Source organism: Streptomyces sp. A012304 (genome assembly GCF_026008495.1).
In the GTDB taxonomy this organism is placed as follows: Bacteria; Actinomycetota; Actinomycetes; order Streptomycetales; family Streptomycetaceae; genus Streptomyces.
In genome coordinates, this window is record NZ_BQUN01000057.1 from 109,344 (window position 1) to 224,686 (window position 115,343).

Annotated in this window: 97 protein-coding genes and 7 pseudogenes (1 of these 104 only partly in view); 51 read left to right on the forward strand and 53 right to left on the reverse strand. The window is 71.8% G+C overall.

The features are described 5' to 3' along the window. Positions 1-589: 589 nt before the first annotated feature. From ALMP_RS12825 to ALMP_RS44355, 7 genes and pseudogenes are all read right to left on the reverse strand, one after another. Positions 590-799, reverse strand: a pseudogene (locus tag ALMP_RS12825) (transposase); the annotation flags it as partial. Next, positions 790-1,225 (reverse strand): annotated as a pseudogene (locus ALMP_RS12830) (hypothetical protein); the annotation flags it as partial. The pseudogenes ALMP_RS12825 and ALMP_RS12830, both read right to left, overlap by 10 nt. Before the next feature lie 325 nt (positions 1,226-1,550). Further along, positions 1,551-1,682, reverse strand: a complete 132-nt coding sequence (locus ALMP_RS12835) for a hypothetical protein (protein ID WP_264927170.1) — start codon at positions 1,680-1,682, stop codon at positions 1,551-1,553. 11 nt (positions 1,683-1,693) lie between these two features. Then, positions 1,694-3,880, reverse strand: a complete 2,187-nt coding sequence (locus ALMP_RS12840) for a cation-translocating P-type ATPase (protein WP_264927172.1) — start codon at positions 3,878-3,880, stop codon at positions 1,694-1,696. Between the two features lie 2 nt (positions 3,881-3,882). Beyond that, entirely contained in the window at positions 3,883-4,194 is a 312-nt protein-coding gene (locus ALMP_RS12845; RefSeq protein WP_264927174.1) for a DUF1490 family protein, read from the reverse strand. 46 nt (positions 4,195-4,240) lie between these two features. Then, positions 4,241-4,534: a hypothetical protein gene (locus tag ALMP_RS12850; protein WP_264927176.1), complete on the reverse strand. Its 294-nt coding sequence runs from the start codon at positions 4,532-4,534 to the stop codon at positions 4,241-4,243. Positions 4,535-4,827: 293 nt separating this feature from the next. After that, a pseudogene (locus ALMP_RS44355) lies at positions 4,828-4,983 on the reverse strand (metal ABC transporter permease); the annotation flags it as partial. 104 nt (positions 4,984-5,087) lie between these two features. Between ALMP_RS44355 and rpmF the strand changes: the two are divergent. The 3 genes from rpmF (at position 5,088) to ALMP_RS12870 (ending at position 7,381) form a co-directional block, all read left to right on the forward strand. After that, the gene (gene rpmF / locus ALMP_RS12860; RefSeq protein ID WP_184901208.1) at positions 5,088-5,258 is read left to right on the forward strand and encodes a 50S ribosomal protein L32; all 171 of its coding nucleotides are present in this window, start codon (positions 5,088-5,090) and stop codon (positions 5,256-5,258) included. A gap of 11 nt (positions 5,259-5,269) precedes the next feature. Further along, positions 5,270-6,451 carry a GTP-binding protein gene (locus tag ALMP_RS12865; RefSeq protein WP_264927179.1) on the forward strand — a complete coding sequence of 394 codons (1,182 nt, stop codon included), beginning with the start codon at positions 5,270-5,272 and terminating at the stop codon, positions 6,449-6,451. 84 nt (positions 6,452-6,535) lie between these two features. Beyond that, positions 6,536-7,381, forward strand: a complete 846-nt coding sequence (locus ALMP_RS12870) for a class I SAM-dependent methyltransferase (protein ID WP_264927181.1) — start codon at positions 6,536-6,538, stop codon at positions 7,379-7,381. Positions 7,382-7,528: 147 nt separating this feature from the next. Here the strand turns inward: ALMP_RS12870 and ALMP_RS12875 are convergent, their stop codons facing one another. Beyond that, positions 7,529-7,660, reverse strand: coding sequence for a hypothetical protein (locus ALMP_RS12875; protein ID WP_264927183.1), 132 nt, complete (start codon positions 7,658-7,660; stop codon positions 7,529-7,531). Positions 7,661-7,883: 223 nt separating this feature from the next. Here ALMP_RS12875 and ALMP_RS12880 point away from each other — a divergent pair, with 223 nt between their 5' ends. The 7 genes and pseudogenes from ALMP_RS12880 (at position 7,884) to argB (ending at position 12,899) form a co-directional block, all read left to right on the forward strand. Further along, on the forward strand, positions 7,884-9,596 hold the full coding sequence (locus tag ALMP_RS12880) for a PHP domain-containing protein (RefSeq protein WP_264927185.1): 1,713 nt from the start codon (positions 7,884-7,886) through the stop codon (positions 9,594-9,596). Then, positions 9,593-10,216, forward strand: coding sequence for a hypothetical protein (locus ALMP_RS12885; protein WP_264927186.1), 624 nt, complete (start codon positions 9,593-9,595; stop codon positions 10,214-10,216). The genes ALMP_RS12880 and ALMP_RS12885 overlap by 4 nt, the downstream gene beginning before the upstream one ends. Before the next feature lie 367 nt (positions 10,217-10,583). Beyond that, the gene (locus ALMP_RS12890) at positions 10,584-10,787 is read left to right on the forward strand and encodes a hypothetical protein (RefSeq protein ID WP_264927188.1); all 204 of its coding nucleotides are present in this window, start codon (positions 10,584-10,586) and stop codon (positions 10,785-10,787) included. Positions 10,788-10,955: 168 nt separating this feature from the next. Beyond that, a complete protein-coding gene (locus ALMP_RS12895) occupies positions 10,956-11,612 on the forward strand; it encodes an isochorismatase family protein (RefSeq protein ID WP_264927190.1) in 657 nt (218 codons plus the stop codon). A 49-nt stretch (positions 11,613-11,661) separates the two neighbouring features. Next, a pseudogene (locus tag ALMP_RS44360) lies at positions 11,662-11,838 on the forward strand (N-acetyl-gamma-glutamyl-phosphate reductase); the annotation flags it as partial. Further along, positions 11,836-11,958 (forward strand): annotated as a pseudogene (locus ALMP_RS44365) (bifunctional ornithine acetyltransferase/N-acetylglutamate synthase); the annotation flags it as partial. The pseudogenes ALMP_RS44360 and ALMP_RS44365, both read left to right, overlap by 3 nt. Positions 11,959-11,975: 17 nt before the next feature. Then, positions 11,976-12,899, forward strand: a complete 924-nt coding sequence (gene argB / locus ALMP_RS12905) for an acetylglutamate kinase (protein WP_264927195.1) — start codon at positions 11,976-11,978, stop codon at positions 12,897-12,899. A 75-nt stretch (positions 12,900-12,974) separates the two neighbouring features. On the opposite strand, the gene ALMP_RS12910 is transcribed toward argB, so the two are convergent. The 6 genes from ALMP_RS12910 to ALMP_RS12935 all read right to left on the reverse strand — a co-directional run bounded on the left by ALMP_RS12910 (position 12,975) and on the right by ALMP_RS12935 (position 18,571). Further along, a complete protein-coding gene (locus ALMP_RS12910; protein ID WP_375803473.1) occupies positions 12,975-13,484 on the reverse strand; it encodes a GNAT family N-acetyltransferase in 510 nt (169 codons plus the stop codon). A 165-nt stretch (positions 13,485-13,649) separates the two neighbouring features. Continuing rightward, positions 13,650-13,883, reverse strand: a complete 234-nt coding sequence (locus ALMP_RS12915) for a hypothetical protein (protein WP_264927197.1) — start codon at positions 13,881-13,883, stop codon at positions 13,650-13,652. Then, positions 13,880-15,460, reverse strand: a complete 1,581-nt coding sequence (locus ALMP_RS12920; protein WP_264927460.1) for an amidohydrolase — start codon at positions 15,458-15,460, stop codon at positions 13,880-13,882. Before ALMP_RS12920 ends, ALMP_RS12915 begins: the two co-directional genes overlap by 4 nt. Positions 15,461-15,480: 20 nt before the next feature. Next, positions 15,481-16,368, reverse strand: coding sequence for an ABC transporter ATP-binding protein (locus tag ALMP_RS12925; RefSeq protein ID WP_264927199.1), 888 nt, complete (start codon positions 16,366-16,368; stop codon positions 15,481-15,483). Next, complete coding sequence (locus tag ALMP_RS12930) at positions 16,365-17,507, reverse strand: iron chelate uptake ABC transporter family permease subunit (protein WP_309299465.1); 1,143 nt, start codon at positions 17,505-17,507, stop codon at positions 16,365-16,367. The genes ALMP_RS12925 and ALMP_RS12930 overlap by 4 nt, the downstream gene beginning before the upstream one ends. Then, the gene (locus tag ALMP_RS12935; protein WP_375803474.1) at positions 17,504-18,571 is read right to left on the reverse strand and encodes an iron ABC transporter permease; all 1,068 of its coding nucleotides are present in this window, start codon (positions 18,569-18,571) and stop codon (positions 17,504-17,506) included. The genes ALMP_RS12930 and ALMP_RS12935 overlap by 4 nt, the downstream gene beginning before the upstream one ends. Before the next feature lie 281 nt (positions 18,572-18,852). On the opposite strand from ALMP_RS12935, the gene ALMP_RS12940 reads away from it, so the two are divergent. Both ALMP_RS12940 and ALMP_RS12945 read left to right on the forward strand, forming a co-directional pair. After that, entirely contained in the window at positions 18,853-20,508 is a 1,656-nt protein-coding gene (locus ALMP_RS12940; RefSeq protein WP_264927203.1) for an ABC transporter ATP-binding protein, read from the forward strand. A gap of 65 nt (positions 20,509-20,573) precedes the next feature. Next, positions 20,574-22,415, forward strand: coding sequence for an ABC transporter ATP-binding protein (locus tag ALMP_RS12945; RefSeq protein WP_264927464.1), 1,842 nt, complete (start codon positions 20,574-20,576; stop codon positions 22,413-22,415). A gap of 384 nt (positions 22,416-22,799) precedes the next feature. Here the strand turns inward: ALMP_RS12945 and ALMP_RS12950 are convergent, their stop codons facing one another. From ALMP_RS12950 to ALMP_RS12965, 4 genes are read right to left on the reverse strand one after another with little or no spacing between them, the layout of a single operon-like run. Further along, positions 22,800-24,446, reverse strand: coding sequence for a glycoside hydrolase family 13 protein (locus ALMP_RS12950; protein ID WP_264927206.1), 1,647 nt, complete (start codon positions 24,444-24,446; stop codon positions 22,800-22,802). Between the two features lie 54 nt (positions 24,447-24,500). Then, positions 24,501-25,334: a carbohydrate ABC transporter permease gene (locus tag ALMP_RS12955; protein ID WP_264927208.1), complete on the reverse strand. Its 834-nt coding sequence runs from the start codon at positions 25,332-25,334 to the stop codon at positions 24,501-24,503. Next, complete coding sequence (locus ALMP_RS12960) at positions 25,331-26,386, reverse strand: carbohydrate ABC transporter permease (RefSeq protein WP_264927209.1); 1,056 nt, start codon at positions 26,384-26,386, stop codon at positions 25,331-25,333. The genes ALMP_RS12955 and ALMP_RS12960 overlap by 4 nt, the downstream gene beginning before the upstream one ends. 11 nt (positions 26,387-26,397) lie before the next feature. After that, a complete protein-coding gene (locus tag ALMP_RS12965; RefSeq protein WP_264927211.1) occupies positions 26,398-27,696 on the reverse strand; it encodes an ABC transporter substrate-binding protein in 1,299 nt (432 codons plus the stop codon). Between the two features lie 367 nt (positions 27,697-28,063). Here ALMP_RS12965 and ALMP_RS12970 point away from each other — a divergent pair, with 367 nt between their 5' ends. Next, positions 28,064-29,122 (forward strand): LacI family DNA-binding transcriptional regulator, encoded by a 1,059-nt coding sequence (locus ALMP_RS12970; RefSeq protein WP_309299466.1) that lies wholly within the window; start codon positions 28,064-28,066, stop codon positions 29,120-29,122. 291 nt (positions 29,123-29,413) lie between these two features. On the opposite strand, the gene ALMP_RS12975 is transcribed toward ALMP_RS12970, so the two are convergent. The 5 genes from ALMP_RS12975 to ALMP_RS12995 form a co-directional block, all read right to left on the reverse strand. Continuing rightward, entirely contained in the window at positions 29,414-30,034 is a 621-nt protein-coding gene (locus ALMP_RS12975) for a site-specific integrase (protein ID WP_264927213.1), read from the reverse strand. A gap of 312 nt (positions 30,035-30,346) precedes the next feature. Continuing rightward, complete coding sequence (locus ALMP_RS12980; protein ID WP_264927215.1) at positions 30,347-30,556, reverse strand: MbtH family protein; 210 nt, start codon at positions 30,554-30,556, stop codon at positions 30,347-30,349. Next, positions 30,553-46,041 carry a non-ribosomal peptide synthetase gene (locus ALMP_RS12985; protein ID WP_264927217.1) on the reverse strand — a complete coding sequence of 5,163 codons (15,489 nt, stop codon included), beginning with the start codon at positions 46,039-46,041 and terminating at the stop codon, positions 30,553-30,555. Before ALMP_RS12985 ends, ALMP_RS12980 begins: the two co-directional genes overlap by 4 nt. Before the next feature lie 360 nt (positions 46,042-46,401). Further along, complete coding sequence (locus tag ALMP_RS12990) at positions 46,402-47,439, reverse strand: iron-siderophore ABC transporter substrate-binding protein (protein WP_264927218.1); 1,038 nt, start codon at positions 47,437-47,439, stop codon at positions 46,402-46,404. A 122-nt stretch (positions 47,440-47,561) separates the two neighbouring features. Beyond that, on the reverse strand, positions 47,562-48,914 hold the full coding sequence (locus ALMP_RS12995) for a lysine N(6)-hydroxylase/L-ornithine N(5)-oxygenase family protein (protein WP_264927220.1): 1,353 nt from the start codon (positions 48,912-48,914) through the stop codon (positions 47,562-47,564). A gap of 263 nt (positions 48,915-49,177) precedes the next feature. Between ALMP_RS12995 and ALMP_RS13000 the strand changes: the two genes are divergently transcribed. After that, positions 49,178-50,125, forward strand: a complete 948-nt coding sequence (locus tag ALMP_RS13000; RefSeq protein WP_264927222.1) for a methionyl-tRNA formyltransferase — start codon at positions 49,178-49,180, stop codon at positions 50,123-50,125. Positions 50,126-50,377: 252 nt separating this feature from the next. On the opposite strand, the gene ALMP_RS13005 is transcribed toward ALMP_RS13000, so the two are convergent. Both ALMP_RS13005 and ALMP_RS13010 read right to left on the reverse strand, forming a co-directional pair. Further along, a complete protein-coding gene (locus ALMP_RS13005) occupies positions 50,378-51,160 on the reverse strand; it encodes an MIP/aquaporin family protein (RefSeq protein ID WP_264927223.1) in 783 nt (260 codons plus the stop codon). Between the two features lie 40 nt (positions 51,161-51,200). Next, positions 51,201-51,509: a helix-turn-helix transcriptional regulator gene (locus tag ALMP_RS13010; protein ID WP_264927224.1), complete on the reverse strand. Its 309-nt coding sequence runs from the start codon at positions 51,507-51,509 to the stop codon at positions 51,201-51,203. Between the two features lie 91 nt (positions 51,510-51,600). Here ALMP_RS13010 and ALMP_RS13015 point away from each other — a divergent pair, with 91 nt between their 5' ends. The 13 genes from ALMP_RS13015 to ALMP_RS13075 all read left to right on the forward strand — a co-directional run bounded on the left by ALMP_RS13015 (position 51,601) and on the right by ALMP_RS13075 (position 63,614). Next, entirely contained in the window at positions 51,601-52,014 is a 414-nt protein-coding gene (locus ALMP_RS13015; protein ID WP_264927226.1) for an arsenate reductase ArsC, read from the forward strand. A gap of 345 nt (positions 52,015-52,359) precedes the next feature. Then, positions 52,360-52,620 carry a hypothetical protein gene (locus ALMP_RS13020; RefSeq protein WP_264927228.1) on the forward strand — a complete coding sequence of 87 codons (261 nt, stop codon included), beginning with the start codon at positions 52,360-52,362 and terminating at the stop codon, positions 52,618-52,620. Positions 52,621-52,723: 103 nt separating this feature from the next. Further along, entirely contained in the window at positions 52,724-53,380 is a 657-nt protein-coding gene (locus ALMP_RS13025) for a DUF3105 domain-containing protein (RefSeq protein ID WP_264927230.1), read from the forward strand. Between the two features lie 11 nt (positions 53,381-53,391). After that, entirely contained in the window at positions 53,392-54,066 is a 675-nt protein-coding gene (locus tag ALMP_RS13030; RefSeq protein WP_264927232.1) for a DUF305 domain-containing protein, read from the forward strand. A gap of 196 nt (positions 54,067-54,262) precedes the next feature. Then, positions 54,263-54,937 (forward strand): DsbA family protein, encoded by a 675-nt coding sequence (locus tag ALMP_RS13035; protein WP_264927234.1) that lies wholly within the window; start codon positions 54,263-54,265, stop codon positions 54,935-54,937. Then, a complete protein-coding gene (locus ALMP_RS13040) occupies positions 54,934-55,578 on the forward strand; it encodes a vitamin K epoxide reductase family protein (RefSeq protein ID WP_264927236.1) in 645 nt (214 codons plus the stop codon). Before ALMP_RS13035 ends, ALMP_RS13040 begins: the two co-directional genes overlap by 4 nt. 141 nt (positions 55,579-55,719) lie before the next feature. After that, complete coding sequence (locus ALMP_RS13045) at positions 55,720-56,412, forward strand: SCO family protein (RefSeq protein ID WP_264927238.1); 693 nt, start codon at positions 55,720-55,722, stop codon at positions 56,410-56,412. Positions 56,413-56,521: 109 nt separating this feature from the next. Continuing rightward, entirely contained in the window at positions 56,522-56,896 is a 375-nt protein-coding gene (locus tag ALMP_RS13050; protein WP_264927240.1) for a metalloregulator ArsR/SmtB family transcription factor, read from the forward strand. Between the two features lie 24 nt (positions 56,897-56,920). Continuing rightward, the gene (locus ALMP_RS13055) at positions 56,921-59,230 is read left to right on the forward strand and encodes a cation-translocating P-type ATPase (protein WP_309299467.1); all 2,310 of its coding nucleotides are present in this window, start codon (positions 56,921-56,923) and stop codon (positions 59,228-59,230) included. Between the two features lie 178 nt (positions 59,231-59,408). Then, complete coding sequence (locus ALMP_RS13060) at positions 59,409-59,564, forward strand: hypothetical protein (protein WP_264927242.1); 156 nt, start codon at positions 59,409-59,411, stop codon at positions 59,562-59,564. Positions 59,565-59,566: 2 nt separating this feature from the next. Next, a complete protein-coding gene (locus ALMP_RS13065) occupies positions 59,567-62,143 on the forward strand; it encodes a cation-translocating P-type ATPase (protein WP_264927244.1) in 2,577 nt (858 codons plus the stop codon). A gap of 278 nt (positions 62,144-62,421) precedes the next feature. Continuing rightward, positions 62,422-63,351: a DUF5134 domain-containing protein gene (locus ALMP_RS13070; protein ID WP_264927246.1), complete on the forward strand. Its 930-nt coding sequence runs from the start codon at positions 62,422-62,424 to the stop codon at positions 63,349-63,351. An 11-nt stretch (positions 63,352-63,362) separates the two neighbouring features. Then, positions 63,363-63,614: a hypothetical protein gene (locus tag ALMP_RS13075; RefSeq protein WP_264927247.1), complete on the forward strand. Its 252-nt coding sequence runs from the start codon at positions 63,363-63,365 to the stop codon at positions 63,612-63,614. Between the two features lie 186 nt (positions 63,615-63,800). Here the strand turns inward: ALMP_RS13075 and ALMP_RS13080 are convergent, their stop codons facing one another. Further along, complete coding sequence (locus ALMP_RS13080; protein ID WP_264927249.1) at positions 63,801-65,096, reverse strand: MFS transporter; 1,296 nt, start codon at positions 65,094-65,096, stop codon at positions 63,801-63,803. Beyond that, the gene (locus tag ALMP_RS13085; RefSeq protein WP_264927251.1) at positions 65,093-66,262 is read right to left on the reverse strand and encodes a PLP-dependent cysteine synthase family protein; all 1,170 of its coding nucleotides are present in this window, start codon (positions 66,260-66,262) and stop codon (positions 65,093-65,095) included. Before ALMP_RS13085 ends, ALMP_RS13080 begins: the two co-directional genes overlap by 4 nt. A 223-nt stretch (positions 66,263-66,485) precedes the next feature. Here ALMP_RS13085 and ALMP_RS13090 point away from each other — a divergent pair, with 223 nt between their 5' ends. From ALMP_RS13090 to ALMP_RS13125, 8 genes are all read left to right on the forward strand, one after another. After that, entirely contained in the window at positions 66,486-66,725 is a 240-nt protein-coding gene (locus ALMP_RS13090; protein WP_264927252.1) for a hypothetical protein, read from the forward strand. 1,254 nt (positions 66,726-67,979) lie between these two features. After that, positions 67,980-68,513 (forward strand): DUF4396 domain-containing protein, encoded by a 534-nt coding sequence (locus tag ALMP_RS13095; protein WP_264927254.1) that lies wholly within the window; start codon positions 67,980-67,982, stop codon positions 68,511-68,513. Between the two features lie 169 nt (positions 68,514-68,682). Beyond that, positions 68,683-69,090, forward strand: coding sequence for a four-helix bundle copper-binding protein (locus ALMP_RS13100; protein ID WP_264927257.1), 408 nt, complete (start codon positions 68,683-68,685; stop codon positions 69,088-69,090). Positions 69,091-69,424: 334 nt separating this feature from the next. Next, positions 69,425-69,721: a heavy-metal-associated domain-containing protein gene (locus tag ALMP_RS13105; RefSeq protein ID WP_264927259.1), complete on the forward strand. Its 297-nt coding sequence runs from the start codon at positions 69,425-69,427 to the stop codon at positions 69,719-69,721. A gap of 105 nt (positions 69,722-69,826) precedes the next feature. Beyond that, complete coding sequence (locus tag ALMP_RS13110) at positions 69,827-72,139, forward strand: cation-translocating P-type ATPase (protein ID WP_264927260.1); 2,313 nt, start codon at positions 69,827-69,829, stop codon at positions 72,137-72,139. A gap of 216 nt (positions 72,140-72,355) precedes the next feature. After that, a complete protein-coding gene (locus tag ALMP_RS13115) occupies positions 72,356-72,796 on the forward strand; it encodes a hypothetical protein (RefSeq protein WP_264927262.1) in 441 nt (146 codons plus the stop codon). A gap of 97 nt (positions 72,797-72,893) precedes the next feature. After that, positions 72,894-73,553, forward strand: coding sequence for a DUF305 domain-containing protein (locus ALMP_RS13120; RefSeq protein WP_264927264.1), 660 nt, complete (start codon positions 72,894-72,896; stop codon positions 73,551-73,553). 134 nt (positions 73,554-73,687) lie between these two features. Further along, complete coding sequence (locus ALMP_RS13125; RefSeq protein ID WP_264927265.1) at positions 73,688-74,542, forward strand: F510_1955 family glycosylhydrolase; 855 nt, start codon at positions 73,688-73,690, stop codon at positions 74,540-74,542. A 222-nt stretch (positions 74,543-74,764) separates the two neighbouring features. Here the strand turns inward: ALMP_RS13125 and ALMP_RS13130 are convergent, their stop codons facing one another. Further along, positions 74,765-75,340: a TetR/AcrR family transcriptional regulator gene (locus ALMP_RS13130; protein ID WP_264927267.1), complete on the reverse strand. Its 576-nt coding sequence runs from the start codon at positions 75,338-75,340 to the stop codon at positions 74,765-74,767. Between the two features lie 121 nt (positions 75,341-75,461). Here ALMP_RS13130 and ALMP_RS13135 point away from each other — a divergent pair, with 121 nt between their 5' ends. Together ALMP_RS13135 and ALMP_RS13140 are read left to right on the forward strand one after the other, a co-directional pair. Then, entirely contained in the window at positions 75,462-75,623 is a 162-nt protein-coding gene (locus ALMP_RS13135; RefSeq protein WP_264927270.1) for a hypothetical protein, read from the forward strand. Between the two features lie 5 nt (positions 75,624-75,628). Further along, positions 75,629-76,186: a hypothetical protein gene (locus ALMP_RS13140; RefSeq protein ID WP_264927272.1), complete on the forward strand. Its 558-nt coding sequence runs from the start codon at positions 75,629-75,631 to the stop codon at positions 76,184-76,186. 94 nt (positions 76,187-76,280) lie between these two features. Here the strand turns inward: ALMP_RS13140 and ALMP_RS13145 are convergent, their stop codons facing one another. The 9 genes and pseudogenes from ALMP_RS13145 to ALMP_RS13185 all read right to left on the reverse strand — a co-directional run bounded on the left by ALMP_RS13145 (position 76,281) and on the right by ALMP_RS13185 (position 83,087). Beyond that, positions 76,281-76,727, reverse strand: coding sequence for an ArsI/CadI family heavy metal resistance metalloenzyme (locus ALMP_RS13145; protein WP_264927273.1), 447 nt, complete (start codon positions 76,725-76,727; stop codon positions 76,281-76,283). A 348-nt stretch (positions 76,728-77,075) separates the two neighbouring features. After that, positions 77,076-78,047 carry an arsenic resistance protein gene (locus ALMP_RS13150; protein ID WP_375803478.1) on the reverse strand — a complete coding sequence of 324 codons (972 nt, stop codon included), beginning with the start codon at positions 78,045-78,047 and terminating at the stop codon, positions 77,076-77,078. 143 nt (positions 78,048-78,190) lie between these two features. Next, positions 78,191-78,442: a hypothetical protein gene (locus tag ALMP_RS13155; protein WP_264927278.1), complete on the reverse strand. Its 252-nt coding sequence runs from the start codon at positions 78,440-78,442 to the stop codon at positions 78,191-78,193. Between the two features lie 65 nt (positions 78,443-78,507). Further along, positions 78,508-79,281, reverse strand: coding sequence for a MerR family transcriptional regulator (locus ALMP_RS13160; RefSeq protein WP_264927279.1), 774 nt, complete (start codon positions 79,279-79,281; stop codon positions 78,508-78,510). A 96-nt stretch (positions 79,282-79,377) separates the two neighbouring features. After that, positions 79,378-79,497: pseudogene (locus tag ALMP_RS13165) on the reverse strand (aquaporin family protein); the annotation flags it as partial. A 90-nt stretch (positions 79,498-79,587) separates the two neighbouring features. Beyond that, positions 79,588-80,076, reverse strand: coding sequence for a GNAT family N-acetyltransferase (locus ALMP_RS13170; protein ID WP_264927280.1), 489 nt, complete (start codon positions 80,074-80,076; stop codon positions 79,588-79,590). A gap of 95 nt (positions 80,077-80,171) precedes the next feature. Beyond that, complete coding sequence (locus ALMP_RS13175; protein ID WP_264927282.1) at positions 80,172-80,657, reverse strand: hypothetical protein; 486 nt, start codon at positions 80,655-80,657, stop codon at positions 80,172-80,174. Beyond that, positions 80,651-82,507: a glycoside hydrolase family 15 protein gene (locus tag ALMP_RS13180; protein WP_264927284.1), complete on the reverse strand. Its 1,857-nt coding sequence runs from the start codon at positions 82,505-82,507 to the stop codon at positions 80,651-80,653. The genes ALMP_RS13175 and ALMP_RS13180 overlap by 7 nt, the downstream gene beginning before the upstream one ends. 142 nt (positions 82,508-82,649) lie before the next feature. After that, positions 82,650-83,087, reverse strand: coding sequence for a hypothetical protein (locus ALMP_RS13185; protein WP_264927286.1), 438 nt, complete (start codon positions 83,085-83,087; stop codon positions 82,650-82,652). 85 nt (positions 83,088-83,172) lie between these two features. Here ALMP_RS13185 and ALMP_RS13190 point away from each other — a divergent pair, with 85 nt between their 5' ends. From ALMP_RS13190 to ALMP_RS13210, 5 genes are all read left to right on the forward strand, one after another. Continuing rightward, positions 83,173-83,913, forward strand: coding sequence for a helix-turn-helix transcriptional regulator (locus ALMP_RS13190; RefSeq protein WP_375803479.1), 741 nt, complete (start codon positions 83,173-83,175; stop codon positions 83,911-83,913). 292 nt (positions 83,914-84,205) lie between these two features. Then, positions 84,206-85,465, forward strand: coding sequence for an NAD(P)/FAD-dependent oxidoreductase (locus tag ALMP_RS13195; protein ID WP_264927289.1), 1,260 nt, complete (start codon positions 84,206-84,208; stop codon positions 85,463-85,465). 145 nt (positions 85,466-85,610) lie between these two features. Next, entirely contained in the window at positions 85,611-86,507 is an 897-nt protein-coding gene (locus ALMP_RS13200) for an RNA polymerase sigma-70 factor (protein WP_264927291.1), read from the forward strand. 59 nt (positions 86,508-86,566) lie between these two features. Continuing rightward, a complete protein-coding gene (locus ALMP_RS13205) occupies positions 86,567-86,974 on the forward strand; it encodes a hypothetical protein (protein ID WP_264927293.1) in 408 nt (135 codons plus the stop codon). Between the two features lie 41 nt (positions 86,975-87,015). Beyond that, positions 87,016-87,444, forward strand: coding sequence for a DUF6223 family protein (locus tag ALMP_RS13210; protein ID WP_264927295.1), 429 nt, complete (start codon positions 87,016-87,018; stop codon positions 87,442-87,444). A 32-nt stretch (positions 87,445-87,476) separates the two neighbouring features. Here the strand turns inward: ALMP_RS13210 and ALMP_RS13215 are convergent, their stop codons facing one another. Continuing rightward, on the reverse strand, positions 87,477-88,031 hold the full coding sequence (locus ALMP_RS13215; protein WP_264927297.1) for an ABATE domain-containing protein: 555 nt from the start codon (positions 88,029-88,031) through the stop codon (positions 87,477-87,479). An 84-nt stretch (positions 88,032-88,115) separates the two neighbouring features. Between ALMP_RS13215 and ALMP_RS13220 the strand changes: the two genes are divergently transcribed. Next, positions 88,116-88,988 (forward strand): alpha/beta fold hydrolase, encoded by an 873-nt coding sequence (locus tag ALMP_RS13220; RefSeq protein WP_375803475.1) that lies wholly within the window; start codon positions 88,116-88,118, stop codon positions 88,986-88,988. A 174-nt stretch (positions 88,989-89,162) separates the two neighbouring features. Here ALMP_RS13220 and ALMP_RS13225 read toward each other — a convergent pair whose 3' ends face one another. The 8 genes from ALMP_RS13225 to ALMP_RS13260 form a co-directional block, all read right to left on the reverse strand. Continuing rightward, positions 89,163-91,238, reverse strand: coding sequence for an SWIM zinc finger family protein (locus tag ALMP_RS13225; protein ID WP_264927468.1), 2,076 nt, complete (start codon positions 91,236-91,238; stop codon positions 89,163-89,165). 437 nt (positions 91,239-91,675) lie between these two features. After that, the gene (locus ALMP_RS13230) at positions 91,676-94,528 is read right to left on the reverse strand and encodes a DEAD/DEAH box helicase (protein ID WP_264927301.1); all 2,853 of its coding nucleotides are present in this window, start codon (positions 94,526-94,528) and stop codon (positions 91,676-91,678) included. Positions 94,529-94,678: 150 nt separating this feature from the next. Next, positions 94,679-95,272, reverse strand: coding sequence for a sugar kinase (locus tag ALMP_RS13235; RefSeq protein ID WP_264927303.1), 594 nt, complete (start codon positions 95,270-95,272; stop codon positions 94,679-94,681). After that, positions 95,269-96,417, reverse strand: a complete 1,149-nt coding sequence (locus ALMP_RS13240) for an ROK family glucokinase (RefSeq protein ID WP_264927305.1) — start codon at positions 96,415-96,417, stop codon at positions 95,269-95,271. The genes ALMP_RS13235 and ALMP_RS13240 overlap by 4 nt, the downstream gene beginning before the upstream one ends. 323 nt (positions 96,418-96,740) lie before the next feature. Then, entirely contained in the window at positions 96,741-97,532 is a 792-nt protein-coding gene (locus tag ALMP_RS13245; RefSeq protein ID WP_264927307.1) for an ATP-binding cassette domain-containing protein, read from the reverse strand. Next, positions 97,529-98,593: an ABC transporter permease gene (locus ALMP_RS13250; protein WP_264927309.1), complete on the reverse strand. Its 1,065-nt coding sequence runs from the start codon at positions 98,591-98,593 to the stop codon at positions 97,529-97,531. The genes ALMP_RS13245 and ALMP_RS13250 overlap by 4 nt, the downstream gene beginning before the upstream one ends. After that, positions 98,590-99,594: a sugar ABC transporter substrate-binding protein gene (locus ALMP_RS13255; protein ID WP_264927311.1), complete on the reverse strand. Its 1,005-nt coding sequence runs from the start codon at positions 99,592-99,594 to the stop codon at positions 98,590-98,592. The genes ALMP_RS13250 and ALMP_RS13255 overlap by 4 nt, the downstream gene beginning before the upstream one ends. Before the next feature lie 159 nt (positions 99,595-99,753). Then, entirely contained in the window at positions 99,754-100,491 is a 738-nt protein-coding gene (locus ALMP_RS13260) for a GntR family transcriptional regulator (protein ID WP_264927470.1), read from the reverse strand. A 130-nt stretch (positions 100,492-100,621) separates the two neighbouring features. Between ALMP_RS13260 and ALMP_RS13265 the strand changes: the two are divergent. Further along, positions 100,622-101,623: pseudogene (locus ALMP_RS13265) on the forward strand (Gfo/Idh/MocA family oxidoreductase); the annotation flags it as partial. A 706-nt stretch (positions 101,624-102,329) separates the two neighbouring features. Here ALMP_RS13265 and ALMP_RS13270 read toward each other — a convergent pair. The 3 genes from ALMP_RS13270 to ALMP_RS13280 all read right to left on the reverse strand — a co-directional run bounded on the left by ALMP_RS13270 (position 102,330) and on the right by ALMP_RS13280 (position 105,559). Then, complete coding sequence (locus ALMP_RS13270; protein WP_264927313.1) at positions 102,330-103,514, reverse strand: cytochrome P450; 1,185 nt, start codon at positions 103,512-103,514, stop codon at positions 102,330-102,332. A 43-nt stretch (positions 103,515-103,557) separates the two neighbouring features. Then, positions 103,558-104,235 carry a response regulator transcription factor gene (locus tag ALMP_RS13275; RefSeq protein ID WP_264927315.1) on the reverse strand — a complete coding sequence of 226 codons (678 nt, stop codon included), beginning with the start codon at positions 104,233-104,235 and terminating at the stop codon, positions 103,558-103,560. 64 nt (positions 104,236-104,299) lie between these two features. Then, positions 104,300-105,559, reverse strand: coding sequence for a sensor histidine kinase (locus ALMP_RS13280; RefSeq protein WP_264927317.1), 1,260 nt, complete (start codon positions 105,557-105,559; stop codon positions 104,300-104,302). A 200-nt stretch (positions 105,560-105,759) separates the two neighbouring features. Between ALMP_RS13280 and ALMP_RS13285 the strand changes: the two genes are divergently transcribed. The 4 genes from ALMP_RS13285 to ALMP_RS13300 all read left to right on the forward strand — a co-directional run bounded on the left by ALMP_RS13285 (position 105,760) and on the right by ALMP_RS13300 (position 108,720). Beyond that, positions 105,760-105,960 (forward strand): hypothetical protein, encoded by a 201-nt coding sequence (locus ALMP_RS13285; protein WP_264927318.1) that lies wholly within the window; start codon positions 105,760-105,762, stop codon positions 105,958-105,960. A 166-nt stretch (positions 105,961-106,126) separates the two neighbouring features. After that, entirely contained in the window at positions 106,127-106,513 is a 387-nt protein-coding gene (locus ALMP_RS13290; RefSeq protein ID WP_264927320.1) for a ribonuclease domain-containing protein, read from the forward strand. Positions 106,514-106,665: 152 nt separating this feature from the next. Next, on the forward strand, positions 106,666-107,949 hold the full coding sequence (locus tag ALMP_RS13295; RefSeq protein WP_264927322.1) for a cytochrome P450: 1,284 nt from the start codon (positions 106,666-106,668) through the stop codon (positions 107,947-107,949). An 81-nt stretch (positions 107,950-108,030) separates the two neighbouring features. After that, entirely contained in the window at positions 108,031-108,720 is a 690-nt protein-coding gene (locus tag ALMP_RS13300) for a DUF6882 domain-containing protein (protein ID WP_264927323.1), read from the forward strand. Here the strand turns inward: ALMP_RS13300 and ALMP_RS13305 are convergent. The 3 genes from ALMP_RS13305 to allB all read right to left on the reverse strand — a co-directional run bounded on the left by ALMP_RS13305 (position 108,704) and on the right by allB (position 111,948). After that, positions 108,704-109,342 (reverse strand): dihydrofolate reductase family protein, encoded by a 639-nt coding sequence (locus tag ALMP_RS13305; protein ID WP_264927324.1) that lies wholly within the window; start codon positions 109,340-109,342, stop codon positions 108,704-108,706. The two genes, ALMP_RS13300 and ALMP_RS13305, sit on opposite strands and share 17 nt — an antisense overlap. A gap of 97 nt (positions 109,343-109,439) precedes the next feature. Further along, on the reverse strand, positions 109,440-110,561 hold the full coding sequence (gene alc, locus ALMP_RS13310) for an allantoicase (protein WP_264927326.1): 1,122 nt from the start codon (positions 110,559-110,561) through the stop codon (positions 109,440-109,442). Between the two features lie 46 nt (positions 110,562-110,607). After that, entirely contained in the window at positions 110,608-111,948 is a 1,341-nt protein-coding gene (allB, locus tag ALMP_RS13315) for an allantoinase AllB (protein ID WP_264927328.1), read from the reverse strand. A 251-nt stretch (positions 111,949-112,199) separates the two neighbouring features. Between allB and ALMP_RS13320 the strand changes: the two genes are divergently transcribed. Beyond that, positions 112,200-113,000 carry an IclR family transcriptional regulator gene (locus tag ALMP_RS13320; protein ID WP_264927329.1) on the forward strand — a complete coding sequence of 267 codons (801 nt, stop codon included), beginning with the start codon at positions 112,200-112,202 and terminating at the stop codon, positions 112,998-113,000. Positions 113,001-113,482: 482 nt separating this feature from the next. On the opposite strand, the gene ALMP_RS13325 is transcribed toward ALMP_RS13320, so the two are convergent. Then, complete coding sequence (locus ALMP_RS13325; protein WP_264927330.1) at positions 113,483-113,773, reverse strand: DUF5955 family protein; 291 nt, start codon at positions 113,771-113,773, stop codon at positions 113,483-113,485. A 212-nt stretch (positions 113,774-113,985) separates the two neighbouring features. On the opposite strand from ALMP_RS13325, the gene ALMP_RS13330 reads away from it, so the two are divergent. Next, entirely contained in the window at positions 113,986-114,585 is a 600-nt protein-coding gene (locus ALMP_RS13330; RefSeq protein ID WP_264927331.1) for an NTP transferase domain-containing protein, read from the forward strand. Between the two features lie 187 nt (positions 114,586-114,772). Further along, on the forward strand, positions 114,773-115,343 hold the beginning of the coding sequence (gene aceB, locus ALMP_RS13335) for a malate synthase A (RefSeq protein ID WP_264927333.1). The gene runs 1,064 nt beyond the window's last position; 571 of the gene's 1,635 nt are visible here — the first part of the coding sequence; its start codon is at positions 114,773-114,775; its stop codon lies off the right edge, out of view.

Genomic DNA, 115,343 nt, shown 5'->3' on the forward strand with positions numbered 1-115,343 from the left:
CGATCGGCTGGCTGACCGGGGAAGTACGTGAACTCATCGGGAGAGTCTTTCGCACCGGGGCGTGCCGCCGTGCGACGGGTCGGCTGCTCGGGCAGGATTCCTGCACCGCTGCCGGGAACGGGAACCGCCTGCCAGGCCCCGATCGACCAAGTCACTGCCGCCGCATCGGCCGCACGCCGACGGCAACTCAGACGCCCGAACCGCTGCCGAGGAGCCTGAGAACGGAGTGGTCAACCGCTGCTCCCCCCTGGGCCTGCCGCAGCGAGGGCCAGCCTGTACAGGACGGCTTCAGGCCGGCCTCGTGAGCCGCATCAGGAGACGCTGGACTTTGCGACAGCAAACGGATGTGTCGTGGTTGATCGCACCAAGTCCCTGGGGCGCGTGTTGCGCATCGGCCGTATAACGCGTGCCGTCGCGTGTCTTCGCTTCGGGTGGCTCCCAAGAGGACAACCTAGTGCAACGGCGCCCGCGCCGGCGCTGGAACCCACCTGCTCGCAAGCCCCGCCAGGCCGCACCCGCGAGGCTTCTCATCGAGTGCCGCTCTCACAGACGCCCCTATAACGAGGGGCGCTGGACGCCGTCCTGACCTGAAGACCTCTCGGGCGGCATATCGCTTGAGGCATCGGATGATCTCACGACGGGTCTTGCCCTCCTGGGTTCGGCGTTCGTAGTACGCCTGGGTGCGTGGGTCGTGGCGCAGCCGGGTGAACACGACGCGGTGCAGGGCGGCGTTCGCCTGCCGGTCGCCGCCGTAGTTGAGCCGGCGCGTGCTCCGCCGGCCAGACGAATGCCCTTGAGGTCGGCGGGGTGGAAGACGTTGACCTCGCCGGTGCCGTCGGTGAACAGGACCGTCTTGCCGGCGTGCTGGACGACGTGGCCGGGCTTGGCGCCCTTGTACTCGATGCCGGTGAAGGTCTGCTCGGTGGCGTTCAGGAGGCGGAAGCCGGCGTCGGTGGAGACGATGACGTGGGAGTCGTCGCCGGCGGGGTTGAGGCGGTTGAAGCCGGGCAGTTCGATCGTGTTGGCCGGCTTCAGGGTTCGCCGTCCAGGACGTACAGCCGCCGTCGAAGGTGGCGACCAGCGGGTCCTTGACCGCTACGGCCTTGGTGTTCGGCGCGTTCTTGGCCTTCGTGTCGGAGGAGGAGGTGTCCTCTCCTCCGCAGGCGGTCAGAACACATGTACCAGGGGGCGCCGGTGCGTGCCGACACGACCATGCGGTGGGCATGGAGGCGACCGGGCCGAACATCGCGGACGGGTCGCACAGGACGGAGGGTTCACAGAAGTGGCCCCCGCTATGGAGGCAGCCTTGCCCTGATGCCCAGCGTTCGCGCCGGCACCGCCGGGCCTGGTCACGCAGGCGAGCGCGCCGCGACGGACTGACCCTGGCGCCACCCGGGTAGCTAGTTGCAACTAGGATGCAACAACGCTCAATCAGCAATAACGGTGTGAGGTCCATGACGCTCCACCCACGACCTCACGGCCGCCGAACGCATCGCCGACCGGGTGGCCGTGATGTACGGTCCGGGCGAGGGTGCGTTCGTCGACGGTGGTCAGGTCCAGGTCGCCGAGGCGGGCCTCGCCGGCTGCTTGGGCGAGACGTCGTCCCAGTGGAGTGTGCGGTCGCACCAGCGGTCCAGGAGCACCTGGTTGAGCAGGCTGAGCAGGCCGACGCTCAGCACCATGTACAGGTCCGTCAGCGCACGCGTGTCTCCTCGAGCGGGGTGGCCCGCAAGGGCCCGGCCTCGGCAGGCAGATGGGGTGTGTGGTTGACCAGGCGGGCGGAATTGCCGACAACAGCGATGCTGCTGGTGTTGTGCAGCAGGGCGGCGGCGACAGGGTTGAGGGAGCCGCCCGCGCTGGCAAGGAGGCCGGCGAGGTTGACGCCGATGGCGAGGCCGTAGTTCTGCCGTACGACGCGCAAGGTGTGGCGGCTGAGTTCGACGACGGCAGCGACCTGGCGGAGGTCGTTGCCGGCGAGGGCGATGTCGGCGGTCTCCAGGGCGACGTGGGAGGAGTGCTCGCCCATGGCGATGCCGACGTCGGCCAGCGCAAGGGCGGGGGCGTCGTTGGTGCCGTCGCCGACCATGGCCACCATGTGGCCTTCCTCCTGGAGGTCCCGGATCAACTGGAGCTTGGCTTCGGGCAGGGCGTGGGCGTGGACCTCGGCGATGTCCAGGGCGTCGGCGACGACTTGGGCGGTTTCAGGGGCGTCGCCGGTCAGCAGGATGATGCGCTGGACGCCGAGGTCGCGTAGTTGCTGGATGACCGTGCCGGCTCCGGCGCGCACTGCATCGGAGACGCCGAGCATGCCGATGAGGTCCTCGTCGTGTGCGAGGCAGATGACGGTCTCGCCCTGGCGGCGCAGTTGTTCGGTCCATTCCTGGGCCACCGGGGTAAGTTCGAGTCCGTGCCGGCGTAGCAGGGCGGGGCTGCCGACCAGGAGGCGGGTGCCGTCGAGTTCGGCGCGCATGCCCATGCCGAGGACGACCTCGCATGCCTGGTGGATGGGGATGTGGAGGTGCTGTTCCTCGGTGCGGGTGACGATGGCCTGGGCCAGGGGGTGGCGGGCGTGCAGTTCGCCGGAGGCGGCCAGGCTGAGGACGTCGTCGGCGGTGTAGTCGCCGTGGAGCGCGACGACGCTGGTGACGAGCGGGCGGCCGAAGGTGAGTGTGCCGGTCTTGTCGAAGACGACGGCGGTGACCCGGCCCACGCCCTCCAGGTGGGTGCCGCCCTTGATCAGGGTGCCGTGGCGTGCGCCGTTGCCGATGGCCGCGCTGATGGCGGTGGGTGTGGCCAGGCCGGCTGCGCACGGGCAGGCGACCAGCAGCATCGTCATCGCACGCCGGGCGTCCCGGGTGAGTACGTACGTGCCGGTCGCCAGGGCGAGTGATACGGGGACGAAGCGCCGGGTGAAGCGGGTGGCGACGGTCTGGATCGGGGCGCGGTCGGCCTGGGCTTCCTCGACGCGGCTGATGATCCTTCCGACGGTGGTGTCGCTGCCGACCGAGGTGGCGCGGACGGTGAGGGAGCCGGAGGTGACGATGGTGCCGGCGTACACGTCGGAGCCGTCCCGGGTGTAGACGGGGAGGGCCTCGCCAGTGATCGCGGCCTGGTCGACCAGTGCTTCGCCCGACAGGACGGTCCCGTCGACGGGGATCTTGTGGTGCTCGTAGACGGCGACCACGTCTCCCGGTGTGACGTCGTCGAGGGCTACTTCGACTTCGACGCCGTCGCGGACGAGCCAGACCCGGTCCTCGCCGATGCTGAGCAGTTCCTCGATGGCGCGGCGGGTGCGGCGCAGTGTGATCGTCTGGAGGAACTCGCCGATGTTGAGCAGCCACAGCACCGTGAGGGCGACCACGTTCTCGCGCAGGAGCAGGGAGATGACCGTCGCGGCGGTGACGAGCGTGTCCGTGCCCGGGTGCTGACGGCCCGTCACGGTGCGTAGTGCACCGCGGAAGAACGGCAGCCCGCTGAAGATCGTGACGGCGCCGAGGAAGCCGAAACGGCCGCCGGTGACCCAGGGTGGTCGGCGCAACACCAGACGGTGCACTGCCACCACGGCGAGCACGGCCCCGCCCACGATCAGCCGGGCCAGCTCGCCGGTGGAGGAGTCGGGCACGGAGCGGGTTCGCTTCTCCGGTACGGAGGGCGGCGGTGCCTCTTCCAGCGCGTCGACCAGCCGGTCGACGTCCAGTTGGTCGGACTTGACCCAGATGACGACGCTTCCCGTACGGGGGAAGATCCGCAGGGCGCGGAAGCCCGGCAGGTCGGCGAGCCGGTCGTCGACCAGTCCCGCGCAGCCCGGTCGTGCCTTCAGCCACGGGACGATCAGCCGCGCGCGGCCCGCGGCGGCGGAACGGACCAGGACCTCAGCCATGATCAGTGCTCGTGGTCGTGCTCGTGGCCGTCGAAGTCGACCGCGGACGGGGGCGGTGCCTCCTCACCCAGCGAGGAGCGGGCCTCCGCCATCATGTCCCCCGCCTTGAGCCGGGCTTCCTCCGCGGCGGACCCGAGCCACCGGGCGGCCACGATCCCTCCGGCGAGGCCGCCGACCATCGCCTTGCGCGCCGCCGGTTTGGCTTTGGGAGCGGCCTTGGACGCGCCTCGCACGAGAGCTGCTCCGACAAGCCCGGAGACGGCGTAATGCGTGAGCCGGCCCATGGCGGCACCGGCGAAAGCTGCAGGATGCATGACGATCTCCGTAACTGCATGCCCTGTAGCGGGCCGTACGGCTATCTCAATTGTGCGCCTTCAGATACTCATGTCGCATCATGCGCGAGCGACGGGCCTGCCCGACACGGCGAGGAGGACGGCGTATCACGACGGCCATGGCGTAGACGGCGATGGCGGTCGAGACGACGGCGAAGCTCGGCGGAAGGGCCGGCACCGCGTAACTGAGGGCAAGGCCCGCCCGCATCTCCCCCACCGCCAGGCCGACGGCCAGGGCCGGCCCCCGGTACAGCCTGCTCGTCAGACGCCGGGCAGCGCCGACGGGCGCGGCCAGCAGGCCCAGCAGCAGCGCGCCGACCACCTGAGCGGCCTCGGCCGCGCAGGCGCCCGCCAGCGCGAGGAACGGCGAACAGCAGCGGCCGGGCCGGCAGCAGCATCGCCGGACAGATGCCTGCGGCCACCCACGCCGCCAGCCGGGCGCGGGCCGAGGACAGGCCGAAGACGGAGCCGAAGAGGACCTCGACGCCGGCGCCGCTGTCGGCGGTGCTGCGTGTGGTGGTACAGAGGGTGAGGAAGAAAACGCCCAGGTCCAGCACCCATGAGAAGACGCTCCCGATGGCCACGTCGTCGGCACGGCCCCGCCGCCCGAGGGCGGGCGCGCAGTGGCACGCCGCGCCCGGCGGCGACCTCCGGGTCCACGGAAGCGAACAGCAGCGGCCGGCCCATCACGGCCAGCGCCGCCAGAACGACTGCGGCCACGATCACCAGCAGGACCACCTGGCCACGCGTGATGCCGAGGAACCGTCCGAACGGCAGCTCGGGTCGAGGGCGCTGTGCATCCGCCGTTCCCCCCATATTCGTAATGGGATCCATTTTCATGTAGCGTCCTTCTCGCACACCCGAGAAGGAGAACCATGGCCGTCCCCAAGCGGAAGATGTCCCGCAGCAACACCCGGCACCGCCGTGCCCAGTGGAAGGCCGCCACGCCGACGCTGGTGCCGGTCACGGTCGACGGTGTGCGTCACCTTGTACCGCAGAACCTGGTCAGGGCCTACGAGCGCGGGCTGCTGCGCCCCCAAGGCTGAGAGGGAAAGGCATGGCGCACGACCGACTGCCGGTCACCGTTCTGTCCGGCTTCCTCGGCGCGGGAAAGACCACGCTGCTCAATCACGTGCTCGGCAACCGTGAAGGACTGCGCGTCGCGGTCATCGTCAACGACATGAGCGAGGTCAACATCGACGCGGCGCTCGTGCGCGGCGGCGAGGCCGCGCTGTCGCGCACCGAGGAGCGCCTGGTCGAGATGACCAATGGGTGCATCTGCTGCACGCTCCGCGACGACCTGCTGGTGGAGGTGGACCGGCTGGCCCGGGAAGGGCGGTTCGACTACCTCCTCATCGAGTCCAGTGGCATTTCCGAGCCCATGCCGGTCGCGGCCACCTTCGCCTTCGCCCGCGACGACGGCGCCACCCTCGGCGATCTCGCCCGTCTGGACACCATGGTCACGGTCGTCGACGCCGCCAACTTCCTGCCTGAACTGGCAAGCGGCGACGAACTCGTCGAGCGCGGCCTCGACCAGTACGAGGACGACGAGCGCACCGTCAGCGACCTGTTGATGGACCAGATCGAGTTCGCCGACGTCATCGTGCTCAACAAGCTCGACCTGGTCGACGACGCCGACGCCGAGCGGCTGCGGGCGACGCTCACCCGCCTCAACCCGGCGGCCCGGATCGTGCCCGCCGTGCACGGACACGTGGAACTCAAGGACGTACTCGGCACCCGGCTGTTCGACCTGGAGCGCGCCCAGCAGGCCCCCGGCTGGGTCATGGAGCTCAATGGCGACCACGTCCCGGAGACCGAGGAGTACGGCATCTCCTCCACTGTCTTCCGCTCCGAACTGCCCTTCCACCCGGGGCGTTTGTGGCGGTTCGTGACTGCGGAGATGGACAGCGGCGCCTACGGGCACATCCTGCGCTCCAAGGGCTTCTTCACCCTGGCCAGCCGCCCGCACGTCACGGGGCTGTGGTCGCAGGCCGGCTCCGTCGCCCGCTTCGAGCCCTCCGCCGCCCACGACACCGACAGCCCGGTACGGCAGGAACTGGTCTTCATCGGCACGCACCTGCACACCGAGGCGCTCCACTCCGCACTCACCGACTGTCTGATGGCGGACGGCGAGAGCCTGCCGACCGACGATCCGTTCCCCGCCTGGGACACCTACGGCATCGACGATACGTGCGACCACGAGCATCCCGAACACCCCGAACTCGTGGCGCGGCCCTGAGACTCCGGGCGGGCGGTGGTCGCAGCCACGGCACCGCCCGCCCGGTACATCCCGTACACACGAGGACCGAATCGGGAGGCTGGTATGACGGAGCACGGTGTACGCCTGGGCACGGTCCAGGAAACCCTGCTGATCCCCCTGTACGGGCGCGCGGTGGACAACCGGAAGCCCGACGCCGTCCTGCGCGACGCGCGGGCCGAGGAGATCGTCGCCTCCATCGACTACGACTTCGCCCGCTTCGACAACCTGCCGAGCCTGACCGGCGCGGTGCTGCGCACCAGCCTGTTCGACCGGTGGGTCGCGGACTTCCTCGCCGCCCACCCCACCTGCACGGTCGTCGAGATCGGAGCCGGGCTCAACACACGGTACGAGCGCCTCGACACCGGCCGCACGCGCTGGTTCGACCTCGACCTGCCCGACGTGATCGACCTGCGCCGCTCCTTCTTCACCGACACTCCCCACCGGATGACGATCGCCGCTTCGGTGACGGACGCGGCCTGGGTCGACACCGTGACCTCGCAGGCCGACGGCCCTTACTTCCTCGCCGCCGAAGCCGTCCTGCCCTATCTGGTCGAAACAGATGTACGCCAGGTCCTCGGGCTCCTCGCCGACCGCTTCCCCGGCTCCCTGCTGGCCCTGGACACCGCCGGCCCCGGCATCGTCACCACCCAGGACCAGCACGACGCGCTGAGCAAGGTGGACGCGCGGATGCAGTGGTCCTGCACCGGCCCGACCGAGCTCGCCGAGTGGCTGCCGGGGCTGACGGTACTCGCCTCACACACCCTCAGCAGCCTCCCGCGGCCGATGCACGACACGCTGTCCGCCTCGCTCCAGGAGATGCTCGCCGGGCTCGCCCGACAGCGGCTGCCGCAGGTAGAGGAGTACCGGCTCAACCTCGTACAGCTGCCCGGGGCGCCCGACGGGCGGTGACGACTGCAGGGTCACCCGGGCTCGACGCCGCCGAGGAGCGGGTCCGGAAACTCCCTCCAGCCATCCCGGCCGAGCGCCAGCTCGGCGTCGGTGAGAAGCGCCGCGTCCAGTGCGCAGCGGACCGCCATTCCTCCAGACCGACGCCGGTCAGGACGAGCTCGTTACGGCGTTCGCCGTAGTGGTCGTGCCAAACCCCAGGCCGATCACCACGGCGTCGGGCACACCGAGCCGCCGACGCGGCTCGTCCGGCAGCCCGGTGGCGGTCGATGGCTTGCTCATGACCCACTCCCTCGGCGGTACACCCGCACACACGTTCTCAGCTCCGATATCGGGTCACGACATATGAGGCCGGGACGCCCGTTCGTTCCTGTCAGGGGCTTGCCCTGGGTGCACATCCGTCGTTCTTCGCCACAGCATCACCCGGACTCCCGCTGTTCACCCGGGCTTCTCACACTCTGCACGTCCCCAGCACGTATGCCCTTGCCCTTCGCGGGAGTTGAACATGAGCCATGGCCACGGACACGGCCACCACCACCATCACCACCATGGGGGCACGGACGCCTCGTCCCTGCCCCCCGCCCTCGACACCTCCGTCCCGGACGAGGAGTTGACGCCGAGCCAGCTGTCGCGGCGGTCCATGCTGCGGCGCACCGGTCTGCTCGGAGCGGGGCTGGCGGCGGGCGGCGTGCTGAGCGGCGCGGGGGAGGCAGCCGCGTCGACCGGCCCGATGGCCGCATCGCACAGCTCGCGCTCCGGCGGGTACCTGTGGCTGGCCGGCGACCACCACATCCACACCCAGTACAGCAACGACGGCAAGTACCGCGTCATCGACCAGGTCCGCCAGGGCGCCAAGCACGGCATGGACTGGCTGGTCATCACCGACCACGGTAACGCCACCCACTCCAGGATCGGCGTCGAGAAGGTCAACCCCGACATCCGCGAGGCCCGCGCCGCGTACGAGGACACCCTCGTCTTCCAGGGCCTGGAATGGAACATCCCGGCGGCCGAGCACGGCACCGTCTTCGTGCATCCCGGCAAGAACGAGGTCTCCGTCCTCAAGCAGTTCGAGACCGACTACGACGGCGGCGTGAACGGCGCCGGCGCCTCCACGCCCGCCAACGAGGCTCTCGCCATCGCGGGCCTGAACTTCCTCGCCGAGCAGGTCCAGCGCCGCAAGGTCAAGGACGCGCTGATGCTCGCCAACCACCCGGCCCGGCGCGGCATCGACTCCCCGCACGAGATCCGCGGCTGGCGCGACGCCACCGGCGCGGATCGCCAGATCGCCGTCGGCTTCGAGGGCGCCCCCGGCCACCAGGCGGGCGGCATCCCCGCACCGCTCGGCATGGGCCGGGCCCGCGGCATCTACGACAACAACCCCAGCGCCAACTCCTTCCCCGGTTACCCCCTGGAGTCCTACCGCACCTGGGGCGGCTTCGACTGGATGACCGCCACCGTCGGCGGCCTGTGGGACAGCCTCCTCGCCGAGGGCAAGCCCTGGTGGATCACCGCCAACTCCGACTCCCACCAGGTCTACGCCGACACCGCCGTACGCGGCGGCCCGGACAGCGACTACACCGCCAACGGCAAGCACACCGACCCCGTCTACGGCGGCAAGATCGACATCACTCAGGGCGACTACTGGCCCGGCCAGTACAGCCGCACCCACGTCGGCGCCGACGGCTTCAACTACGCCGCCGTCATGGACGGCATCCGCGCCGGCCGTATCTGGGTCGACCACGGCCAGCTCATCAGCGGCCTGAACGCCCAGCTGCGCTCCGGCAGCCGCGCGGTCACCCTGGGCGGCTCCCTGCACGTGCGCCGCGGCAGCCAGGTCGACCTGGTCGTCGACATCAGCCTCGCGGGCGGTCCCAACTGGGCGGGCTTCGTCCCCAACCTGGCCCGCGTGGACGTCGTCCAGGGCGACATGACCGGACCCGCAACCGACAAGGACGTCTTCACCGCACCGGACACGAAGGTCGTCAAGTCCTTCGAGGTGAACAAGTCCACCGGTACCGTCCGCCTGACGTACTCCCTGGGCCGCGTGGACAAACCGGTGTACGTAAGGCTGCGCGGCACCGACGGCAACCGCACCGGCGTCGGCCCGATGGGCGCCGCCGTCGACCCGGCCGGGCCGGTCCTCGATGTCGTCGGGGATGCCGACCCGTGGCTCGACCTGTGGTTCTACTCCAACCCGATGTGGGTGCTGCCCGCATGACCGCACCGCACGACGGTGCCGACGTCCGCACCGTCATCGGCGTGGACGTCGGCACCGCGAACCTGCGCGACGCCGACCACCTCATCCACCACCTGGCGGACGGCCTCGGCCTCCCTCCGGGAACCATCGCCTGCACCCACCTGATCCGCACCGACACACGCCGAGGCACGGCCATCTCCCTCGCCCTGACCGATCCCGGCGCGGCCGCGGCGGCGTGGCAGCAACTCGCCGGTATGGACAGGCCGGAGCTGGGTGCGGCCCTGGGCGACCGGGAGCTCGGGCCGGCGGAGTCCGCCCGCACGGCGGCACTGGCCGCCGCGGAACACGCCGAACGACGCAGCGGACGGGCCGTGCTCTATCCGGGCGTCGACCGCCTCACCGACACCGTCACCGTGGCCGACCTGCTCGACCTGACCGCCATCGACCGGATCACCGTGCTCGGGCAGCCCTCCACGCACGGCCAAGGACCCGATCCCGCCATCCCCGTGCTCACCCGCGACCACGTACGACCCGAATGGCAGGACGGACAACTCACCCTCGCCCTGCTCCCGGCCGCGGGCGGCACACTCGCCCCCTTCGAAGTCCCCGACCCCACACCCTGCTGCGCCGATCACCACTGACGGCCGGTCGGTGACCCGACAGGAATCGCCCCCGGAGCGGATGCCGAGCAGGCCGAGCCGTGCCACGAGCTCGGCGGACCGCCTGGCCGGGCCGAAGGGCCCCGCACCATGCCGGGGAACAGCGGGGGTACACCCGCCCGCGGCAAGGTCCATCGTCACGGCGAACACAAACGGGCCGCGGCCCTGGTGACGTTCGTGCGTCGCCAGGGCCGCGGTCATGCACGAGCTGTGACGTGCGTCATGTTCCGCCCCCGTCGCCTAGGCAGGGCGCGAGTGAGAAGTAAGGTTAGGCTTACCTCAATCAACAGGAGCGGGTGCGCCGTCCGATCGAGGGCCACCGATTCACCCTGTCCCGCATGGAGTCCAGTTGAGCACTCACGCCACCGTCGCCCCTACCGGGCCGACCTCAGCGGAACACGCGCGCACCGTCCTGGCGCGCGCGATCTCACTGTCCCTGACGACCGCCGGACAGGGCTACGACGTGGAGTTCACCGACATCGCCCCGACCGCGGTACTCAACCGCGTACGGGCGGGGGTGACGGTCTCGCGACGGACGGTGAGGAGCCGCTGACGCTGACGGGTCTCGTGGACGAGGGCTCCTCCCTCTGGATCGCCTGCGACACCACGACGACCCGGGCACTCGCCGGCTTCGCGCGCGGGCGACTCGCACAGCAGAACTCAAGCCAGACCGATTTCGCGGGCTCGGTCACGAGCCGGACCATCAGGGGAGGTACCCGCCATGGGCTTGCCTGTCATCGAGTCCTATCCCATGCCCGCCCGGTCCGCCCTCCCCCGCTCGTGCGCCTCCTGGACCGTCGAACCCGCGCGAGCCGCGCTCCTCGTCCACGACATGCAGAACCACTTCGTACGGGGCTATCCGGCGGGACGATCGCCGGTCGTGGAACTCGTCGAGAACATCGCCGCGCTGCGGGAACTCGCGGGGACGCTCGGCATGCCGGTCGTCTTCAGCGCCGAGCCCGCCGCCCAGCCCCCCGGCCGACGCGGCCTCGTGGCCGATGTCTGGGGTCCGGGCATCGGAGTTGAACCCGAGGACTCCGCGATCGTGGAACCCCTGACACCCCGCCCCGGCGAGCATGTGCTGGCCAATGTGCGCCCCAACGCCTTCCTCCGTAGCCATCTCGGCCGCCTGCTCCGTGAAGGGGGTCGCGATCAGCTGATCGTCTGCGGGGTGTACGCGCACCTCGGCGTCCTGCTCACGGCGGCGGACGCCTTCATGAACGACATCCAGCCCTTCGTCGTCGCCGACGCCGTGGCCGACTTCTCCGCCGAGGAGCACCTCATGGCACTTCGCTGGTCCGCGCGCAGCGGTGTGGTCTGCACGACCGACGGCCTGCTCCGCGAGCTGCTGCTCGGCCGGGTCCCGCGCAACGCCTGACGGCGACATCCCCAGCAACGACATCCCTGACAACAGGAGACGGAAGAACATGGCCCTACGGGTCGCGGTGGCCGGAGCCAGTGGCTACGCCGGCGGAGAGATCCTGCGTCTGCTCACCTCGCATCCCGGGGTGGAGATCGGCGCCATGACCGGCCACAGCAGCGCGGGCCGGACGCTCGGGGAGGTACAGCCCCAGGTGGGCGCTCTGGCCGCCCGCGTTCTGGACCTGTCGGGACGCCGGATCACCGTCACGGTCGACCTGCGCTCCGGCGACCGGTCGGCGGTCATCTGGACCAACGACCTCACGGCCGAGTACGTCCACGAGAACAGCGCCTACAGCTCATGAACGGGATGGGGACACAGATGGGTACCGCAGTCGCGCGACCGGTCACGCAGGACGAACCGCCGTCCGGGGCGGTGCCCTGGCGCGAGGAGCTCCAGGGCCGCACGGTCGTCGTGAAGTTCGGCGGCAACGCCATGGTGGACGGCGCGCTCCTGGAGGCGTTCGCCCGCGATGTCGTGGAGCTGTGGCACGCCGGTCTGCTGCCGGTCGTGGTGCACGGCGGCGGCCCGCAGATCAGCTCGATGCTCGACCGGCTCGGCCTCGAGGTCCGCTTCGAGGCCGGTATGAGGGTGACCACCCCGGAGACCATGGACGTGGTCCGGATGGTCCTGACGGGGCGGATCCAGCGGGAGCTGGTCGGCGTGATCAACGCCCATGGCCCCTTCGCCGTGGGCCTGTCGGGCGAGGACGCCCACACGCTGACCGCCGTACGGCGCCCGGCCGAGGTGGACGGGCGGCTCGTGGACATCGGTCTCGTGGGCGACATCGTGGCCGTGTCACCGGAAACCGTACGGGCGCTGCTGGACGAGGGGCGCATCCCGGTCGTCTCTCCGGTCGCGCGCGGCACGGACGGCCAGGTCTACAACGTCAACGCGGATCTCGCCGCGTCCGCCCTGGCCGTCGCCCTCGGCGCCGACCGGCTCATGGTGCTCACCGACGTCGAGGGGCTGTACGCCGACTGGCCGCACAGCACCGAGGTGATCGAGCGGCTGACGGCCTCGGAGTTGGGTGATCTGCTTCCGGAGCTCACGAGCGGCATGGTGCCGAAGATGGAGGGCTGCCTGCGGGCCGTGCGGGCGGGCGTGGGCCGGGCCCAGGTCCTCGACGGACGGGTGCCGCACGCGGTACTGCACGGCCTTTTCTCCGAGAAGGGCCAAGGAACCACGATCGTCCCGGACGAGCCGTCCTGCTCCCCCGGCCACCATGCGGAGGCCCGGCCATGAGCGCCGGCGGCGTCACCCCGCTCAGGAAGCGCCGGCGGACGGTCATGATGGACACGTAAGACCGCGCCTCGCCGTCTACAGGGCGCGGGCCAGGACGCGGGCGTTGCGGTCCGGGTCCAGGGACCGCGCCCAGGTGGCCGGCGCCAGGCTCGGGCGGGCCGGCACGAAACCGTGGCGGAGGAAGAGCCGGCCGCTGCCGGTCGTCGCCGTGAACAGGGTCCCCAGCGAGCGGTTCCGAGCCCTGGCGAACGCGGCGTGCAGCAGTCGGCCGCCCATTCCCGATCCCTGCCGATGAGGGGCGACGCAGAAGTTGTACAGCACGCCGGCGGTGGGGTGTTCGTGCAGCCCGACGCAGCCTTCGAGGGTTCCGTCGGGCGCCTGGGCGACGAGGAAGTCGGACGCCTGCGACAGGTAGAGGGAGAGCGGGCGTTCGCGGAGCGCTCCCGTCCGAACGAACGGCTGGGAGAGGGCGGCGAGGGCGGGTCCGTCGTCCTGGTGCGCTGGTCGCACGGAGAACGCGGGGATGCCGGGCGAGTGGGGTGCGAGGGGCAGCAGCGCGGCAGGCGGCAGCGTGGCCGTGATCAAGGCGTTCCTTCCTCAGGTTCCACCGTGCGCGGACGGGGGCTCCCCGACGGAGCCCAGGGGGATGCCGGATGGCCGCGTGACCCCGGTGAAACAGTCAAAGTTAGGGTAGCCTAACCTAACCTCTGAGCCAAGCCGACGGCTCCGTACCCGGTGCGGCCGGTGCCGTCACTTCCCGCACGGCCGACCGGGATAGTCGCGGTTCTCCGGTGCCCCCGCCTCACGCATCCGGCGCAGGACCTCCTCGAGGACCGCGTCGTCCACATAGACCGGAATGTTCAACTCCCGGTCGAAGACCATGAACTCGTCCACGCCCGCCTGCCAGATCACCCAGCGCGGCGGGGTGGCGGGTGCCTCCCACAACGGGGAGAACCGCTCCAGGACGTTCGTCCGACCGCTCACAGCTTTCCCGCCTCCGTCGTCTCATGCCCGTCAACGAATGTCGTCACGACCTCGATGCCACTGATCCGGGAGGGCTCGACATGCCGAGGGTCGTCTCCCAGCACGACGAGGTCGGCGCGCTTCCCCGGGGTGAGGCTGCCCGCGCTGTCGTCCCACCGGCAGGCGTACGCGCCGGCGACCGTGTAGGCGCGCAGCGCCTCTTCGACGGTGATGGTCTCGTCAGGCCCGATCAGCCGGCCGGAGGCGGAGGCACGCTCGACCATGAACTGGATGGCCCGCAGGGGTGCTCCGTCCGTGACCGGCCGGTCCGAGCTGCCCACGAGCGTCACCCCGTGGTCGAGGAATCCTCGGCCCCGGTACATCCAGGGCGCCCGCTTCGCGCCCATCACCTCGGCGTAGTCGTCCCCGAAGGAGTGCAGGAACGTGGGCTGGACGACGGCGCTGACGCCCAGGCGCGCGAAGCGCGGGAGCTGGTCGGGGCGGATCAGCCCGGCGTGTTCGATGCGGTGGCGGGCGTCGGGGCGGGGGCGCAGTTTCTGCGCGTGCTCCAGGGCGTCGAGGGCGAGGTCGGCCGCCCGATCGCCGATGGCGTGCACGGCGAGCTGCCAGCCGCCGAGATGGCCGTCCACGATGAGGTCGGTGAGGCGCTCGGGGTCGTCCTGGAGCTGCCCGGTGTGGTCCATGCCCTCGTACGGCTCCGTGAGGGCGGCCGTCCGCGCCATCATCCCGCCGTCGGTGTAGATCTTGAGCGCGCCGATGGAGAGCCAGTCGTCGCCGAAGCCGGTGCGCAGGCCTAGGTCGAGCGCGCGCGGGATGCCGTCGTGCTCGTGGGCGCCGGCCTGCTTCAGGGTGTCGCCGCCCGGCATGAGCTGGACCCGCAGCGGCAGCCGGCCCTCGTCGCGGAGGAGTTGGTAGGCGCCGAGTTCGACGGGGCTGTGGCCGAGCAGGCCCGCGCCGATGCCGGCCTCGGCGCAGGCCGTGATGCCCTCCGCGAGGCAGACGCGACCGGCGTGCTCGATGGCGTCGGCGAGTTCGGCCTGTGAGTACGGCAGTCGCAGCCGCCGTACGGCGCCCATGGCGCTCTCCACGAGGAGACCGTCCTCGTGGGGGACGTCTGCCGGGAGCATGTCGAGCACGGCTGTGTTGACCACGCAGGCGTGGCCGGAGTCGTGCATGAGGAAGATCCGGCGGCCGTGGCTGACCCGGTCGAGTTCGGTGGCGGTCAGATGCCGGCCCAGGGCCCGCTGGTCGTAGCCGCCGACGCTGACCCAGGCGCCGGCCGCGCCCGTGCGGGAGACCGCGTCCTCCACGGCGGCGAGGACGTCGTCGACACGGGTGAGGCCTGCGATGCTGGGCGTACGGGCCTTGAGGCCCGTCCAGGACAGGTGCACATGGCTGTCGATGAACCCGGGCAGCACGGTGGCCCCTTGCAGGTCGACGACCTCCCGGGCGGGCAGCGAGGTCACGGCCTCGTCCAGACCGACGATGCGGCCACGCCAGATGCCCAGGTCGTGGGCGACCGGGTGATCCGGGTCCATGGTGAGGATGTTCGCGTTCGTCAGCCTCGTGCAGAGCATCATGGGCGGTCCGTCCGTCGCTAGAGGGTCTCGGCCAGCACGACGTCGGTGCCGGTGGCGTCCGGGGCGTCGCCGGTCTTCGGTTCGTCCTCGGGCTCGAACCGCTTGGGTGCGGCGGGCACCATCAGCGGTGTGCCGGTCTCCGGATCGGAGATGATCCGGCAGGGCAGCCCGAAGACGTCCTCCACCAGCTCGGCGGTCATGACGGTCGCCGGATCGCCCTCGGCGGCGATCGTGCCGCCGGGCCGCATCACGATGAGGTGGCTGGCGTAGCGGCATGCCTGGTTGAGGTCGTGCAGCACCGCCACGACCGTGTGGCCCTTGCGGGCGTGCAACTCGGCGCACAGGTCCAGCACCTCGACCTGGTGCGCGATGTCCAGGAAGGTGGTGGGCTCGTCCAGCAGCAGGATGGAGGTCTGCTGGGCCAGGACCATGGCGAGCCAGACGCGCTGGCGCTGGCCGCCGGAAAGGTCGTCCACCGGCCGGTCGGCGAGTTCCAGTACGCCGGTCTGCCGCATCGCCTCCGCCACGGCCTCCTCGTCCTCGGCGGACCACTGCTTGAGCAGTCGCTGATGCGGATAACGGCCGCGCGCCACCAGGTCGCCGACGGTGATGCCACCCGGCGCGTTGGACGACTGCGGGAGCAGCCCGAGCCGACGGGCCACTTCGCGGGAGCGGTACGAGGCGATGGCCTGCCCGTCGAGGTAGACCTGACCGGCCTTCGGCTTGAGCATCCGCGCCAGCGCCTTGAGCAGAGTGGACTTGCCGCAGGCGTTCGGCCCGATGATCACCGTGAACGAACGGTCGGGGATGTCGACCCCGAGGGAACTGGCCACCGTCCGCTGGTCGTAGGAGAGCGTGAGGTCCTCGGCGCGCAGGCGCGGCGTCGGCGTGTTCGGTCCAGTCATGCGCGGCTCTTTCGCGACTCGGTGATCAACAGCCAGATGAGGTACAGCCCGCCGATGGTCCCGGTCGCCGTTCCCACCGGGAGGAGCGCGGGCGCGAAGAGGCGCTGCACGGCCAGGTCGCTCACGGCCAGCAGCAGGGCGCCCATGAGGGCGGAGGACACCAGCCCCGGACCGGGCGAACGGGTCAGCCCGCGGGCCAGTTGCGGTGCGGCGAGCGCGATGAACACGATGGGGCCGGTCACCGCCGTGGCGAACGCGGCCAGGGCGACGCTGATGACGAGCAGGGCGGCACGGGTGCGCGTCACGTTGACACCGAGCGCCGTCGCGATGCCGTCGCCCATCTCCACCATGGACAGGCGGCGGGCGAGGAAGAAGGCGGGCGGAAGCAGGACGAGCACGGCCAGGCCGATGGTGTTCGCGTGGACCCAGCCGCGATTCCCCAGGCTTCCCACCAGCCACGCCTGCGCCTCCAGCGCCTCCTGCCAGCTGGCCCGGGTGATCAGGTACGAGTTGAGGGCAAGCAGCAGGGCGCTGACACCGATGCCGACGACCACCAGCCGGAACCCCTGCAGGCCGCGGCCGAGCAGCAGCAGGGAGACGGCAGCGGCGGTGGCCAGACCGCCGGCGAGCGCGCCGAGCGCGATCTGCGTCATGCTGCCGTGCCACACGACGATGACCAGCAGGGCGCCGCTGGCCGAGCCGTTGGTGAAGCCGATGATGTCGGGCGTGCCCAGCGTGTTGCCGGTCAGGCTTTGCAGGATCGCTCCGCTCACCGCCAGGGCCGCGCCGACGAAGAGGGCGGTCAGCAGCCGGGGCATGCGCAGCGTGTTCACGATGAAGTCGGCGGCCCCGGAGCCGTTGCCGGTGAGGGCCTTGACCACCTCGCCGACGGACAGCTCGAAGTCACCGGTCGTCAGGGCGACTCCCATGACCAGCACGAGCGCGCAGAGCAGGGCGGCCGTCACGACCAGAACGCGGCCATGGACCCGCAGGGACAGCCCGCCCTTGCGCGTACGGACGACTGTCCCGGTGACGATCCGGGACGGCGCCGCAGCCGGGGACGCCGGGCGGGCGGCGGATGTCGCGGGGATCGGACGCGGGTCGGGGGCGGGGGCCCCTGCCTCCCGTACGGCACTCACAGCATGACCAGCTTTCGGCGACGGCACAGCGCGATGAACAGCGGGGCCCCGAGGAAGGCGGTGACGATGCCGACCTCGATCTCGCCCGGGGCGCCGAGCACCCGTCCCAGGACGTCTGCCCCGAGCAGCAGGACGGGCGCGAACAGCATCGAGTACGCGAACACCCACCGTTGGTCGGTGCCCACCACGAATCGGGCGACGTGCGGTACGACCAGGCCCACGAAGCCGATCGGGCCCGCGGCGGCGGTCGCCGCGCCGCACAGCAGGATGACGGCGACGAGCCCCAGCGCCCGGGACCGGCCGACGTTCACGCCGAGCGCGCGCCCCATCTGGTCGCCCATGGCCAGGGCGTTCAGCGCGGGGGCGAGGCCGAGCGCGAGGAGCAGACCCACCACGACGAACGGCAGGACGATGAGCACGACGTCGATGTTCCGGCCGGCCAGGGCCCCGGCCGTCCAGAACCGGAACTGGTCGAACGCGCGCGGGTGCAGGAGCAGCACGGCGTAGTTGAGGGCGAAGAGCACCGCCGTCACCGCCGCACCGGCGACCACGAGCCGGTCCGGGGTCGCCAGGGAGCGTCCGAAGGAGCCCAGCACGTAGACGAGCACGGACGCCAGCGCCGCGCCCAGGAAGGCGAACCAGACGTAGCCGAGGACGCTGCCCACACCGAGGAAGGCGATGGCCACGACCACTCCGCTGGACGCGCCGAGGCTCACTCCGAGCAGGCCGGGATCGGCGAGCGGGTTCCGGGTCAGCGACTGCATCAGCGCGCCGGAGAGACCGAGGGCCGCACCGACGAGGAGTCCGAGGAGGGTCCGGGGGACCCGGTAGTCGTGGATGATGACCGAGGCTTCCGAGCCGTCAGGCCGCCACAGCAGGCTCCAGGTCGCGCTGAACGGGATGCCCCGGGTGCCCACCCACACGCTGAGCAGCCCGACGAGGAAGAGCGCGCCCAGAGTGAGGAGGAGTCCCGCGCCGCGGAGCGCGGTCACGGACCGTCGGGTCTGCGGTACGGCCGGGGTGTCGGCCCTGCTCCCGGGTTCCGCCTGAGCTTCGACCGACAACGACAACTCCCCCTGGTGGCGGCTCGCGTGAGTAGGAATCAGGACAGGGTGACGCATGGACAGCAGGGCCCAACTTAGGTGAGGCTAACCGAGTGTCCAGCACGCGGTCAACGCGTGGACCGCCCGGCCGGAACGGGGCATGAGGGACACGGGCCGACCGACACAACCGGACACCTGCTTAAGATAGCCTCACCTAACTAATCCATCTTCGCGGAGGTTGCCGGATGCCCGTGGGGGGACCGATCAAGGCAGGGCCGACGGGGGGCCGCATCCTCCGGAACATGATCAGGGACCAGCGCCGCCGCATCGCCGGAGCCTCGCTCCTCGGCATGGCGCACCAGGGCTGCGAGGCCCTCGTCCCCGTCGTCATCGGCGTGATCATCGACAGCGCCGTGGCCACCGGCGACGCCGGCTCACTCCTGCGCTGGCTGCTCGTCCTCGCTGTCCTCTTCCTCGTCCTGTCCACGTGCTACCGCACCGCCGCCCGCATCACCGACGGCACCGGCGAACTCGCGGCGCACGAGCTTCGCCTTGCCATCGGCACCCGCGTGCTCGACCCCCGCGGCGGCGCCGACACCGGCCGGCTCCCCGGCGCGCTGACGGCTGTGGCCACCGGTGACGCCACCCGCGTCGGAGCGGTCGCGGCAGCCGTGCCGTACGCGGTGTCCGCGCTCGCCGGCCTGATCGTCAGCGCGGTCATGCTGCTCAGGGTCTCGGTACCGCTCGGTCTGCTCATCCTCCTCGGCGTCCCGCCCCTGCTCTGGCTGGGCCACCGCATCAGCCAACCCCTCGAACAGCGCAGCGAGATCGAACAGGAACGCGCCGCGCACGCCTCCGGTGTCGCCGCCGACCTCGTCGCGGGCCTGCGGGTTTTGAAGGGCATCGGGGCGGAGGCGGCCGCCGTCTCCCGCTACCGGCGCACCAGCCAGGAGTCCCTCGCCGCCGCGCTGCGGGCCGCCAAGAGCCGGGCCTGGCACGACGGCGCGATCCTCGCCCTGACGGGAATCTTCATCGCGGCCATCGGAATCGCCGGAGCTCACCTGGCCATGCGCGGCACGATCAGCGTGGGCGAACTGGTGGCCGCCGTCGGACTCGCCCAGTACCTGCTCGGCCCCTTCCAACTGCTCACCTACGTCAACGGCGAGTTCGCGCTGGGCCGCGCCTCCGCCGACCGGATCGCGGACGTGCTCGCCTCGCCGCCCGCCGTGGCGGCCGGCGAGGCGGTGCCCGCGTACCCGGTGGCCGGGAGGGTCCGGCTGCGCGGGCTCGGACACGGCGCACTGCGCGGCGTCGACCTCGACATCGTCCCCGGTTCCGTCGTCGGCGTCGTCGCCAAGGACCCGGCGGTGGCCCACGACCTTCTGCTCTGCCTCGGCCGCGAACTCGACCCCGCCGAGGGCGCCGTCGAACTCGACGGCGTACCCCTGACCGAACTGGATCCCGTCAGCGCCCGCCGGGCGATCCTGGTCGCCCACCACGACGCCGACCTGTTCGAGAGCAGCCTGTTCGACAACGTGAGGGCCGGAACGGACGCCGAGGAAGCCGACCTCGTCCCCGCGCTGTCCGCTGCGGCGGCCGATGACGTCGCTCGTGCCCTGCCCCATGGCACGGCCACCGTGCTCACCGAGCGTGGCCGCTCCCTCTCCGGCGGCCAGCGCCAGCGCGTGGCGCTGGCCCGGGCGCTCGCCGCCGACCCCTCGGTGCTCGTCGTCCATGACCCGACCACCGCCGTCGACACCGTCACCGAGTCACGTATCGCGGCCCGGCTGCGCGAACTCCGGGACGGCCGTACGACGATCCTGGTCACCACCAGCCCGGCGCTGCTCGCCGCGACCGACCGCGTGGTGATGCTCGACGGTGGCACCGTGACGGCCGAAGGCCGCCACCCCGAACTCGTCGCCACGCACGAGGCGTACCGCTCGGCGGTACTGGCATGACGGACACCACGAAGACCGGCCGTCCGGTCGGCGACGACCCCGACGCGAACGGCGAAGGACGCGAGATGAGCGGAACTCCCGCGGGCGGAACCGGCGAACGCGTCGCCGACCGCGAGCTACTGCCCACCGCGACCGGCGCCCAGACGCTCGCCGCCGTCGGCGCGCTGCTGCGAGGGCACCGGCTCCTGACCGTGCTCGCGTTCGCCGTACTCGTCATCGGAACAGGCATCGGTCTGCTGACCGCCCCGCTGCTCGGACGCGTCGTCGACCTGGTCGTCGCGCACCGCGGCACCGGCGCGCTCACCGTGCCGATGGTGCTGCTCGTCGCGGTCGCCGTGACCCGGGGCGTCGCGACCGCGATCGGGCACTCCCTCGTGGCCCGCCTCGGCGAGACCGTCCTCGCGGACCTGCGCGAGCGGTTCGTCGGACGGGCGCTGCGTCTCCCCCTCGGCCGTGTCGAGCAGGCCGGGTCGGGGGACCTGACCTCCCGGGTGACCGGCGACGTCACCGTCATCGCGAAGGCGGTGCGGGTGGCCCTGCCCGAGTTCGCCGCCGCACTTCTCACCATCGTGCTGACGCTGGCCGGCCTCGCCGTGCTGGACTGGCGCTTCCTGGCCGCCGTACTGCTGGCCGTGCCGGTGCACATCCTGACGGTCCGCTGGTACATCCCGCGGGCCGCCTCCGTGTACGCCCGGCACCGGGTGGCGGGCGGCGCCCTCCAGCACCAGCTCCTCGACAGCATCGGCGGCGTCCGCACCGTACGCGCGTTCCGGCTGTCCGACGTTCACGCGCAGGCGCTGGAGCGGCGCTCCCGGGAGGCCGTCGACCTCGCGCTGCGCGGGATACGGCTGGTCTCCGGCTTCTTCTCCCGGCTCAACGCGGGCGAGTTCATCGGGCTGACGGCGGTCATGGTGACGGGCTTCCTCCTGGTGGACGACGGCTCGGTGAGCATCGGCACGGCGACCGCGGCGGCCCTGTACTTCCACAGCCTCTTCAACCCCATCAACGCCGCGCTCTTCCTCATCGACGACGCCCAGTCCGCGGGCGCGAGTCTGGCCCGTCTCGTGGGTGTGTCGAGCCTGCCGGAAGAGCCCGAGACGGCTCCCGAGAACGGTGCCGTGCCGGTGGACGGCTCGGTCAAGGTCTCCGCACTCCGCCACGCGTACGTCGACGGCCACCCGGTCCTCAGCGATGTGGACCTGGAGGTCCGCAGCGGCGAGCGGGTCGCGCTGGTGGGCGCGAGCGGCGCCGGGAAGACCACCCTCGCGAAGCTGGTCGCGGGCGTCCACGAAGCCACCGGCGGTTCGATCGAGATCGGTGGGATCGACACCCGGGAGCTCGGCCCGGCGGGGGTCCGGCGCGCCGTGACCCTGATCAGTCAGGAGGTTCACGTCTTCGCGGGCCCCCTGGCCGAGGATCTGCGGCTGGCCCGGCCGCGGGCCACGGACGAGGAGCTGCGCGCCGCGCTGGCCCGGGTGGACGCGCTCGACTGGGTCGAGGCACTGCCCGACGGGCTCGCCACCGTGGTGGGCGAGGGCGGCCACCGGCTCACGGTGACCCAGACCCAGCATCTCGCCCTGGCACGCCTCGTCCTCGCGGACCCGCCGATCGCCATCCTGGACGAGGCCACCGCCGACGCCGGCAGCGCCGGCGCCCGCGTCCTGGAGTCGGCCGCGCTCCGCGCCCTGGAGGGCCGTACCGGCCTGATGGTGGCGCACCGCCTCCCCCAGGCCGCCACCGCCGACCGCGTCGTCGTCCTCGACAGTGGCCGGGTCGTGGAGACGGGCACGCACGAGGAACTGGTCGCGGCCGGTGGCCGCTACGCCACTCTGTGGGCGGCCTGGTCCGACAGCCGCCGCGAGCCGTCGCTCCCCGGACAGCGCGCGCCCGTGGACGACCCGGCGTAGGCGGACGCGCGGCCTGTGGCCTGCGGCCACGCGCGCCGGGAGACGCGGAGCGAAGCCCCACCGGCGTGGTGGGGCTTCTCCGTGTCGCCGCACGGGCGCGCCGCACGGGGCGATCAGTGCCGGTCCGGTCCCGATGACCGCCGCCCGCGACGCCCTGCCGCGAGCAGTCCGCGGTTCAAGAGGCCGATCACCGTGCGGTACAGGCTGCCGCGCCGTACTCGCGTGACAGGACCGCCGAGCACGCCGGGACCGGATCAGGAGGAGGCGTCGTTATGGGCAGGGTTTGAAGCCGTCCGTTGTCCACACGGGCCAGGGCCCCTCCGGTCGGCGGGGAGTTACACCGGAGAGGCCCTGGCGATTGAGGGGGCGTACCCCCGGAGGGCGCTATACCTTGAGCCAGGCCGCCTGGTCCGGCGCCAGAGTGCCGGCCTCGACGGGACCACTGGCCAGCAGGACGGAGCTGTGGTCGGGCAGCGGGTACGCCTCCGCGGAGAGGTTGACGACGCAGACGAATCCGGGGTCGCGGTGGAAGGCGAGGACGTCGGCGGGTGTGTCGAGCCAGGTCATGGTGCCGTCGCCGAGGGCGGGATTCTCGCGGCGAAGGTGGAGGGCGGTGCGGTACAGCTCCAGCATCGAGGTGTCGTCGCCGGTCTGTGCCTCCACGGTGAGCTGGTTCCAGTTCGGGGGCTGGGGCAGCCAGGGTGCGGCGTAGGCGTCGTCGGGGCTGAAGCCGAACGGCTCCGCCTGTCCGGACCAGGGGATCGGCACGCGGCAGCCGTCGCGGCCTTTGTCGGTGTGGCCGGAGCGTTCCCAGATGGGGTCTTCGAGGACGGCCTCGGGCAGGTCCTCGACTTCGGGGAGGCCGAGTTCGTCGCCCTGGTAGATGTAGGCGCCGCCGGGCAGGGCGAGCATGAGCAGGGCTGCGGCGCGGGCGCGGCGGGTGCCGAGGTCGAGGTCGGCGGTGCCCTGGGGCTGGTAGCGCTCGTTGGGGACCCAGCGTGCGACGGTCTGGCGGGCGTAGCGGCTGGTGTGGCGCATGACGTCGTGGTTGGAGAGCACCCAGGTGGCGGGGGCGCCGACGCCGCTGAGCATGGCGAGGGAGTCGTCGATGACCGTGCGGAGGTCTTTGGGGTCCCAGCTGGCCATGAGGAAGTCGAAGTTGAAGGCGGTGTGCAGGCCGCCGGGGCGGACGTATGCGGCGAGGCGTTCGGGGGTGTCGGCCCAGGCTTCGGCGACGAAGGCCCGGTCGCCTTCGAACTCGTCGGCGACCTTGCGCCAGGCGCGGTAGATGTCGTGGACCTCGTCGCGGTCCCAGTGCGGGTGCTCGGCGTGGTGGAGGGGCTGCCCGTCTGCCGTGTTGGGGTGCGGGGGCAGGTCGGGCAGTTCGGGGTCCTTGACGAGGCCGTGGGCGACGTCGATGCGGAAGCCGTCGACGCCCCGGTCGAACCAGAAGCGGAGGATGGACTCGAACTCGGCGTGGACGTCGGGGTGCTGCCAGTTGAGGTCGGGCTGTTCGGGGGCGTACAGGTGGAGGTACCAGTCGCCGTCGGGCAGGCGGGTCCAGGCCGGCCCGCCGAAGCAGGAGACCCAGTTGTTGGGCGGGGCGGCGCCGTCCGGGCCGCGTCCGGGCCGGAAGACGTAACGCTCGCGTTCCGGGCTGCCGGGGCCGGCGTTCAGTGCCGCCTGGAACCAGGCGTGCTCATCGGAGGTGTGGTTCGGGACGATGTCGGGGATGATGCGGATCCCGTGCTGGTGGGCTTCGGCGATGAGCTGTTCGGCGTCGGTGACGGTGCCGAACAGGGGGTCGATGGCGCGGAAGTCGGCGACGTCGTAGCCGCCGTCCGCCATCGGGGACTTGTACCAGGGGTTGATCCACAGGGCGTCCACGCCGAGCGCCTTGAGGTAGGGGAGCCGGGAGCGCAGGCCGGCGATGTCGCCGACGCCGTCGCCGTCGCCGTCGGCGAAACTGCGGATGTAGACCTGGTAGATGACGGCGCTGCGCCACCAGGGCGAGGGCGTGGTGGAGGACATGGTGCGAGAAGGTCCTTTGAGAGTGGGGGAGAGTGCGGTGCGGCGGCCGGGGAGTTACTTGGCCGCGCCCGCGGTGAGTCCGGCGACGATGCGGCGTTGGAAGACGAGCACCATGATCACCAGGGGGACGGTGACCAGGACGCCCGCGGCCATCTGGCTGCCGAAGGGGATGTCGAACTGGGTGGCGCCGGTGAACTTGGAGATGGCGACCGGCGCGGTCTGCATGTCCTGCTTGTTCGTCATCGACAGGGCGATGAGGAACTCGTTCCAGGCGGCGATGAAGCTGATGATCGCCGTGGTGAAGATGCCCGGTGCGGCGATCGGGATGATGACCTTGCGGAACGCCTGGCCCCGGGTGCAGCCGTCGATCATCGCGGCTTCTTCGAGTTCGTCGGGCATCTGTTTGAAGAACGTGGTCAGGTTCCACACCGCCAGCGGCAGCACGAACGACATGCTGGGCACGATCATCGCCTGATAGGTGTTGATCCAGCCGATGTCGGTGAACAGCTTCAGCAGCGGGACCACGATCGAGACGACCGGGAACATCGAGGTGGCGATGATCAGGGTGAGGATCAGCCGCTTGAACCGGAACTGCAGCCTGGCCATCGCGTAGGCGGTGAACGTCGCCAGCAGCAGCGCCAGTGCGGTGGTGATGCCGGAGACGATCAGGCTGTTGAGCAGGGCTTGTCCGAAGCCCTGGGAGGGGCTGAAGACCGCCCGGTAATTCTCGAACGACACCGAGGTCGGCAGGAGCGAGGTGTCGAAGATGTCGGCGCTGCGGCGCAGGCTGGAGACGAGCATCCAGTAGAAGGGGGCCAGGCAGTAGGCCACCACGGCGGCAACGCCCAGGTAGAGCAGCCAGCTTCGCCATTTCGCGGTCGACGTCACGCCGCAACCTCCGCACTCTTGGGCGCCGGGGTGCGCCGGAGCCTGATCTTGCGCTTGGGCCCGGCCGGCCCGCCCACGTCACCGACGAGGTCCGCGCCCAGGAGCCGGACGAAGCCCAGCGCGATGAGGAAGACATAGACGAACAGGAGCACCGCGTAGGCGGCGGCCGGCCCGAAGCGGACGTTCGATGCCTCGTTCTGGGCGAGCATCGAGAGGGTTTCCACGGAGTTCTTCTGGGCTCCGATCAGGAGGTAGGGCAGGTCGAACATCCGCAGTGCGTCGAGGCAGCGGAAGAGCACGGCGACCAGCAGGGCGGGTTTGACCAGGGGCAGGGTGATCCGCCAGAACTGGGCGAGCGGTCCAGCTCCGTCGAGCCGGGCCGCCTCGTACACCTCCTTCGGGATGACCTGCAGGCCGGCCAGGACCAGCAGCCCGATGAAGGGGGAGGTCTTCCAGACCTCGGCGATGATGACGGCGACCTTGGCGTGGAAGCCCTCGGTGGTCCACAGCACCTGGTGGCCGATGAGGGCGTTGGCGATGCCGTCGCTGTTGAAGATCCACCGCCACAGCAGGCCGGAGATGGCCGTGGGCACCGCCCAGGGGATCAGGATGCTTGCGCGGATCAGGGCCCGGCCACTGAACGCCTTGTGCATGATCAGCGCCATCGCGACGCCGATCAGGGTCTCCAGGCCCACGGTGACGACGGTGAAGAAGGTGGTGTTCCAGAAGGCGTTCCAGAACCGGTCGCCGGCCTGGCCGAAGATGTCGGCGTAGTTCTGCAGGCCGACGAACGGCTCGGTGTCGCTGATGAAGCCGGTCTTCGGGTCCAGGCCCTTGGTCCCGTACAGCGACTCTCTGATCGCCATGATGGTGGGGTAGAGGACGACGACGGTGAGCACCAGGAGGGTCGGCGACACCAGCAGTGCCGCCGTCCGTCCTGAAGCCGCGGTCGCCCAGGCCCGCTTGCTTGCCTTCACCGGCGCGGTGCTCTTCCCGGCAGGGCTGCCGGTCGGGTCCGCGCCGGTACCGGGTGGGATCTTGGTGTCGACCACGGCTTTCCCCCTCACTGACCTGCGGACTTCTGCAGCTCGTTCTGCAGGTCCTTCAGCGCCTGCGCGCTGGATTTGTCACCGTTGAGGGCCGCGTACGCCTCCTGCTGGATCGCGGAGGACGCGTCGCCGTACTGCACGACCCTTGGGCGCGGTACGGCGTTGAGGATCGACTTCTTCAGCACCGGCAGGTACGGGTACTGCTTGACCAGCGCCTGGTCGTCGTAGAGGGCCTCGTAGGGCGGGGCCATGGAGGCGTCCTTGAGGAACGTGGTCGCGGTGTCCTGGCTGGTGAAGTACTTCATGAAGTCCAGCGCCGTGGCTTTGTTCTTGGCGAAGGAGGACAGGGCCACGTTGTGGCCGCCGAGGCTGGAGGAGCCTGCCCCGTCCAGGCCGGGCAGCGGCGCGACCGCGAACTTGCCCTTGACCTTGCTCTTCTCGGCCAGCGAGTACACGTACGGCCAGTTCCGCAGGAAGATGAGCTTGCCGGACTGGAACGCCTGGCGGCCTTCCTCTTCCTGGTAGGTGATGGCTTCCTTGGGGATCGTGCCGTCCTTGAAGGAGTCGACGAGGAAGTCCAGGCCGTTCTTCGCCTCGGGCGTGTCGACGTCCGGCTTGCCGTTGGCGTCGGTGATGACACCGCCGGCGGAGTTCACGGCCTCGGCGAAGTTGACGGTGAGGCCCTCGTACTTCTGGAACTGGCCCGCGTAGCAGTCCATGTCCTTGGCTTCGGGCAGCTTCTTTACCTTGGCACAGGCGGCCTTCATCTCCGCCCACGTCGTCGGCGCGGCGGCGACGCCGGCCTTCTTCAGCAGGTCGGAGCGGTAGTACAGCACGCCGCCGTCCGAGCTGGCCGGGACCGCGTACAGGTTGTCGCGGTACTGGCCCGTCTCCACGGTCGGTTTGAGCATCTTGTCCAGCGGGAACTGCGCGGCGGGCAACTGGTCGATCCACTGGTGGGCGGCGAACTCCGAGGTCCACACCACGTCCAGGGAGAGCACCGTGTAGGCGTCGGACTTCGTCTCGGCGTTCTGGATCATCTGCTGGCGCTGCTGGTTCACATCCGCGGGCAGTTCGACGAAGGTGACCTTCTCCTTGGGGTGCTGCTCGTTCCAGCTGTCGATGACCTTCTGGACGACGCCGGAGCTGTCCTTGGCGGCCGCGTACGTGATCGGGCCGCGGCCCGAGAACGACGGGCTCTTCGACTCCTTCGACGAGCTGCCGCTGTCGGAGGAGCCGCAGGCGGTGAGGACGAGCCCGGCGGCGACGAGCACGGCCGAGCACTGAAGAACTCTGGTGGTTCTGGCGTTCACTGTCTCTCCTGGACGTGCGGAACCGAAGTCTCGGCGGGGGCGCCCTGTAGGGAGTAGCTACCGAGATGACTCTGGGATGTCTCCGTTACGAGACTGTGCTGTCACGGCGTTTTGTGGATCGAAAGCGCAGGTCAAGGCAACCAATGAATGAGCTACGGCGACCGCTCGGCCTCCGATGAGACAACGCTTGCACCGTAGGAGTGCACCTGGCGGAAGTCAATGCGTAACGTCGCGGTAGCACGGAAGATTTAGGCGAGCGATGTCGCTTAAGAACTGGATGTATCAGGCATTCCATGCGCCGTAGAAGTCGTGACAGCGCTGTCACGAGGGCTCCCGCTGAAGGCTCGAACTGTGCTAACTTCCGCTCATGTCACCAGCTCAGCGGCACCCCACGTTGGCCGACGTCGCCGAACGGGCAGGGGTCTCCCCTTCCACCGTTTCCCGCACGATGCGCGGTCTGACGTCGGTCTCACCCGAGGTCCGTGCCCGGGTGGAGCGAGCGGCCCGTGAACTGAACTTCGCGATCTCGCGGCAAGCGTCGAGCCTGGTCACCGGCCGGACGGGTGTCATGGCGGTGCTCGTGCCCACGCTGGACTCGTGGTTCATGGGAGCGGCGCTGTCCAGCCTGGGCCCGCTGCTGCGTGGGGCCGGCATGGAGCTGACCGTGTACGTCGTCCCGGACCTGGACGAACGGGCCGCGTTCTTCGAGCGACTGCCGGCCCGCCGTAACGCGGACGCGCTGCTGGTGTTCTGCTTCGACCTCACCGGCGAGGAGACCACCCGGCTGGACGACCTCGGCATGCCGGTCATCTACATCAGCCAGCACGTCGCGGGCCGCCCCAGCGTCTACGTCGACGACGTCGCCGGCGCCTGCAAGGCCACCCGCCACCTGATCAACCTCGGACACCGCCGGATCGCCTTCGCCCACACCACCAACGCCCGCGGCTTCAGTTTCAGCTCACGCGAGCGCCTCCTCGGTTACCAGCAGGCGCTCACCGAGGCGGGCATCCCCCTGGACGACGACCTGATTGTCACCACCCCGCCCCGCGACAAACGCGGCACCACCCAGGCGGTCGGCAACCTGCTGAGCCTGCGCGAGCCCCCCACCGCGATCTTCGCCGAACAGGACGAACTCGCCGCCTCCCTCATCCTGAGCCTGCGCACCGTGCAGATCGAGGTGCCCGAACGGATCTCCGTCCTCGGCTTCGACGACCAGCTGATGGCCGAATGGCTCGACCTGTCCACCGTGGCCCAGTCCCCCTCGGACATGGGCCGCGCCGCCGCCGAACTGGCACTGGAACTCATCAACGAGCCGGAAGCCGACCGCAGCCAGCACATTGTCCTGCCCACGCACCTGATCCCGCGGGGGACCACAGCACCGCCGCCCGTCCTCCAGGGCGAACGCGAGGGCAACGGTCCTGCCTGAAGGCCGCAACGCCTGAGATTCTCAGCAGGGCCGACTGGCTGCTCACCGCCCGCCGCGTGCGGCGCCCGCCGCCGGGCCCGATCCGCACACCGAGCGCGTGCGCGAAGTCACGGTGCATCCCCGGCAGCGGCAACTCCTCGCACCGGAACACGCGCTCGCGGCCGTCCTCACCGGTGAACCGCACCACCGGCGCCCCGCCGTCCTCGGGGAACTCCACCATCGGTGGCGGTTCGTAGAAGCCGTCGGGCACGGCCGCCGCACGACCGCGGCCCGCGCGGGGGCCCTCCTCACTCACGCGGCCACCGCCGACCGCTCCAGCCAGCCCTCCTCGCTGAAGCCCACCGGCTCCCACGCCCCTTCCGGCACCAGCTCCAGCCGGGTGCGCATCTTCGAGCCGAAGCCGCACAGTCCGACATTGCGCCACAGCCGATACGACCTCGGCGGCAGCCACTTCACCTCCCGCCGCGGACCCGTGTGCGACGTCTCGGCCGGCACCTGCCGCACCATGCCGCCGCCAGACCCGCCCCGCCAGGGCGACCACACCACGGCCGCGCGCTGGCGGATGGGATTGGCCCGGACGAGGTCCTGCTCGATCGCCCACAGGTAGAACTGGTTGACCGTGGACACCTCCCGGTCCCAGCTCGTGTCTTCCAGGCGGGGTCCATGGTCGTCGCGGCGACGCCACCACTCGTACGCCGCCCGGTCGTCCATGGACGCGTCGCGCCAGTCACGCTGGCCTCGTGCAAACCACAGGAAGTCGAAGTACGTACGCAGGTCCCGGGCATGGGCGGCTTGGGTGTTCCACGGTGACGACGCGAGCCATACCGAGAAGTACCGGTTCAGCGCCACGTCGTACCCGCCCGCCGGACTGATCAGGAACGGCTGCCCTTCGGGTACACCCAGATCGTCCAACCCCTGATCGAGACCGGCGAACAGAGCACTGAACTCCCGTATGAACAGGGCCTGTTCGCGCGGCCACGCCAGGATCTCGGCGAGTGAAGTGCACTCGCCAACCCGTGATCGACATGACGGTGGACGATAGCCGGTGGACAGCTCAACAGCGCATAAATGAAGGCGGGGGGTTCGAGCCGGTGGTCGGCGGTGGACAGGCGCTGCACGAGGGCGAGCGGCGGGATCCACCGCGCCTCGCCGGCCGCCGGAACGCGGCCGCCCGCAGAGGTGTTCTCTGCGGGCGGCCGTCTGTGTCAGGCATCGCGGGCGGGGTCAGCCCTGCTGGGCCACCAGGCTCGCGGGGCGCAGGTCGGTCCAGTTCGACTCGACGTAGGCGAGGCACGCCTCGCGGGTGTCCTCGCCGAAGGCGGTCCGCCAGCCGGCGGGGACCTCGGCGAAGGACGGCCACAGCGAGTGCTGGTTCTCGTCGTTGACCAGGACCAGGAAGCGGCCCTGCGGGTCCTCGAACGGGTTGGTGCTCATGCTTCGTCACTCCTCATGGACTGTGCGGTGAACAGCTCGGAGAGCGGCTGCTCGGGGTCGGCCGCGGCGTTGCGCAGCAGTGTCTGTAGTTCTTCGGCGAGCTGCCGGGCCTTGGCCGGGCCGAGCAGGTCGTGCGCGTAGATGAGCTCGCAGTGCACCGGGCCGTCGCCCTGCGGCTCGTAGAAGCTGAGGGTCAGCTCCGCCCGCGCGGTGCCGGTCGGCACGGCGTGGAAGGACCCCATGCCGCCCTCCAACTGCCCGAGGTCCGCCTGCTCGTGGTGGATCACCATCACCTGCGGGCCCCGCGGCGGCAGTCCGGTCGCCCGGACGACCGCGTCGAACGGCACGTCCTGCCGGTCGAGCGCGCTGAGCGTGGTCTCCCGTACCCGGGTCAGCAGCTCCGTGAAGGCCGGGTCGCCGGCCGTGTCGGTGCGCAGCACCACGGTGTTGAGGAAGCAGCCGACGAGGTCGGCCAGCTGGTCGTCCCCGCGCCCGGCGACCATCGTACCGATGGGCAGGTCGGTGCCGGTGCCGTGGGCGGTGAGCAGGGCCGCCAGAGCGGAGTGCAGCACCATGAACATGCTGGTGCCGGTCGCCCGGGCCAGTTCGTCCACGGCCGCGTGCAGCTCCTCGTCCAGGACGAAGCCCACATGGTCGCCACCCTCGGCTGACGTGTTCGGGCCGTCCGTCGGGAGCGCCAGCTCCGCCGGGACGTCCTGCAGCGTCTGCCGCCAGTACGCGAGCTGCCGGCCGCCCCGGCTGTCCGGGTCCTCGAGGTCGCCCAGGACCTCGTGCGCCCAGCGGGTGTAGTCCGCGTACGTCACCGGCAGCGGCTCCCACTCGGGTGCCCGGCCCTCCGTACGCGCCGCGTACGCCGTGGTCAGGTCACGGAACAGCGGGACCACCGACCACTCGTCCACCGCCAGGTAGTGCGAGGTCAGCAGGAGAGCCTGGTGACCGGCCGGGTCGGTCAGCAGGGTCGCCCGCAGGGGGGCCTCCTGCTCCAGGTCCGGGGTCTGCGCCGCGAGTTCGGTCAGGCGGGCGTCCAGGTCCGCACACCGGTCGAGCGCGAGCGCCGGGGCCTCGACCGACCGCTGGTGCACCGCGCCGTCGCGTTCGGTGAACGCCGTGCGCAGCGGCTCGTGGCGGGCCGCCACATCGGCGAGGGCCTCGGCGAGCGCGACGGCGTCGAGGCCGCCGTCCGGTGCCCGCAGGGCCAGCGCGTGGTCGAAGCCGGGGGTACGCCGGTGCGCCTCCCACTGCCAGCCCTGGACCGGCGCGGCCGGCAGCGGCCCTCCGCTCGCCCGATCGGTGGGCCGCAGCGCCGGCCGGGCGGCCGCGGCACCCTCCAGCTTGCCCGCCAGACCGGCCACCGTCAGCGCGTCGAAGACGTCCCGGATGCTCAACTCGAAGCCGAACTCGGCGCGGATACGGCCCAGAAGCCGCATCGAGGCCATGGAGTGGCCGCCGAGCGCGAAGAAGTTGTCGTGGACGCCCACGGTGTCGAGCTTGAGGATCTCGCAGAACAGGGCCGCCAGGCGGGCCTGCGTCTCGGTGGCCGGCCGGGCGTCGCCGGTCATCGCGGACCAGTCCGGCGCGGGCAGCGCCCTGCGGTCCAGCTTGCCGTTGGGCGTGAGCGGCAGCGGGCCGTCCAGAGCCACCACGAGCGCCGGCACCATGTACTCGGGCAGCAGCCCCGCCACGTGGGCGCGCAGCTCCTGCGGATCGGGCTCCCCGCTCTCCGGTACCGCGTAGCCGATCAGGCGCACGATGTCGCCGTCCCGGTCGGGCAGTACGGCGGCCTGGGCGACCGACGGGTGCGAGGCGAGTGCCGCCTCGATCTCCCCGAGCTCGATGCGGAAGCCGCGGACCTTCACCTGGGTGTCGACCCGGCCGAGGAAGTCGAGGTTGCCGTCCGCGCGCCAGCGGGCGCGGTCACCGGTGCGGTACATGCGGCTGCCGGGCGGGCCGTACGGGTCGGCGACGAACCGCTCCGAGGTGAGCCCGGCCTTGCCGAGGTAGCCGCGCGCCAGGCCGCGTCCGGAGACGTACAGCTCGCCCACCACGCCCGGCGGGACCGGACGCAGGTGGTCGTCCAGGACGTAGCAGCGGGTGTTGGGGTCGGGCCGGCCGATGGGAACCCGGCTGCCCGGTCGGCCACCGTGTTCGCGCGCCGGCCACAGCGTGGAGTTGACCGTCGCCTCGGTGAGCCCGTACGCGCAGATCAGGTTGGCCGTGGCGCCGAAGCGCTCGAACAGGTCCGGCGGCACCGTCTCCGTACCGACGAGGACGGTGGAGCCCTCGGGCAGCTCGCAGCCCGGCGGCAGCGCCGAGACCAGCGAGGGCGGCAGGATCATGTGGGTGATCCGCTGGTCCGCGAGGAAGTCGGTGAGCGCGGGACCGGCGACCCGGGCCTCGTCGGTGATGAGGACGAGCCGTCCGCCGTGGCACAGGGCCATCGAGAGTTCGAAGGCGAACACGTCGAAGCCGATCGAGGCGAACTGCAGGACCCGGCTGTCCGGTTCCAGGCCCATCCGGTCCACGGCGGTGGCGACCAGGCTGGCGATCCCCTCGTGGGGGACGACGACGCCCTTGGGGCGGCCCGTCGAACCGGACGTGTAGATCACGTACGCGGCCTGGTCCAGGCCGACCGGCCCGCCGTCGACAGCGGATTCCGACAGCCTCTCCAGCTCGGCGGCCGTCTCGGGGACATCGAGGAGCACGATCGGTACGCCCGGCACGGCGGGGATCTTCCCGGCCACCGGCTCGGTTCCGACGACCAGGGCCGCCCCCGAGTCCTCGATCATGTAGGCGAGCCGGTCGGCGGGGTGGGCCAGGTCGAGCGGCAGGAACGCGGCGCCCAGCTTGAGCGCGGCGAGGACCGTGGCGATCATGTCGGCGGAGCGGGGCACGGCCACGCCGACCACGCTCTCGGCTCCCACACCGTGCGCGGCCAGCAGCCGGGCGATCCGGTTGGACCGGGCGTCCAGCCGCTCGTACGTCACCGAGCGCGCGTGGTCGACGACGGCGACCGCGTCGGGGCGCTCGGCCAGCCGCCGCGCGAACAGGGCCGGCAGGGTCTCCTCCTCGACGGCGCGGGGGGCGCCGTTGAAGCCTTCGAGGACCAGGTGCCGCTCGTCGGCGGCGAGGATCTCCGCCTGCGAGACGGGCCGCTCGGGGGCCGCCACCAGGGCCGCGACCAGGGTGCGCAGGCGCTCGCCGAGCCGCTCCGCCGTCTCGTGGTCGAAGAGTTCGGTGGCGAACTCCAGCCGGCAGACCAGCGATCCGGCCCCGCCGTCGGCCTCGGTGTGCTCGGTGAAGCTGAACACCAGGTCGAACTTGGCGGAGCGGATACGGAACGGCACGTACTCCACCTGGAGTCCGGCCAGTTCCAGCTCGTCGCCGGTCCGGGCGTGGTAGCCGACCATCACCTGGAACAGCGGGTTCCGGGAGAGCGAGCGGGTCGGGTTCAGCTTCTCGACGACCGACTCGAACGGCACGTCGGCGTGGGAGAACGCCGCCAGGTCCGTCTCGCGGACCCGGGCCAGCAGCTCGGTGAAGCTCGGATCGCCGCTCAGGTCGGTGCGGAGCACCAGGGTGTTGACGAAGAAGCCGACCAGGTCGTCCAGCGCCTCGTCGCTCCGGCCCGCGATGGGGGAACCGAGCGGGATGTCGTCACCCGCGCCCAGCCGGTGCAGCAGGGCGGCGACAGCCGCGTGCACCACCATGAACATGCTGGCGCCGGTCTCCCGGGCGAGCCGCTTCAGCCCCTCGTGGACGTCCGCGTCGAAGGCGATGTCCAGCTCGGCACCGGAGAACGCGGGGCGGGCCGGGCGGGGCCGGTCGGTGGGCAGCTCAAGCTCCTCGGGAGCCCCGTCGAGCACCGACTGCCAGTACTCCAGCTGCCGGGCGGCCAGGCTTTCCGTCTCGGCCGGGTCGCCGAGCAGCCGCTGCTGCCACAGCGCGTAGTCGGCGTACTGGACGGCCAGCGGCTCCCAGTCCGGGGCCGCTGCGGTGTCCAGGCGGGCCGCGTAGGCGGCGGCCAGGTCGCGCAGGAACGGGCGGTCCGACCACTCGTCGGTGGTGATGTGGTGCAGGAGGACGACGACGACGTGCTCCTGCGGTGCCACCTCGATGACCGTGGCCCGCAGCGGCAGTTCGGCGGCGAGGTCGAAGGGGCGGTTGATCGCCGCGTCGACCAGGCCGGGCACCTCCTCCTCGGTCGCCCGCACGTGCTCGACCGCGGGCCGGGCCTCCCCCGCGGGCAGGACCCGCTGGAACGCCTGGCCGTCGCGCTCGGCGAAGACCGTGCGCAGGGCCTCGTGGCGGGCCGTCACATCGGCGAGCGCCGCGGCCCAGGCGTCGAGGTCCAGCGCCCCTCGCAGTCGCATCACCAGGGGGAAGTTGTACGCCGCCGAGGTGCATTCGATCTGCTGGATGACCCACAGCCGCTGCTGGGCGTGGGACAGCGGCAGCTCGGCGGGCCGCTCGCCGGCAGTGAGGGCGGGTCGGGCGGAGCCGCCGGAGCGGGCCGCGCGGTCCACCAGTTCCGCCACCGTGGGCGCCTCGAACAGGTCGCGGATGGCGAGTTCGGCGTCGAGCGCGGTGCGGGCGCGACTGACCAGGCGGGTGGCCAGCAGGGAGTGGCCGCCCAGCTCGAAGAAGTCGCTGTCGATCCCGACGCTGCCTTCCGGCAGGCCCAGGACCTCCGCGAAGAGGGCGCACAGCGTCTCCTCCCGCGGCGTGCGGGGGGCGCGGCTGGGGCCCGTACCGCCGAAGTCGGGGGCGGGCAGGGCACGGACGTCCAGCTTGCCGTTCACGGTCAGCGGGAGCGTGTCCACGGGGACGAGCGCGGCGGGGACCATGTAGTCGGGCAGGGCCGCCTTCACGTGGTCGCGCAGCCGCTGGAGCAGGTCCTCGCCCGCATCGGCGCCGGCCTCCGCCACGACGTAGCCGACCAGGCGCTTGGTGCCCGTGGCCTCGTTGACGACCACGGCGGCGTGCGCCACATCGGGGTGCGCGGACAGCGCCGCGGCGATCTCGCCCAGCTCGATCCGGTAGCCGCGGATCTTGACCTGGTCGTCGGTGCGGCCGAGGAAGTCCAGCAGGCCGTCGGGGCGCTGGCGGACGAGGTCGCCCGTGCGGTACATCCGCTCGCCCGGCTCCCCGAACGGGTCGGCGACGAACCGCTCGGCGCTCAGGGCGGGACGGTCGTGGTAGCCGCGGGCCAGACCGGTGCCGGCGATGTACAGCTCGCCGGGGCAGCCCGGGGGAACCGGTCGCAGCATCGCGTCGAGGACGTAGGCGCGGGTGTTGCGGATGGGCAGGCCGACGGTGGGGGTGGCGCTGTCGGTGGTGGACCCGCCGAGGGTGTTGATCGTGTACTCGGTGGGCCCGTACAGGTTGTAGCCGTAGGTGCCCTCGGTGCGGCGGAGCTTCGTCCACACCGTGTCGGACACCGCCTCGCCGCCGAGCAGGACCAGCGCGGGCCGGTGCGTGCCCTCGGCCTCGTCGTGGTCGAGCAGGCCCTCCTCGATGAGCAGCTGGGCGTACGTCGGCGTCACGTTGACCACGTCGACCTTGTGCCGGTCGCAGTAGGCCACCAGCGCCTCGGCGTCGCGGCGCAGCTCCTCGTCGCAGACGTGCACCTCGTGGCCCTCGACGAGCCAGAGCAGTTCCTCCCACGACATGTCGAACGCGAAGGACACGGTGTGCGCGATGCGCAGCCGTCGTCCGCCGGCCGAGGCGATGGCCGGGTCGAAGATCTCCTTCTGATGGTTGAGCTGCATGTTCGTCAGACCCCGGTAGGGGGTGACGACGCCCTTGGGGCGGCCGGTGGAGCCGGAGGTGTAGATGACGTACGCCGGGTGCTCCAGCCGGTCCGCCCTGTCGCGGGCGAACGCGGGCCGCTCGTCGTCGGTGATCTCGCCGCCCGGGAGCCCGGCCAGCTCGGCGGCCACGGCCTCGTCGTCCAGGAGGAGTTCCGGCGCGACGGGACCGCTCTCACCGCGCAGGGTCGGGGCCACGGCGACCGTGGACAGCAGGCACAGCGGCCCGGTGTCCTCGACCATCAGCCGCAGCCGGTCGGCCGGGTGGTCGAGGTCCAGCGGCAGGTAGGCCGCTCCCGTGCGCAGTACGGCGAACAGCGCGGCCACCATGTCGATGGAGCGCGGCAGCGCCAGGGCGACGACCTTCTCCGGGCCGGCGCCACGGGCGAGCAGCAGCCGGGCGATCCGGTTGATGTGCGCGTCCAGTTCGGCGTACGTGAGGGCGCGCTGGCCGAAGACCAGCGCCACCGCGTCCGGGGTACGGGCCACCTGCGTGGCCAGCATGTCCGCGACGGTCTCGTTCGGCACGGGCTCCCGGCTGCCCGCCCAGTCGGCGGCGAGGGACTCCCGCTCGCCGAGCAGCAGCAGGTCGAGGGCGCCGGTGCGGGCGTTCAGGTCGCCGATCAGCCGCTCCACGAGGGCGCCGAAGCGGTCCAGCGTGGCCTCGGCCTGCTCGTCGTCCACCAGGTCGGGGCGGTACTCCAGCTTGGCCTGGACCGTCTCGGCCGGGTTGACGATCAGCGTCATCGGGTAGTGGGTGGCGTCGACGCTGCCCACGCCGGTGATGCCGTGGCGCTCCGTCAGCTGGTGGAAGGCGCCCTCGTCGGCGAAGTTCTGCAGGACGTACAGGGTGTCGAAGAGGGTCGGGTGGCCGCCGGCGCGCTGGAGTTCGGCGAGCCCCAGGTACTCGTGGTCCATCAGGGCGACCCGCTCGGCCTGGATGCGGCGCAGCAGGTCGCCGACCGGCTCGGCCGGGTCGAGGGTGATCCTCTGGGGCACGGTGTTGAGGAACATGCCGATCGTCGTGTCGACCCGGGGGACGTCCGCCGGACGGCCGGCGACGGTGGCGCCGAACACCACGTCGTCGCGGCCCACGGTGGCCGACAGGACCAGCGCCCACGCGGCGGACAGTACCGCGTTGATGGTCAGGCCGTGCTCACGGGCGGAGGCCCGCAGCCGCTCGCTGAGCGCCCGGCCCAGGCTGAGCGTGCGGCGGCGCGGGATGGTCGGCTCGTCACCGCGCTCGCGGGCGACGAGCGTCGGCTCGTCCAGTCCGGCGAGGGCCCGCCGCCAGGTCTCGCGGGCCGTGTCGAAGTCCTGGCCGGCGAGCCAGCCCAGGTAGTCGCGGTAGCTGCCCGCGGCGGACAGGGCACGGTCGTCGCCTGCGGCCGCGTACAGCCCCAGGAGCTCGTCCAGGAAGAGGGACTGGGACCAGCCGTCCCATGCGACCAGGTGGTGGCTGAGCATCAGCCGGTCGGTGGTGTCGGTGAGCCGGATCAGGGTCAGCCGGAACAGCGGGGGCGCGGTCAGGTCGAACCGCTGGTGCCGGTCGGTGTCGGATATCTCGTCGAGCCGGGCCCGGCGCTCGGTCTCGGTCAGGCCGGTCAGGTCGATCTCGGTCAGCGGCGCGGGCAGTTCGTCGGCCTGGCACACGAACTGGACCGGCTCGGGAAGGCCGTCGCTGGTGATGCCGGCGCACAGGCTCGGGTGCCGGCGCAGCAGGGTCGCACAGGCGGCGCGCAGCCGGTCGGCGTCGAGCCGGTGGTCGAAGTCGAAGGTGTCCTGCGCGGTGTAGACGTCCAGCGCGGTCGTGTCGTAGCTGGCGTGGAAGTAGATGCCTTCCTGGAGCGGCGACAGCGGCCAGATGTCGGCCACCGGGGCCGGGCTGACCCGCTCGACCAGCTCGATGCCGGCCTGGGTGAGGGCGACCAGCGGCACGTCCGAGGGGGTGAGGGAGGGACGGGCGCCAGGTGCGGCGGTCCGGGCGACGAGCTCGCGCAGGGCGTCGGCCCAGGCCGCACCCAAGGCGTGGACATCGCCCTCGGTCAGGGTGGTGCCGTCCGGCCAGGTCCAGGTGGCGCGCAGCTCGGGGCCGTCCGGGGTCTCCGCGCACACCGCGTTGACCTGGAGCGGGTACGGCATGGCCAGGTCGGCGTCCGGCTCGACGCGCAGCGCGTCCGACTCGACGGCCGGGGCCCAGTCGCTGGCCTGGTCGGCGGGCAGCCGGCCGAAGTAGTTGAACAGCACCTGCGCGGTGGACAGCTGGGCGAACACCGGGGCGAGCTGCGGGTTGAGGTAGCGCAGCATGCCGTATCCGGCACCGGAGTCGGGCGCGGAGCGGACCGACTCCTTGGTCTGCTTCAGCGCGTCGAGGGGGTCCTCGGCGGCGGGCAGGCGGACCGGGTGGAGGCTGGTGAACCAGCCCACCGTGCGGGAGAGGTCGGCGTCGGTGACGCCGTCACGGCCGTGGCGCTCCAGGTCGACCAGCAGGTCGCCGTCGTGGCCCGGGCGCCGGCGCGACACGGCCAGACGCAGTGCGGCGAGCAGCACCTCGGTGACGTCGGCTCCGGCCGCGGCGGGCACGGTGGTGAGCAGCGCCCGGGTCTCGTCGGTGGACAGGGTGACGACGTGCTCCCGCGCCACACCGGCGGTTCCCGTACGGGTGGCTCCGGCGACAAGCTCGGCTCCCGGCGCGAGGGTCTTGGCCCAGTACGGGAGTTCGGCCTGCCGCTGCGGCGAGGTGGCCTGTTCGGCGACCGCCCGGGCGAACCTGCGCAGGGAGGTCGGCACCGGCTCCAGGGCCGGGCGCTCGCCGCGCACGACGGCGTCCCACGCGGCGGCGAGGTCTCCGAGGAGCACCCGCCAGGACACGCCGTCCATGACGAGGTGGTGGACGACGAGCAGCAGGCGGCCGGGCTGCTCGGCACCGGCGTCGAACCACACCGCCCGCACCATCGCACCGCTGTCGGGGTCGAGGCGGTTCGCGGCCGCGTCGGACTCCTCGCCGATGACCGCTCGGAGTGCGGCGTCGTCCAGGTCGCGTACGTCGACGCGGCGGAGCAGCGCGGCGGCGTCGACCGTTCCGGGGGCGGAGGTCTGCGCGGACCACAGGGCGGGGATGGCCGGGCCCAGGTCCATGCGGGTGAGGGTCAGGCGCAGGCCGTCGTGGTGGTCGAGCACCGCCTGGAGGACACGGGTCAGCTTCTCGGCGTCCGCGGCGGCGGGTGCCTGGAGCAGCATCGAGAGGTTGAAGCGGCCGATCGTGCCGCCGTCCTCGCGGAGCTGGTGGACGATCGGGAGGAGCGGCACGTCGCCGACGCCGTCGGAGTCGGCGACCGGGGCCGGGGCGGTGTCCGCGCCGGTTGCGGTGACGGCGGCGGCCAGGGCGGCCGGGGTGCGGTGCTCGAAGACGTCGCGCGGGGTCACCGCCAGGCCCGCCTTGCGGGCGCGGCTGGAGACCGCCATGGACAGGATGCTGTCGCCGCCGAGCACGAAGAAGTCCTCGTCGGCCTCGACGGCGTCGATGCCGAGGACCTCCGCGAAGATCGCGCACAGCTGGTGCTCATGGCCCTCGCGGCCACCGCCGCCGTGCCGCCTGCGGGCCTGGGGGGCCGGAAGGGTCTTGTGGTCCACCTTGCCTCCGGGGGTGAGGGGCAGTGCCTCCAGGCGTACGAAGTGGCTGGGCACCATGGGCGCGGGCACGATGTCGCTCAGCGCGGCGCGTACCGCCTCGGTGTCCATGCCGGCGCCGGCGGCCGGGACCAGGTAGGCCACCAGCTGCTTGACTCCCCGTTCGTCGTCGCGGGCCACGACCGCGACGTCGCCGACGGCCGGCAGCTCGCGCAGCCGTGCCTCGATCTCACCGAGTTCCACCCGGTTACCCCTGATCTTGACCTGGTGGTCGGTGCGCCCGAGGTAGGTGAGCACACCGTCTCCACTGAACTGGACCATGTCTCCGGTGCGGTACATCCGCTCTCCCGGACCGCCGAACGGATCGGCGACGAAGCGCTCCGCGGTCAGCGCGGTGCGTCCGTGATAGCCGCGGGCGAGCTGTCCGCCCGCGATGTAGAGCTCGCCCGGCTCGCCCTGCGCGACGGGGCGGAGGTGGCGGTCGAGGACGTAGAGGCGCGTGTTCCACACCGGGCGCCCGATGGGCACGGTGCCGCTCTCCTCCGGGGTGCTGCCCGCCTCCCAGCTGGTGACCTGGATGACCGCCTCGGTCGGGCCGTACACGTTGAACAGCGGCACGCCGGTGCGCTCCCGCCAGCGGCGGGCCAGCGGCACGGGCAGGGCCTCGCCGCCGCTGAAGGCACGGCGCACGGTGGCCCACCACTCCCCCGCCTCGTCTTCGGCGAGCAGCGCTCCGTAGAGGGAGGGCACGAGGTCGATGCTCGTGACCCGCTCGCGGCGGATCAGCTCGACGAGGTACGCGGGGTCCCGGTGGCCGTCCGGCCGTGCGATCACGACGGTGCCGCCGGTCAGCAGCGGGGCGAAGATCTCCAGGACGGACGGGTCGAAGCTGGTCGAGTACTGGTGCAGGACCCGCTCGTCCGGGCCGTAGCCGAAGCGGTCCGCGGTCCAGGCGAGCTGGGCGACCACGCCCCGGTGCGGCACGACGACGCCCTTGGGCCGGCCGGTGGAGCCGGAGGTGTACATCACGTACGCGGCGCCGTCCGGGTGGGCGGGTACGGAGACGGGCGCCGCGGTGGTGGCCTCGTCGCCGACGACGACGTGCGTGACGCCGTCGAGGGCGGGCAGCCGGGTCCGGGACGCGGCGGTGACGACGACGGTCCGTGCCCCGGAGTCGGTGAGCATGTAGCGCACCCGGTCGGCCGGGTAGTCGACGTCGACCGGCAGGTAGGCCGCGCCCGCCTTGAGCACGCCGAGCAGCGCGACCAGCGTCTCGGCGGACCGGGGCACGGCGACGGCGACGACGGACTCGGCCGTGACGCCCTCGCTGAGCAACCGGTGTGCCAGAGCCTCGGCGCGCGCGTCCAGTTCGGCGTACGAGGTCCGGCCGGCCTCGTGGACCAGCGCGGTCGCGTCCGGGGTACGGCGGGCCTGCCGGGCGAAGGCGGCGTGGACCGTGTCACCGGGCAGCTCGTGCGCGGGTGACGGGCCGGTCAGCCGGTCGAGCGCCGCGCGCTCCTCGTCGGCCGTGAGAAGAGGCAACCGGGCGACCGGCCGGAGCGGGTCGGTCACGATCTGGTCGAGCAGGCTCCGCAGCCGGTCGGCGAACCGCCCGGCGGCGGCGGTGTCGAGGCGGGCCGGGTCGTGCTCCAGGCGCAACCGGAGCCGCTCGCCGGGCAGGACGGTGAGGGCCAGCGGGTAGTGGACGGCGTCGCGGACGTGCGAGCCGGTGACGCGGACCTGTCCCGCCGGGTCGGACGGCTCGCCCGCGTCGGGCAGGTTCTCCACGACGACGAACGCCTCGAACAGGTCGCCGCGCCCCAGCTCGCGCTGGATCTCGGCGAGCCCCACGTGCTGGTGGTCCAGAAGTTCCGCCTGCTCGTCCTGGAAGCGCGTGAGGACGTCGACGAGCGTCTGCTCGGGCGCCCATCGCAGGCGGGCCGGGAGCGTGTTGATGAGGAGGCCGACAAGGGTCTCGACGCCTGCTACGTCGGCCTGGCGGCCGGAGACCGTGGAGCCGATGACCACGTCCCGGGAGCCGGTGAGGTCGCCGAGGAGGAGCCCGAAGCCGCCTTGGACGACGCTGCCGAGCGTGAGCCCCAGTCGGCGGGTGCCGGCGGCCAGGGCCGCGGTGTCGGCCTCGGACAGCTCGACGGTGACCGCGCCGGTGCCCTCGGCGGCGGTGTCCGCGGCGCGTACGGGAAGCCGGGCGGGTCCGTCGAAGCCGGCGAGGGCGTCGCGCCAGGCGCCGAGTGCGGCGTCGCGGTCGCGGGCGGCGAGCCATCCCGCGTACGCGCGGTACGTCGGGTCCTCGGCGGGCCGGGGCGCTTCGCCACCCGGACGGTAGCCGTTCAGAAGCTCCCGCATGAGGAGGGACACGGACCAGCCGTCCACGACGATGTGATGCAGCGTCAGCACGAGGTGCGAGCGCTCGGCGCCGTAGCGGACGAGCGCTGCCCTCAGCAGCGGCGGGACGCCCAGGTCGAACCCGGTCGCCCGCTCCTGAGCCGCGACCTCGTCGGCGGCGACGGCCTGCCGCCCGGCGTCCAGACCGGACAGGTCGGCGTAGCGCCAGGGAAGCTCGGCCCGCTCGCCGATCAGCTGGACGATCCGGCCGTCGGGGAGCTGGTGGAAGGCGGCGCGCAGCAGCGGGTGGCGGTCGAGAAGACGCTGGACGGCGGCCCGCAGGGCCTCGGGGTCGACGTCGCCGGCGAGTTCGACGGTGTCCTGCACGGCGTAGCCGTCGGCGCCTCCCTCGTCGACGGAGGCGTGGAAGTAGAAGCCCTCGTGGAGCGGCGTGGCCGGAAGCACGTCGACGAGGCCCGGGACGGCCGCGGCGCACTCGGCGCGCTCGGCCTCGCTGAGGGTGACCAGCGAGAACGGGGCGGGGAGTTCTCGTGAGGCGTTCGTGAGATCCCCGTCCCCGGAGACGCGGGCCAAGGCCGAGACCGTGCGGTGCCGGAAGACATCGCGCGGGGTGATGCCGAGACCGGCCTCGCGGGCACGGTTGACGAGCTGGATGGCGACGATGCTGTCGCCGCCCAGCTCGAAGAAGCTGTCGTGGACGCCGACCGAGGGCAGGCCGAGCACATCGGCGAAGAGGGCGGCGAGCGCCGTCTCGCCGGGTGTGGTGGGCGCGTCGTCGCCGGCCATGGCGGTCCACCGCGGCGCGGGCAGGGCACGGCGGTCCAGCTTGCCGTTGGGGGTGAGCGGAAGAGGGCCGTCGAGGCGGACGACGGCGGACGGCACCATGTAGTCCGGCAGGCCGTCGGCGATCCGGGCGCGCGCGTCGGCGACGGCGTCCGCGTCGGTTCCGGTCTCGGTGACCAGGTAGGCGACGAGGCGCTTGACGTTCCGGTGGTCCTCGCGGACGAGGACGGCGGCCTGTGCGATGCCGGGGCAGGCCATGAAGGCGCTCTCGATCTCACCGGGCTCGATGCGGTGGCCGCGGATCTTGATCTGACCGTCGGCGCGGCCGAGGAACTCCAGGTTGCCATCGGCGGTCCAGCGGACGCGGTCGCCGGTGCGGTACATGCGCGCGCCGGCCTCGTCGGCGAACGGGTCGGCGACGAAGCGCTCCGAGGTGAGGCCCGGCCGGCCGAGGTAGCCGCGCGCGAGGCCGCGTCCGCCGACGTACAGCTCGCCCTCGGTGCCGACCGGCACGGGGCGCAGGGAGGCGTCGAGCACGTAGGCGCGGGTGTTCGGGTCCGGCTCGCCGATGGGCGCGGGGCCGGGCCGGTCGGGGTCGGAGACCCACAGCGTGGAGTTGACGGTCGCCTCGGTGAGGCCGTAGGCGACGACGACCTGGAGGCGTCCGGCCCAGCGGGCGATGAGCTCGCTGGGCACGGCCTCGGTGCCGACGACGAGCACGGATCCCTCGGGCAGTTCGCAGTCCTGCGGCAGCGCCGAGACGAGCGACGGCGGCAGGATCATGTGGGTGGCGCGGTGCCGGGCGATGTAGTCGGTCAGGGCCGGTCCGGCGACGCGCCGCTCGGTCGGGACGACGATGATCCGGCCGCCGACGCAGAGCGACATGATCAGGTCCCAGACCGTGACGTCGAAGCCGACGGAGGCGAACTGGACGACACGGCTGTCGGACGTGATGCCGATGCGGTCGGTCGCGGTGGCGATGAGGCTGCCGACACCGTCGTGCGAGACCACGACGCCCTTGGGGCGGCCCGTGGAGCCTGAGGTGTAGATGACGTACGAGGCCTGGTCCAGGACCACGGGGACGGGGAGGTCCGAGGGGTCGAGGGCCCCGCACTCGGCGGCCACGGCCGGCTCGTCGAGCAGTACGCGCTCGACGCCGGGGGCGTCCGGCAGGTCGGCGGACAGCTCGCGGGTGGTCACGACCGTCCGCGCCCCGGAGTCCTCCAGCATGTAGGCGATGCGGTCCTGCGGGTGGTCGGCGTCCAGGGGGAGGTACGCGGCGCCCGCCTTCATCACGGCGAGCAGCGCGACGACGAGTTCGGGCGAGCGCGGCAGCGCGACACCGACGACGTGCTCGGCGCCGATGCCACGGGAGACGAGGAGCCGGGCGAGCCGGTTGGCGGCAGCGTTGAGCTCCGCGTAGGTCAGCTCGCGGTCCTCGCACACGAGGGCCACGGAGTCCGGAGTGCCGAGCACTTGCCGCTCGAAGGCGGCGGGCCAGGACAGCTCGGGTGCCTCACGGGGTGCGACGCCGAACTCGCCGAGGAGTTGGGCGCGTTCGTCGGCCGACGTCAGCTCGATGCGGCCGATGGGCCGGTCGGCGGCGTCGGCGAAGGCGTCGAGGAGGATGCCGAAGCGGCGCTGGTGGTCGACGAGGGTCTCCTCGTCGCACATGTCCGCGTCGGCGTCGAACAGGATCCGCGCCGCGTCGCGCCGCGACTCGCCGACGGTGATGGCCAGGTCGCTCACCGGGCCCAGCCACTGGGGTCGGAGGTCGGAGGCGAGGTCCCCGAACCGCAGCCGGTCGATGCCGGGCAGGATGTTGACCGTGGGGCCGACGAGTTCGGCGATTCCCTCGGTCAGGCCCAGATCCTTGGCCAGGTCCTCGCCCCTGTAGCGCGCGTGCTCGACCGTCTCCGCGATCCGGTCCCGTACCTGCGCGATGAGCTCCGCCGGGGTCATGCCCCCGCCGACGCGCAGCCGGAGCGGCAGGATGTTGGACACCATGCCGGGCACGTCCCTGACCGCCGCATCCTGGCGGGTGGTGACGGGCAGCCCGAGGACGACGTCCTGCGCGCCCGTCACGCGGTGCACGTAGGCGGCCACGGCCGCGACCAGCAGCCGGGACATCCGTACGCCGGCGTCCGCCGCGGCCGTGTGCAGCCGGGCGGTGTCCTGCTCCGAAAGCTCCGTGGTGCGCCGGTAACGGCGGGAGATCAGCGCCGAGGAGCGTTCCACGAGGCGGACCGGCTCGGGCCGGTCGACGAGCCGGTCGAGCCAGTACGCCCGGTCGGCGGTGTACTGCGCGGACTCGCGGTAGGCACGCTCGGAGTCCGGCAGCCGGGTGACGGACCAGTCGACCTCGCCGACCGCCTCGCCGTCGGTGTAGATCTCGCCGGCCCGGCGGGAGATCAGCGCGATGCTCACCCCGTCGATGACGATGTGGTGGTAGCGCTGATGCCACAGGACCCGGTCGTCCGCGAGTCGGAGCAGTGTGTGGGCGAAGAGGGGGCCGTGCTCCGTGAGTCCGGTCGAGCGGCTGCGGTCCGCCTCCATCCACTCCCAGGCCGCGTCCTCGGGGTCGGGTGCGTCGCGGAGATCGAGGACGGCGACGTCGACGGGGAACCGCGCCGGCCACTGGCGCGGGCTCCCGTTCTCGTCGCCCACGCGCACGTGCAGACAGTCGGCTTCCTCGGTCACCCGCTGGACGGCCGCGGCCAGGCGGTCGAGGTCGATGTCTCCGCGCAGTTCCAGGGTGAACGAGACGTTGAAGGCCGAGCTGTCGGGCTCGATCTGCTGGGCAAGCCAGATACCGGATTGCCCGCCGGTCACTGGTGTCCCGGCAGCGGAAGTCGGGGCCGACTCGGCGTCAAACATCGTTCGTGTGGCCTTTCCCTGGCGTGGCGTAGGCGTGGGTTGGTCACCGCGTCTTGGCGGTGAGCGGCGGCAGGATCTCGTCCATGGCGTACGGGATCGACAGCACCGTGTCGCAGGAGAACGCGGGCTCCGGTGTCCGCTTCCCGTGGAGCGGCTCGGCCTGGAAGCGGGCGTCGGCCTCGGTGCTGGAGGTGAGCCGGTCGAAGTCGAGGACGTCGAGGCGCTCGGCGGAGCGTTCGGCGACGTTCCAGCCGGGCTGGGCGGGTCCGTCGGCCTTGGTCCGGCGTCGTGCAGGTGCGCCCGCCCAGTGGTGTCGGCCACCGGACGGGCGCGGGTGTGGGGGCGTCCGGGCTGGGGGCCTTACTTGATGGCCTCGAGCATCGGAACGACCTGGTCGATCGCGTACGGGATGGACAGCACGGTGTTGAAGGAGAGCGCTGCGCCGATGTCCGGGCTGTCGTACGGCAGGAACACGTCCCGCTTCTCCTGGTTGACCTTGGTCTTCTTGTACAGCGGGTCCGCCTTCAGGGCCTTCTCCGTGTCCGGCGTGCCCAGCCACACCGTGCGGTCGGCCTCCATGACGTCGAAGCGCTCGAAGCTGAGGTCCGCGATGTTCTCCTTGCCGAGGGCGGCGCGGTACTTCTCGGACGTGGTGAAGCCCATCTCCGTCAGGAAGATGACCTTCGGGTCCTTCGGGGAGAACGCGGAGAACTTGCCCGGCTCGTAAGGCTCGCCGACGGCGACGGTCTTGCCCTTCCACTCCGGGTGCTTGTCGCGGACGGCCTTGAAGCGGGCGTCGATGTCCGAGATCAGCTTGTCGGTCTCGGCGCTCTTGCCCAGCGCCTTGCCGATCTGCCTGGTCATGTCCTGCCAGGGTGCCTGGTAGTCCTCATGGCCCTTGGGCTGGGCGACGACCTTGGCGATCTTGGACAGGGTCTCGTACTGCTCCTTCTTCATTCCGGAGTACTGCGCGATGATCAGGTCCGGCTTGAGAGCGGCGATCTTCTCGACGTTGTACTCGTCGCGCTCACCGACGATCTGGGGCGGGGTCGACCCCCACTTGTCCTTCGCCCACGGCCACTTGCCGTACGGCTGCTCCTTGAACCAGTCCACCGCGCCCACCGGCTTCACGCCCAGGGCGAGGACCGCGTCCTGGTCGGACAGGCCCAGCGTGACGACCTTCTTCGGCTCCGACTCGATCGTCGTGCTGCCGTACTTGTGCTCCACGGTCACCGGGAAGGCGGCCGACTTGCCGCTCGCCTCACCTGAGGGCTTGGACTCGGCCTTCTCGGAACCGCCCCCACAGGCGGACAGAGCGAGCGCGGCAACGACGGCGACGGCGACCCGGGGGACGTATCTGATGAACCGCCCCAGAGCGGGACGTGACGCAGGGGACACAGGTGTTCCTTTCACGGGATTTCACAGTGCGCGCCCGGGCCACCGGGTACGGCGGCGATGCGGGCAGTGGGGGCTGGAGGGCGCAGGGCCTCCGGGCCGGGAGCCACCCGGCCCGGAGACTTCTAGCGGACGGAGCCGACGCCGTCGGCGATCGGCTGTGCCGCTTCGGGCGCAGCCTTGAGGTTCCGGTCGAGGATCGAGTCCAGGATCTCGCCGACCCGTATCGCGGTGTTGGACAGCAGGGAGGAGGTGATGCCGTGGGTGTGCTCGGTGCCGCCCTGGAGGTAGATGCCGCAGCGCAGCTCGGCGTCGGTGGCCACGCGGTAGTCGCGCTCGACGCGGACGCGGCCCTGCTCGTCGCGGTGACAGCGGTCCGCGACCTCGCCGAGCAGGCCGAGGCCGTCCGCCTGCTGGTATCCGGTGGCGCACACGACGACGTCGGCGTCCAGCTGGGTCTCCTCGCCGGTGACCAGGGACCTGACGGTGGCGCGGACTCCGTCGGTCGTCTGCTCGATGTCCGTGAGGCGCGAGACGTTCAGGAAGCGCAGGCGCTCGGTGCCGAGCACCTTCTCCTGATACGCCTGCCGGTACAGGTCGTCGATGAGGTCGATGTCCACCACGGAGTAGTTGGTGTTGCCGTGGTAGTCCATCAGCCGGCGCTTGACGTCCTCCGGCGCGGAGAAGTACTCGTCGACCGCCTGCGGGTCGAAGATGCGGTTGGCGAAACTGCTGTCGTCCGCCGGGCTGTAGCCGTAGCGGGAGAAGACGGCGCAGACCTCGGCCTGGGGGAAACGGCGGTGCAGGTAGGCGACGTTCTCGGCCGCGCTCTGGCCGGCGCCGACGACGACGAAGCGGGAGGGGTTGGCGCCTTCCAGGCCGTCCACCTTCGCCAGCAGGTCGGAGTTGTGCCAGATGCGGTCGGTCCGCTCGACGCCTTCCGGCATGAGCGGGCGCAGCCCGGTGCCGATGACGAGGTTGCGGGCACGGTGGACGACCACCTCGTCACCGGACCGGGCTGTCACGTCGAGGTACTCCACCACGCCGTCGCGCACGACGGGCTCCACGGCGACGACCTCGTGGCCGTACGAGACCATGTCGTCGACCTTCGCTGCGGCCCACTCGAAGTAGTCGTGGAACTCGACGCGCAGCGGGAAGAAGTTCTTGTGGTTGACGAAGTCGATCAGACGGCCCTTGCTCTGCAGGTAGCGCAGGAAGGTGTACTCGCTGCTCGGGTTCCGGAGGGTCACCAGGTCCTTGAGGAAGGACACTTGCATCGTCGCGTCGTCGATGAGCATGCCGCGGTGCCAACCGAAGCTGGGCTGCTGCTCGAAGAAGTGAGCGGTGACCGCCTCCTGCCTTCCGACGCGCGCGTTGTGCTCGCTCAGCGCGATCGCCATGGCCACGTTGGACGGCCCGAAGCCGATACCGATCAGGTCGTGGATCAGTGGTGCGTCGCCAGGAAGAGCCTGTGACATGTCACTCCCATTCGTGCGGGACAGCCGCCTGCCAGGCGTCCGGTCAGGCGTGGGGAAACGAGGAGTCCAGGCACACCGGTGACCGGCAGCCGAGTGGAACTTAGGTAAAGCTAACCTGATCCAGCCAGGCTGTCGACCAGACAAAACAGACAACCGCCCTATCCATCCATCGAACAGACCCGAAAGCAAGGGTGATTGCGACCCTTAGGTAAGCCTTGCTTTACTTGTCCTCGCTCATTCGCTCTCCTGAGGAGGAACCCCCGATGCGGGTCGTCATGTTCGGCTATCAGACCTGGGGCCATCGCACCCTGAAGGCGCTCCTGGACTCCGAGCACGACGTGGTGATGGTCGTGACCCACCCCAAGAGCGAGCACGCCTACGAGAAGATCTGGAGCGACTCGGTCGCCGAACTGGCCGAGGAACACGGGGTCCCGGTCGTCATCCGCAACCGGCCCGACGACGAGGAGCTGTTCCAGCAACTCAAGGAGGCCGACCCGGACATCATCGTGGCCAACAACTGGCGGACCTGGATCCCGCCGCGGATCTACGGCCTCCCCCGCCACGGCACCCTGAACGTCCACGACTCGCTGCTGCCCAAGTACGCCGGTTTCTCTCCGCTGATCTGGGCCCTCATCAACGGTGAGACCGAAGTCGGCGTCACGGCCCACATGATGGACGAGGTGCTCGACGCCGGCGACATCGTGGACCAGCGGGCGGTCGCGGTGGAGCCCACCGACACGGCCACCGACCTCTTCCACAAGACCGTCGACCTCATCGCCCCCGTCACGATCGGCGCACTGGCCCGAATCGCCGCCGGTGAGACCGAGTTCACCAAGCAGGACCGCTCCCAGGCGACCTTCTTCCACAAGCGGTCCGAGGAGGACATCCGGATCAACTGGGACTGGCCTGCCGAGGTCCTGGAGCGTCTGGTCCGCGCACAGTCCGCGCCCTACCCGGCCGCGTTCACGTTCCACAAGGGCAAGCGCCTGGAGATCCTGGCCGCCGTCGTGTCGGAGGGCCGCTACGGCGGCACCCCCGGCCGCATCTTCTACCGTGAGGGCGACGGCGTGGTCATCGTCGCCGGCGCCGACGCCCGGACCGGCCGCAACCACGGTCTGGCCATCACGCGCGTACGCACGGAGGACGGCCGCGAGCTGCCCGCGACCGACTACTTCACTTCCATGGGCGGATACCTCGTCAGCCGTCCCTGACGACCGGGGCCGCACAGCGCCCTTGAGCTCCGGCGCCCCCAGACGGTCCTGGGGGCGCCGTGACGCATGCTCTTCGCGGGCGCGGGCTTGAGCCGGTGATGGTGAAGGCGTCGGAGCAGGCGGCCGGACCGTGGCCGCGCTCCTACGACAGCCTCACCCTGCCGACGCCGGTCGACGCCCAGGCGGCGCAGGCGATATCCGGCGGCGAGCCCTGCCTGGCCGCCGCCGATCACCACCACCTGGGTTGCCCCGTCACGCGGTCGGCTGCTTCTCGGCCGTCCGGCCCGGCAGGAAGATGAGTGCCACCAGAGCCAGGCCGACCACCGCGCCGATGAGCTGCATGCCGATGAAGCCGGCGACCGAGCCGGGTGCGATGCCCGCGAAGGTGTCGCTGAAGGCCCGGCCGATGGTCACCGCCGGGTTGGCGAAGGACGTCGACGAGGTGAACCAGTACGCGGCGCCGATGTAGGAGGCGACGGCGACGGGTGCGAAGCGCAGGCGGTCGGTGCGGGCCAGGCCGAAGATCAGCAGGATCAGGCCCGCTGTGGCGACCACCTCGCCCAGCAGAAGGTGTCCCGCCGACCGGTCGTGCGTGGACCACTCCACCAGCGGCCGGCCGAACATGGCATCCGCCAGGACCGCGCCGCCGATCGCCCCCACGATCTGCGCCGGGACATACACGGCGGCCTCACGGATCGTCACCCCAGCGCCGCCCCGCCGGGCGGTCCACCACTCGGCCAGCGTGACGGCCGGGTTGAAATGCGCGCCGGAGACCGGGCCGAGCAGGAGGATCAGGACCCCGAGTCCGAAGACCGTAGCCAGGGAGTTGGCCAGCAGCTGGACGCCGACGTCCTTCGTGAGCTCCGTGGCCTGGATGCCGGAGCCGACCACGACCGCGACCAGGGCCGCGGTGCCGACGAGTTCGGCGGCGGCCCGGGCGGCGAGCGGTGTACGCGGCGGGGTCGCCCCCGGCGCGGGCTGGGCCCCGGCGGCGGATGGGGTGGACTCCGCGGCGGTCTCGTGCGTGGCGGTCAACGAAAGACTCCTTGCTGCAGCCGCCTGGGGCGGCGAGGGATCAGGGGCAGGACCGCTTGTTGTCGGCGGCGGTACGAGCGGACTCGGCCAGGTCGGCGAACTGTCCGGCGAGCTGGGCGACGACGTCCGGGCGCAGCCTGTAGTACGTGTACCGGCCGCACGGCTCCGTCTCGACGACCCCGGCCTCGCGCAGCACTCTCAGGTGGTTGGAGAGGTTGGTCTGCCGGGCACCGGTCTCCTCCACGAGGTGGGTGGTGCACAGCATCTCTTTGGCGAGCAGGGTCACGATCTGGAGCCTGAGCGGGTCGGCCAGCACCCGGATCAGGTCAGTGTCGACTGACGTCATCATGGACTGATACTCTCACATCAGTGGTAGCTGATACCACCGAGTGCTGATGCGTGCCCTGCCCGCCTTTGTTGCGAGACAAGTGAGACCCCTGATGTCCGACAAGCCCTCCGTGCTCTTCGTCTGTGTCCACAACGCCGGCCGTTCCCAGATGGCCGCAGCGTGGCTGAGCCACCTGGCCGGGGACCGCGTCGAGGTCCGCTCAGCGGGCTCGGCCCCGGCCGACCAGGTCAACCCGGCCGCCGTCGAGGCAATGAAGGAAGTCGGGATCGACATCTCCGCCGAGACCCCGAAGATCCTCACCGTCGACGCGGTCAGGGAATCCGACATCTCCATCACCATGGGCTGCGGCGACACCTGCCCGGTCTTCCCCGGCAAGCGCTACCTCGACTGGAAGCTGGACGACCCGGCGGGTCAGGGTGTCGAGGCCGTGCGCCCGATCCGGGACGAGATCAAGAAGCTGGTCGAGGGCCTGATCGAGGAGATCGCTCCGGAGAAGTCGGCATGAGCTCGACCTCACCCTCGACGAGATGGGCCGCAGCCTCCACGAGCCCCTGACCATCCCCGACCACCTCGTCATCCGCACCTTCGTCCACCCCGCACCCGACGCGGCAGACGGCGATGACCGCTGAGCGTCCGGGCTCAGCGGACAGCTCGCCCCAGGGACCCCCTAATATCAACAGTGATGGGGAGCCGGACACGAGACACGGCCCGCGAAACGCGCTGGAGCACGCGGATCGCGGCGCTCTGCCCTGCCCTCGCCGTGCTGCTCGCCGCGCTTGTGATCTGCCTGGGATTCGTGAGCCATGGCCAGAGCACCCCAGCCGCGGACTCCCCCACCACCGTGTCCCCCATGGCGGTCCTGACGGGCGCCCCGGCCGAACACCACCCGGCGACAGCCACGCACACGTCCGACTGCCAGCCCGGCGACGCGTGTTGCCGGGCCGACGGCGTACAAGCCGTACTCGCCGCTCCTCCTGCCCCGCCGCTGCCGGCGATCCTGCCCCGCACGCCGGAGATCCCCCGGCAGCCGGACACCGCCCGGCTCGCTGCCGAGCCCGCGCCCGTCTGTCACGCTCCCGACCTCCACGTCCTCCAGGTGCAACGGACCTAGACGTACGCCGGACCGCCATGCGCACACGCGCGTACGGCCGGCTGCATACGTCCATCCACCCCTGCACCGCCGCCGTACCGGCGGGGACGAGGAACACGGAGTCATGAGCAGAACCAGCAAGAAGGCGGCCGCCCAGACACGGCGAGCCAAGATAGAGCAGGCGCGCCGCGCCGAGAGAGCCCGCGAGCGCCGCAACCGCGTCATCACCATCACGCTCAGCGCGGTCATCGTCGCCGGACTGATCGGCTGGGGCGGTTACGCCATCAACAGCGCCAACGAGAAGGACGAACAGCAGGCCGCCGAGGCGAAGAAGCCCGTTCGCGGCGAGAAGACGTGGGACAAGAAGAAGCTCACCCAGAACCACGTCAAGGGCACTGTCGCATACCCGATGAACCCACCCGTCGGCGGCGACCACAACCAGGCATGGATGACCTGCGACGGCACCGTCTACACCAAGCCCATCGCCAAGGAGAACGCCGTGCACTCCCTGGAACACGGCGCGGTCTGGGTGACGTACAACGACAAGGCCGCCGACGCCGACATCAAGACGCTGAGCGACAAGGTCTCCAAGACGCCCTACACCCTGATGAGCCCCGTCAAGGACCAGTCCGGCGCCATCATGCTGTCGGCCTGGGGGCGCCAGCTCACTGTGGACAAGGCGTCGGACCCCAGGGTCGAGCAGTTCTTCACCAAGTACGTCCAGGGCGCACAGACTCCTGAGCCGGGCGCCGCCTGCACCGGGGGCCTGACCGCAGCATGAGGAGTACGACCATGACGGCACCGGACGCGACGGATTCCGACGACGTGCCCGCCCGCAAGCCGTCCCGCGCCCCCTGGGCGGTCGCCGCCGCGGCGGTCTCGGTCGCCCTCGGCCTGCTGCTCTGGCTCGTGGCCGCTCCCGGCGACGACGACTCGTCCGACGCGCCCACCGCCGCCTCCGCCGACGCGGGCTTCGCCCGTGACATGGCCGTGCACCACCAACAGGCCGTGGAGATGTCCTACATCGTCCGCGACCGCACCGACGACGAGGACGTACGCCGCCTCGCGTACGACATCGCGCAGACTCAGGCCAACCAGCGTGGCATGCTGCTCGGCTGGCTCGACCTGTGGAGCCTGCCGAAGACGTCCGCCGACGGCTACATGGCCTGGATGGAGGGCGACGGCCACATGGGGCACGAGACGAAGGACGGCTCCCTCATGCCCGGCATGGCCACCCCCACCGAGATCGGCCGGCTCGGCAAGGCCGGCGGCAAGGCGGCCGAGATCCTTTATCTCCAGCTGATGACCGACCACCACATGGGCGGCGTCACCATGGCCCGCGCCTGCGCGAAGCAGTGCGAGGTGCCGCAGGAACGACTGCTGGCCCAGGGCATGGTGCAGGGCCAGCAGTCGGAGATGGAGCTCATGGCCGACATGCTCAAGGAGCGCGGTTCCGCGCCCCGCTGACGCACTCCCGCCACAGGGCCAAGGACGCCGACTCCTTCGCCCTGACAGAAAGAGCTGCTGGTGCGCGACCCCCACCATCCCTCATATCAATGACCGTAAGTATGTCGATGCGTCGCCAGGATGCTGCCGCGGCGGCACTGGTGGCGGGTGCGGCGTACGTGCGCTCTTGTCCCTGCCACCCCATCACTCAAGGCCCATGACGAAGAATCTGAAGATCTCACTGGCGCTGGTCGCCGTTGTCCTGGCTGTCGTCGCCGCGCTGCTGGCGGCCAACCGCACGCCGGACGCCACGTCGGACGCACCGGCCGACGCCGGCGCGGATGCCGAGGCCGCCCCCGCGGACGTGCTCGTGCGCAAGGACAGCCACCGGCTGTCGACCGCGAAGGACGGCAAGGTCACGGTCGTGGAGTTCCTGGACCTGGAGTGCGAGTCGTGCCGCGCGGCATTCCCGCACGTGGAGCGGCTGCGCGAGGAGTACGAGGGCCGGGTGACGTTCGTCATGCGCTACTTCCCGATCCCCAGCCACAAGAACGCCGAGCCGGCCGCGCGTGCGGTGGAGGCCGCCGCCGCGCAGGGCAAGCTGGAGGCGATGTACCGGAAGATGTACGAGACCCAGGAGAGCTGGGGCGACCAGCAGGTCTCGCACGAGAAGACCTTCCGCGGCTTCGCGAAGGAGCTGGGGCTGGACATGAAGAAGTTCGAGACGGACTGGAAGGACCCAGCCACCGCCGAGCGGGTGGAGAAGGACCGCCAGGACGGCCTCGCGCTGGGTGTCCAGGGCACGCCGACGTTCTTCGTGAACGGCAAGCGCCCGCAGATCCAGTCGCTGGACGACTTCAGGGCGGCCATCGAGGCGGAGCTGGCCAAGTGACCGTCACCGCGGGGCCCACCCCCTCCCGAACGGGGGGCACCCAGGGCGCCGTAGCGGTCGGGCAGCGGATGCTGGCCTTGGTGCTCGCCGTCGGCGGCGCGGTCGGCTTCCTGGCCGCCTTCACCCTGACGGTGGAGAAGATCGCCCTGCTGAAGGACCCTTCCCACAGCCCGTCGTGCAGCATCAACCCGGTGCTCAGCTGCGGGTCGGTGATGACCACGGCGCAGGCGGAGGTGTTCGGGTTCCCCAACCGGCTGCTGGGGATCGCCGGCTTCGCGGTGGTGACCGCGGTCGGTGTGGTCCTGCTGACCGGCGCCGTGCTGCCGCGCTGGTTCTGGTGGGGGCTCGAGGCCGGAGTGATGTTCGGCGTCGTCTTCGTGCACTGGCTGATCTTCCAGAGCCTGTACCGGATCGACGCCCTGTGCCCGTACTGCATGGTCGTATGGACGGTGACGATCCCCGTCTTCTGGTACACCACGGTGCACACGCTCAGCCGCGGACACCTGCCCGTGCCGGACCGCGTGCGCCGTGCGGCGGCATCGGTGGCCGGCTACCACGGCGTGGTTCTCACCTGCTGGTACCTGGTCATCGCCGTGCTGATCCTTCAGCGGTTCTGGCTGTACTGGACCACCCTCGTCTGACTGCATACGTCTGACCCCCGTCATTGTCGAAGGCCCCCCATGACCTCCCGATCCTTTGTCGCCGGTACGGCACGGACACCGTCGGCATCCGAACCCTTCCGCTCCCTACTGTCCACGTACTCTGACGATCGGATCCTGTCGATGACGATGACCCGGACTCCGCGCCGTTCCCGGCCCGCCGTGGCCGCCGCCCTCGCCCTCACCGCCTCGCTGGCGTTGACCGCCTGCGGCTCCTCCGAGCCCGCCTCCTCGGACAACGGGGCCGTGGTCTCGCAGGAGGGAGACCGTTCCCTGTACAAGGGCACCGAGGTCGACACCGCCTTCGCCAAGCCGGACCTGGTGCTCACCGACACCGAGGGCAAGCCGTTCGACCTGCGCAAGCAGACCGCGGGCCGGGCCGTCCTGCTGTTCTTCGGCTACACCAACTGCCCCGACGTGTGCCCCACCACCCTCGGCGACCTCGCCCTGGCCCTGCGCGAGCAGCCCAAGGACGTCCGCGACAGGACCGACGTCGTGTTCGTCTCCACCGACCCGGAGCGCGACACATCCCAGGTGCTCAAGAAGTGGCTGGCCTCCTTCGACAAGGACTTCATCGGCCTGCGAGGCGATCTGAAGCAGGTGAAGAAGGCCGCTCTCTCGCTCGGCATCGAGGTCGAGGAACCCGAGGTGCACCACGACGGCAGCGTCCACTCCTCCCACGGCGCACAGGTGCCGGCGTTCCTGCCCACCGACGACAAGGCCCATGTGCTGTACACCAGCAACACGCCGATGAAGTCCTTCGCGCACGACCTGCCGCTTCTGGCCAAGGGCAGGCTGAGCACGACGGCACGGTGACCACCGTCCCGGCCTGGGGCTCGACTCCGGGTGGTGTCCGGGGCCATGTCGGCGCAGGGGTCCTCGGGCCCCCTTCCTCAGACATATCAATGAGCGTTAGGATATTGATGTGACCGAGGAACGTGTCGACTCCTGCGACCTGCTCTGCCTTGATCTTCCCCACGCCGAGAAGATCCGCGGGCGGCTGCCGTCGCTCGACTTGCTGGAACCCGCCGCGTCGGCGGCCAAGGGGATGGCCGACCCGACGCGGCTGAAGGTGGCGGCGGCGCTGGCCGCCGGTGACGAGCTGTGCGTGTGCGACCTGGCGTGGATCGTCGGGCAGGCGCAGAACCTCGTCTCCCACCACGTACGGCAGCTGCGCAACGCGGGGCTGGCCACCTCCCGCCGGGACGGGCGGCTGGTGATGTACGCGCTCACCGAGCGGGGCCGGGCGCTGATGGGCGTGCTCCTCGGCGACGACGCCGATGCCGCCATAGAGATCTAGGACGAACGAGGGAAGGGGATCTCGATGGGTGCCGAGTGCTGCGCGCCGGCCGAGGCGAACTCCACCGCCGCAACCGAGGAACACGAGCAGGGGCCCCAGCGGCTGTGGCACGTACGTGAGCTGCGGTTCGCCGTAGTGGCGGGCGTGCTGCTGGCGGCCGCGTGGCCGACCGGCCGCGCCGGCGCCGGGACGCCGCAGACGATGCTGGAGCTGGCCGCGGTCGCGGTCGGCGCCGCCACCTTCGTCCCGGCGGCGGTCCGCAACCTGTTCAGGCACCGGCACGTGGGTGTCGGCACGCTGATGACCATCGCCGCGGTCGGCGCGGTGGCGCTCGGCCAGTTCTTCGAAGCCGCCATGCTCGGCGTGCTCTTCTCCATCGCCGAAGGGCTCGAGCACTACGCGGTCGTCCGCACCCGCCAGGGCCTGCGCGCGCTGCTCGACCTGGTCCCCGACACCGCCTCCGTCCTCCGCGACGGCCACGAGGTGCACCTCGCCCCCGACGAGCTGGCGCTGGGCGATGTGATGCTGCTGCGGCCCGGGCAGCGGGCCGCCACCGACGGCGTCATCCGTTCCGGGCGCACCAGCCTGGACCTGTCCGCCATCACCGGTGAGTCCATGCCCGTCGAGGCCACGGCCGGTGAGCCGGTGTACGCCGGCGCGATCAACGGCGGCGGCGCGATCGAGGTCGAGGTCACCGCCCTGGCCAAGGACAGCTCCCTGGCCCGCATCGTGCACATCGTCGAAGAGGCGCAGGAACGCAAGGGCTCCGGCCAGCGTCTGGCCGACCGGCTCGCAAGGCCCCTGGTGCCGGGCATAGTGATCCTCTCCGCCCTGATCGCCGGACTCGGTGCGCTCTTCGGCGATCCGCTGCTGTGGCTGGAGCGCGCCCTGGTGGTGCTGGTGGCGGCGTCGCCCTGCGCGCTGGCCATCGCCGTGCCACTCACGGTCGTCGCCGCCGTCGGCGCGGCCAGCCGCACCGGCGCCCTGGTCAAGGGCGGCCTCGCCCTCGAACAACTCGGCACCGTACGCACCGTGGCGCTGGACAAGACCGGCACCCTGACCCGCAACGAACCGCGCGTCATCGGCACCCTCACCGCGGGCGGCGCGACCGAAGCACAGGTGCTACGGCTGGCCGCCGCCCTGGAGGCACGCAGCGAACACCCCCTCGCCGCCGCGATCATCGCCGCCGCCGACCAGGCGCCCGAGGCCGCCGAGGTCACAGCGGTCGTCGGGCACGGACTGCGCGGCGACGTCAACGGGGCACCGGTACGGCTCGGCCGCCCCGGCTTCATCGAACCCGCCGACCTCGCGGCAGCGGTCGAGCGCCTGCAGGACGAGGGCGCGACCGTCGTCCTAGTCGAACGCGACGACATCCTGCTCGGCGCCATCGCCGTACGCGACGAACTGCGCCCGGAAGCCGTCGAAACCGTACGCGAACTGCGCCGCCTGGGCGTCAGGGTGGCCATGCTCACCGGCGACAACGCCCGCACCGCCCAGGCCCTCGCCACCGCCGCGGGGATCGAGGACGTCCGCGCCGACCTGCGCCCCGAGGACAAGGCCCGGATCGTCACCGAGCTGCGCTCCCGCGGCGGCCGGGGCTCGGTGGCCATGGTCGGCGACGGCATCAACGACGCCCCCGCCCTGGCCACCGCCGACGTCGGCATAGCCATGGGCGCCATGGGCACCGACGTCGCGATCGAGACCGCGGACGCCGCGCTGATGGGCGAGGACCTGCGCCACCTGCCCCAACTGCTGCGCCACGCCCGCCGCTCGCGCACCCTCATGCTGCAGAACATCGGCATGTCCCTGGCCATCATCACCGTCCTGATCCCGCTGGCCGCCCTCGGCGTCCTGGGCCTGGCCACCGTCGTGTTCATCCATGAACTCGCCGAGGTCCTGGTCATCGCCAACGCGATCCGCGCCGCCAAGGCCACCCCGCTGCCGGGCACCACCGCCCTCGCCCCGACCGCGCGCCGGGCCGCAGCCGCCCGACCCGCACCGCAGCGGGCCACGGCGGCCACGACGAGTGGCGGCTTCGGCCAGACCGACGACGGCTGCTCGCCCCAGCCCGCCACGCCCGCGACCGCCCCGCCCGAGCGCCCGCGTCCGGTCATCACTCCCCGCACCGCACCAGCGGCCGGGGACGGCCGGAAAGCACCGGCCGCCGCGGATGCCGCCGGCGGCTGTTGCCCCGGCTGCGCAGCGGACCAGCCGAAGCGCGTCAAGCAGGGGGCCGTGGTCACACCCGTCCCGACCCGGAGCCACCCGCTGAAGACCCTGCCGCTCGCCCACAGCTCCGGCCACGACGGCGACGGGTGCTGCGCCGGACACTGAACAGGAGCACTCCCTGCCGATGGGCCGCTGGGCCTGAAGGCCGCCGGACACCACCCATGCGGTGTCCGGCGGTTCGTCGTGCCACAGAAGTCGGGAGTGGCGATGCGGCCGTATCGCGAACAGAGTGCGAAGCCGTCGTGGTGTTGCTGCCGGCCCTCATCGCGCGCACCGTCGAACTATGGGTGACCCGACCCGAAGGGCCACTGATGAACGCCTCCCACCCCTGACCGTCACCGGCGTCCAGGCGGCCCGGATCCTGACCGCCCTCGCCGGTTCACCGCGCATCCCTCGCCCTTGGGAGGGCGCCTCGGCCCGCCCCGCGAAGGAGAAGTGACCGTGCACGACCATCACGCGGAACACCGGCGCCATGAAGGTCACACCAGCCCCTCAGAGCCCCGGTACACCCACACTCTCAAGGAACGCAGTACCGCGGTGCTGGACGTACGGGGCCTGAACTGGGCCTCCCAGCAGAGCACCGTCACCGCCGTCCTGGGCCGACGGCCCGGCGTGCTCGATGTCGAGGCCAACCCGGTGGCGCAGACCGCGACGGTGGTCTTCGACCCGAGGCGCACGTCCCTGGCGGAGCTGCGCGACTGGGTACAGGAGTGCGGCCTGCACTGCGCGGGCCAGTCCGTCCCGGCCCACGTCTGCGACCCGATGGCCGAGCCCGATCCACCCGCCCCGACCGCAACGGCACCGAGCGCACCGCCACCGGGCGCGCACGCGGACCACGCGACCACGCAGCCCGGGAAGACAACCCCGCCCCACGTCCACGAACCGGCCGCGCCCCACGCCGCCGGCGAGCACGAGGAAGCGGCGCCCTCGCCCCACGAGGTGATGGGACACGGCGGGCACGGCGCCATGTCGATGGCGGCGATGGTGGCCGACATGCGCAACCGCTTCCTGGTCGCGGCGCTCTTCTCGATCCCCATCGTGATCTGGTCACCGATCGGCGAGGACGTCTTCGACCTGGACGTGCCCGTCCCGTTCGGGCTGCGGGAGGACGTGTGGGCGCTGTTGCTGAGCCTTCCGGTGATCTTCTACTCGTGCACGATCTTCTTCGACGGCGCACTACGGGCCCTGCGGGCCCGCACCCTGGACATGATGGTGCTGGTCGCGGTCGCCGTGGGCTCCGGCTGGCTGTACTCCCTGATCGTCACCCTCACCGGCGGCGGCGACGTCTTCTACGAGGCGGCCACCGTGCTGGCCTCCTTCGTCCTGCTCGGCCACTGGTTCGAGATGCGCGCCCGCGGCGGCGCCAACGACGCCATCCGCGCCCTGCTCGACCTGGCCCCGCCCAAGGCGCTCGTGCTGCGCGACGGCGAACCGGTCGAGGTGCCCACCGCCGAGGTGGCCGTCGGCGACCTGCTGCTGGTCCGCCCCGGTGCGAAGATCGCCGTCGACGGCGTCGTCGAGGAGGGCAGCAGCGAGGTCGACGAGTCGATGGTCACCGGCGAGAGCCTGCCCGTGCACAAGGAGCCCGGTGCGCAGGTCGTGGGTGCCACCATCAACGCCAACGGCACGCTGCGCGTACGTGCGACGAAGGTCGGCACGGACACCGCCCTGGCCCAGATCGTCAAGCTGGTCCAGCAGGCCCAGAACTCCAAGGCCCCGGGACAGCGGCTCGCGGACCGGGCGGCGTTCTGGCTGGTCTTCGTCGCGCTGATCGGCGGGGCCGCGACGCTGGCCGTCTGGCTGCTGGCCACCGACCGCTCCCTCGGTGCCGCCATGCTGTTCGCCATCACGGTCGTGGTCATCACCTGCCCGGACGCGCTCGGACTGGCCACTCCCACCGCGATCATGGTCGGCACCGGCCTGGGCGCCAAGCGCGGCGTGCTGTTCAAGAACGCCATGGGGCTGGAGACCTCCGCCCGCATCCGGACCGTCGTCATGGACAAGACCGGCACCCTGACCAAGGGCGAGCCGGAAGTCACCGACGTGGTCATCGCTCGCGCCTTCCACGAAGACGAGCTGCTGCGGCTGGTCGGGGCGGTGGAGCGGGAGTCCGAACACCCCCTCGCCGCAGCCGTCGTACGCCATGCGGAGGCGACACTGCGCGTGACGGAACGCGCGCAGGGGTTCGAGAACGTCCCCGGACACGGTGCCGTCGCCACCGTGTCCGGGCACCGGGTCGTGGTCGGCAACCGCCGCCTGGCCGAACGCGAGAACGTCGACCTGACGGAGCTCGCGGCGAAGCGGGACGAGTTGGCGGCCACCGGCCGTACGGTCGTGATCGCCGCCGTCGACGGGCGAGCCGCCGGCCTGATCGGCATCGCCGACGCCCCCCGGGAGACCTCCGCCACCGCGGTGGCGGAACTGCATGCCCTCGGCGTCGAAGTCGTCATGCTCACCGGCGACAACCAGGCCACCGCCGAGCGGATCGCCGAGCAGCTGGGCATCGACACCGTGATCGCCGAAGTCCTGCCGGGCGACAAGGCCGCCAAGGTCGCCGAACTCCAGGCCACCGGCCGCACGGTCGCCATGGTCGGCGACGGCGTCAACGACGCCCCCGCACTGGCCCAGGCCGACCTCGGCATCGCCATCGGCGCGGGCACCGACGTCGCCATCGAGACCGCCGACCTCGTCCTGATGCGCTCCGACCCCCTGGACGTGCCCACCGCCCTGCGCATCGGCCGCGGCACCCTGCGCAAGATGCGCCAGAACCTGGGCTGGGCCATCGGCTACAACACGCTCGCCCTGCCCATCGCCGCCGGCGTCTTCGAACCCGCCTTCGGCCTGATCCTCCGGCCCGAGATCGCGGCCCTGTCCATGTCCGGCTCCAGCGTCATCGTGGCCGTGAACGCACTCGCACTGAAACGCCTGCGCCTGCCCGCCGCTCCTCCCGGCCCCGCTCCCGCCCCGTCGGCACCGGCCGCCGTCAGCGCCGACGAGCCCATCCGCCGAGCCGCCTGACCCTCGCGGCGGCGTTCGCCGGCCCTCCCCCGCCGACCCCAACTCCCTCGAGAGCGCTTGGGTTCAGCCGCAGACGGCGGCTATGGGGCTGCGTAGTGCGGCGAAAGATCACACCGCTCGACTACATGCCGTTCTACGCGACCGGCCGCCCCTGAACCCGGACCGGAACCGGGCGGCGGGTGCTCGCATACCTGCCTTCCCTCCAGTCCCTGAACGCCCGCGGTCACCGCCACGTACTAAGGGCATCAGTAGTGATCAGCCCGATGCGGAGGGCAGCAATGGGAAGCCCGGCCCTTACCTGGTCACTGGTGGCGGTCTCCGGGCTCGTCGCCATGGTGAGCCTGGCCCGGCTGGCGGCGGCCGACAGCGGAGAAGTCCGGTTCGCCGCCGGAGGCGACCTGGTCATGGCCGGGGGCATGGCCGCCATGTTCCTGCCCGCCACGTCGGCGTCCTTCGGGGACCACGGCGTCGCGTGGGTGACGGCGTTCGCCGCCGTCGGTCTCGGCGGAATCGTGCTGTCCGTACACCACACGCTGCGACACGGCTGGCGCCGCGGTCGGCACTGGGCACACCACATCATCGGCAGCGCCGCCATGGTGATCATGACGCTCGCCATGCCCGGCAGCACCTCCGGTCCCGTGCTCGCCCTGGGCACGTCCGGGCACGGTCACGGTCACGGTCATGGAGCAGCAGGCACGGAAGGTGCCTCGGAGGCGGCAGACCCGGCCGGAATGGCGGGGATGGACCACTCCATGACGGGGATGGCGGGCCACGGCCATTCGGGGACGGCCGGTCACGACATGGCCTCCGCCGGCACCCATGCGGCGGCGTCCTCCGGCTCCGCATCAGTCTGGCGTCTGGTCCTGGTCGGACTCGCCGTGTACTTCGTGCTCTCGATCGTCGCGTCCCTGTGGACGCGCTTGCGGAGCGCCGACCGGTCCGCCGCGGCAGCGGGCCGGCGCAGTGGCCGGTCCCGCTGGACGCACCACCTTCTGGCCCTGCCCGACGCGATGGTGGTGTTCATCGCGTCGCTGGCCATCTCCGTATGGGACAGGGCCCGGCCGAGGAACGAAAAGCACCGCTCCCACGCTGCCGCGGGCGGCCGACGCCGTCGACGCGCGCCGGGCACCTCACCCGGTGCGGCACTGCTGGCCCACATCGGCATGGGCAGCACGATGTCGGCGATGCTGGTCATGATGGCCGCCTGAGCCTCGACAGGGTGGACTACAGGCCGATCTGCTCCGTCGGACTCCTGGCCGTCTCGTCGCTGACGAGCGTCCTGAAGAACACCGGGGACGAGGAGAGCACGGGGCAGGAGTCAGGTCACGGCCACGCCGAGGAGAGTACGGAGCAGGAGTCGGGGGACGGCCGCGCCGAGAAGAGCGGGACGACGCCACCCCCGTCCTCTCCGAGTACGGACAGCGGGGGCGAGGGAGAGGCCGGACACGCAGACGACGGCCACGCGCACTGAGTCCCTGCGCTCCGAGCGACGGGCATGACGGCCGGGAGCCGGCAGGCGGTCAGCCATCTGTCGGCTCCCGGCGGACCGGCCGCGGCCGGCACCGGTCACTGCGGGTGCGGGCCGTCCGTCGTCAAGGCAGGGCCCAGCGGGGCGGGCACCGTTCGGTGCCCGCCCCTGGACCTGAGGCCCGGTTGGTCAGACCGTGGCGGGCTGCGGCTCGGGGGCGGGAGCCTTCAGGCGACCGGTGCTGTGCAGGCCGTACAGCGCTGCGGCGCAGGCGAGGCCGAGCACGGTCAGAGAGATCCACGGCAGTGCGGGCGTTCCGGCGGCGCGGGCCGCGTCGAGTGCGGCGCCGGTGAGGAGGTTGCCGAGGGTGATCCCGATGCCGCAAATCGTGTTGTAGAGCCCGTAGTGGGTAGCGACGAGCCGGTCGCCGGAGAGGCGGACGATGGTGTCCATCTCGAACGGGTACGCGATCATCGTGCCGATGGCCAGCAGCAGCGCGGCGAGCGTCGGCGGCACCGCGGCGAGCAGCCACAGCCCCACGCCGGTTCCGGGTACGGGCACGGCGGCCGCGAGCAGCAGGGGCACGAACGCCAGACCCATCAGCGCCAGACCCCGCACGAGTGCCTCGCCGGGCTCGTAGCGGGCCTTGCACCAGGCGGTCACACGTGTCTGACCGAGGATGGTGCTCAGCCCGGAGACCGCGAAGAGCACCGCCACCGCTGCCGTGCCGAACTCACCGTCGCCGCCGAGCCGTCGCACTTCCAGCGGCAGGGACAGATAGACCTGGAAGGTCAGGACGTACGAACCGATCATGGCAGCGGAGAAGAGCAGGAACGGCCGGTTGGCGAGGATGCCCCGCCACTGCGCGAGCACACTCGCACGGTCGCCGCCACGCTCCTGACCCGCGTCCTTGCGCCTGGCCGGAAGGGCCCGGATCTGCACGACGGACAGCAGCGCAAATATCCCGGCCGCCACCAGGCAGGTGACGCGGAAGTCCACCCCGGTCAGCACCATCCCCACCAGCGGGCCGAACAGAATCCCGGCTTGGTAGAAGACGTTGAACAGCGCGAACGCCTCCACCCGGCGCTCCCCCGCGTCCGCGGCGAGATAGGCGCGTACGGCCGGGTTGAACAGCGCGCCGGCCAGTCCTGTCGCCGCCGAGGCGGCGAGCAGGGCCGGCAGCGAGTCCACCAGGCCGAGCGTGGCGAAGCCGACGGTGCGCAGGACGCACCCGGCCACGATCAACGGCTTGTAGCCGAGCCGGTCGGCGAGCGTGCCGCCGACCAGGAACATGCCCTGCTGGCTGAAGTTGCGCACGCCCAGCACGAGCCCGACGATCCAGCCGGCCAGTCCCAGGGTGCCGGAGAGGTGCGCGGCCAGATAGGGCATCAGCATGTAGAAGCCGAGATTGATGGTGAACTGATTCACCATCAACAACTGGACACTGCCCTCGTACGAACGCACCTGCGTGTACAGCCCCTTCACCGGTCCTCCTTCCCCGCGTCGGACTCGGTGCCCGCGACGTCCCCGGGGTCCCCGAGACCCTCGGCTGCCTCCTTCGGCGTGTCCTGGAGAGTGAGGGGATCGACCACGGTGGTGCACCGTGTCCAGCAGGAGACCTCCTTCTCGTCCAGGCGGCCGATCAGCTCCGGCTCCGGAGCTGGAGGTGAGTCCAGCAAGCCGTGGGCGGCGCAGTAGTCGTCGTCGTACACCGTCCCCAGGTAGCGCTGCGGGCCGTCGGGGAAGATCGCCACGACGCGGGCATCGGCGGGCATCGTCCGGGCCAGCCAGCCAGCCACCAGGGCGACCGCCCCCACGCTCCATCCTCCGGTGGCGTAGTGCGATGAGGCGAGTTGGCGGCAGGTCCACACCGCCTCGTGCGGGGCCACCCAGTGCACCTCGGAGAAGTTCTCGTACGCGACGTTGCGGGGATAGATGCTGGAGCCGAGGCCGCGCATCAGGCGGGGCCGGGCGGGCTGGCCGAAGATCGTCGAACCCGTGGTGTCCACGCCGACGACCGACAGCTCGGGGTACAGCTGGCGCAGCACCCGGGAGACGCCCGCGGAGTGGCCGCCGGTGCCGACGCTGCACACGAGTACGTCGATGTGCCCCATCTCGGAGGCGAGTTCGAGGGCCAGTGGGGTGTAGGCGGCGACGTTGTCGGGGTTGTTGTACTGGTCCGGGCACCAGGACTCCGGGTGCCGCTCCAGCAGTCGCTGCACGCGCTCACGGCGGGCCTGCTGCCAGCCGCCCGTCGGATGGGGCTCGGAAACGACGTTGACCTGGGCGCCGTACGCGGTCAGCAGCCGGGTCATGGACAACTCCAGCCCCGGGTCGGTGACCAGGGTGACGGGGTGGCCGTACACCATGCCGGCCAGCGCCAGTCCCAGGCCCAGGGTGCCGCTGGTGGACTCGATGATCCGTCCGCCGGGCCGCAGATCGCCGCGGGCCCGGGCCCGCTCGACCATGTGGAGACCCGGACGGTCCTTGATGCCGCCCGGGTTGAAGCCCTCGAGTTTGGCCCAGAAGCCGCGCCCGGCAGGGGCCAGCGGCTCTGAGACCCGCAGCAGGGGCGTGTTCCCGACCAGACCCGACAGCGCGGACTGACCGGAGGGATAGGCGGTGTTCTGCGAAGACGTCAGTGACTGCATGTTGTCGCTCTCGCTCGATGAATACACGGGGCGGGATTCATCACGCGCGCACCACGGCGACCGGCGCGGATCGCCGATCTGTGCTCAGTACCGTCTGGCGCGCGGCAGCCTGCGATGCCGGCTGCGGGCGAGAGATCTAGATGCGCAACCGGGCCGTACGGGTGAGTTGCGTCCGGCCGTTGCTCGGTGGGCGCCGCCTGCGCGCCCCACGAAGAGCCAAGGGGTGTCCGAGGGCCAGGGCCCCCGCGACAAGTGGCGTCGGGCCATCCGCGCCCGGGGATGGCTGCTCCGGTGCCTCGGCCGCCGTACGAACGACCGCTTCGTGCACGCACTCCTCAGCACCGTGCGGCGGATGTGGAGCGTGCGGCCCGTGCTGATGTGCCTCGCCCAGCGTCACCTCCGACGCCACGGCCGCGGGGAGCGTGGGCTGGTGCGGCTCCTCGTCGGTTCCGTGCCCGTGTAAGACGGCGCACAGGACGACCGTCACCAGCAGGACACCCCGGATCAGGGAGCCGAGCCGACGCGGCCATGGTGAGCCGGCCGAGATACGCCGTGCGTACAACGGCATCGGGAAATGTGACGGCACAGGTCCTCCGTGCGGCTGTCACCTTCCCGGTCGTACCGGGAGGGCAGCATGCATGGGTGGGGGTAGGACGGCGTGAAGTGAATGCGACCTGGATTCCCAATGGACAGAACCCGGATCTCGCCGCGCAGGTCAGGCGAACCAGTGAAAACCGGAAGGCCGGATGGAGGAATCCTGCTCTCTAGACCTGCTGCACCACGGATGTTCTCAGGGCCGCGAATGACGAGCCACCAGAGAAACCGAATCCGGGCTTGCCTCGCTCGGCAGGGCCATGCCCTGAGGTGGCGGATTCGCGAACGGATGCAGCAAAGCAGGGCCAGGCGACGGTCGAACCGTGTGGCGGCTGCCCAGATGCACACTGCTGACCTGGATGTGACGGCCCGTGACCGTCGTGGCGGTCATCCGCTGCCGCCATCCGGTGCGGGGACTGCTCCTCCGCGCCCTCGCGGGCCTGCGTGTCCGGCAGCACCCCGAAGACAGTCGCGCTGGTCACCATGTGACCCTGGACACTCCCGGCATGCACGCCGTGCGTGATCACGACACCGAAGAGCAGCACGGCCAAGGCCAGCACACGCATCAACGACCCCGGAACCATGGCGGTCCAGGGGATGCGCAGGGGCGACCGAGCCGTAACCATGCCGTGATCCTAGCGGTTCCTCAGCGGTGATCGACCAACTCCCAAGAAACACCGAGTCAACGAGCCGGCAAATGACCTGATCGCGGTGGCGATCGTGCCCGCCCATCTCATGGCTGCCCTCGCAGGCGCCTCCGCCGCCAGGCGGAAGTGCCATCCGAGTGTTCGCCATCGACCGTCGGAGTCGCCGCTCGACGTATCCGCAACGTGTACCTGAGCACCGACGCCGGCCTCCATGGGACTGAGCCCCCTGACCGCGGGCTCCGTTCCTGGTGCGCCAAGACGTGCACTCGGGGGCCGGCATCTGAATTCGACGCAACCGGGCGACGGTTGGCGGCCGCAATCGCTCACCAACTCCGGCCGCACCTGGCCCGGGCGGCACCGGCCCCTTGGAGAACCAGCATCACCCTTTGCCGCATACCCCCTGGGGGTATACGCTTCGGGAGTGTTGACCCCCGGATGGGGGCCACGTCATCGGACGGGAATGGGGAGAGAAGGTCATGGACCACAGCGCTCACCACGCCGGCACGACTCACGACGACACCACGCACGAGGGTCACGGTCATGTCGGCCAGACGGCTCACCATGCCGCCCATGCGGGGGCGTCCTGGGCCATGGCGGTGAAGGCGACGCTGCACTGCCTGACCGGGTGCGCGATCGGCGAGATCCTCGGCATGGTGATCGGTACCGCTTTGATGTGGGGCAATGTGCCCACCATGGTCCTGGCGATCACGCTTGCGTTCCTGTTCGGTTACTCGTTCACCCTGTTCGCGGTGGTCCGGGCCGGCCTGGACCTCAAGACCGCGATCAAGGTCGCGCTGGCCGCCGACACCGTCTCGATCGCGGTGATGGAGCTGGTCGACAACACGATCATCGCCCTCACGCCGGGTGCGATGGACGCCCACCTGTCCGACGGGCTGTTCTGGTCGGCCCTGCTGGGCGGGTTCGCGATGGCTTTCCTGATCACCACGCCGGTCAACAAGTGGATGATCGGCCGCGGCAAGGGCCACGCCGTCGTTCACGCCTATCACTGACGAAGCGAACACACAGGCCCACGCGGTCGGGGCGCCCCTGACAGAACGGGGCCCCGACCGCGTTTGCGCCGCCCGGCCGGAGCCAACCCGGCACGGTGCCGGGGGGAGGTAACCCGCGGCCGTCCCGGCCCGCCGCCCTCCGGCACCGTTCCGAAGGAGGCCACTGGTGATGACCACGGTCAAGGACATGCTCGCCACGTACCCGGCCGACCTTGGGCAGGTCGACCGCGACAAGCTCACCCGCTGCATCGAGGAGTGCATCGCCTGCGCCCAGGCGTGTACCGCGTGCGCGGACGCCTGCCTGTCCGAGGGCATGGTCGGCGAGCTCACCAAGTGCATCCGCACCGACATGGACTGCGCCGACATCTGTAACGCCACCGCGTCCGTCCTGTCCCGGCACACCGGATACGACGCCAACATCACCCGCGCGATGCTCACCGCCTGCGCCACCGCCTGCAAAGCCTGTGCCGACGAATGCTCCACGCACGCCGACATGCACGAGCACTGCCGCCTGTGCGCCGAAGCCGGCCGCTCCTGCGAACAGGCGTGCAACGACCTCATCCAGGCCCTCGGCTGACCAGCGCGGCCACTCCCCACAGGTCAGGGCCGCCGGTACGGCGATCCGGCGGCCCTCACGCACGTCCGCGGCCGAGCAGCCACGGCTCGCTCCGCGGCCAGGCCATGCCATGAGGCGACTTGCGGCACACCGACGCGAGCTTCCATGAGTGCGGCGCAGGTGAAGGGCCGCATGCCTCAGTACACCCACGAGCACACACCTCACCGGACTCGTGCGCGTGTGGGTGGGATCACAAGTTCCTTATACCCCCAGGGGGTATAGTGTCCGCATCGTCGGGAGTCGCGGAACAGCCCTCCCGACCAGACCCACATCTCCACACCCTGAGGGAGCACCCATGACCACCCAGACGAACTCCGGATCCTGCTGCTCCTCCGACGGCTCCTGCGGCTCCGGCGCCGCGACAGACGTCCAGGGCGTCGGCGTCACCACCGTCTACAAGGTCTCCGGCATGACCTGCGGTCACTGCGAAGGCGCGGTCAGCCAGGAGATATCCGCCCTGGAGGGCGTCACCGACGTCAAGGCCGTCGCCAAGACCGGCGAGGTGACCGTCACCTCCGCCGCCCCGCTCGACGAGGAGGCCGTCCGGGCCGCCGTCGACGAGGCCGGCTACGAGCTCGTCGGCCGGGCCTGAAGGCCCCGTCCGGGCATCCGCCCCGGACTACCGTGATCCCGCGCCGGGGCGCGCCGCTCCGCTGATACGGACGCTGCGCGTCCCGGCCTCTCCCTGGAGATACGCATGACCAGCACGGCTCCCGAAAAGACGTCCCCCGGCGCGACGTCCGCGCCCGCCTCCGAGGTCGAGCTTTCCATCGGCGGCATGACGTGCGCCTCCTGCGCCGCCCGCATCGAGAAGAAGCTCAACCGGATGGACGGCGTCACGGCGACCGTGAACTTCGCCACCGAGAAGGCGAAGATCTCGTACCCGGAAGGCATCGAGGTCGCCGACCTCATCGCCACCGTCGAGAAGACCGGCTACACCGCCGAGGAGCCGCCGCCACCGGCCACCGAGGAGAGGACGGGCGCCGAGACGCCTGCGGCGGCGGACAGCGAGCTGCTCTCGCTGAGACAACGACTGCTCGTGTCGCTGGCCCTGTCCGTGCCTGTCGTGCTGATGGCGATGGTCCCGGCGTTCCAGTTCGACAACTGGCAGTGGCTGTCGCTGACCCTGGCGGCCCCGGTCGTCGTCTGGGGCGCCTTCCCCTTCCACAAGGCGGCCTGGACGAATGCCCGGCATGGTGCGGCGACCATGGACACGCTGGTGTCCATCGGGACGCTCGCCGCGCTCGGCTGGTCGTTGTGGGCCCTGTTCTTCGGGCACGCCGGGATGCCGGGCATGCGGCACGGCTTCGAGTTCACCATCTCGCGCAGCGACGGGTCGTCCTCCATCTATCTGGAGGCCGCGGCCGGCGTGACCGCCTTCATCCTCGCCGGCCGGTATCTGGAGGCGAAGTCCAAGCGCAAGGCGGGCGCGGCGCTGCGGGCACTGCTGGAGCTGGGCGCCAAGGACGTCTCCGTGCTGCGCGGCGGCAAGGAAGTACGCATCCCTGTCGGTCAGTTGGCGGTCGGTGACCGGTTCATCGTGCGGCCGGGGGAGAAGATCGCCACCGACGGCACCGTCGTCGAGGGTGCCTCCGCGGTCGACGCCTCCATGCTCACCGGCGAGTCCGTGCCCGTGGACGTGACCGTCGGCGACACGGTCACCGGCGCCACCGTCAACGCCGGCGGCCGGCTCGTTGTCGAGGCCACCCGCGTCGGCGCCGACACCCAGCTCGCCCGGATGGCCAAGCTCGTCGAGGACGCACAGAACGGCAAGGCGGCCGTGCAGCGTCTCGCCGACCGGATCTCCGCCGTCTTCGTCCCGGCGGTCCTCCTCATCGCCGTCGCCACCCTCGGCGGCTGGCTCGGCACCACCGGTGACGCCACCGCCGCGTTCACCGCCGCCGTCGCCGTACTGATCATCGCCTGCCCCTGCGCCCTGGGGCTCGCCACCCCGACCGCCCTGATGGTCGGCACCGGGCGCGGCGCGCAGCTCGGCATCCTCATCAAGGGCCCCGAGGTCCTGGAGTCCACCCGCCGCGTCGACACCGTCGTCCTGGACAAGACCGGCACCGTCACCACCGGCCGGATGACCCTCCACGACGTGTACGTCGCCGAAGGCGTCGACGAGGGCGAACTGCTGCGGCTGACGGGCTCGCTGGAGCACGCCTCCGAGCACCCGATCGCCCAGGCCATCGCCGCCGGGGCGATCATGGGGGTCTCCCCGCTCGAGCGAAGCCGAGAGTGGGGGAGGGTCGGCAGTCTGCCGGTGCCGGAGAACTTCGAGAACGTCGCCGGGCTCGGCGTCCAGGGCGTCGTCGACGGGCACGCCGTACTCGTCGGCCGCGAGAAGCTTCTCGAGGAGTGGGCCATCGAACTGCCCCGCGAGCTGGCCGAGGCCAAGGCCGCCGCGGAGGCCGAGGGGCGTACGGCGGTCGCCGTCGCCTGGGACGGCGAGGCACGCGGCGTCCTCACAGTCGCCGACGCGATCAAGGAGACCAGCGCCGAAGCGGTCACCGAGCTGCGCCGACTGGGCCTCGAGCCCGTCCTGCTGACCGGCGACAACCAGCTCGTCGCCGAGTCCGTCGCCCGTTCCGTCGGCATCGACGAGGTCATCGCCGAGGTTCTCCCCCAGGACAAGGTGGACGTCGTCAAGGGGCTGCAGGCCGAGGGCCGTACAGTCGCCATGGTCGGCGACGGCGTCAACGACGCGGCCGCCCTCGCCACGGCCGACCTGGGCCTGGCCATGGGCACCGGCACAGACGCCGCCATCGAGGCCGGCGACCTGACCCTGGTCCGCGGAGACCTGCGGGTGGCGGCCGACGCGATCCGCCTCTCCCGCAAGACTCTGGCCACCATCAAGGGCAACCTCTTCTGGGCCTTCGGCTACAACGTCGCCGCCCTCCCGCTGGCCGCCGCCGGCATGCTCAACCCGATGATCGCGGGCGCCGCGATGGCCTTCTCCTCGGTGTTCGTCGTGACGAACAGCCTGCGCCTGCGGTCCTTCAAGTAGTCGCACGATCCACACCGTTGATGAGCAGGGCCCTGCCGAAAGGCAGGGCCCTGCTGCCCTACCCTCATTGCCCTCCATACCCCCGCGGGGTACTCTCCGAGGATGCCGCGACAGCCTGAGCAGTCAGGGTCCGTTTCGGTAATGTCGGAGCGGAGGGCCGCGGCGGCCCTCGCCGGATGTTCTGGGAGTGATCGGGGAGTGACCGTGAGCCGGTGCGTGCGAACAGGAGGCGCCTTCGGGCACCTGCTGCTCGTGGTCGTGCTCGCGCTCGGCGTGTTCGTCATGCACACCGTGGGGCATCCCACCGACTCACATGCTGCTGAGATGAGCCCGGCCTCCCCCGTGTCGGCGCCGACGACCCATGCGATCGCGGCGACGCACGAGGTCGCCGCGGCTCCGGCCTCGGCGCAATCGGAGCACACGGCCGCTCCCGATCAAGCACCGTCCACCGACATGCCCGCCATGGCGATGGACATGCTCTCCCTCTGCCTGGCCGTCCTGCTCGCCGCCTGGGCGCTCACCGCGCTCGTCCGCTCGGCGCTCGCCCGCCACCCGGACTGGCTGGCGAACCTTCGTGCACAGGTCGCCGCAGTGCTGTACCCCAACCCGCCGCCACGCGGCCCCGATCTCACCCGGTTGTCGGTCCTTCGGCTGTAGGCCGAGACACCCTCGCGGGCGCGCACCAGGCGCGAACCCGCTGTCTCTCACGCCCAAGAACAGCCAGAAGAACCACACACCCGAGGTGAAATCGATCATGACTGCCTTCACGCGTGCCCTGCGCCACAAGCCCGCCCGCTCCTTCGCGGCCGTGAGCATCGCCGCGACGGGAGCCCTGCTGCTGTCCGCCTGCGGCGGCGACGACATGAGCGGCATGGACCACGGCAGTGGCTCGTCGTCGTCGGCGGCAACGGCGACCGCCGAGGCCGGGGCCAAGGCCGGGGACTTCAACGACGCGGACGTCACGTTCGCGCAGATGATGATCCCCCACCACGAGCAGGCCCTGGAGATGGCCAAGCTCGCCGACGGCCGTGCCTCCGACACGGAGATCAAGGACATCGCCGGGAAGATCGAGCAGGCCCAGGACCCGGAGATCAAGACGATGAAGTCCTGGCTGGAGTCCTGGAACAAGCCGACCGCGATGGAGTCCATGCCCGGCATGGACCACGGCGACGGTCACGGTGGCGACGGCATGATGTCCGACGCGGACATGAAGGAACTCCAGGCCATGAAGGGCACCGAGTTCGACAAGATGTTCGCCCAGATGATGATCGAGCACCACAACGGCGCGATCACCATGGCCAAGGACGAGCAGAAGAACGGCAAGAACGCCGACGCGAAGAAGATGGCCGGCGACATCGTCCAGGGCCAGTCCGCCGAGGTCAAGCAGCTGCAGAGCATCCTCGACCGGCTCTGAGGCACCCCACATTGCTCGCCCGGGCTCCACGGCGCACGCGCCCAGGAGCCCGGGCGGGCGCCCCCGCACTTCCCCCTCACCCGCGCCCTCACGGCCTTCCGCGCCGACGCGCACCCGATGACTCCCGAGGAACCATGAACAAGCGCCATACCGCCGCGACAGCCGCCGCCCTGGTTCTCGCCCTGACCGTGGCCGCGTGCTCCAGCGAAGACGGCGCGGACTCGTCCGCCGCGTCCGCGACAACCGTGAGCCACATCCACGGTCTCGGCCTGGACCCCTCCGACCAGCGCCTGTACGTCGCCACCCACGAGGGCGTCTACACCCCCGACGCCAACAGTGAGCCGAAGCTCGTCGGCGACAGCAAGGACGACTTCATGGGCTTCACCGTCGCCGAGGACAAAACCTTCTACGCCAGCGGCCACCCCACCTCCGGCGGCAACAAGGGACTGATCAAGAGCACCGACGCCGGCAAGACCTGGACCTCGCTGTCCCTGTCCGGCGAGTCCGACTTCCACGCGCTGGACCACGCGCACGGCACGGTCTACGGCTACGACGCCACCAACGCCCTGCTGCGCACCACCAAGGACGGCACCACCTGGAAGGACGGGGCGAGCCTCGAGGCCTTCGACATCGCGGTCAGCCCGAACGACCCCGGCCTCGTCCTCGCCACCACCGCCGAGGGTGTGGCCCGCAGCACCGACGGCGGCCGCACGTTCACCAAGGGCAAGGAACCGGTCCTGGCGTTCCTCTCCTGGAAGGCCGCGAACGCCCTCTACGGCATCGACCCCGCAGGCGCCCTGAACCGCAGCGGCGACGGCGGCGCCACCTGGACGAAGGTCTCCACCGTGCCCGGCGGCCGGCCGCAGGCGCTCACCGCGGTCGGCGCCGAGCATGTGCTGGCCGCCACCCAGGACGGCGTGTACGAGTCGAAGGACGGCGGCCGAACCTTCACCAAGCGCCTCGCCGTCGAATCGAGCGGCGGGCACTGATCCCTCCGGTGCAAGCGCTCCCCGCACACTGATGCCGTCCCGACGCCCAGCCCATCGGACCGGGCGCAGGGACGGCGCCTTCGCATCAGTGGCTGTGACCGTCGTCGGCGTGCCCGGCGTGCCCGGCGTCCTCGGTCTTCGCGACGCTCGGACTCGGGACGCTTTCGGCCGCTGCGGCCGAGCCTCCAGCGCAAGGGCACCGGCTCTCCACGCCCCGGTGGGTCAGTCCTGGGGACGCAGGCCGGCCAGGGTCACCGTGACAAGCCGCCGCACCGCGGCTTTCGATGACAGGCTTCCGGCGCCGGTGAGGGCGTGCAGGCAATATGCCGCCAGTTCGTCCGGCGAGACATCGTCGCGGACCTCGCCCGCCTGGACCCCCTCGGCCAGCAGCCCGCGGATGAAGTGGCGCAGATGGTGCTCGGCGTGCGTCACATGGTCGCCCCGGTGCAGGGCGGCGGACAGCTCTCCCCCATGCCCGTGCCGCTGCTGCTGGATGAAGGCGTAGCGCTCCAGCACCGCCTCGAGCCGCTCGCCGGGGGTTCCGGGACGGTCACCGAGTTCGGCGAGCTCGGCCAGATGGCCGGCGATCCGCTGCTCGTGCCACGCCGCCAGGATGGACTCGACGTCCGGGAAGTACTTGTACAGGGTGGCCCGGCCGATGCCGCTCTCCTCGGCGATCCGTGACATCGTCACGCCCCGCATCCCCTGCTCGGCCACGAGCGTCGCCGTGGTCTCCAGCACCGCGTCGCGTACGGCGCGCTTGTGCTCCTCGATGGTCTCGTTCCACAGCTTCGGCACGCGCTCAGTGTACGCGGCGACGGCTTCGATACATCGCGGCTTGACGTAGACACAGTGTCTCGATAAGAGTTGCGCACGGGGAGGGGCAGCCCTCCGCACCGGCCTGAACCAGGAGATCCGCATGACCGACTCGTCGTCCGAATCCGCGCCCGGCCACGGGACGGCACCCCCCGCCCCGCGCTGGGTGAAGATATCCGGCGCCCTGGCCCTGGCCGTCGTTGCCCTGTTCCTGATCCTGCACCTGACCGGCGCCATGGGACCCGGCCTGCACGGCGGCCACTGATGGCGATGCCGTCCGGCCTCCGCAAGGTCGCTCTCACCGCGCACGTCGCGTCCTCGGTCGGCTGGCTCGGGTCGGTCGCCGCCTTTCTGGCCCTTGCCATCGGCGGCCTGACCGGCGAGGACGCCCAGCGCGTGCGGGGCGCCTACCTCGCGATGGAGGTGACCGGCTGGTACGTCATCGTCCCGCTCGCGTTCGCCTCTCTGCTGACCGGGCTCGCGCAGTCCTTGGGCACCCCCTGGGGTCTGCTGCGCCACTACTGGGTGCTGGCGAAACTCGCGCTGACCGTCGTGGCCACCTTCCTCCTCCTGCTGCACATGCAGGTGGTCGACCACGTGGCGGACACGGCCGCGCGGACGAGCCTGTCCGGCAGCGACCTCGACGGTATGAGGGTTCAGCTCGTGTTCGACGCCGCTGCCGCCGTCGTCGTCCTGCTCGCGAACACGGCCCTTTCGATCTACAAGCCGCGTGGCATCACCCGGTACGGGTGGCGGGTACAGCAGACTCAGCGAACCAGCCGGGCCGACGGCGTGACCGTGGACACGGCGGCTGCAGCCCAGTCTTGATCAGGCCACGGTTCCGACTCCTGCGCCATCCGGTCCCGGTCTCCCGTTCCGGTCGCGGCTCGGCTCGGCTCGTGTGAGGTCGGGGGTCGGGTGGTCAGCAGCAACTGCTTGCGGCGGCCGGGTCCGCCGGGGCGGCGCAGCAGGCGCTGCCCTGCCGCTTGGTCAGGGCGTCGGCGTCGGCCTTGACGACGTACACCTCCCAGGGTTCCCGTCCGGGGCCGTGGACCCAGACCTTGTCCTGGAGGGCGTAGCAGCAGGTGGTGTCGTTCTCCACGTCGGGGGCCAGGCCCACCTCGCTCAGGCGGGTCGTGGCGGCGTGAACCGCCTCGGTCGTCCCGACCTCGACGCCGAGGTGGTCCAGGCGGGTCGCCTCACCCGCGGCGCCTTCGATCAGGACGAGCTTGAGCGGGGGCTCCGCGATGGCGAAGTTGGCGTAGCCGTCGCGGAGTTTGGCGGGCTCGGTGCCGAAGAGCTTCGTGTAGAAGGCCACCGACCCGGCCAGGTCGGGGACGCGGAGGGCGAGCTGTACACGGGATGGCATGGCGAACCTCCTTGAGTGGGTGGGGAGTTCAGCAGTCGTCGGAGGGAAGCGGGGTGCCAGGTCCAGCGGTTCGAGGCCGCGCTCGATGAGGTGGGCGGCAGCGGCCAGGCCGTTCGGGCCGGCTCCGACGCCCACCACGGGCAACTGGTCGGCGCTCGGAGTGTTGGTGGTGGGGCACAGCCACGACACGCCCCTTTGTTTCGACGTTTGTCGATACCTAACACGTCCAGCATGACACCTACATCGACAAGCGTCAACATAGACTTCCATCTAATTAAAGAGGCCGCTCACCGCCGAGGAGTCCGTGCGGACCCCTTGTCCGAGCCTCGCTGAACGCGGCGGGGCCGGTCACGGCGTGCCGGCGGCCTGCCGGTCCGCGGGGTGGGTGGGCAGGAGGCGGGGAACGGTGCGGATGTAGACGACCATGCCGATGACTTCGACGAGGGTCTGGGTGACCACTACGACCGCTGCGATGGCGTAGGTGTCGGGCAGCGCGAGGGCCAGGGGCAGCACGACGAGGGAGTTGCGGGTGGCGCCGGTGAAGACCACAGCCCGCCCACTGGGGACGTCGAGGCGGAAGAGGCGGGCGACGGCCGTTCCGGCGAAGGCCATCACGAGCAGGAAGAGAACGTAAAAGGGGACGACGACGGCGACGTCCGTGAGGTTCCCGCCGAGCTTGGGGACCTGGGAGGCGACGACGACCAGCAGGGTGACGGCCATGAGGGGGACCATCGTGGTGGTCGCGGCGTCGGAGACCTTCTGCCCGGCCGGCCTGCGTCCTGCCCACGCCTGGAGCAGCCAGGCCAGAGCGAGCGGGACGACGATCAGAGTGAGGAAGGCTTCCAGGAACGGGCCGATCTCGACGATGTCGGCCAGCTCGGAGCCCATGAACGCATACAGGAACACGGGCAGCAGCAGCATCTGCACGACCAGCAGCAGCGGAGTCGCCGCCAGCAGGCGGCGGTCGGACCCGCCGGCCAGGCCGCTGAAGACGATCACGTAGTCGACACACGGGCACAGCAGGACGAGCAGGACGCCGATGCGCACGCCCTGCTCGGCGGGCAGGAACGTGAACATCGCGGCGACCACCAGTGGCACCACGAAGAAGTTCACCACCAGGGCGGCGGCCAGGAACCGGCAGTCCCTGAACGAGCGCACGAGTTCGCCGGCGGGGACCTGGAGGAACGTCACGAACAGCAGGGCACCCAGGACCGGGTTGATCGCGTGTTCCAGGCCAGGCCCGGCAGAGGGAGCGGAAAGCCCGAGAACGGCACCCGCCGCCATCGCGCCCAGATAGATCACCACCTGGTGGTCTTCCATCCGCCGCACCAGCGACCGCGGCTCCTGCGACACCCGTACGACTCCCTCGCCTGTCCTGCTTGCCCGACACCAGTACTGCCCGCGGTGGGGCACACCCGTCCATCCTCACAGGTCGGTGACCGGGCTCCGGACCGGCCCTCGGGTCAGCGGCCGGGACGGTCGGCCACGGCCGGCATACCGAGGTCGACCGGGCCCGGGTCGCCGCTGCGGCACGACGCCGAGCGCCGACGACGCCGTAGGAGAACGAGGGCGAGAACCGCGGCCACGGCCACCGCCGCGAGGGCCGGCACCCACACGGCCGCGACAGCGGAGGCCAGGCCGACGCCGCCGAGGAGGGCCAGCAGGGGACCCGCGCAGCAGACCGCGCACGCGGCGAGCGCCCCGAGACCGGCCATCACCTTGCCCCACCGGCCGGACGGCCGCGGCGAAGGGGACGCGGATGGGGTAGGAGAGGTGTCGGTCATGCGGTCACTCCGAACAGGTCGTCGAGCAGCGAAGCAGCACTGTGCGGAGCACGGACGCTGAGGACCAGCGCGGCCGGGGTCATCCGCAGCGTGAAGTCGAAGAACGCGCAGCAGTCCTGCTCGGCCGCCGCGAGCGCGGCGATCTCACCGGCCAGTTCGGGCCTGGCGGGGAAGGTCAGCCGCACCCCCTCGGGGATCTCCTCGCGGCCGGACGCCTTGCCCACCAGGGCCTGCCACTGCCGGGTCCGCTCACCGAGCTGCCCGGAACCGAGCGTGCAGGCGACCGGCGCCTCACGCCATGCCTCCTGATCCGTGGCAGCCGGGCGCCTCGCGGACAAGGTCACCGGCACGGGTCCGGGAGCCGCCGCGTCGCTCGTGCAGCCGCAGTCCGGGCCGCAGGCACCCTCCGGGGCAGGGCCCGACAGGCGTTCGTGAACCTCGGCCAGTCGTGCCGAGAACGCCGCCAGCTCGGCCTGACGCCGGTCCGCGTCAGCGATCCGGTCGGCGACCAGCGGCAGCATCCGGGCCCGTACGGCCGCACACACTCCCTGCTCCCACACGGCCAGGAGGTGGCGGATCTCCTCCAGCGGCAGGCCCAGGACCTTGGCCGAGGAGATGAACGCGAGGCGTTCGACCGCGTCCTGGCCGTAGACCCGGTAGCCGGACGCGGTCCGCTCGGCGGGCAGCAGGCCGGCCGTCTCGTAGAACCTCAGCGTCGTGGCCGGGACCCCGGAGCGTTCGGCCAGCTGTGAGATGCGGTACGTGGTCATGCTGCGACGGTAAACCTTCGACCCGACTCGAAGGTCAAGCCCGGACGAGGCCGGCCGGGCAGCTGCCCGTCAGCGCGACCGCGCCCGACCGCGTCACCCGGCAGAGCGATCGTGCGTGGACCATGTGACCAGCGGTTCGCCCAACATCGCATCCGCCAGGATCGCGCCCGCGATCGCACCGACGATCTGGGCCGGGACGTACACCGCCGTCTCGCGCAGGGGGGAGGGAGCGCGCGGCGTCCAGCGGGTCTGCATGCCGGCCACGACGCAGGCGAAGCCGGGTGCCCTGCGAACCGGCACACCGCGTCATTCCGAAGAAACGCGAAACTCGAATTCGGGACGGTCCCACGGCACGGCGGGCGGGGTCGCGAGCGCGGTCCCGATCCGCACTGCGCCCACGCGGTGGTAGAAGTCCTCGGCGGGAAGATGCGACACGACCTTGACACGGTCGAGCCCGGCGGAACGGGCCTCGGACTGCATGTGCGCGACGAGCAGCCGACCGATGCCCCGTCCCTGCGCTTCGTCGGCGACGAACAGCAGGTCGAGCTCCGGTGGATCGAGAACGAGCGAGTAGAACCCGAGGACCCGGCCTCCATGCTCGTCGGCGCCGACGGCCACAAAGGCGCGGTGGGCCTCGATGTAATCAGGCCCGACCCGGTAGCCCGCGACTGCGGCCGCGTACTTACCCGCGTAGGCGCCTGAGCCACGCACGAGCCGCGTGAGCCGTTTGGCATCCCGCGCGACGGCCCTCCGTATCGTGATCGACTGGCTGACCGGGGAAGTGCGTGAACTCATCGCGAGAGTATTTCGCACCGGAGAGTGCCTTCCCGCGGCGGGTCGGCTGCTCGGGCAGGCGCTCCTGCACGACTCCCGCTCCCGAGATCCGTGGGTCAGACGCCGAGCGAGGTGAAGCCTCCCACGATGGCGCCGTAGCCGACGTGCGCGAGGACGGTGACCAGCGGTGTGCTGGGGCCGTAGTTGCGCATGAGGAAACCGGGTGGTTCGAGCAGGGCCGATTCCGGGGCGCTCGTCAGTGAACTGCCCATCCGGGGGTGGACGAGAGGCAGCAGGACATTGACCAGCGCGGTGCCGGCGAACAGGCCGTGCGCGAGGCCGAAGAGGGCGCCCAGCCACCAGCCGCCGCGGTCGATGGCGAGGAAGACGGCGAAGTAGAGGAACGCGAAGATCTGGCCGTTGAGGAAGTGCATCAGGTAGCCGATGGCCTTGGCGCGGGTCCGGTCGACGGTCACCGCGGCCCCGAGCATGAACGGCAAATCCATACGGGTCATGCCCAGTTCACTGGCGGCCCGCAGCGCCGTGGTCAGCGCCAGTGTGCCCACGAAGGCCCCCGCCGCGGCCCCCCAGGCGCTCAGCACGCCGTGTCCTCGCTCGCGGCGGTGATCGAGCAGGCGGCGCTGATCAGCGCCAGGTGACTCAGCCCCTGGGGAAGGTTGCCCAGGAACGCACCGGTGGCGGGGTCGATCTCCTCGCTGTAGAGGCCGACGTCGTTGGCCAGCCCGACCAACTCCTCCATCAGCTCGACGGCCCGGGCGACGCGACCGGTGCGGGCGAGGGACTCGGCGAGCCAGAACGAGCAGGCCAGGAAGGCCCCTTCACCGCCGGCGAGTCCGTCCTCACCCCGATACCGGTCGACGTAGGGCCCGTGCCGCAGCTCGCGGTCCAGGGCTGCGACCGTGGCCCGCGTGCGCCGCTCGCCGCCGTATCCGTAGAGGTGACCCAGCAGGACGGCGGCGTCCAGGTCCTGACCGTCGGCGGCGCGGACGTAGCTGTCGCGGCCGGGGGAGAAACAGCGGGTCTCGATGAACGCGGCGATCTCCTCGCGTGCGCCGTGCCAGCGGGCCAGGCGCCGGCCGGGGATCAGTCCGCGATGGGCGAGGTCCGCGGCGCGGTCGAGCGCCACCCAGCACATCATCTTCGACTGGGTGAAATGGCGGGGCCGGCTGCGCACCTCCCAGATACCCGCGTCGGGTCGCCGCCAGGCCGCGCAGACCAGGTCGGCGAGCTCGGCCAGACGGCGGGCGAGGTCCGCGTCCAGCCGTCCCGTGGCCCGGGCGTACAGCCAGGCCGTCTGCATCAGCTCGCCGTAGGTGTCGAGCTGGACCTGGCCGACCGCGGCGTTGCCCACGCGGACCGGTCCCGAGCCGCGGTACCCCTCCCAGGGCAGGGTCTTCTCGGGGGTGCGGTGTCCGCCGTCCAGCCGGTACAGCACGCTCAGGACGGGGTGGGTGAGCTGGGAGGCGTGCATCAACCACCAGAAGTAGGCGTGCGCTTCCGCCGGGCAGCCCAGCCGCAGGAAGGCAGCCAGGGTGAAGGCGGAGTCGCGCACCCACGAGAAGCGGTAGTCCCAGTTCCGCTCACCGCCGATCTCCTCCGGCAGCGAGGTCGTCACCGCGGCCGCGACCGCACCGGAAGGTGCGTAGACCAGTAGCTTCAGTGCCAGCAGGCTCCGTATGACCGCTTCGTGCCAGCGGCCCTCGTACGTCCGCTCGCGCGTCCAGCGCCGCCAGGCCGCACACGTGGCGTCCAGGCGCGCCTCGCACTCGGAACGGGCCGGCAGCACGAGCGGCTCCTGATCGGCGAACGGTACGGCGATCATGGCGCGCCGGCCCTGCGGCAGCTCGAAACGGCCGCCGATCGCGTCGCCCTCGCACACGGGCTCGCCGGTCTCCCAGGCGCAGACCGCGAGCGCCTGACTCCCGGCTGTCGCCACCGGGACCCCGGCGCGCCGGGCGAACCTCGTGGGGAGCGCGCCGTAGCCGAAGCGGGGCCTGACGCTCCAGCGCAGCGGGACCGATCCGGACAGCCCGTCGATACGCCGTGACAGCTCCCTCATCGGCGTCAGGGCCGTGTCGTCGTGCAGGGTGAGCGCGTCGGTGACCCGCACCGCGCCCGCACCGGTGCGGAAGGTCGTCTCCAGCACGTTGGTGCCGGGCAGGTAGCGGCGCTCCGCCCGGTAGGGCACGGCCGGCTCGAGCTGGAACCGGCCGCCGCGCGAGGCGTCCAGCACCGCGCCGAACACGGCCGGGGAGTTCATGTCGGGCACGCCCAGCCAGTCCACCGCCCCGTCCCCGGCGACCAGGGCGGCGGTGCGCCCGTCGCCGATGACCGCGTACGCGCGCAAGGGGACGTAGCCGCCGTTCCTCAGGCCTCCGGCCCAGGCGCCCGGGTGGGCTCCTGTCCCCGGAGAACCTCTGATGGCTCCCATGCCTCCACCCTCCCATCCGGACCGGTGGGCCGCTCGCACGCCGCGTGTGACGGCCTCTCACGGGGGGAATCGGGCGCGGCCGAGGCGGGTGAGTCCTCTGTCGCTCGCCCGCCTTGCCGCCGTCCGGGTCCGCCGCGGGGCTTCAGTGCGGCTGCCGGGTGCGGTGGTAGCGCTGGGCGAGCCGAGCGAGGGCGACCGCGCCCAGCAGGAGGCCGAAGTCGCGCAGCGCGATGTCGTAGTGGTCCGGGATGGTCAGCAGGTTGACGATGATGCCGGCCAGCCATCCGGCCACCAGCCAGCCTCCGAGGCGCGGGGCGAGGGCGACGACGAGGCCCGCGACGATCTCGATGACGCCCACGGCGTACATGGCCGTCTGGGCGCTGCCGGGAACGACGTCGTCGATCCACGGCGCGAGATAGACCGGCCAGTCCACGAGCAGGTTGGCGAACTTGTCCAGCCCGAACAGGATCGGCGCCACGGTGAACCCGGTGCGCAGGACGACGAACGCCTGGTAGCCGGGGTCGGCGAGCGCGGCCCGCCGGGGGGTGGCGGAGACGGGGGTTGTGGTTGCGGACGACATGGCGCCACTTCCTTCTATCGACAACTCTCACTGACTATAGAAGCGCGGAGACCTTCTTTAGTCAATGGCTGTGGGTTTTACACTGGTGTTCGTGGACCACCCGAAAGAAGCACCCCACCCCGATGCCTCCGCCGTCGCCTCCGAGGTCGCCGAGGTCTCCGCCGTCTCCGCCGTCGCCGCTCTCGACGAGCCGACCCGCAGGAGGCTGTACGACCACGTCGTACGCAGGCCCGGACCGGTCAGCCGCGACGAAGCGGCCGCCGCCCTGGGCCTCCCCCGGCAGACCGCGGCCTTCCATCTGGACCGCCTGGCCGACGAAGCCCTGCTCGATGTCGTCTACGAGCGGCGCAGCGGCCGCACCGGCCCGGGAGCCGGCCGGCCCGCCAAGCTCTACAAACGCTCCACCAGGCAGGTCACCGTCAGCCTGCCCGAGCGGCACTACGAACTGGCCGGACGGCTCCTCGCCCAAGCCCTGGAGGAATCCGAGGCCACCGGCGAACCGGTACGGGCCGTCCTGCACCGGAAGGCCCACGAGCTGGGCACGCAGCTCCCCGGACGAGCGCCCGTGGGTGTCTTCGAGCTGCTGGAGGAGAACGGCTTCGAACCCCGCCACGACGGTGAGGCCATCGTCCTGGGCAACTGCCCCTTCCACGCGCTCGCCCGCGACCACACCGAGACCGTGTGCGGCATGAACCTGCACCTGCTCCGCGGCGTGCTCGAAGGGGTCGACGAGAGCGGCCTCCAGGCCTGCCTCCAGCCCAGCCCCGGCCACTGTTGCGTCCGCCTCCAGCCGGCTCCCACCCCGCCCGCGGCGGCGAGTTCCTGACGCGCCACCCGCCGCGCGCCGGACGCCTCCCGCGCGGGAGGACCGCGTCGCCGGCCGGCCTGCTCACCTGACCGAGCCCTCTTCTGTGCAGTGATCTGCCTCACAGGCTGTCACAGCGATCAGTCGTGCGGTGTCTTGGGGCCGAACGACCTTGAGACAGAGGAGACAGGGTGACCAGGAAGACCGAGACGGTCGTGGTCGGCAGCGGACATGCGGGAGCCGGTTCCTGTCAGGAATCGGGGTGCCGTTCCGCTCGAGTCTCCGAAAGCGAGCGAACCGACAGGAGCGACTCATGAAGCACCGCATCGTCGTCCTCGGCGCCGGCTACGCCGGGTCCTACGCGGCCGGGACCCTGGCCCGTCGGCTGTCCCCGGCGGACACCGAGATCACCGTGGTCAACGCCGAGCCGGACTTCGTCCAGCGGCTGCGGCTGCACCAGCTCGCGGCCGGCCAGGAGATCGACGCCCCACGGCTCGCCGACGTCTTCGTGGGCACGGGGATACGGCTGCGTCTGGCCCGTGTCACCGCCGTCGACCCCGAGCGCCGGGTCGTCGCCGTGGCCGACGCCGACGGCGACGGCGAGCTCGGCTACGACACCCTTCTCTACGCGCTCGGCAGCCACGCCGCCGACCACGGCGTCCCCGGCGTGGCCGAGCACGCCTTCGACGTCACCGGCCGGCCCTCGGCGCTGCGTCTGCGCGAGCGCCTGGACGACCTGGACAGGCAGGGCGGACGGGGCGAAGGCGGGCGCGTGCTGGTCGTCGGCGACGGATTGACGGGCATCGAGACCGCCACCGAGATCGCCGAGTCCCGGCCCGGTCTGTCGGTGACGCTGCTCGCCCGCGGCGAGCTGGGCGCCGCGCTCTCCGCCGGGGCCCGCGGCCACCTGCGCCGGGCCTGCGACCGGCTGGGCGTCACCGTCGTGGAGCACACCACCGTCGAAGCCGTCGAAGCGACACGGGTGCTGTGCGCCGACGGCACCGCCATCGCGTCCGAGGCAACCGTGTGGACGGCCGGGTTCGCGGCCGGCCCCATCGCCGCCGCCGGCGGGCTGGAGGTCACCGAGGACGGACGGATCGTCGTCGATCGCACCATGCGGTCGGTTTCGCACCCGGACGTCTACGCCGCCGGCGACAGCGCCTACGCCATCGGCGACAACGGCCGGCCGCAGCCCATGTCCTGCGCCTCGGCCGGCAACACCGCCATGCAGGCCACGGCCGCGATCGTGGGACGCCTCACCGGCCGCGAGATCCCGAACACCAGGCTGGACTACCACGGCAACCACATCAGCCTCGGGCGGCGGGACGGCGTCCTGCAGATGGTCGACGACGAAGCGCGGGCGAAGCCGAAGTACGTGGGCGGCCGGAAGGCCGCACGGATCAAGGCCGGCATCCTCAGGCTGTCGCTGTGGACCACCTCGCACCCGACCTTCGGCCTGCCCAGGCGCAAGCTCCGCCTGGCCGCCGCGGCACCGGAGCCGGCCGCCGCGCCGGAGCCGGCCGCCGAGAAGACGGTCCGCCCCCGGGAGAACGAAGCAGCCGCCCATGGCTGAGCACATCCACGCCCTCGGGCTCACCGGGTCCGAGGGCGACCACAGCCGACCACAGCCGCCAACTGCCGCAGGCCGAGCACCGCGGGGCATCGGCCGTCGCGGGGCGGACAGCCTGACCAGGCATTCGAGGGAGAGGGACCGAGAGATGACCGATCACACCACCGACCTGGCGACCGAGGCGTTCGTCGCCCACCGCAACCTGCTCTTCACCGTCGCCTACGAGATGCTCGGATCGGCGGCCGACGCCGAAGACGTCCTCCAGGAGACCTGGCTGCGCTGGGTCAAGGTCGACCTGGAACAGGTGAGCGACCAACGGGCGTACCTGGTGCGGACCACGACCCGGCAGGCGCTCAACCGGCTGCGCACCATGAAGCGCCGCCGCGAGGCGTACGTCGGCCAGTGGCTGCCCGAGCCGCTGATCACCACGCCGGACGTGGCCGAGGACGTCGAACTCGCCGAAAGCATGTCGATGGCGATGATGCTCGTCCTGGAGAGCCTCTCCCCGACCGAGCGGGCGGTGTTCGTGCTGCGCGAGGTCTTCGAGGTCGACTACGACGAGATCGCCGAGGCCGTCGGCAAGACCCCGGCGGCCGTACGGCAGATCGCGCACCGCGCCCGTGGGCACGTCGACGCCCGCCGGCCCCGCAGGACGGCCTCCGCGAGGGAGACCCGGGCGGCCCTGGAATCCTTCCAGCGCGCCCTTGAGACCGGGAACCCGCAGGACCTCCTCGACGTACTCGCGCCCGAGGTCGTTCTGCTCAGCGACGGCGGCGGCGTCAAGCGCGCCGCGCTCAAACCCGTCATCGGCGCCGAGAAGATCGTCCGCTTCTGGCTCGGCGGCTCCGCCAAGATCGAGGCCACGATCACCTGGGAGCCCACCGTGGTCAACGGCAGCCCGGCACTGGCCGTACACCGCGACGGTGAGCTCGACGGCGTCATGGCGGTCAGTGTCGAGGACGCCCGCATCACCGGCCTCTACTTCGTCCGCAACCCCGAGAAGCTGACCCGCGTCACCTCCGAGACCCCGCTCACCCTGCGATGACGACAACGGCCGGGACCGCACCCATCGACTGCCGCACGCCACAAGAGGGGGACCAGACCATGACCGGACAGACGACGGCCGCCGCGCCACGCGGCCGCACCTTCCTCAGAACCGCGATAGCCCTCCAGACCCTGACCCTCTTCTTCCAAGCGGCCACCGCGGGCATGCTGCTGACCTCGTCCCACGGCTACCTCCTCCACGACATCGGCTCGAAGGTCATGTACGCCGCCACCATGCTGTACGTCCTCGCCGCCGTCCTGGCGTGGCGCCCGGGCGGCGGATCCTCCCGCCCCGTCCTGTACGCCACCGGCTTCCTTCTCCTCGCCTCGGCGCAGGTCGCGCTGGGCATCGCCCACATGCCCTCGCTCCATGTCCCCCTGGGCGTGGTGATGTTCGCCCTCAGCACCCTGGCCCTGGTCCGGGCACTGTCCCCCCGCCTGCCGCTGCGTCCGGCCACTCGGTCGTAGCCGCTGTCAACCATTTCGAAAGAAGGGCAGGACACCTCATCATGTCCATTCGATCCGTGTGTGCCGTTGCCGCCGCCGTCCTGATCGGCGGTTTCGCGTTCGCCGAACCGGCCGCCGCGGACCCCTCGGTCCAGCCTGTCGCCGCGAGCGTCTACACCGTGAGCCTCGGCCGGGTCGGGGCCTCCCTGTCGGCGCTGGTCGGCCTCCTCGGCGCGGTGGGCGGCGGCCTGGCCTTGGCGCGCCCCACCGGACAGGGGCACATCGGCACCTGGGCCCGGCGGAACGGAGCTGTCGCGGCTCTCGTGGCGGGTCTGGTCGCCGTGACCGTCGGCGGGACGGTCGCGGCCACCGCCGATGGCGGTCTCGGCACCGGCAACGGGCTCGGCGGGGCCTACTTCGCGATGCTCCTGGGCCTGATCGCCGTCACCCTCGGCTGGCTGGCCCGCTCCCGTTCCCGCCGAACCCGCTGATCCCATCGTCGCGAACGACGGATCGCCACTCGCTATGTGGTCTTGTGGCGCTGGTAGTGGCGGGCCACGCGCATACGGTTCCCGCAGCGGGCTGCCGAGCACCAGCGGCGGCGTGGATGGGCGGGCAGGAAGAGCAGTACGCAGTCGTCGGCCTCGCACTCCCGGACCCTGGTGACCGCCGGGTCGGTCAGCAGCTCGGCAGTGGCCTCGGCGAGCAGGGCAGCCAGCTGCCGGCCTGCCGAGCCGTCGCGCCGCCTGGTGGCGGTGAGCGCCGGCCCGTCCGACCTCAGCTCGAGAATGGCGGGCGCGGCGCGCTGCGCCTGGTTGAGCGCCTCCAGGTCGGCCTCCGACGGCCGTCGGCCGTGACGCACGCAGTCGAGCGCGCGGGCGGTGTGCTCGCGTACGGCGCGCACGGCGGCCAGATCCGTGCCGGTGATCTCCTCCGGCACGCCTGGGAGACGGTCGGCCTGGAGAGTCCACCAGGCGCGGAGGTCGCCCGGAGTGGTGAGCAGATCGCCGACGGCCGGACGGGTGTTGACCAGGTCCAACGCCAGCGGCTCTCCGGTCAGCGGCGCGATGTGACTCATGCGGCTAATGCTACATCAACGCGTTGACGCGTTAGCTCAGCACGGCTATATCTAATGCGTGCAACCGCATTGAAGGGATTAGACGTGCCTGCCTCCGCTGCCCGTACCGTCCACCGCCACCTCGAGGTCGACGGCGTCCGCGTCTTCTACCGGGAGTCCGTTCCCGACCGGGCCGACGCCCCCGTACTGCTGCTCCTGCACGGCTTCCCGTCCGGCTCGCACCAGTTCCGCCGCCTCCTCGACGTGCTGGGGTCCCACTACCGGCTGATCGCGCCGGACTACCCCGGGTTCGGTCACACCGAGGTGCCGGACACCTTCACCTACTCGTTCGACCGGCTCGCCGACGTCATGGAAGGTTTCGTCCAGCAGCTCGGCCTCGACCGGTTCGTGATGTACGTCTTCGACTTCGGCGCCCCGGTCGGCTTCCGCCTCGCCGATCGTCGTCCGGAGTGGATCGCGGGGCTGATCGTGCAGAACGGCAACGCGTACGAGGACGGACTGTCGGACGTGGCCCGCGACGCCCTCCTGCTCACCCCGCGGACCCTCGGCGCCGAGGACACTCTCCGCGACCTGCTCACTCTCGCCGGGACCCGCCACCAGTACGAGGCCGGCGTCACCGACCCCGCCTCGATCTCCCCGGACGGCTGGACGCTGGACCAGCACTTCCTGGACCTCCCGGGCCGCAAGGAGGCTCAACTGGCGCTGTTCTTCGACTACCGCACCAACATCGAGAGCTACGGCCGCTGGCAGGCCTGGCTGCGCCGGCACACCCCGCCCACCCTCGTGGTCTGGGGAGCTCAGGACCCCTTCTTCACCTCTCCCGGAGCCCGGGCCTACCTGCGCGACGTGCCCAAGGCCGAACTTCACCTCCTCGACACCGGCCACTTCGCCCTGGAGACCCACCTCCCGGAGATCGCCCCGCTCATCGCCGACTTCCTCGACCGCACCTGGAAGTGATCGCGTCCGCTCACCCTGACGCGCCTCCCGCACGACACGGCCCAGGCCGAGGGGATGCGCGCGGACGGCCGTATCGACGCGGGCGTCGACATGGACGGCACACTCCAGTACAGCGGCACCGAGTTATCCGTGGCATGCCGGATCTGTGCCATGCCCGTTCTGTGCCATGCCGGTTCAGAGGTCGTCGCCCGGGCCGCCGAGGCCGGTCAGGGCACCCACGGGGTCGGGGTCGGGGGTGCCGCGCGGCCACCAGTCGTCGTGGCCCGGCTCCGACTCGTACGGGTACCACAACCCGTCCCGCCCGAAGCGGAGTTGGACATGGCCGGCCGGGTGGGTGAGGTGGTTGCGCCAGGGCCGGAAGGCGGGCAGGTCCGCGGCGAGCAGCAGCGGGCGGGCCCGGTCGAAGCGGCCCGCCGGCGGGTCCCAGGGCTCCTCCAGGACGGCGAGTCCGTCCGGGCCGCCCTGGCGCCAGGCGGCGACCGCGCGCGCCAGCTCGGCGGGGCTGCGGCCGGCGGCGGAGGCGAGCGAGGCGTACAGGGCGCGGGTGGCGGCGGTGAGTCCGGAGCCGGGGCGGGACGCGGCGATCCGTACGGCGTCCTGCCACAGGGTCAGTCCGCCGATCTCGTCGTGTCCGGTGGTGAGGAGGGCGTGGGCGCGGGCGGCGGCGTCGGTCGCGAGCTGGTCGAGTGCGAAGGAGTCGGGTCCGCCGGGGGCCGATGGGTACGCCGGGGGCTGTCCGGGGTGCGGTGGCCCGGCCAAGGGGGCCGGCAGGGGCGGGAGTCGGCGTGCCGGGTCGAGGGCGTCGGTGGCGCGGACGCCCGGCAGGGGTTCCGGCTCGTGCTCCTGGGCGGCGCGGGCCGCGCGGGTGGCGTTGCGGCGGGAGAGCGCGTCGAGCAGCTCGCGCTCGCCCCGGCCGCGCAGCAGGAGCAGCACGAACGGGTCGGCGTCGAGCAGCCGCGCGGTCTGGTAGCAGAGGGCCGCCGCGTGCTTGCAGGGGTGGCCGCGGTCCGGGCAGGTGCAGTGGGGCTCGAGGTCGCCGGGGCCGGGCAGCAGCGGCACACCGCACTCGGCGAGGGACTCGGGCATCTCCTTGTCCAGCAGCGCCGCGATGTGTCCGGGGCGCTCGACGGCGGCCTCCAGGAAGCGGTCCCAGTCGGCGTCGTCGAGGGTGCGCAGCCGCACCTGCGCCCGGTAGGGGCGGGGACGGCTGCCCCGCACGTAGGCGAGGACGAGACCGGGCGTGACGGTGATGGCGTCCACGTTCCCCTGCTCGGCGTACCCGCGCCCCCGCGCGAGCCGCTTGACGTCCAGCGCGCCCTCTTCCAGCGCGTCCACCCAGGCGTTCCCCCACCAGGTCGCGGCGAACCGGCCGTCCTCACCGCCGCCCCGGGGCGGGAAGGCCGGGAAGGTCCGGCGATGGTCGCCGTCCCGGGAGGGGGCGGCCATGGAGCGGGGGGCGCGGGGTGGCTCGGGGGACGGGGAACGGGAGGGAGCCGGGGACGACGGGGAGGAGGGCGACGGGGGTGACGGGGGTGGCGAGGACGGGGAACTGCCGCTGGGGCCGGCAGTGGCGTCCTGGTCGGCTGCGGCGGGGACCGGCGCCGTCTCCTCCGTCGGCATCCGGAAGGCACCCGCGAGCAACTCCCGTACCTCCCGCACTCGGTCGTCGGCGGCACGGTCACTCGGGCGGCCCTGCCGCCGGACCGGCGCGGGCCGGGTACCGGCGGGAGTGGGCCGAGAGGAGAGAGAGGCGCGAGGAGTGCGGGCGGTGATGCCGTCGGCCGACCCCTGCCCCACCTCCGCGCGCGCCGCCCGCAACGCCTCACGGGCGAGATCCCCGGGCCGCGAGCCGACACCCCCCTGCGGCACTCGGGGCGCGCCCGGTTCCCCGACGGGATCCTCAGCCGACACACCCCCCACTGCGGGATCGGGACCGACTGCCGGGCCACTACCGCCTGCCGGACCGTCTCCGATCGCCGCACCGTGACCGACTGCCGAACCATCGCCGACTGCCGGACCGTGACCGACTGCCGGACCATTGCCTACCGCCGGACCGTGGCCGACTGCCAGACCATTGCCTACCGCCGGGTCGTGGCCGCCTGCCGAGGCGGGTCCCGCCCCCGGCGCCGGGTCCGTGGCACGGCGCAGCGCTGCCCGGGCCGCGTCCCCGGGCCTTGGGGCGCTGTCCCGCCGGGCCGGTGCGGGCTGGCCCGTCGGTCGTTCCTGCTGCCGTTCCCTGGCCGCCCGCAGGGCGCGACGCGCCGCGTCGGCCGGACGCGGAGCGTCGGCAGGGCCCGGAGTGTCAGCGGATCCCGGAGTGTCAGCGAGGCGCGGAGTGTCGGCGGGGCCCGAGGCATCGGCAGAGCGGGGGAGGTCAGCAGGGTGCGCCACGTCGGCAGAGCGCCCCGCATCAGCAAGGCGCGGAGCGTCAGCAGGGCGCGGAGCGTCAGCAGGGCGCGGAGCGTCAGCAGGGCGCGGAGCGTCGGCCGGACGTGTGGCGTCGGCCGGACGTGTGGCGTCAGAGGGCCATGAAGCATCGGCAGAGCGCGCCGCATCGACGGAGCGCACGGTGTCAGCGGGGCACACGGTGTCGGCAAGGCGCGCCGCGTCCGTAGGGCGCGGGACCTCCGCGGGGAGCCGGACGTCGGCAGGGCGCGGAGTGTCGGGGGTGGTGTCGGGGTCGCCCATCACGTCTCCCTCCGCAGTCGGACGAGGTCGGACAGTTCACGGTCCGTCAGTTCGGTCAGGGCGGACTCGCCGGAGCCGAGGATCGCGTCGGCCAGGGCGCGCTTGGATTCCAGCATCTCGGCGATGCGGTCCTCGACCGTGCCCTCGGTGATGAGGCGGTGGACCTGGACGGGCTGGGTCTGGCCGATGCGGTAGGCGCGGTCGGTGGCCTGTTCCTCCACGGCTGGGTTCCACCAGCGGTCGAAGTGGACGACGTGGCCCGCGCGGGTGAGGTTCAGGCCGGTGCCGGCCGCCTTGAGCGACAGCACCAGGACCGGGGTCGCGCCGCTCTGGAAGCGGTCGACCATGCGTTCCCGCTCGGGCACCGGGGTGCCGCCGTGCAGCAGGTCCACGGGGACCGCGCGGCCGGCGAGGTGGGCGGTGATGAGGCGGGCCATGCCGACGTACTGGGTGAAGACGAGCGCCGAGCCGTCCTCGGAGAGCAGGGTGTCCAGCAGCTCGTCCAGCAGGGCGAGTTTCCCGGAGCGGGCGGCGAGCGCCTCACCGGTGACAGGCGTGTCCTCCTTGAGGTACAGCGCCGGGTGGTCGCAGATCTGCTTGAGCGCGCCGAGGAGCTTCAGGACCAGGCCACGGCGGGCGATGCCCTCCGCCGTCTCGATGGCGAGCATCGACTCGCGCACCACCGCCTCGTACAGCGCCGCCTGTTCACGGGTGAGCGGGACGGGATGGTCGGTCTCGGTCTTGGGCGGCAGCTCGGGGACGATGCCGGGGTCGGACTTCTTGCGGCGCAGCAGGAACGGGCGGACCAGGCGGGCGAGGCGCTCCACCGCCTCCTCGTCCTCGCCGGTCTCCACCGCGCGGGCGTGGCGGGCGCGGAAGGACTTCAGGGGTCCGAGGAGCCCGGGGGTCGTCCAGTCCAGGAGGGCCCACAGCTCCGAGAGGTTGTTCTCGACGGGGGTGCCGGTGAGGGCCACGCGCGCGGGGGACGGGATCGTGCGCAGGGCCTTCGCGGTCGCCGAGTACGGGTTCTTCACGTGCTGGGCCTCGTCGGCGACGACCATGCCCCACGGCTGCCCGGCGAGGGTGGGGGCCGCCGAGCGCATGGTGCCGTACGTGGTGAGGACGAAACCGCCGGAGAGGTCGTCCAGGGAGCGGTCGGGGCCGTGGAAGCGGCGGACCGGGACGCCGGGGGCGAAGCGGGTGATCTCGCGCTGCCAGTTGCCGAGGAGGGAGGCCGGGCAGACCACCAGGGTCGGTTCGGTGCGGGCCCGCTTCAGGTGCAGGGCGATCACGGTGATCGTCTTGCCGAGGCCCATGTCGTCGGCGAGGCAGCCGCCGAGGCCGAGGGAGGTCATGAGGTCGAGCCAGGCGAGGCCGCGGAGCTGGTAGTCGCGGAGGGTGGCGTGCAGCCCGGTGGGCGGGTCGGCCGGGCGCACCCCGGCGGTGAGACGGTCCCGCAGCGCGGCGAGGGCGCCGACGGGGACGGCCTCGACGGTCTCGCCGTCGACCTCGGCGGTGCCGGTGAGGGCGACGGCCAGGGCGTCGACCGGGTCCAGCAGGCCCAGTTCGCGCTTGCGTGCCTTGCGGACGAGGGCGGGGTCGACGAGGACCCACTGGTCACGCAGCCGCACGACCGGCCGGTGGGCCTCGGCCAGCGCGTCCATCTCGGCCTCGGTGAGCGGGTCGCCGCCGAGCGCCAACTGCCAGCGGAAGCGGAGCAGTTCCTCGCTCTCGAAGAAGCCGGTGCCGTCGGTCGCCGAGCCGGGGGCGGGCCGGACGACGGCGGCCGCACTGAGGTCCTGGGCGAGGTCCCTCGGCCAGTGCACGGCGACGCCGGCCGCCGCGAGCCGGGTGGCGGCCACGCCGAGCAGATCGCTCAGCTCCTCCTCGGACAGGGCGAGGACATCGGGCGTGTCCTGGTCGGCGAGCCGGGCGAGCGGCGGCCACACGCGGGCCGCGCGCCGCACGGCGAGCGCCGCGTCCACGCGCGCGCGGGGGCCGAAGGCGGCGTCCGCCTCGCCCGCCCACAGGGCCGCCGCGTCCGTCACCAGCGTCGGGTCGGCGAGGCTGTGCACCTGGACGACCGCGGCGCCCGCGCGGCGCGCTCCCTCGCCGTCGTCGAACAGGTCGTACGCCGACAGGTCCAGGCGGAGGGAGACGCGCACGCCCGCGTCCATGCCGGCGGCGACCTCGGCGGCCCAGTCGTGGGCGGCGGCGGGCAGCCGCTGGGGCCGGCGGTCCGCGAAGGGTTTCCCGCACGCGTGGGGCGCGGCGGGGGTGCGGGGCAGGGTGTCCGCCACGGCGTCCAGGAAGGACCGCATGAGGGCTTCCGGCTGGGGCAGCCGCAGCGGGCCGGGGCCGGGCAGCGGCACGGCATGGCCTTCGTACGGCAGGGCCGCGGCGATGGCGCGCAGGTGCGCGACGTCCTCCGGGTCGAGGGGGCCGGCCCGCCAGGCGTCGTGGCCCGTGGGTGTCAGGCCGGGCAGCAGACGGCCTCGGGCGGCGAGCCGCAGCGCATGCTGCGCGGCGGCGCCCCAGCAGGCGGTCGCGGGATGGGCCGCGGGGTCGCGGCGGGCGCGCACCAGCAGCGGGAGCGCCTTGTCGAGGGGCAGCGACAGGGCGGGCGCCCGGTGGCGGCGGACGGAGGCGCCATGGCGGCGCACGACGGTCAGCTCGGTGGGGTCGGCGTCCGCCGGGCCGGGCGGCGGGCCGTCGTCCGGCACTCCGTCCGGGTTCCACAGCGCGATCCGGCCGTCGCGCGGCAGCGGGGCGGGCAGGAAGACGGCGGCGAGGCGCGCGCCGGGCGGCTGCGGCTGCTGCCCGGCGGCCATGGCCCTGGCCGTGTCGCTCATACGGTGTGTCCACCTCCCGCCCGTGTGTCGGATCAGTCGTCTTCGACTCTACGGGCGGGGTCTGACAATCGGCTCCGACGGCCGTCCGAGCGCCGCGTGGACGGGTCAGGGAACCGCGCAGGATCCCGTCCGGGCGCCGCGTGGACGGGCTCAGGGAACCGTGCGGGAGACGACGTACACCATGGGGTAGACGGGGTTGCCTGTGTTCACCACCACGTCCAGCGTCGGCTGGGGGTTCTTCTGCTCGTGGACGAAACCGAAGAAGTCGCCGGGGCGGGCGCCCGGGCCGGAGAACTTCCAGCCGGTGACGTGCCGGTCGCGCTCGCCGATCGTGATGCTGTCCTTCTCCAGAGCTGCCCGGCTGAGGCCGAGTTCCGTGAGGAAGGCGTCCAGGCCGGCGTGCGTGGTCTGGAACTGCACGTAGAGACGGCTGGTCTTCCAGTTGTTCGTCTCGTAGTAGGCGACCTGGTTGGACGGGTGCGGGATCGGCACCTGGTAGAGGCGGCGCTGGACCCTCGAGGGCCAGCCCTCGGTCAGGCCGGTCGCCGAGTACTTCGCCTCCTTGTCCTTGCCGCTGTCCCGGCTCTGGTTCGCGGAGATCACCAGATAGCCGGCCGGCACGCCGATGAGCAGCACGATGATCAGCAGGGTGAGCGCCCGGCGGCGGATGACGTGCCCCCGGGTCTCCTGCGCGACGCCCGGCTCGCCCGCCGGATCGTCCTGGTGCGGCGGTGGGGCCGTCATGCCGTGTCCCGGGCTCGCCGGGCGGCCTCCGCGAACCGCTCGTAGCGCTCGTAGCGCTCCACCCGGCGGCGCTTGGCGCGGCGGAAGCGGCGGGCGACCAGCCGCGCCAGGTCGGCGGCGCCCACCATGCCCGCCTCGGGGCCGAGCTGGGCGCGCACGATCCGCGCCTCGGGGCGGTAGCCGCGGCCGGTGAGGTGGCGCTTGAACGCGTCCCGCGCGGGGCCGATCAGCAGGTCGTCGGCGGCCGAGACGCCGCCGCCGATGACGAAGCAGGACGGGTCGAGGGCGGCGGCCAGGTTGGCGATGCCGACGCCGAGCCACTGGCCGATGTCCTGGAGCAGCTCGATGCACATCGCGTCGCCCTCACGGGCCAGCTCGGTGATCATCGGGCCGGTGATGTCACCGATCTGCCCCTTGACGTGCTCGATGATCCCGTACGCCACCGGCGAGTCGGCGGCGGCCAGCTCCTTGGCCTCTCTGACCAGGGCGTTGCCGGAGCTGTACTGCTCCCAGCAGCCGCGGTTGCCGCACGGGCAGCGGTGGCCGCCGGGCACGACCTGCATGTGCCCGAACTCGCCGGCGACGCCGTACTTGCCGCGCTTGACCTGGCCGTCCTCCAGGATCGCGCCGCCGATGCCGGTGCCCAGCGTGATCATGACGAGGTGGTCCTCGCCGCGGCCCGCGCCGAACCGCCACTCCGCCCAGGCGGCGGTGTTGGCGTCGTTGTCGACGAGGACGGGGACCGCGAGGCGGCCGGCGATGCGGTCGCGCAGGGGCTCGTTGCGCCAGGACAGGTGGGGAGCGAACAGGACGCGGTTGCGGTCGGCGTCGACCCAGCCGGCCGCGCCGATGCCGACCGCGTGCACATCGTGCCGGTCGGACAGGTCCAGGACCAGCTCGACGATCGTGTCCTCGACGACCTTCGGGCTCTTGGACTTGTCCGGGGTCTCCGTGCGGACCTTCTCCAGGATGTTGCCGTCGGCGTCGACGACACCCGCCATCACCTTGGTGCCGCCGATGTCGATGCCCACCGTGGGCACGCGGGGTGCGGTGAGGTGGGAGCGTCGCTCGCGCGTGCCCACGGTGCGCAGGGCGGGGGCGCGGCGGGAGCCGATGGGGGCGGTGAAGTTGCCGTAGGTGCTCATCGGGGCCGATTCTGCCGCACGCACACACCGGAAGCTGAGCGGGGGAGGTGACGAGAGGGCGCGTCGTCGACCGCCCTCGGGCCCGTCACCGCAGGTCGCGGCGGTGCCGCGCAGCCCCGCACGTCGTCGGCCGCCCTCCGATCCGTCACCGCAGGTCGCGGCCGTGCCGCGCACCCCCACACGTCGTCGGCCGCCCTCCGATCCGTCACCGCAGGTCGCGGCCGTGCCGCGCACCCCCACACGTCGTCGACCGCCCTCCGATCCGTCACCGCAGGTCGCAGCCGTGCCGCGCACCCCCACACGTCGCCGCCGTCCCGCGTGCCTCAGCCGCGCTGGAGCTCGTGCCGCAGATCGTCCAGGTCGTCGCCGCCCGCCATCTGACGGGTCAGCTCCTCCAGGGTGATCTGCTCCCGTCCGTAGCCGCCGACCATCGTGCCCCTCCGCAGGAGCACGAAGCTGTCCCCCACCAGATAGGCGTGATGCGGGTTGTGGGTGATGAGTACGACACCGAGGCCCTCGTCACGTGCCGCCGCCACATACTTCAGCACCACGCCCGACTGCTTCACGCCCAGCGCCGCCGTCGGCTCGTCCAGGACGAGGACCTTCGCGCCGAAGTAGACCGCGCGCGCGATGGCGACGCACTGGCGTTCGCCGCCCGACAGGGTGCCGATGGGCTGGTCGACGTCGCGCAGGTCGATGCCCATGCGGAGCAGTTCCGCGCGGGTGGTGCGGCGCATGAAGTCGGTGTCCAGGCGCTTGAACGGGCCGACGCCCTTACGGGGCTCCGAGCCGAGGAAGAAGTTCCGCCAGACCGGCATGAGGGGGACGACGGCCAGGTCCTGGTGGACGGTGGCGATACCGCGGTCCAGGGCCTCGCGCGGGGAGGACAGCGTCGTCTCCTCGCCGTCCAGGCGCAGGGTGCCGCCGTCGTGCCGGTGCAGGCCCGCGACGATCTTGATCAGGGTCGACTTGCCCGCGCCGTTGTCGCCGAGGACGCAGGTGATCCGGCCCGCGTGGACCTCCAGGGAGACGCCTTCGAGGGCGCGGACGGTGCCGTAGCGCTTGCTGACGCCGGACAGCTCCACGAGCGCCGTACGGGGGGTCGCTTCCGTCACTTGGTGGCCTCCGCGCGCTTGCGGACCCAGGCGTTGAGCAGGGTCGCGAGGAGCAGCATCGCTCCGAGGAAGAACTGGAACCAGTCGGGGTTCCACTCGGCGAAGACGATGCCCTTGCTCGTCATGCCGAACAGGAACGCGCCGACCGCCGAACCGACCGCGCTGCCGTGGCCCCCGGTGATCAGGCAGCCGCCGATGACGGCGGCGATGATGTAGATCAGCTCGTTGCCGACGCCCTCGCCGGACTGGACGACGTCGTAGCTGAAGAGCAGGTGCTGGCCGGAGATCCAGGCGCCGAGGGCGACACCCATGTAGAGGCCGATCCGGGTCCGGTCCACGGGGACGCCGACGGCGCGGGCCGCGTCCTTGTTGCCGCCGACCGCGAAGATCCAGTTGCCGGCGCGGGTGCGCAGCAGGATCCAGGAGGCGACGGCGACCAGGGCGAACCACCACAGGATCGTGATCTTGATGGCGACGCCGCCGACGGTGAGGGTGGACGCGAAGACGTCGCGGGCCGTGGGGAAGCCCTCCATGTCGGCGATGGTCTTCGTCGAGACGGTGCCGTCGATCAGCTTGGTGAAGCCGAGGTTCATGCCGGTCAGCATCAGGAACGTGCCGAGTGTGACGATGAAGCTGGGCAGCCGGGTGCGGGTGAGCACGTAGCCGTTGAAGGCGCCGATCGCGAGGGTGGCGAGGAGGGAGACCCCGACGCCGACCCAGACGTTCGCCGTCATCTGGTAGCTGAACATCGAGGAGATCAGCGCCGACGATGTGACCAGCACGCCGGCCGACAGGTCGAACTCGCCGCCGATCATCAGCAGCGCGACCGGGACGGCCATGATGCCGATGGTCGACGACGCGTACAGGACGGTGCTGAGGCTGCTCGCGCGGAGGAAGCCGTCGGCGGCGACGGCGAAGAAGCAGAACACCGCGATCGCGCCGACCACCGAGCCCAGTTCGGGGCGGCTGAGCAGCCTGCGCGGCACCGAGCTGCGCAGAATCCTTTCGTCAGTCGTCCGGCCGACCGCCTCGTCCGCCCTCCCTTCGACCGTCGCGCTCATCGGGTGCCCCGCTCGGTGTACCGCGCCAGCTCGGCCGCCTGGTCCTCGGTGACGATCTGCGGGCCGGTCAGCACGGGCCGGCCGCCGCCGAGCACGTCGCCGTTGTACTTGTACAGCCACAGCAGGTCCACGGCCTGGTAGCCCTGGAGGTACGGCTGCTGGTCGACGGCGAAGCCGAGGCTGCCGTCCGCCAGGCCCGCGACCACCTTGGCGTTGAGGTCGAAGGTGCCGACCTCCGCCTTGCTGCCGGCGCCCTGCTTGGCTTTGACGGCGGTGTCGGCGTACGGGGCGCCGAGGGTGACGACGGAGTCGATCGACGGGTCGGCCTGGAGCCGGGCCTCGATCGCGGACTGCACATCGGGCATGTTGGTGCCGTTGACGTGGAGGTTCGCGACCTCGCCGGAGAAGGTGGCGGCCACTCCGGAGCAGCGCTGCTCATGGCCGACGTTGCCCTGCTCGTGCAGGACGCAGATCGCCTTCTTCCTGCCGCGCTTGCTCAGCTCCTCGCCGACGGCCCGGCCGGCGACGGCCTCGTCCTGGCCGATGTGGGCGAGCGCGCCGAACGCCCTGGACTCGGCGGAGCCCGAGTTCACCGTGATCACGGGGATGCCGGCCTCGGCGGCGCGGGCGAGCGCGGCCTTCATCGCGTCGGGCTTGGCGAGGGTGACGACGATGCCGTCGACCTTCTTGTCGACCGCCGCGTCGACGAGCTGGGCCTGCTGCTGGGCCTCGTCGTCGTGGGAGTACAGGAAGTCGATGTTGTCCTTGACGGCGGCCTGCCTCGCGCCGCTCTGGACGATGTCCCAGAACGTGTCGCCGTCACCCGAGTGGGTGATCATCGCGAAGGTCCAGCGCGGGGTGTCCACCGCCGCCCGGCCCTGCGCGGCCGCGGCCCTGCGGGCGTCCTCGGCGCGTTTCCCGCCGGTGCTGCTGCACCCCGCGAGGCAGACGCAGAGCACCCCCGCCAACGCCGTTCCTGCCCAGGTTCGCAACCGTGCCACGAGGTGGTGCCCTTCTTGCCGTGCTCTGTCGTACGCGCGCGCCCGATGACCGCTCACCGGACACAAACGCCCCATTATCGAACACAGGGATCAGGCGTCTCAGACGGGGGACCACGATCCGGTCGCATTGTCCGGACATGGTCGTGACAGGGGTCCCGCTCAGGGCCGCACGAGCAGCTGGAACTCGAAGGAGTAGCGGGTCGGGCGGTAGATGTGGTCGCCGAACTCGACGGCGCGGCCGGTGTCGTCGAAGGTGGTGCGCTGCATGGTGAGCAGCGGGGCGCCCTCGTCCTCGGCGAGCCGCTCGGCCTCGGCCGCGGTGGCGGCGCGGGCGCCGATGGACTGGCGGGCGCTGTGCAGGGTGATCCCGGCGGCCCGCATCAGCCGGTACAGGCCGGTCGCCTGGAGCTGGTCGGTGTCCAGGTCGAGCAGGCCGGAGGGCAGGTGGTTGCACAGGTACGCCATCGGCTCGCCGTGCGCCAGTCGCAGCCGCTCCACCCGGTGCACCTCGCTGCCCTCGGCGACCCCGAGCGCGGCCGCGACCTCGGCGGTGGCGGGCACGACCGTGTTGACCAGGACCGTCGTCGCGGGGCGCTGACCGGCGGCCTCCAGGTCGTCGTAGAGGCTGCTGAGCTCCAGCGGGCGCTTGACCTGGCTGTGCACGACCTGGGTGCCGACGCCCCGACGGCGGACCAGCAGCCCCTTGTCGACCAGGGACTGGATCGCCTGTCGCACGGTCGGGCGGGACAGGCCGAGCCGGGCGGCGAGTTCGATCTCGTTGCCCAGCAGGCTGCCGGGGGTGAGGGATCCGTGCTCGATCGCGGCTTCGAGCTGCTGGGCCAGCTGGAAGTACAACGGGACCGGAGAACTCCGGTCCACCCTGAGCTCCAGCTGCACGGTCGGGTCCACTTCTGGTTTCGGCACGGGCCCGAGCGTAGCCTCGCGGCCGGTTGACGGGAAGTTGTGTAGTTCGATTGTCCGGACATATGCATTGACAGGGTGCGGGCTGCGACGCCACGGTGATTCCATGCGCATCGGGGTCATCGGGACGGGCCGCATCGGCACGATTCATGCGAACACACTCAGCCGTCACCGCGAGGTGGGGTCCCTGATTCTCACGGACGCGGAGCCCGCGCGAGCGCAGGAGCTGGCGCTCCGGCTGGGCGAGACGGCCGCCCCCGGGGTGGACGAGGTCTTCCGCTGGGGCGTTGACGCCGTGGTCATCACGGCGTCGACCTCGGCCCACGCCGAACTGATCGGTCGGGCAGCACGCTCCGGGCTCCCGGTCTTCTGCGAGAAGCCCATCGCCCTGGACCTGGCGGGGACCTTACAGGCGATCGCCGAGGTGGAGGCGGCGGGAACAGTCCTGCAAATGGGGTTCCAGCGGCGCTTCGACACGGGGTACACCGGGGCCCGGGAGGCGGTGGGCTCGGGCCGGCTCGGGCGGCTGCACACCGTACGGGCGGTGACGTCCGACCAGTCGCCGCCGCCGGCCGCGTGGCTGCCGGTGTCCGGCGGGCTGTTCCGGGACTCGCTGATCCACGACTTCGACGTGCTGCGCTGGGTGACGGGGCGCGAGGTGGCCGACGTGTACGCCGCCGGGTCGGACGGCGGGCCCGCGATGTTCCGGGCGGCCGGGGACGTCGACACGGCGGCGGCGCTCCTCACCCTCGACGACGGCACGCTCGCCACGGCCACGGCGACACGGCTGAACGGCGCGGGGTACGACGTGCGCATGGAGTTGGCCGGCGAGCTGGACCAGATCGTCGTCGGCCTGGACGACCGCACTCCCATCGCCTCCACCGAGCCCACCGGTCCCCCGGCCGCGGACAAGCCCTGGAGCAGCTTCCTGGAGCGATTCGGCCCCGCCTACGAGGCGGAACTGAACGCCTTCGTCGACGTCATCCGCGGCACCCGCCCCAACCCCTGCGACGGCCGCGAGGCACTTCAGGCCCTCCGCATCGCCGAGGCCTGCGACATCTCCCGCCGCGAACGCCGAGCGGTGTCCCTCGCGGAGATCCCGGGAGGAGAGCCCCTCGGAGCGGCCGGCCCGGTAGCGGCGGGTGTGGGGGGCGCCGCCCCGGGAGCGGGCGGTGTCGGGGGCGCCGTCCCGGACGGGAACGCCACAGGCGGGAACGCCACAGGCGGGTCGGCGACGCCCGGGTCGACGGGCGGGCAGGACACGGGCGCACCGCGTGCACTGGACGCACCGGAGGCCCCGGACTCACCCGGCCCCCAACCCTGGCCGACAACACCCGACACGCACGCCACGCCGGGGACACCACCGCCGGACGCCCAGCCCGCCCTGGGTCCGCCGGGCCCACAGCCCTGGCCGACGACACCCGGCCCACAGGCCGCCCCAGGGACACCCCCACCGAACACGCAACCCACCCCCATCCCACCAGGCCCACAACCCTGGCCGACGACACCGGACCTCCAGGCCGTCCCGGGGACACCGCCACCCGGCGTACCGGGCGCGCCCGGCGTACCGCTCGTGCCGGGCGTGCAGGCGTGGCCCGGGATGCCGGAGGCCGCGCAGGCCGGGCCGACGGCGTCGGCGCCCGTGGCGCCCGGCCGGCCGGGGACACCCGCGATGTTCGCGGGATTCGAGGAACCGGACCCCTCGGCACCGCCGGGACCACAGCCCTGGCCGGGTCCACCGGACGCGCGGCCCGCGCCGGGTGGGGCGGGGCCGTACGAGGGGCCCGGATACGGGTGAGGTCGCTCGCCGGCGTCTACCAGCGCACCCGCAGGTCGCGCACGCCGCGTATCAGCATGCCCGGCAGCCAGTCGTCGGGTGGGGCGGACAGGGCCAGGGCGGGGGCACGGGTGAGGAGCGCACGCAGGGCCGTGTGGGCCTCCAGGCGGGCCAACGGCGCGCCCAGGCAGTAGTGGATGCCGTGGCCGAAGGCGAGGTGGCCGCGGGTGTCGCGGCGGATGTCGAAGCGGTCGGGGTCGGGATGCCGGGCCGCGTCTCGGCCGGCGGCGGCGAGGCCGATCACCACCGTCTCACCCCGCGCGATCGCCCTGCCGCCGATCTCCAACGGCTCGGCCGCGAAGCGGAACGTGGCGTTCTCCACCGGGCCCTCGTACCGCAGGGCCTCCTCGATCGCGCCGTCCAGGAGCGTCATGTCGGCGCGCAGGGCAGCGAGTTGCTCGGGGTGCGTGAGCAGAGCGTGGACGGTGTTGGTGATGAGGTTGACCGTGGTCTCATGGCCGGCGATGAGCAGGATGAACGCCATGCCGCGCAACTCGCCCGGTGAGAGCCGGTCGCCGTCCTCCGCGGTCGTACGGATCAGGTCGCTCAGCAGGTCGTCGCTCGGCCCGGCGCACCGCTTGTCCTCGATCAGTTCGGTGAGGTACGCGGCCAGCCGCGCGAACGCGTCGTGCGCGCTCTCCTCGCTGGTCGGCGCCACCGTCTCGGTGGAGAGCTTGCGGAACTCGGTGCGGTCCATCTCGGGGACGCCGAGCAGTTCGCAGATGACGGTGATCGGCAGTGGATAGGCGAACGACTCCACCAGGTCGGCGCTGCCGTGCGGCAGCATCATGTCGAGCAGGTCGTCGGTGATCTGCTGGATCCGGGGCCGCAGCCGCTCCACCCGGCGCATGGTGAAGGCGCGCGAGATCAGCGCCCGCAGACGCGTGTGCTGCGGCGGGTCGGTCATCAGCAGGTACTTGCCGATCAGCTCCTCGTCCAGGAAGGTGACGCCGATCCGGCTGCCGTCCTTGGCGAGCCGCGGGTCGGCGAGCGCCGCGCGCGCCTCCTGGTACCCCACGACGAGCCAGGACCAGTCGTCCGCACCGGCGCCGGGCAGCCGTACCCGGTGGACGGGGCCGCGCTCACGCAGCCGCGCGTACACCGGATGCGGGTCCTTGCGGAACCCCTCTCCGAACGCCCCCAGGTCGATCACTTCGGCCATGCCGCTCCCCTCCCGTCACCCGCCCAACGAACGGGCCCCCGGCCTAGTGCCCGTCCGCCTCTTCCTCCAGCAGCCCCGCGTCGTACGCCAACAGGGCGATCTGGACACGGTTGTTGAGGTCGAGCTTGGCCAGGACGCGGGAGACGTGCGCCTTGACGGTGGCGACGCTCATGAACAGCTCTGCGGCGATCTCCGCGTTGGACAGGCCCCGCCCGACCGCGACGACAACCTCGCGCTCGCGCTCCCCCAGCGTCGCGATCCGCTCACGCGCGCGTGCGCGGCGGGTGTCGGCGGCGGCACCGGCCGCGTGGTCCATCAACTGGCGGGTGACGGCGGGCGACAGGACGGGGTCACCGGCCGCGACCCGGCGCACGGCGTCGAGGATCTCGGCTGGTGGGGTGTCCTTCAGGACGAACCCGGCGGCGCCCGCGCGCAGTGCCAGCAGCACCTGGTCGTCGGCGTGGAAGGTGGTGAGGACGACGACCTGGGGGGCGTCCTTGCGGGCCCGCAGTCGCCGGGTGGCGGTCAGGCCGTCCACCGACGGCATCCGGATGTCCATGAGGACGACGTCCGGGCGGGTGCGGTCGACGAGCGTCTCGGCCTCGTCGCCGTCGCCGGCCTCGCCGACGATCTCGATGTCGTCGGCGCCGCCCATCATGAAGGACAGACCGGCGCGCACCAGGGGATCGTCGTCGACGAGGAGCAGTCTGATGGCAGTCATGGTCCTTACGTAATCACGGCGACGGACGGGGAGTCGGGCGTACGGCGATCGGGTGGGCGCCGGTCTACGGCGCCGCGGGCCACGGCAGCCACGCCCGCACCTCGAACCCCCCGTCGTCACGCGGCCCGTGCTCCAGGCGCCCACCGGTCAGGGTGGCGCGTTCGGTGAGACCGATCAGGCCCTGCCCGGAGCCGGGGACGGGCGGTACGTCGCCCTCGGGGGCGGGGTTGCGGACGGTCACCGTGAGGCCTTCTCCGGGCCCGCCGGTGACGGTGACCGCGGCCTCCGCGCCGGGCGCGTGCTTGCGGGCGTTGGTGAGGCACTCCTGGGCGATGCGGTAGGCGGTGCGGCCGACGGAGACGGGCACGGCGGCGGGGTCGGTGACGTGCTGGTCGAGGGTGACCTTCAGGCCGGCCTGACGGGACTCGGCGACCAGCGTGTCCAGGGCGGCCAGCGTCGGCTGGGGCCGGCCGTTGTCGTCGGGTTCGCCGGCCCGCAGCACGCCGATGATCTCCCGCAGGTCCTGGAGTGCCTCGTGGGCGCTCTCCCGGATGACGCCGGCCGCCCGCGCGACCTCCTCGCGGGGCGCGTCCGGCCGGAACTCCAGCGCGCCCGCGTGGACGCTGAGCAGCGTCAGCCGGTGGGCGAGCACATCGTGCATCTCCCGGGCGATGGCCTCGCGGGCCAGCCGCTGTGCCTGCTCGGCACGGAGCCGCGCCTCGGTCTCGGCGCGCCGGGCGCGGTCCCGCAGGCTGAGCATCAGCTGCCGCTTGGAGCGGACGAACATGCCCCAGCCGATGACGGCGACGGTGAGCAGGACGGTCCACACCACGGCCGGTCCGTACTCCAGCTCGGGATCCGGGCGCGCCCAGATCAGCACCGGGATCACCGCGAGCTGGACCCCGCCGATCCAGGCGACGTACCGGAAGGGCCGGTGCACGGTGAGGGTGAACAGGGCGACCGTGCAGGTCCCGGCCGAGGTGGTCGCGATGAAACCGAGGGGGATCGTCGCGACGGCGAGGGCGACGGGCCAGCGGCGGCGCAGCCAGACCGCGGCGCAGGAGAGCGCGCCCAGCAGCTGGTCGGCCACGAGGAGGGCGTGCGGCAGGTCATCGAACTCGGGCAGCGTGTCCGCCACCATCAGGCCGACGGCGACGGCCAGGAGGAAGCAGGTGAAGTCGACGACCCAGTCGCGTACGGTGCGCCGGGGCCGGCGTCCGCGCCGGTCGGCGTCCGGGTCCAGTTCGGCGGCCACGGCGGACGGCAGCAGCCATCGGCGCCCCGGGAAGGCCGCCGTCGGCGCGGCCTGGTCGTCACCCCTCATGGCCGACAAATCTACGCAGCGCGGGCGCGCGTCACCCCCGCACGCGCGGAATCGACGACGAAAGCGGGACGGCCGCCTACCGAAGTCGCTCCGCCCTCGACTTTCGGCGTTGCCGCCCCGGCCGGCCCGGGCCTTCGGTCGGACGTGCCTCGCCCCGCGGCCGATGCGGATGGCGGTACCGGGGAGCGAGGGTGTGCCGTATGAGAGAACTGCTGGGGATTGTGGGCTTCTTCGCCCTGGTGCAGGGCGTCGCCGGCCTCGTGCACGAGTTCACCGACTGGGACTGGGGGCTGGTGCAGCGGTACGACTTCCTCGACGGCTACGAGGTCTACGTGAGCGTGGCTCTCATCGTCCTCGCGCTCGCCCTGTTCGCCGCCGCGGACAGCCGGAAGCACGACTGAGCGGGGGCCGGGCCGGCGGCTCCACCGGTCGGCGGGGACCCAGTCGTGGACGCTTCGTGGAGCCGTCGCGCGCCAGGTTAACTTCCCGAGAACTCATCGGACGTGACGGTAAATTCCCTCAGGTTGTCATTGACATGCCATTGTCTACGCGCGTCATCATGCGGGCATGAGATTCCCCCCACGGATCACTCGCATCGGCGCCGCGGCCGCCGTCCTGTCCGCCCTCCTCGTCGGCGGAACCGTCACCGCCACCCCGGCCGCGGCCGCGGTCGGCAGCATCTGCCACAGCGACCTGCCCTCCCAGGCGTACGACACGCTGGAACTGATCGAGCAGGGCGGCCCCTTCCCGTACTCCCAGGACGGCACCGTCTTCCAGAACCGGGAACGCATCCTGCCGAGTCAGCGCTCCGGCTACTACCACGAGTACACCGTGATCACGCCGGGCTCCTCCACGCGCGGTGCGCGCCGCATCGTCACCGGTGAGGAGTACCGGGAGGACTACTACACGGCCGATCACTACGCCTCGTTCGACCTGATCGACTACGGCTGCTGAATCCCCCTCCCCCACACACTCGAACAGCCCTAGGAACGGTGCGAGCGGCTGGAGGTCCGGTCCCTTGTCGGGCCGGGCCCCGGCCGCACCTCGCGTGACGCCGCGCACATAGGTGCGGGGGTCACGCTGATCACGTGTTAGCGTCCCGCCCCGTGACCACCCCGGCCCTGGACGCATCCGCACCCGGTTCGGGCGCCGCGGGCGATCCGCTCGGGCTGCTCGACCTCTTCGGCGACGCCTTCGTCCGCGACCCCTATCCGACGCTGGACGCGCTGCGCGCGCAGGCGCCCGTCCACCACGACCCCGGCACCGGGCTCTGGCTGGTCAGCCGCCACCGGGACATCCGCCGGGTGCTCCTCGACCCGGACACCTTCCGCCCCGACAACGCCCAGCACGCCGTCACCCCGCTGCCCGTCGGCGTTTTGCGGATCCTCGCCCGGGCGGGCTTCAACATCCCGCCCGCGCTGGCCAACAACGGCACGCCCAGCCATCCCGGACTGCGCCGGCTGGTCACCCGGTTCTTCAACGCCCGGCGCGTCGCGGCGGCCGTACCGGTCATCGAGCGCCTCGCGGACGAACTGCTCACCACGGCACGGGAGCGGATCGACACCTCGGGCAGCGCCGACCTCTTCACGTCCTTCGCCCAGGTGCTGCCGTGCCGGGTCCTGATGGAGCTGCTGGGCATCGACGGTGTCTCCCCCGCCACGCTGATCCGCTGGAGCGACGCCTCACTGGAGCTGTTCTGGGGCCGGCCCACACCGTCGCGCCAGCTGGAACTGGCGCCCCTGGTGGGCGAGTTCCACCAGTGGCTGACCCGCACCGTGACCGGCGGCACGGCCGCGCCCGACTCGTTCGTCGGATCGCTCGCCGAGCACCGTCTGCCCGACGGTGAGCCGCTCGACGCGCGGACCGCGGCCGGCGTCTGCTTCTTCGTCTTCATCGCCGGGCAGTCCACCACCGGACAGCTCATCGCCACCGTGCTGCGCCGGGCCCTGGCCGACCCCGGCCTGTGGGCCCGCGTCGCCTCCGAGCAGGGCCTGGCCGAGGCATGGGTGGAAGAGGTGCTACGGCGTGAGCCGCCGGTGACCACCTGGCGCAGGGTCGCCGCACGCCCCGTCGAGCTGGGCGGGGTGGAGCTGCCGGCCGGCGCGCAGGTGCTGCTGATGCTCATGGGCAGCGGCTCGGACCCGGAGGTCTTCACCTCCGCGGAACGCATGTGCCCGCACCGGCCCGACGTCCGCCACCACCTGGCCTTCGGTGTCGGCCGCCACCGCTGCCCCGGCGCGTCCCTGGCCCGTACGGAGGCGGCCGTGGCGCTCCGGGCCGCCGCCCGCCACCTGCCGCGCCTGCGGCCGGCGGAAGCGGCGGCGGACGCCCCGATGCTGGGCCTGCTGTCCTTCCGCGCACCCCTGCGGGTGCGGGTCGAGCGGCCGTAGGATCTCGACGCCGGCCCCGCAGGCGTCCTGGAGCACGTGGGGGCGGATCCTCTCCCTGCCTCCCCCGTTAAAGTCAGGGACATGGTGAGTCGATTCAGTGATGCGTTCCTCCTGGAGGCCGAACGGCATGCGGCCTGGGGGGCGGCCCAGCTCGAGGCCCTGACCTCGTTCCTGCCCGACGGGCCGTGGACGGCCGACCTGTCGGCCTGCCTCTACCGGCAGGGGGAGCTGGAGCTGCGGGTGGCCGTGCTGGGCACCTACGACATGGAGGAAGCGTCCTGGATGTGGGGCTGGGCCAACCCGGGCCTGCGGGGCACCGATGTCGTCGCGCCGACCGCCGCGGTGGAGCGGTTCGGGCGTGAGCGGGGCATCACCGAACTGACCGCGGAGGTCCTGGACCTCTCCGGCTTCGAGGATCCGCGGCGCGCGGCGGAGACGCTCGCCTTCACCGGCATGGGGGTGACCGGGGCGCCCGGCTACATCGGCGTCCCAGCGGGACCGGGCACACAGGTCTACTTCCTGCCCGACGACCCGCGCGTTCCCCGCGCCGGCCTGGATCCGGTCACGCTGCCCCGGACGCTGCTCACCGGCGCGGGACTGATCGGTCACTCGGCCCGGCAGGTCGTCGACGGGTACTTCGGCCACCACGGCGTGCCCCGGCGTGTCGAGGGCGACCGGATCGTCGCCGAGCTGCCCGGCGGCAACACGGTCGAGGTCGACTTCGACGCCGTCGGCCGGATCGCGGGGGTGGGGGTCAAGGCCCTGCCGTAGCCTCCGGGGACTCGTAGGTGCCGTAGCGGGGGCGGCCCGTCACGTCGTACGACTGGATGGAGACGCCCCTGGAGGTGATCCGGCCGTCGGTGTGGCGGAACGCGGTGGGCAGGGCGCCGTCGGCGAAGAGGCGGCGGCCGGCACCGAGCACGACCGGGAAGGTCAGCAGGTGCACGGTGTCGACGAGGTCCAGGGCGAAGAGATCACGGGCCAGGGCGCCGCTGCCGTGGACCTGGAGTTCGCCATCGGTGCGCTCCTTGAGGGCGGTGACCTCCTTGGCGAGGTCGCCGTGGATCGCCGTGGCGCCGGGCCAGACCGGGTCGGTGAGGGCCGTGGTGGTGGCGACGTACTTCGGCAGGGAGTTCAGCCGGGAGGCGACGGGGTCGGCCGGGTCGGTGATCCCCGGCCAGTAGGCGGCGAAGATCTCGTACGTGCGGCGGCCGAGGAGGAAGGCGCCGGCGCGGTCGAAGACCTCGCCGACGAACCGGCCGAAGTCGTCGTCCCAGTACGGGACGGTCCAGCCGCCCTGTGTGAAGCCGTCGCGGGTGTCCTCGCGGGGGCCGCCGGGGGCCTGGTACACGCCGTCGAGGGTGACGAAGCCGGTGAGGACGAGCTTGCCCATGACGTGTCCTCCTTGTCCGTGCTCGGGTGGGGTTCGCTGTCGTCAGTGCAGACCCCGCCCGGGCCCGGAAGTCATCGGTCCGTCCTCCGGCCGGTGGTCAGCCGCCCAGTTCCTGGTACCTGGCCGTCAGCCGTGCCGCGCCCTCCTGGGTCAGGGAGCCGAACAGGCGCAGCCGGGAGATGCCGCCGTCGGGGAAGATGTCCACGCGCGCGTGGGTGGCGACGGCCGGGGTGGGCAGCACGAACCGGTGGTTGGTGTCGGGCTGGAGGCGGGTGCGCGGCAGGATCTCCCTCCAGGCGTCCTCGGCGTCCCCGCCGTCCCGTACCGACACCGACGCCCAGCCCGCGCTGTTTCCCTTCAGATACGCCGTGTCGATCTCCAGGGCGCGGATCTGCGCCTGGGCGGCCAGGCGGTAGCGGATCCAGTCGTGGCCCTGGTCGCGGCGGCGGCGGGTCTCCCAGCCGTCGTCCATCTTGCGGGAGCGGCCCGGCTGGATGGTGTTGGTGGCCGGTGAGTAGAAGCGGTTGGAGGCGTCCTCGACCTGGCCGCCGTTCTCCAGGGCGACGACGTCGAAGGTGCCGAGGACGTCCAGCCAGGCGGGGTCGGGGACGACCTCGCCGTACACCCGCAGGCGGGCGATGCCGCCGTCGGGGTGCTGGTTGATCCGCAGGTGCGTGAAGCGCTGTTCGACGGAGACGGCGAAACCGTTCGCCGCGTGGCCGCCGACCGGAGTGCGCGGGACCAGGGTCGTCCACTTCACGTCGTCCCCGAGCAGTTGTTCCGGGGAGGGGGAGCCGGCCACCGAGGTGCCCTGGACCGACACGGCCTGCGGGTAGTTGCCGCGGAAGTGGGCGGTGTCGACGACGATGCCCCGGATGACGCCGGGCGCGCCGAGGCGGACCAGCGCCCAGTCGTGGTCGTCGGCGGTCGGCCAGGGGTGGCCGGCCGAGGCGCCGCGGCGGCGGCGGGTCTCCCAGCCGTCCATGACCTTGCCCTTGTGGCCGAAGTGCTCGGGGTCGAACTCGGCGGGCCCGGGCACCAGCAGGTTCTCCCGCTGGGCGAAGAACTCGTCGTTGGCGGCGATGACACCGGCGCCGAGCTGCCGGTCGGCGAGGTCGGCGTACTGGGTGAAGGGGAAGTCGGCGGTGCGGTAGTCCGCGTACGGGTCGCCGCCGCCGTAGGGGTTCGCGTCGCCGGTGAAATGGGGTATCGCCGTCACGGTGATCAGGTCGTCCTTTCGAGGTCGGCCGGTGCGGGTGGGTGGCTCAGTGGTCCCGGGTCAGCAGACGGCCCCTCGGAGCGGTGAACTCGCCGTCGGCGTGGACGCGTTCGCCGCGCAGCCAGGTGGACTTCACGACGCCGTACAGGGTCCGGCCGGCGTAGGCCGTGACCTGGTTGCGGTGGTGGAGGGCCGCGGGGTCGACGGTGAACGTCTCGTCGGGCGCGAGGACGGCGAAGTCGGCGTCACGGCCCGCCGCGATGGCGCCCTTGCGGTCGTCGAGGCCGACGAGCCGTGCCGTGTGCGTGGACATCCAGCGGACCACGTCCTCCAGGCCGTGCCCCCGCCGGCGCGCCTCGGTCCAGACGGCCGACAGGCTGAGCTGGAGGCCGGAGATGCCGCCCCAGGCGGTGGCGAAGTCGTCGGTCTTGAGGTCGGCGGTGGACGGGGAGTGGTCGGTGACCACGCAGTCGATGGTGCCGTCGGCCAGCGCCTGCCAGAGCAGGTCCTGGTTGGCGGCCTCCCGGATGGGCGGGCAGCACTTGAACTCGCTCGCGCCGTCCGGGACTTCCTCGGCGGTGAGGGTCAGGTAGTGCGGGCAGGTCTCCACGGTGACGCGCACGCCCTCCGCCTTGGCCGCGGCGATCAGCGGCAGCGCGTCGGACGAGGAGAGGTGCAGGACGTGCACGCGCGCGTCGAGGCGGCGGGCCTGGGCGACGAGGTGCGCGACGGCGGTGTCCTCGGCGTCGCGGGGGCGGCTGGCGAGGAAGTCGGCGTACTTGGGGCCGCCCTGCTGCGGGGCGGCGTCCAGGTGGTGCGGGTCCTCGGCGTGCACGATCAGCAGGCCGTCGAAGCCGGCGATCTCGGCGAGGGAGCGGGCGAGTCTCTCCTGGTCCAGGTGCGGGAACTCGTCGACGCCGGACGGGGAGAGGAAGGCCTTGAAGCCGAAGACGCCCGCCTCGTGCAGCGGGCGGAGGTCCTTGACGTTGTCGGGCAGGGCGCCGCCCCAGAAGCCGATGTCGATGTGGGCCTTGTCGGCGGCGACCCGCTGCTTGGTGCGCAGGTGGTCGACCGTCGTGGTCGGCGGGAGGGAGTTGAGGGGCATGTCGACGAGGGTGGTGATGCCGCCGGCCGCCGCCGCGCGCGTGGCGGTCCAGAAGCCTTCCCAGTGGGTGCGGCCGGGGTCGTTGACGTGCACGTGTGTGTCGACGAGGCCGGGCAGCAGGACGTGGTCGCCGAGGTCCTCCAGGCGGGCGCCGGCGGGGACGGGCGCGTCGTGGGGCAGGACGGCCGTGATCCGTCCCGCCGCGACGGCGACCGAGGCGGCGCGCGTCCCTTCCGGAGTGATGACACGCGTCGAGCGCAGCACCAGTTCAGCGTCGGACACCCGGGGGCCCCTCTCTGCCGCCGTTAACTTCCACGTAACGGAATTCAACGTTCTGTTGAAGGAGTCTTCACTCCCGCCCGCACCCCGTCAAGGGCACACTTCTCCACAGTGCCCCACCTCCGCCACTCTGGATGTTTCCACAAAGCGGAATTATCATTTCGGCAGACAGAACGTAGCTACGCACAAGCGAGGAGTCAACCGACCGCCGGGTAGGCTTCAGCTCTTCCCGCCAGTTTCGAAAGGAACGCGCCGTGCCGACGTCCAGCGCCAGCACCACCGACTCCGCCAAGTCCGCCGGCGGAGGGGTCCAGTCCCTCGAGCGCGCCTTCGATCTGCTGGAGCGGATGGCCGACGCGGGCGGCGAGGTCGGCCTGAGCGAGCTGTCCGCGACCAGCGGGCTGCCGCTGCCCACCATCCACCGACTGATGCGCACCCTGGTCGCCTGCGGGTACGTCCGCCAGCAGACCAACCGCCGTTACGCGCTCGGGCCGCGCCTGATCCGCCTCGGAGAGTCCGCCTCCCGGCTGCTGGGCACCTGGGCCCGCCCCTACCTGGCCCGGCTGGTCGAGGAGACCGGCGAGACGGCGAACATGGCGCTGCTCGACGGCGACGAGATCGTGTACGTGGCGCAGGTGCCGTCCAAGCACTCGATGCGCATGTTCACCGAGGTCGGCCGGCGCGTCCTGCCGCACTCCACGGGCGTCGGCAAGGCGCTGCTCGCCGGCTTCCCGGACGACGAGGTCCGCGCCCTTCTCCGGCGCACCGGCATGCCCGCCGCGACGGAGAAGACGATCACCACGCCGGACGGCTTCCTGGCCGCCCTCAAGGCCGTGCGCGACCAGGGCTACGCCGTCGACGACAACGAACAGGAGATCGGCGTCCGCTGCCTCGCGGTCTCGGTCCCCGACTCCCCCACCGCGGCAGCCATCTCGATCTCCGGCCCGGCCGGCCGCGTCACCGACTCCGCCACGGAAAAAATCGTGCCGGTACTGAAGGAAGTCGCGGCAGACCTGTCGACGGCCCTGACGAGCACGGGCGGGACGGTGGGCTGAGCGGGCCCGCAGGGCGCGGCGGCGGTCACCTGGCGGCACCGTCGCGCGGGACGCGACATTGAAGGGCGCGGGGCGGGTCCGCGAGGGCGCAGGGACGGTTCCAGCGGCCCGGCAGGGCCCCTGTGGGCCGACGGTCCGTCGGGCCGGCTCGGCCGTCGGGCGGGGCGCTGCCAGCGGGCGCCACACAGCCACCGGGCGCGGGGCGACCGCCGAACCCGAACCCGGCACCGTCACGGGCGGAGCGGGTCCGACGGCGGGGAAGAACCCACCGACCCTTGCCGGGCGCGGCACTGCCGGTGGGCCGTGGGCCCGGTACGGCTGTCCGGAGGCCGCGGCCGTCCCTGTCGGCGCGGTCCCGGCCGATGGGGCACGGGCGCCCTACGACACGGCGCAGGCCCCCGACAACGCACCAGCCGCCTTCACGGCGCACCCAGCCGCGTCAACCGCGCGGCGGGCGCGGCGTGCGGCGGTCGGGTCTCGGGCTACCGGCCCCGCTCCGGCTCTCCGAACAGTTCCACCGCGTCCCGGACGTCCGACAGGCCCCGTGACAGCGCGCTCACCGAGCCGATCGCGCCGGCGATCAGCAGCAGGGAACGGCGCAGGCGGGGTACTTCCGGGACGCCGTGGGTCGCCATCGCGGCGAGTGCGGCGAGTTCGTCCTCGGCGATGACCCGGTCAGGGAACTCCGCCGGATGGGCCGCGAGTTCACGGCGCAGGCGGGAGACCGCCGTGCGCAGTTCCACCACCCTCGGGTCCTCGTCGCTGCCGGTCACTGGCCTCTGCCCCAAGCTCCGCAACACAGCTCTCCCCCCGCGCACGTCGCCGTGCGCACGTCGTCCTGCCCCCCGGCCGTCCCCGTGGCGATGGTCGGCCGCCGAGGGACCGCGGGTCAGTAAACGCCTTCCGGACCGGCTCCGCCACCGTGCGGACCGAAATTCAGCCTTGGGAACCGCGCGGCCGCCGCCGCTTCAGGTATGCAGAACCCATGACGCACACGGAAGACCAGGTGGCCGGTCTGCTTCTCGCCGCGGGCGGGGGCCGGCGCCTCGGCGGCAGACCCAAGGCGCTGTTGACGCACCACGGGCGCCCGCTGGTGGAGCACGCGGTGGAGGTGCTGCGCGCGGCCGGCTGCACGCGCGTGCACGTGGTCCTCGGGGCCGCCGCCGACGCCGTACGGGAACGGGCGCGGCTGGAGGGGTGCGTGGTCGTGGTGAACCCGCGCTGGGAGCAAGGCATGGGCGGTTCGCTGCGGGCCGGCCTGGACTCCCTGGCCGGGTCCGGCGCACGGGCCGTACTGGTGTCGCTGGTGGACCAGCCGGGCATCGGCGCGGAGGCGGCCCGGCGGGTGCGGGCCGCGTACCGGGACGAGTCGTCGCTGGTGTCGGCCGCCTACGACGGGCTGCGCGGGCATCCCGTGCTGTTCGGGGCCGCGCACTGGGCCGGCGTGGCGGCGACCGCGACCGGCGACCGGGGGGCACGCGGCTATCTGAAGGCCCACGAGGAGGCGATCACACTCGTCGAGTGCGGGGACGTGGCCCGGCCGTACGACATCGACACCCCCGACGATCTCGGACACCTTGAGTGAACGGCGTGGCACGCGGCGCCGTCTTCCCTCGACCCGGAGAATCTCGACATCAACAAACCATTGAACTTCCACGATGAGGAAACTAGTATCCATTTTTCAGAAGCGCTCGGCTGTTTCCCGGGCGTTTCTCGCCCGACCCGGATCTTCTGGCACCCGGTGCCAGGCTCGCTGAAGGAAGTGACAGCTCATGTCCGCACCAGCGCCGTCCCCGCTGGCCATCGTCGACGCCGAGCCCTTGCCCCGGCAGGAGGAGGTCCTCACCGAGGCGGCCCTCGCCTTCGTGGCCGAGCTGCACCGGCGGTTCACGCCGCGCCGTGACGAACTCCTCGCCCGCCGCGCCGAGCGCCGCGCCGAGATCGCCCGCACCTCCCGCCTCGACTTCCTCCCGGAGACCGCCGCGATCCGTGCGGACGACTCCTGGAAGGTCGCCCCGGCCCCCGCGGCCCTCGACGACCGCCGGGTGGAGATCACCGGCCCCACCGACCGCAAGATGACCATCAACGCCCTGAACTCGGGCGCCAAGGTGTGGCTCGCCGACTTCGAGGACGCCTCGGCCCCCACCTGGGAGAACGTCGTCCTCGGCCAGCTCAACCTGATCGACGCCTACACCCGGAACATCGACTTCACCGATCCGAGGTCCGGCAAGTCGTACGCCCTCAAGGCCGACGACGAGCTCGCCACCGTCGTCATGCGCCCGCGCGGCTGGCATCTGAACGAGCGCCACCTGGTCGACGAGAACGGCGCCCAGGTGCCCGGCG

Bases quoted from the DNA above. Each gene is read 5' to 3' on its own strand.
- ALMP_RS12835 (WP_264927170.1), bottom strand. From the start codon at position 1,682: ATGGTGCTGAGCGTCGGCCTGCTCAGCCTGCTCAACCAGGTGCTCCTG.
- ALMP_RS12840 (WP_264927172.1), bottom strand. From the start codon at position 3,880: ATGGCTGAGGTCCTGGTCCGTTCCGCCGCCGCGGGCCGCGCGCGGCTG.
- ALMP_RS12845 (WP_264927174.1), bottom strand. From the start codon at position 4,194: ATGCATCCTGCAGCTTTCGCCGGTGCCGCCATGGGCCGGCTCACGCAT.
- rpmF (WP_184901208.1), top strand. From the start codon at position 5,088: ATGGCCGTCCCCAAGCGGAAGATGTCCCGCAGCAACACCCGGCACCGC.
- ALMP_RS12865 (WP_264927179.1), top strand. From the start codon at position 5,270: ATGGCGCACGACCGACTGCCGGTCACCGTTCTGTCCGGCTTCCTCGGC.
- ALMP_RS12870 (WP_264927181.1), top strand. From the start codon at position 6,536: ATGACGGAGCACGGTGTACGCCTGGGCACGGTCCAGGAAACCCTGCTG.
- ALMP_RS12875 (WP_264927183.1), bottom strand. From the start codon at position 7,660: ATGAGCAAGCCATCGACCGCCACCGGGCTGCCGGACGAGCCGCGTCGG.
- ALMP_RS12880 (WP_264927185.1), top strand. From the start codon at position 7,884: ATGAGCCATGGCCACGGACACGGCCACCACCACCATCACCACCATGGG.
- ALMP_RS12885 (WP_264927186.1), top strand. From the start codon at position 9,593: ATGACCGCACCGCACGACGGTGCCGACGTCCGCACCGTCATCGGCGTG.
- ALMP_RS12895 (WP_264927190.1), top strand. From the start codon at position 10,956: ATGGGCTTGCCTGTCATCGAGTCCTATCCCATGCCCGCCCGGTCCGCC.
- argB (WP_264927195.1), top strand. From the start codon at position 11,976: ATGGGTACCGCAGTCGCGCGACCGGTCACGCAGGACGAACCGCCGTCC.
- ALMP_RS12920 (WP_264927460.1), bottom strand. From the start codon at position 15,460: ATGCTCTGCACGAGGCTGACGAACGCGAACATCCTCACCATGGACCCG.
- ALMP_RS12925 (WP_264927199.1), bottom strand. From the start codon at position 16,368: ATGACTGGACCGAACACGCCGACGCCGCGCCTGCGCGCCGAGGACCTC.
- ALMP_RS12940 (WP_264927203.1), top strand. From the start codon at position 18,853: ATGATCAGGGACCAGCGCCGCCGCATCGCCGGAGCCTCGCTCCTCGGC.
- ALMP_RS12945 (WP_264927464.1), top strand. From the start codon at position 20,574: ATGAGCGGAACTCCCGCGGGCGGAACCGGCGAACGCGTCGCCGACCGC.
- ALMP_RS12950 (WP_264927206.1), bottom strand. From the start codon at position 24,446: ATGTCCTCCACCACGCCCTCGCCCTGGTGGCGCAGCGCCGTCATCTAC.
- ALMP_RS12970 (WP_309299466.1), top strand. From the start codon at position 28,064: ATGTCACCAGCTCAGCGGCACCCCACGTTGGCCGACGTCGCCGAACGG.
- ALMP_RS12980 (WP_264927215.1), bottom strand. From the start codon at position 30,556: ATGAGCACCAACCCGTTCGAGGACCCGCAGGGCCGCTTCCTGGTCCTG.
- ALMP_RS12985 (WP_264927217.1), bottom strand. From the start codon at position 46,041: ATGTTTGACGCCGAGTCGGCCCCGACTTCCGCTGCCGGGACACCAGTG.
- ALMP_RS12995 (WP_264927220.1), bottom strand. From the start codon at position 48,914: ATGTCACAGGCTCTTCCTGGCGACGCACCACTGATCCACGACCTGATC.
- ALMP_RS13000 (WP_264927222.1), top strand. From the start codon at position 49,178: ATGCGGGTCGTCATGTTCGGCTATCAGACCTGGGGCCATCGCACCCTG.
- ALMP_RS13010 (WP_264927224.1), bottom strand. From the start codon at position 51,509: ATGATGACGTCAGTCGACACTGACCTGATCCGGGTGCTGGCCGACCCG.
- ALMP_RS13015 (WP_264927226.1), top strand. From the start codon at position 51,601: ATGTCCGACAAGCCCTCCGTGCTCTTCGTCTGTGTCCACAACGCCGGC.
- ALMP_RS13020 (WP_264927228.1), top strand. From the start codon at position 52,360: ATGGCGGTCCTGACGGGCGCCCCGGCCGAACACCACCCGGCGACAGCC.
- ALMP_RS13025 (WP_264927230.1), top strand. From the start codon at position 52,724: ATGAGCAGAACCAGCAAGAAGGCGGCCGCCCAGACACGGCGAGCCAAG.
- ALMP_RS13030 (WP_264927232.1), top strand. From the start codon at position 53,392: ATGACGGCACCGGACGCGACGGATTCCGACGACGTGCCCGCCCGCAAG.
- ALMP_RS13035 (WP_264927234.1), top strand. From the start codon at position 54,263: ATGACGAAGAATCTGAAGATCTCACTGGCGCTGGTCGCCGTTGTCCTG.
- ALMP_RS13045 (WP_264927238.1), top strand. From the start codon at position 55,720: ATGACGATGACCCGGACTCCGCGCCGTTCCCGGCCCGCCGTGGCCGCC.
- ALMP_RS13055 (WP_309299467.1), top strand. From the start codon at position 56,921: ATGGGTGCCGAGTGCTGCGCGCCGGCCGAGGCGAACTCCACCGCCGCA.
- ALMP_RS13060 (WP_264927242.1), top strand. From the start codon at position 59,409: ATGGGTGACCCGACCCGAAGGGCCACTGATGAACGCCTCCCACCCCTG.
- ALMP_RS13070 (WP_264927246.1), top strand. From the start codon at position 62,422: ATGGGAAGCCCGGCCCTTACCTGGTCACTGGTGGCGGTCTCCGGGCTC.
- ALMP_RS13085 (WP_264927251.1), bottom strand. From the start codon at position 66,262: ATGCAGTCACTGACGTCTTCGCAGAACACCGCCTATCCCTCCGGTCAG.
- ALMP_RS13095 (WP_264927254.1), top strand. From the start codon at position 67,980: ATGGACCACAGCGCTCACCACGCCGGCACGACTCACGACGACACCACG.
- ALMP_RS13100 (WP_264927257.1), top strand. From the start codon at position 68,683: ATGACCACGGTCAAGGACATGCTCGCCACGTACCCGGCCGACCTTGGG.
- ALMP_RS13105 (WP_264927259.1), top strand. From the start codon at position 69,425: ATGACCACCCAGACGAACTCCGGATCCTGCTGCTCCTCCGACGGCTCC.
- ALMP_RS13110 (WP_264927260.1), top strand. From the start codon at position 69,827: ATGACCAGCACGGCTCCCGAAAAGACGTCCCCCGGCGCGACGTCCGCG.
- ALMP_RS13120 (WP_264927264.1), top strand. From the start codon at position 72,894: ATGACTGCCTTCACGCGTGCCCTGCGCCACAAGCCCGCCCGCTCCTTC.
- ALMP_RS13125 (WP_264927265.1), top strand. From the start codon at position 73,688: ATGAACAAGCGCCATACCGCCGCGACAGCCGCCGCCCTGGTTCTCGCC.
- ALMP_RS13135 (WP_264927270.1), top strand. From the start codon at position 75,462: ATGACCGACTCGTCGTCCGAATCCGCGCCCGGCCACGGGACGGCACCC.
- ALMP_RS13140 (WP_264927272.1), top strand. From the start codon at position 75,629: ATGCCGTCCGGCCTCCGCAAGGTCGCTCTCACCGCGCACGTCGCGTCC.
- ALMP_RS13145 (WP_264927273.1), bottom strand. From the start codon at position 76,727: ATGCCATCCCGTGTACAGCTCGCCCTCCGCGTCCCCGACCTGGCCGGG.
- ALMP_RS13150 (WP_375803478.1), bottom strand. From the start codon at position 78,047: ATGGAAGACCACCAGGTGGTGATCTATCTGGGCGCGATGGCGGCGGGT.
- ALMP_RS13155 (WP_264927278.1), bottom strand. From the start codon at position 78,442: ATGGCCGGTCTCGGGGCGCTCGCCGCGTGCGCGGTCTGCTGCGCGGGT.
- ALMP_RS13160 (WP_264927279.1), bottom strand. From the start codon at position 79,281: ATGACCACGTACCGCATCTCACAGCTGGCCGAACGCTCCGGGGTCCCG.
- ALMP_RS13170 (WP_264927280.1), bottom strand. From the start codon at position 80,076: ATGAGTTCACGCACTTCCCCGGTCAGCCAGTCGATCACGATACGGAGG.
- ALMP_RS13180 (WP_264927284.1), bottom strand. From the start codon at position 82,507: ATGGGAGCCATCAGAGGTTCTCCGGGGACAGGAGCCCACCCGGGCGCC.
- ALMP_RS13185 (WP_264927286.1), bottom strand. From the start codon at position 83,087: ATGTCGTCCGCAACCACAACCCCCGTCTCCGCCACCCCCCGGCGGGCC.
- ALMP_RS13195 (WP_264927289.1), top strand. From the start codon at position 84,206: ATGAAGCACCGCATCGTCGTCCTCGGCGCCGGCTACGCCGGGTCCTAC.
- ALMP_RS13200 (WP_264927291.1), top strand. From the start codon at position 85,611: ATGACCGATCACACCACCGACCTGGCGACCGAGGCGTTCGTCGCCCAC.
- ALMP_RS13205 (WP_264927293.1), top strand. From the start codon at position 86,567: ATGACCGGACAGACGACGGCCGCCGCGCCACGCGGCCGCACCTTCCTC.
- ALMP_RS13210 (WP_264927295.1), top strand. From the start codon at position 87,016: ATGTCCATTCGATCCGTGTGTGCCGTTGCCGCCGCCGTCCTGATCGGC.
- ALMP_RS13215 (WP_264927297.1), bottom strand. From the start codon at position 88,031: ATGAGTCACATCGCGCCGCTGACCGGAGAGCCGCTGGCGTTGGACCTG.
- ALMP_RS13230 (WP_264927301.1), bottom strand. From the start codon at position 94,528: ATGAGCGACACGGCCAGGGCCATGGCCGCCGGGCAGCAGCCGCAGCCG.
- ALMP_RS13235 (WP_264927303.1), bottom strand. From the start codon at position 95,272: ATGACGGCCCCACCGCCGCACCAGGACGATCCGGCGGGCGAGCCGGGC.
- ALMP_RS13240 (WP_264927305.1), bottom strand. From the start codon at position 96,417: ATGAGCACCTACGGCAACTTCACCGCCCCCATCGGCTCCCGCCGCGCC.
- ALMP_RS13250 (WP_264927309.1), bottom strand. From the start codon at position 98,593: ATGAGCGCGACGGTCGAAGGGAGGGCGGACGAGGCGGTCGGCCGGACG.
- ALMP_RS13270 (WP_264927313.1), bottom strand. From the start codon at position 103,514: ATGGCCGAAGTGATCGACCTGGGGGCGTTCGGAGAGGGGTTCCGCAAG.
- ALMP_RS13275 (WP_264927315.1), bottom strand. From the start codon at position 104,235: ATGACTGCCATCAGACTGCTCCTCGTCGACGACGATCCCCTGGTGCGC.
- ALMP_RS13280 (WP_264927317.1), bottom strand. From the start codon at position 105,559: ATGAGGGGTGACGACCAGGCCGCGCCGACGGCGGCCTTCCCGGGGCGC.
- ALMP_RS13285 (WP_264927318.1), top strand. From the start codon at position 105,760: ATGAGAGAACTGCTGGGGATTGTGGGCTTCTTCGCCCTGGTGCAGGGC.
- ALMP_RS13290 (WP_264927320.1), top strand. From the start codon at position 106,127: ATGAGATTCCCCCCACGGATCACTCGCATCGGCGCCGCGGCCGCCGTC.
- ALMP_RS13300 (WP_264927323.1), top strand. From the start codon at position 108,031: ATGGTGAGTCGATTCAGTGATGCGTTCCTCCTGGAGGCCGAACGGCAT.
- ALMP_RS13305 (WP_264927324.1), bottom strand. From the start codon at position 109,342: ATGGGCAAGCTCGTCCTCACCGGCTTCGTCACCCTCGACGGCGTGTAC.
- ALMP_RS13330 (WP_264927331.1), top strand. From the start codon at position 113,986: ATGACGCACACGGAAGACCAGGTGGCCGGTCTGCTTCTCGCCGCGGGC.